The following is a 115,343-nucleotide window of genomic DNA, read 5'->3' on the forward strand; positions in this document are numbered from 1 at the left end:
CGTGCGAAGCCCATTTCGTGGGTCACGCACATCATGGTCATGCCTTCGTGGGCCAGCTGCACCATCACGTCGAGCACTTCGTTGACCATTTCCGGATCCAGCGCCGAGGTCGGTTCGTCGAACAGCATCACGATCGGGTCCATCGCCAGCGCACGGGCAATCGCCACGCGCTGTTGCTGACCACCGGACAGTTGCCCCGGATGCTTGTGGGCGTGAGCCGACAGGCCGACACGTTCGAGCAGTTGCAGACCTTTCTTGGTGGCTTCCTCCTTGCTGCGGCCCAGCACCTTGATCTGCGCAATGGTCAGGTTTTCGGTGATGGTCAGGTGCGGGAACAGTTCGAAATGCTGGAACACCATGCCGACGCGCGAGCGCAGTTTCGGCAGGTTGGTCTTCGGATCGGCAATCGACGTGCCGTCGACCACGATGTCGCCTTTCTGGAACGGCTCCAGTGCGTTGACGCACTTGATCAGGGTCGACTTGCCCGAACCGGACGGACCGCAGACCACGATCACTTCACCCTTTTTGACCTCGGTGCTGCAATCGGTCAGCACCTGGAAGTCCCCATACCACTTGTTGATGTTCTTGATAGAGATCATACGGCGAACCTTTTTTGCAGACGCTTGACCAGCACCGAGGCGGCAAAGCTGATGGTGAAGTACACGAGACCTGCGAAGATCAGGAACTCATTCGAGCGGCCAATGATGTCGCCACTGGCGCGCGAGGCGTTGAGGAAGTCCACCAGGCCCACGGTGTAGACCAGCGAGGTGTCCTGGAACAGGATGATGCTCTGCTGCAGCAGCAGCGGGGTCATCTTGCGGAACGCCTGAGGCAGGATGATCAGGCGCATCATCTGGCCGTAGGTCATGCCCAGTGCCTGCGCCGCGCCCATCTGGCCTTTCGGGATCGACTGCACGCCGGCCCGGACGATTTCGCAGAAGTACGCCGCTTCGAACATCATGAACGCCACGATGCACGAGGTGAACGCGCCGATCGGGGTGTCTTCGCCGGTGATCCAGCGCAGCACGAACGGCACTGCCAGATAGAACCAGGTGATCACCAGCAGCAGCGGGATCGAACGGAAATAGTTGACGTACGCACCGGCGATGCTCGACAGCAGTTTGCTGTGGGACAGGCGCATCAGCGCGAGGATGGTGCCGAGGATGATCCCGCCGACCACGCCCAGCGCCATCAGCTTGAGGGTCATCAGCATGCCGTTCCACAGGCCGGGAATGGCCGGAACGATGCCACTGAAATCGAATTCCATTATTTACCCCCCACGGAGATCAGGCCGGGCACGGCGACTTTCTTCTCGACCATGCGCATCAGCAGCATCAGGCTCATGTTGAGGGTGAAATAGATCAGGGTCGCCAGGGTGAAGGCTTCAAACAGGTTGGCCGAGAATTCGGCGGTCTGTTTGGTTTGCGCCAGCAGCTCCATCAGACCGATCAGGGACGCCACGGAGGAGTTCTTGAACACGTTCAAAAATTCCGAGGTAAGCGGCGGAATGATGATCCGGTAGGCCTGGGGCAGCAGCACGTTCCAGTAGATCTGCGGCAGCTTGAAACCCATGGCGCGGGCGGCGGATTCCTGGCCGCGTGGCAGCGCCTGGATGCCGGTGCGAACCTGTTCGCAGACACGGGCGGCGGTGAACAGGCCCAGGCACACGACAACGCTCAGGTAGGCCGAAGTGGTCGGGTTCAGGTCCTGCTTGTACCACTCCTGCAGATCCGGCGGCAGCAGATCGGGCACCAGGAAGTACCAGATGAACAGCTGAACCAGCAGCGGCACGTTACGGAACAGTTCGACGTAGCAGGTCGCGATGCCCGACACGATGCGGTTCGGCACGGTGCGCATGATGCCCAGCAGCGAGCCGAGCAGCAGGGCGATGATCCAGGCCACGATGGCGATGGCGATGGTCCAGCCCAGACCGGAAATGAACCAGTCGAGATAGGTCTCGCTGCCCACGCCGGTGGACTTGAAGAACACGCCCCAGTCCCAGTTGTAATTCATTAGGGTCTCCCCTCGATTCGATCGATGTACAAGTGCCCGCCTGGGGAAGCTCCGTTCCCGCCCTGATTGTGAAAATCAGGCACACGCGATCGGCTCGACAGCCACCGGTTCGAGTGTTTCCAATAAGTGCCAGCAGGGAGTGACCATCCCCTGAAAAGGCAGGCGCCTCCTCAGGGGATAAGGTTAGTCAGAAATCAGGATTTCTTGTCGTCAGCCGCTTTGTCGGTCGGATTGGCGATCAGGGCCTTGAGCTCGTCGCTCATCGGGAAGTTCAGGTTCAGGCCTTTTGGCGGAATCGGCTGCATGAACCATTTTTCGTAGATCTTGTTGATCTCGCCCGACGCGTAGGTCGCCTTGATGGCGTCGTCGACAGCCTTTTTGAACGGCGCATCGCCCTTGCGCATCATGCAGCCATAGATTTCGTACGACTGTGGAGTACCGGTCACGGCCCAGTCGGAGGCTTTCTTGGCTTTGGCGGCTTCGCCGGCCAGCAGGGCATCGTCCATCATGAACGCAACGGCACGACCCGATTCCAGCATCTGGAAGGACTCACCGTGGTCCTTGGCGGAAATCACGTTCATGCCCATCTGCTTGTCAGCGTTCATCGCCTTGAGGATACGCTCGGAAGTGGTGCCGGCGGTGGTCACGACGTTCTTGCCTTTCAGATCGTCGAAATCCTTGTACTTGGAGTCAGCCTTGGACAGCAGACGGGTACCGATTTCGAAGATGCCGACGGAGAAGTCGACCTGTTGCTGACGCTCGACGTTGTTGGTGGTGGAGCCGCACTCGACGTCCACGGTGCCGTTCTGCACCAGCGGGATACGGGTTTGCGAAGTGACGAGGTTGTATTTGACCTGCAGGTTTGGCAGGTCCAGGTCTTTCTTGATCGCTTCGACGATGGCCAGCTGGATATCGTGGGAGTAGCCGACCGGCTTGCCGGAAGCGTCAGCGATGTAGGAGAAAGGAATGGAAGCGTCACGGTGGCCCAGGGTGATGACGCCGGACTCTTTGATCTTCTTAAGGGTGCCGGTGAGTTCGGCAGCGAAAACTGGTGTGCTGATCAGAGCGGCAGCAATGGCTGCGCCCAGGATATGGGGAACGATGCGCATCAAATTTTCCTCGACATTGTTTTTTTTATGGAGCCGGTTGAGCGGGCCCTTTTGAGCTTCGAATGCCTGACGGCTCCTGTTGTGTTGGCGCAACAGGCATTCGTCGAAGGAGTGTAGAGCATGAGTCGTGCCAGACCAGTCGCTACACGTTAATGCATTGATTTATAACGTTATTAAAGTTTTGTGATGGTGTTTTTCCGTGGATCTGATCCGGTTAACCGAATTGACCGTCAGGTCGCGTTCGGAAAACCGAACGTCTGCGACACGCCTTGTTTCAGCCTGAATGCAAAAAGCCCCTGAATCTTTCGATTCAGGGGCTTTTTGTTCAGCGACGAACGAATCAGGCCGCTTCGATCTTGCTGCGGTTCTGCTCGACCTTGTTCAGGTACGCCGCCAGTCGCTCTTGCTCGGCCGGTGTGGTGAACAGGCCCAGTTTGCTGCGACGCCACAGGATGTCGTGCGCGGTGGTGGCCCATTCTTCGGTGCACAGGTAATCGACTTCACGGGTATAGAGGCCGCCGCCGATGTGTTCGCCCAGGTCGGCGAGGGTGTCCACGCCTTCGAGCATGCGCCAGGTGCGGCTGCCGTAGGTAGTGGCCCAGCGACGGGCAATTTCGGTCGGTACCCAGTCGAACTTGTCGCGGATCTGCGCGCTCAAGGCCTGTGGCGTGGTCATGTCTTCGCCGCCGGGCAGGGTGGCGGTGGCCGTCCAGCTCGGGCGCATCTGGGTGAAGAACGGCATCAACTGCGCCATCGCCGACTCGGCGAGCTTGCGGTAGGTGGTCAGCTTGCCGCCGAACACCGACAGCAGCGGCGCTTCTTCGGTACTGCCGGACAACGCCAGGGTGTAGTCGCGGGTCACGGCCGACGGGTTATCGGATTCGTCATTGCACAGCGGACGCACGCCTGAATAGGTGTGCAGGATGTCGTCACGGCTGATCTGCTTCTTGAAGTGGGCGTTGACGACTTTCAGCAGGTAATCGGTTTCGCCATCGGTGATCGCCACGTTGGCCGGATCGCCGGTGTACTCGCGGTCGGTGGTGCCAATCAGAGTCAGGTTGTTCAGGTACGGAATGGTGAAAACGATGCGCTGATCTTCGTTTTGCAGGATGTGCGCGTGATCGCCTTCGTACAGTTTCGGCACGATGATGTGGCTGCCCTGGATCAGGCGGATGCCGTACGGCGATTCCATCTTCAGGTCATCACGGATGAACTTGGCGACCCACGGACCGGCGGCGTTCACCAGCGCTTTGGCGGTGATCGAAAACAGGCTGCCGTCGGCGCGTTCCAGGTTCAGGTGCCACAGGCCCTTGGCGCGGCGGGCACTGACGCAACGGGTCTGGGTGTGAATGTGCGCGCCTTTTTCACGGGCAGCCATGGCGTTGAGAACCACGAGGCGGGCGTCGTCGACCCAGCAGTCGGAGTATTCGAAGCCTTTGCTGATTTCGCTTTTCAGTGCGCTGTCGGCGCCGAACTTCAGGCTTTTCGAGCCCGCCAGTTTTTCGCGCTTGCCGAGGTGGTCATAGAGGAACAGGCCTGCGCGAATCATCCACGCCGGACGCAGGTGCGGGCGGTGCGGCAGCACGAAACGCATTGGCTTGACGATGTGCGGGGCCTTGGCCAGCAGCACTTCGCGCTCGGCCAGAGCTTCGCGCACCAGGCGGAATTCATAATGTTCGAGGTAGCGCAGGCCACCGTGGATCAGCTTGCTGCTGGCCGACGAGGTGTGGCTGGCCAGATCGTCCTTTTCGCAAAGGAACACCGAAAGACCGCGACCGGCAGCATCCGCTGCGATCCCCACGCCATTGATCCCGCCGCCGATGACGGCGATGTCGTAGATCTCGGAGATAGGGGGCGTACGCAAGGTAGATGTGGACATCGGCTGGCCTCGGGCTCTTTTGATTTTCTGTCTTGGAAATCGAACATGAATGTTCATTTGCGAAAATGGTAGCCCATAAAGACGCGCGCAGCCAGTCGACTTCGATTGAAAAAACTCATCGAAGGGCCGAGAAAGGAAAATATTCGAACATGAAATGCGCGTTAGAGTACTGATCGTTCCCACGTCGAGGCGTCGAACCGTCTGCGTGGGAATGCATACATTGACGCTCTGCGTCGGCTTCTGAATGGGACGCAGAGCGTCCCGGGCGGCATTCCCACGCAGAGCGTGGGAACGAGAATTCGCCGGGAGGGAGTTATGCGGGAGAGGGTTAAACGACTTCCAGACGAATCTTGTGCTGGCTCAGCAGTTGCGCCAGCGCCGGCACCGGCTGCTGATCGGTGACCAGGCAATCGATCAGGCTGATCGGGCCGAGGCGAATCATCGCGTTACGCCCGAACTTGCTGGAGTCCGCCGCCAGGATCACCTGCCGGGCATTGGCGATGATCGCCTGGGACACCCGCACTTCCTGGTAATCGAAGTCGAGCAGGCTGCCGTCTTCGTCGATGCCGCTGATACCCACCAGCGCAAAGTCGACCTTGAACTGGTTGATGAAGTCCACGCTCGCCTGACCCACCACGCCGCCGTCGCGACGTACGTTGCCGCCGGTCAGCAGCACATCGAAATCATCTTTGGCGCTGAGCATCGAAGCGACGTGCAGGTTGTTGGTGATGATCTTCAGGTGGCTGTGATTGAGCAGGGCGCGGGCAATCGATTCGGTCGTCGTACCGATATTGATGAACAGCGAGGCGTGATCGGGAATCTGTGCGGCGATGGCTTCGCCGATGCGTTGCTTTTCATCGCGCATCTGATCGGCGCGCATCGCGTAGGCGGTATTTTCGACGCTGGAATCATAGGCGGCGCCGCCGTGGTAGCGACGCAGCAGATTGGCTTCCGCCAGTTGATTGATATCGCGGCGGATGGTTTGCGGGGTAACAACGAACAGCGTGGCCATTTCCTCGATGCTCACATAGCCGCGTTCGCGGACCAGCTCGAGGATTTGCTGCTGACGGGGAGGCAGATTCATGGGGCTTCCTTTGGGCTGCCGTGCAAAATTTGCCCATGATGACGCAGGAATCCGCTCCCTACCAGTTTCCAAACAACGTGAAAGCTACTGCGCTCGGCAATCCTGCGTTAAAAACAGGCTCGGACTGCTCATTTACAAACCCGTAAACTCCGCGTCCTCGCCTGTTTTTGCCTTGTCTTGCCTTCGCTCGCTACGCTTTCACGCTGTTTGGACCAGCCTTAGTCAGTCCTCAGACTGGCTTATTCAGCGTCTTCACGTTCCCAATCACGGGTACGGCTGACGGCTTTTTTCCAGCCTTTATAGAGCTTCTCTTTGGCCGCTTCGTCCAGGCTCGGTTCGAACTCGCGTTCGATCACCGCTTTGCCGCGCAGTTCTTCCAGGCTGCCCCAGAAACCGCAAGCCAGGCCAGCCAGATAAGCTGCGCCGAGCGCCGTGGTCTCGCGCATTTTCGGACGTTCGACTTGAGTGCCGAGGATGTCGGCCTGGAATTGCATAAGGAAGTTGTTCGCCACCGCACCGCCATCCACACGCAGGGCCTTGAGGCGTTCGCCGGAGTCCTGTTGCATGGCGTCGAGGACGTCGCGGGTCTGGTAGGCAATCGATTCCAGCGCAGCGCGGATGATGTGATCCACACGCACGCCACGGGTCAGGCCGAACAGGGCGCCACGGGCATACGGGTCCCAGTAGGGCGCGCCGAGGCCGGTGAAGGCTGGCACCAGATACACGCCGTTGCTGTCCTTCACTTTATTGGCGAAGTATTCGGTGTCGTGGGCGTCGTTGACGATTTTCAGTTCATCGCGCAGCCACTGTACGGTCGAACCGCCGTTGAACACTGCGCCTTCCAGGGCGTAAGCCACTTCGCCGCGCGGGCCGCAGGCAATGGTGGTGAGCATGCCGTGCTGGGATTTCACCGCTTTGTCGCCGGTGTTCATCAGCAGGAAGCAACCGGTGCCGTAGGTGTTTTTTGCCTGGCCCGGCTCGACGCACATCTGACCGAACAGCGCTGCCTGTTGGTCGCCGGCGATACCGCCGATAGCAATGCCGCTTTTGGTGCGGCCGTAGATTTCCGAGGATGCTTTGACTTCCGGCAGCATCTCGCGCGGGATGTCGAGGATCTCCAGCATCTTCGCGTCCCACTCCAGCGTGTGGATGTTGAAGAGCATGGTGCGCGAGGCGTTGGTGTAGTCGGTGACGTGGACCTTGCCGCCAGTAAATTTCCAGATCAGCCAGCTGTCGACGGTGCCGAACAGCAATTCGCCGTTGCGCGCGCGCTCACGGCTGCCTTCGACGTTGTCGAGGATCCACTTCAGTTTGGTGCCGGAGAAGTACGGATCGGTGACCAGGCCTGTGGTGTCGCGGATGTAGTCTTCATGACCGTCGCGCTTGAGCTGCTGGCAGATCTCGGTGCTGCGGCGGCATTGCCAGACGATCGCGTTGTACACCGGCCGGCCGGTGGTCTTGTCCCAGACCACGGTGGTTTCACGCTGGTTGGTGATGCCGATGGCGGCGACCTGATCGTGATGCAGGCCGGCCTGGGCCAGCGCTTCGACCATCACTGCGCTCTGGGTGGCGAAGATTTCCATCGGATCGTGTTCGACCCAACCGGCTTGCGGGTAATGCTGGGCGAATTCCCGTTGTGCGGTGCAGACCACGTTCGCGTCGCGGTCGAAAATGATCGCGCGGGAGCTGGTCGTACCCTGATCGAGGGCAATGATGTAGTTCTTGTTCTGAATGTCGGTCATGTCGATTGCCTTGGACGAAATAAAGGAGAGTGGGCCGTGGCGCGGGCTCTATAAGGGCAGGAGCCCGCGCCGACTGTTTCAAGAAGTTCTTGGTTTGCCGTCAATGGCCGGTTCTGCATCCTTTGTAGCAGGTGTGACGCCGGTCAGGTGACGGGCAATCAGCCCGCGATACCCGGCAGCGCCGAGGCAGGCACCGACAATCGGTGCAAAAATCGGAATCAGGAAGTACGGGATTTCACGTGCGCCAGTGAAGGAAATTTCACCCCAGCCGGCGAAGAAAGTCATCAGTTTCGGACCGAAGTCCCGGGCCGGGTTCATCGCGAAACCGGTCAGCGGGCCCATTGAGCTGCCGATCACGGCAATCAGCAGACCGATCAGCAGCGGCGCCAGCGGGCCTTTCGGCAGGCCGTTGTTATCGTCGGTCAGGGACATGATCACGCCCATCAGGATCGCGGTGATGATCACCTCGACCAGGAACGCCTGGGCAGTCGATAGCGCAGGGTTCGGGAAGGTGGAGAACACCGACGCCAATTCCAGGCTGGCTTCAGTGCCACGAACCATATGGTGAGTTTGTTCGAAATCGAAGAACAGGTTGCTGTACAGCGTGTAAACCAGCAGCGCGCCGCAGAAGGCACCGGCGATCTGGGCCAGAATGTAGAACGGCAGTTTGCGCTTTTCGAAGTCGGCAAAAATGCTCAGAGCAATACTGACGGCGGGGTTCAGGTGCGCACCGGAAACGCCGGCGGTGAGGTAGATCGCCATGCTGACGCCGACGCCCCAGATGATGCTGATTTCCCAAAGACCGAAGCTGGCGCCCGCGACCTTGAGCGCGGCGACACAACCCGTACCGAAAAAGATCAGGAGTGCAGTGCCCAGAAACTCGGCCAGGCACTGGCTCGAGAGCGATGGTTGCTGTAACGCAGTTGTCATTGAAAACCTCGGTTTTTGTTGTTGTCTGGCGCGTTGCCGACAGGGCAAGGCGCGATTTTCGCCGAGGCAGGATCCCCATCCTGTTCCCGGTTTACTGCTGGGTGCCGCGATGACGATAATTCTTACATTATTCAGATTCGAAAAAATATAGACAAGAAACAAACCTGTCAAAGGTCGAAAGTGAACCGCCAGTCACAAATAAACTATCAGTCACGTGAATGATCCTGCGGGTCACCCGGCCTGCGCGGTTGTTACTGGCCTGCAAACCCCGGGAAACGTGGCGCGTGGTAGAGCCTTTTGCCCAACGATGGCCTAAAATCCGCCGCAGGATTTTTTGCCACTGCCGAGCCCGGAGCTGCCATGACCCCTGCGTTGGACTTGTTGAAAAAAGTTCGTGCCGAACATCGCGTGCACAGTTACGAACATGACCCGAAGGCCGCGTCGTACGGCCTGGAGGCCGCGGAGAAACTGGGGCTCGATCCGGCGCAGGTGTTCAAGACGCTGCTGGCAGCCAGTGAGAAGGGAGAGTTGCTGGTGGCGGTGGTGCCGGTCGTCGGAAGTCTCGACCTCAAGGGGCTTGCCCACGCCGCCGGCGTGAAAAAAGTCGAAATGGCCGACCCGGCCGCCGCGCAACGCTCCACCGGTTACCTGCTGGGCGGCATCAGCCCGCTGGGGCAGAAAAAACGCCTGCGTACCTTCATCGATAATTCGGCCCAGCCTTTTGCGAGCATTTATGTCAGCGCCGGTCGGCGCGGGCTGGAAGTGGAGCTGGCGCCGGCGGTTTTGGCAGAGCACACCCAGGCGAAATTTGCCGACATCGGTCGCCCTTGATGTCTGTATGAAGAAAATTGGCCGGCACTGTCACTGGCGCGGATCCGGCCGGCGCTGCATGCTCGTTCGACTGACACAGGGAGAAGGTTATGCAGCTCGAGTTTCATCAGGTCGACGCGTTCAGTGATCGGCCGTTCAGTGGCAATCCGGCAATGGTCTATCGGCTCGACGCGTGGCTCGCGGACGACCTGATGCAGAAGATCGCCGCCGAGCACAATCTGGCGGAAACCGCGTTTCTGGTGCGCGAGGGGCAGGCATGGCACATCCGCTGGTTCACGCCGACCACCGAGGTGCCGCTGTGTGGTCATGCGACCCTGGCCAGCGCCTACGTGCTGTTCGAGATCTATAAGGAAAACGCCGAGCGTCTGGACTTCACCTGCAAGTCCGGGTCGTTAAGCGTCAGCCGCGAAGGCGGCCGGTTGTGGCTGGATTTCCCGGCCATCGAAGCGGTTGAGAAAGGTGTCACCGTGGAGATCGAGCGGGCGCTGAATGTTCAGGCGGTGGACGTTCTGAGTTCCAACGAGCTGTTTGTGGTGCTGGAGTCCGAGCAGGCGGTGCTCGATTGCCAGCCGGACATGGTCGCCCTCGCCAAGCTGCCGTGGTTGGGTGCGATCGTCACCGCCCGGGGCAATCAGCATGATTTTGTCTCGCGCTATTTCGCTCCGGCCATCGGTATCAATGAGGACCCGGTGACCGGTTCGACCCACTGCAGCCTGATTCCGTACTGGTCGAAACGTCTGGGCAAATCCAGCCTCACTGCATGCCAGCGCTCGGCGCGGGGCGGCGAGCTGTTTTGTCGGTTGGAAGGCGAGCGGGTGAAGATCGGCGGCAATGCGACGCTGGTGGCCAGCGGCACATTGATGCTGGGCTGAGAGCAAAAAATAAGGGAGCCATCAGGCTCCCTCGTTGTTTGTGTGCAGATCAGTGCGCAGTACTGTAACGGCGAACGCCGTTTTCCAGCGCCGGAATCTGCGCAGCGGTGCTGCCGGAAGCCTGGAACAGCACCAGATGTTCCGCCGCCACACGAATCCCGACATCCGCTCCCACCTGATGATCGGCGTGGCTCGGGAAGATCGATTCCAGCTGTGCGCCGGTCGGCAGTTGCAGGCGATACAGGGTCGAAGCGCCGAGGAAGGTCTTGCCGACGATCCGCGCTTTCAGCGAACTGTCCGGCGCGTAAACGATGTCGTCCGGACGCAGCAGCACATCCACCGCGCCACCGATCGGCCAGGTGTAGGCGCGATTGCCGCGCAGTTCACCGAGTTCGGTCTGCACCGACTCCGGGCTGCCGAGCTGGCCGCGAATGAAGTAACCCTGACCGATAAAACTGGCCACGTACGGTGTCGCCGGCTCGTGATAGAGGTTGTACGGCGTGTCCCACTGCTCCAGCCGGCCTTCCTTGAATACACCGACGTGATCGCTGACGGCGAAGGCTTCTTCCTGATCGTGAGTCACCAGAATTGCACTGGTGCCACGGGTCTTGAGGATGTCGCGCACTTCGTGGCTGAGCTTGCGGCGCAACTCGCCATCGAGGTTGGAGAACGGCTCGTCGAGCAACAACAGTTGCGGCTCCGGCGCCAGGGCGCGGGCGAGGGCGACACGTTGTTGCTGGCCGCCCGACAGCTCATGGGGGAAGCGTTTGCCGAGGTTCTTCAGGTTGACCAGTTCCAGCAGCTCCTCGGTCACGCGCTCCTTGTTCGGGTGTTTGCGGATACCGAAGGCGATGTTGTCCGCGACACTCAGGTGCGGGAACAGCGCGTAGTCCTGGAACACCATGCCGATCCGGCGTTTTTCCGGGGCGAGGGTAAAACCGGCGCTGGAGATGACCTCACCGCCGAGAGAAATTTCCCCTTCGTGCACCGGTTCGAAACCGGCAATCGCACGCAGGGTGGTGGTCTTGCCGCAGCCGGAGGAGCCAAGCAGGCAGCCGATGTCACCGGCGTTGAGGTGCAGATTGAGGTTCTGCACCACACGTTGATCTTGATAGCCGCAAGCGAGGTTGCGCAGGTTCAGCAGTAATTCATGACTCATGCGTGGTGATATGCCGGTTCGACAAGGAACTCGAGCAGGGCCTTCTGTGCGTGGAGACGGTTTTCTGCCTGATCCCAGGCGACGGAGCGCGGGTCATCGAGCAGGTCGAGGCTGATTTCCTCACCGCGGTGAGCGGGCAGGCAGTGCATGAATAGCACGTCATCGGCTGCCAGGTCGAGCAGGGCACGGTTGACCTGAAACGGCGCAAACAGCTTCAGGCGCTTGGCGGTCTCCTCTTCCTGGCCCATGGAGGTCCAGACATCGGTGCTGACCAGGTGCGCGCCGCGCACGGCGTCTTTCGGGTCGCGGACGATGGTCACGCGGTCACCGGCCTTGGCCACGAATTCAGGATTCGGCTCATAGCCTTCAGGGCAGGCCACGCGCAACTGGAAGTCGAACTGGATCGCCGCTTCTATATAGCTGTTGCACATGTTGTTGCCGTCGCCGATCCAGGCCACAGTCTTGCCCTGGATCGAGCCGCGGTGTTCGAGGAACGTCTGCATGTCGGCCAGCAACTGACACGGATGCAGGTCATCGGACAGGCCGTTGATCACCGGCACGCGGGAGTTGGCGGCGAATTCGGTCAGGGTGCTGTGGGCAAAGGTACGGATCATCACCGCGTCGAGCATGCTCGACATGACGATGGCGCAGTCGCCGATCGGCTCGCCACGGCCCAGTTGGGTGTCGCGCGGCGACAGGAAGATCGCCTGGCCGCCGAGCTGGATCATGCCGGCTTCGAAGGAGATGCGTGTGCGGGTCGAGGACTTCTCGAAGATCATCCCCAGGACGCGGTTTTTCAGAGGCTCGAACAGTACGCCGCGGTTACGCAGGTCCTTGAGCTCAACGCCTCGACGGATCACGCTGACCAGCTCTTCGGGCGTGCAATCCATCAGGGAGAGAAAGTGCCTTGCGCTCATCATTGACTACCTTTTTGCTACAAACCGCAGATGCTCAAAGCCTTGTTTATCGGAACAACGGGCGAGACCTGCGGCGTAAGCCGCACGGGGGCGACGAAATAGGGGAAGGCGCGATATTGACACTAAATGTCGCGTTTTTCCAATAGGCTACGGTTTTTGCAGAAATGCGCCGGGATGTCAGCAGTGCGAACACTGTGATTTCCGGTCAGTTTTCGAGAGGGCAGCGAGGTATTTGTACACTGGCCCCACCGGGCTTGGCAATCCGGCGCGGCGGGGATGGCAGCGCTCTGGTCGGTTTGCGACCGGTGAGGCACCGGTTCGCTTGGTCGGATGCGCAGGTTGAAACATTTGCTAAAGCAAAGTGCTGGGTTATAAATAAATCACGAGCGACGCAGGAAGCCTCCGCATGGAATCGAAAGAAAAACTGTTAATGGAACTGCTGGGCCACACGGCACGCTCATTGACCCACCTCACCGCCTCGATGACCTCGATGTCCTTCGAACTGATGCGCAGCGAAGACGACGTGGTCAAGGCCGCCAGTCGACAGATGATCGACCGTATGGCGACCATCAGCGCCGGGCTCGACGAGCATTGGCGACTGATCGGCGAACTCACCGGCGTCCACATCGCCCACGAGCAGATAGAGACCATCCAGGAAATCCAGCTGGCCGCACCGCCACAGCTTCCGGCGAACTGACGCGGGTCTATCGGCCGGCCTGATGGCCGCCGATTCACAAGACGAACGTCGCTGGCGCTGCATCGGGCTGCGGGCCATAGTTTTGTTCCCGCAGGCGTGATTGCCTGCCCAGAACAAGACAGAGACTGGCCATGACCAAGACTCTCCATCACCGTGCCTGCCACCTGTGTGAAGCCATCTGCGGCTTGACCATCGAAACCACCGAAACTGACGGTCAGGTGCAAATCACCTCGATCAAGGGCGATGCTCAGGACACGTTCAGTCGTGGGCACATCTGCCCCAAGGCCGTGGCGCTGCAAGACATCCAGAACGATCCGGATCGCCTGCGCCAGCCGATGCGCCGGGTCGGCAGCGAATGGTTGCCCATCGAGTGGGACGAAGCGTTCGAGCTGGTCGCCGAAAAACTCTCGGCGATTCAGGAGCGTCATGGGCAGAACGCGGTCGCCGTGTATCAGGGCAATCCCAGCGTGCATAACTACGGGCTGATGACCCACAGCAATTACTTCCTCGGTCTGTTGAAAACCCGCAACCGCTATTCGGCGACGTCGGTCGATCAGCTGCCCCATCACCTGACCAGCTACCTGATGTACGGCCACGGCCTGCTGCTGCCGATTCCGGACATTGATCACACCGATTTCATGCTGATCCTGGGCGGCAATCCGCTGGCATCCAATGGCAGCATCATGACCGTGCCGGATGTCGAGAAGCGTCTGAAGGCGATTCAGGCCCGGGGCGGCAAAGTGGTGGTGATCGATCCTCGGCGCAGCGAGACGGCGGCGATGGCTGATCAGCATCTGTTCGTGCGTCCGGGTGGCGACGCGGCGTTGCTGTTTGGTGTGCTCAATACTCTTTTCGCCGAGGGCCTGACTTCGGACAGTCATCTGCCGGTGGACGGTATGGACGAAGTCCGCGCGGCGGTAGCGGGTTTCACCGCCGAAGCCATGAGCCCGTTGTGCGCCGTTCCCGCCGAACAGATCCGCCAACTGGCCCGGGACTTCGCCGCCGCGCCAAGCGCTGTTTGTTATGGCCGGATGGGTGTTTCCACTCAGGCCTTTGGCACGCTGTGCCATTGGGTTGTGCAGTTGATCAATCTGGTCACCGGCAACCTGGACCGCGTCGGCGGTGCCTTGTGCACCGAGCCTGCGGTGGATCTGGTGGCGTCGACTTCGGGCGGGCACTTCAATAAATGGCAGAGCCGCGTGTCCGGGCGTCCTGAATACGGCGGCGAGTTGCCGGTCTCGGCGCTGGCCGAAGAGATGCTCACCGAAGGCGAGGGGCAGATTCGCGCGTTGATCACCGTGGCCGGTAACCCGGTGTTGTCCACGCCCAATGGCCGGCAGCTGGAGCAGGCCCTGGACGGGCTGGAGTTCATGGTCAGCGTCGACCTGTATATCAACGAAACCACCCGTTACGCCGACCTGATCCTGCCGTCGACTTCGGCGCTGGAAAACGATCACTACGACACCACCTTCAACCTGTTCGCCGTGCGCAACGTCAGCCGTTTCAACCGGGCAATCCTCGCCAAACCCGAGGGGGCACTGCACGACTGGGAGATCTTCGTCGGCCTGGCCAAGGCCTTTGCCGCGAAGACCGGCAAGGAGCTGAAACCGACGATGCCGCCGGCGAAGATGATCGATATGGGATTGCGCATGGGCGCCTATGGCGATGCGTCGGAGTACAAATTGTCGCTGGCGACGCTGTTTGATCATCCGCACGGCGTTGATCTGGGAGCACTGAAGCCCAACCTGACACCGCGATTGAAGACCGCCAATCAACGAGTTCAGGCGGCGCCGCCGGAAATCCTCGCCGACCTGGCGCGCTTCGCCGCGTTGCAGGCGCCGGCCGCCGATGAGCTGTTGATGATCGGCCGCCGTCATGTGCGCAGCAACAATTCGTGGATGCACAATTACCATCGATTGGTGAAGGGCAAGCCGCGTCATCAGTTGCTGATGAACCCGGCCGATCTCGCCAGTCGCGGGCTAAGTGACGGGCAGCTCGTGCGGGTCAGTTCACGGGTCGGGCAGATCGAGGTCGAGGTGCTGGGCAGTGCCGACATGATGAAAGGCGTGGTCAGCCTGCCGCACGGATGGGGCCACGCCCGTCCGGGTGTGCAGATGGCGATTGCCAGCGGCCAACCCGGCTCCAGCGCCAATGACCTGACCGATGAATGCCAGCTCGACGAGCTGTCAGGCAATGCGGCGCTCAATGGTGTGCCGGTGACGGTGGCGGCGGCTTGAGCAAGTCTGTCGGGGAGACCGAGCAGGGCGCTCGGGATTCCGTTACAATGCGCCACCGTGCCGACCCATGAGTCGGAAAGTTCAGCCGAGGTGCTCCATGGATATCATCGAAACGATTAAAGAGCAGATTGCCAACAACACCATTCTGCTTTACATGAAAGGCTCGCCGAATGCCCCGCAGTGTGGCTTCTCCGCGAAAGCTGCGCAGGCTGTGATGGGCTGTGGCGAGAAGTTCGCCTACGTCGACATCCTGCAGAACCCGGAAATCCGCGCCAACCTGCCGAAGTACGCCAACTGGCCGACTTTCCCGCAGCTGTGGGTAGCCGGTGAACTGGTCGGCGGCAGCGACATCATGGCTGAAATGTTCGCCAACGGTGAGCTGCAGACTCTGGTCAAGGAAGCATCCGCCAAGGCTGCTGCGGCCAAGTCCGAAGCCTGATTGGCTTCTGCCCGGATTTCGGCGAGTCTGAAGTCCGGGCAATAAAAAGCCCCGCCTCTCGAAAGAGGGCGGGGCTTTTTAGTGTCTCGAGTTTAGCGCTGGCTGATTACTCGTCTTCGCCCATCTGCGATTGCAGATAGTTCTCAAGACCTACTTTATCGATCAGGCCCAGTTGGGTTTCCAGCCAGTCGATGTGTTCCTCTTCGGATTCGAGGATGTCTTCGAGCAGTTCGCGGCTGCCGAAGTCACCGACGGATTCGCAGTGGGCGATGGCGGCCTTGAGGTCGGCATGGCCGGTCTTCTCGATACGCAGGTCGCACTCCAGCATTTCCTTGGTGTGCTCGCCGATGTGCAGCTTGCCCAGATCCTGCACGTTCGGCAGGCCTTCAAGGAACAGGATGCGCTTGATCAGCTTGTCCGCGTGCTTCATCTCGTCGATGGATTCGTGGTACTCGTGTTTGCCGAGCTTGTTCAGGCCCCAATCTTCATACATGCGTGCATGCAGGAAGTACTGATTGATCGCGACCAGCTCATTGGCAAGGATCTTGTTGAGATGCTGGATGACTGTTACGTCGCCTTTCATGATGGGAGTCCTGCCCTAAGTAACGGTATATAAGGCAGAGTTTGAGCTTGGTATTTATAAGTGTCAAACCTAAGTTATTGAATAATAAATGAAAATTAATCGGAATAAGAATGTTTGTGTTCCGCGTCTGGGCGCTAAGCAATTGATTTTCAGGCATAAAAAAACCGGACATAAGTCCGGTTCTTCAAATTCGGGATAATTACGCGGCTGTAAATTCTGCCGGGTAGGGGATCGCAGCCTGGGCGGTTTGCAGCTTGGTCAGGGTTTCGCGAACCACTTCCTTCGCCAGGCACGCGCATTTGCCGCATTGGCTGGCGACGCCGGTGGCCTGACGGACTTCTTTATAGCTGCAGCAACCTTCATAGATCGCTTCGCGGATTTGTCCGTCGGTGACGCCAGTGCAGAGGCAAACATACATAAGTGAGAACCGTCGCTGGTTGTGACTCAATTGCGATGGATCTTAATGTTAACGAGAATGATTGTCAAAGTGCTTTCCGAAGGGTTTTCATCGCCAACGGCTGTGACTGACGAACGGTGGTACATGGCTGAATGCCAGCCGGGATTTCGCGAAAAACCTTTAAGGACAGTCGAAAAACGCAGTGTATGATGGTCGGCCCTTGCGAAGGGGGTTCGTGTCACAGGGCTGTCGCCTGAGGGTGGCAGGCTGGCCCGAACCCTGAACTTCAAGTTTCTACACCAGGAGATATCAATGAGCGTACTCGTAGGCAAACAAGCCCCTGACTTCACCGTCCCGGCCGTACTCGGCAATGGCGAGATCGTTGACAGCTTCACCCTGTCCTCGGCCATCAAAGGCAAATACGGCCTGGTGTTCTTCTACCCGCTGGACTTCACCTTCGTCTGCCCGTCCGAGCTGATTGCTCTGGACAACCGCATGGCCGACTTCAAGGCTCGCAACGTTGAAGTGATTGCCGTGTCGATCGACTCGCACTTCACCCACAACGCCTGGCGCAACACCCCGGTCAACAATGGCGGCATCGGTCAGGTGAAATACACCATGGCTGCCGACATGAAGCACGACATCGCCAAGGCCTACGACGTTGAGTCCGAAGGCGGCGTGGCTTTCCGTGGCGCGTTCCTGATCGACGACAAAGGCGTTGTCCGCTCGCAGATCGTCAATGACCTGCCGCTGGGCCGTAACATGGAAGAGCTGATCCGTCTGGTTGACGCGCTGCAATTCCACGAAGAGCACGGCGAAGTCTGCCCTGCCAACTGGAAAAAAGGCGACAAAGGCATGAACGCTTCGCCAGAAGGCGTTGCGGCTTACCTGACCGAGAACGCTGCTGCCCTGTAAGGCGCAACGTCGAGGTACAAAAAAACCGGCTCTTGAGCCGGTTTTTTCATGTGCGGGATTCAACCCGGCGACCCTCAGTCGTCGAAGTCTTCCCAGCCGCCCATCTGTTTCCAGCGGTTGACGATGCCGCAGAACAGCTCGGCCGTCTTCTCGGTGTCGTAACGCGCGGAGTGCGCTTCACGGCCGTCGAAGTCGATGTCGGCGGCCTGACAGGCCTTGGCCAATACGGTTTGACCGTAGGCCAGGCCGGCGAGGGTTGCGGTGTCGAAGCTGGAGAACGGGTGGAACGGATTGCGCTTCATGTCCAGCCGCGCGACGGCCGCGTTGAGGAAGCCCAGATCGAAGCTGCTGTTGTGGCCGACCAGAATCGCCCGTTTGCAGCCGTTGGCCTTCAAGGCCTTGCGCACGCCACGGAAGATGTCGGTCAGCGCCGTTTCTTCGCTGACGGCCATGCGCAACGGGTGATCGAGCTTGATCCCGGTGAACTCCAGTGCCGCCGCTTCAACGTTGGCGCCTTCGAACGGCTCGACGCGGAAGAAGTAGGTGTGATCCGGGTAGACGAAACCCTTTTCATCCATGGCGATGGTGGTCGCGGCAATCTCCAGCAGAGCGTCGGTGGCCGAGTTGAAGCCACCGGTTTCTACGTCGACGACAACCGGCAGGTAGCCGCGAAAGCGTGCTGCCATTGGGTGGCGCGAACCGCCGCCACCTTGACCGTCCAGTTCGTCGTCGAAATGGTCTTCACTCACGCGTGTTCCTCCAGCAGGCGCCAGCGCAGTTTTTCACCGGCGCGCAGCGGGATAACGGTCAGCTCGCCGAAAGGCAGGCTGGTCGGGGCGGTCCATTCGTCACGAACCAGGGTGATGCGATCGGTGTTCGCCGGCAGGCCATAGAAACGCGGGCCGTTGAGGCTGGCGAAGGCTTCGAGCTTGTCCAGCGCATTGCGCTGTTCGAAGGCTTCGGCATACAGCTCGATGGCGGCGTACGCGGTGTAGCAGCCGGCGCAGCCGCAGGCGGCTTCCTTGGCGTGCTGGGCGTGCGGTGCCGAGTCGGTACCGAGGAAGAACTTCGCGCTGCCGCTGGTGGCGGCGTCGAGCAGGGCTTCCTGGTGCGTATTGCGCTTGAGGATCGGCAGGCAATAGAAGTGCGGCCGAATCCCGCCCACCAGCATGTGGTTGCGGTTGTACAGCAGGTGATGCGCGGTGATGGTCGCGCCGACGTTGGCCGAAGCCTCGTTGACGAACTGCACGGCGTCGCCGGTGGTGATGTGTTCGAACACCACTTTCAGCGTCGGGAAACGCTCGACCACGCGACGCATGTGCTCATCGATGAAGATTTTCTCGCGGTCGAACACGTCGACGTCGCCACGGGTGACTTCGCCGTGGATCAACAGCGGCATGCCGACTTCGGCCATGGCTTCCAGCGCCGGGAAAATCTTGTCGATGCTGGTGACCCCGGAATCGGAGTTGGTGGTGGCGCCGGCCGGATAAAGCTTGGCGGCGTGCACGAAACCGCTGGCCTTGGCCTCACGGATTTCTTCGGGCTGGGTGCGGTCGGTGAGGTACAGCACCATCAGCGGCTCGAAACGACTGCCGGCCGGGCGGGCAGCGAGAATCCGCTGGCGATAGCCGTCGGCTTCAGCGGCGTTGCGCACCGGAGGTACCAGGTTGGGCATGATGATGGCGCGACCAAAGGTGCGCGCGACATCCGCAACGGTATTGGTCAACACGGCACCATCGCGAAGATGAATGTGCCAGTCGTCGGGACGCAGCAGGGTCAGGCGGTCGGACATGAGGGGATTCCAGGCGGGTCAAACTGAGGCGAATGCTACCGGAAAAGACTCTTGCAGGCACTCGCTATCAAGTTTTGCGACGAGCGTCCGATATCCCATAGGTATGCCGTAAAGATGTATGTCTCGGTCTTTTTCGTTGTAGAAGCCAATGGAGCCTCCCGTGCGCCAGCGATATTTAGCCTTGCTCAGTGTGTTTGCCAGCCTTCCCGCGATGGCACTGACTTACCAGACCCGTCTGGAGAACATTGAGTGGACGGTCGAGGGCGACAAGTTCGAGTGCCGTCTGACGCAGCCGATCACCGACTTCGGCTCGGGGCAATTCGTGCGCAAGGCCGGCGAGCAGGCGACCTTTCGCCTGAACGCCTACAACGCCATGCTTGGCGGCGGTTCGGCGACCTTGCTGGCGGCGGCTGCGCCGTGGCAGCCGGGTCGTGGCGATATCAATCTGGGCACGGTTCGACTGGGCAGCGGCAACGTGCTGTTCAACAGTTCTCAATCCCAGGCCGGGCAACTGATCAGCGGTTTGATGGACGGTCGCAGCCCCGTGGTGCGCCGGGCCTCGGGCGATGGTCGGGTGTCTGAAGTGCGCCTGCTGCCGGTCAAGTTCAGCAAGGCTTTTAATGACTACCAGACCTGCGTGGCGAAACTGCTCCCGCAGAATTTCGATCAGGTCAAACAATCGCAAATTGGTTTCCCCGGCGAAGGCATCGAACTGGACGCCGCCGCCAAGGCCAAGCTGCAAGTGATGCTCGAGTACATGAAGGCCGATCCGACGGTCAATCACATCGAACTCGATGGCCACTCCGATAACAGCGGCAATCGCCTGACCAATCGTGAATTGTCGCGCCGCCGTGCGCTGGCCGTGGTTGATTTCTTCAAGGCCAATGGCATTCAGGAATCGCAGATCACCGTGCGTTTCCATGGTGAGCGCTACCCGTTGGTGCCGAACACCAATGCCGCCAACCGGGCCAAGAACCGCCGGGTCAACGTGCACCTGGCGCGAGTGGCACCGACCACTGCTCCGGCGCCCCAGGCCAGCACGCCTGCCAACACGGCGGCGACTTCCTGACCTTCCGGTCATCGTCGCCCTCTCGACAGATTCTGTCGCTTTGTCGTCTTAAGCTGTCGCGCCTCTGTAAATTATCGCGTTTGAGCGGTAGACTCCTCGGCTTTCCGTAGAACCCCGTGGAGTGATGGCATGGCGGACGTAAACAAGGTCGTTCTGGCGTATTCCGGCGGCCTGGACACTTCGGTGATCCTCAAGTGGCTGCAGGATACTTATAACTGTGAAGTCGTGACCTTCACCGCTGACCTGGGTCAGGGCGAAGAGGTCGAGCCGGCTCGCGCCAAGGCGCAGGCCATGGGCGTCAAAGAAATCTACATCGACGACCTGCGCGAAGAATTCGTGCGTGACTTCGTGTTCCCGATGTTCCGCGCCAACACCGTTTACGAAGGCGAGTACCTGCTGGGTACTTCCATCGCGCGTCCGCTGATCGCCAAGCGTCTGATCGAAATCGCCAACGAAACCGGCGCCGACGCCATTTCCCACGGCGCCACCGGCAAAGGCAACGACCAGGTGCGTTTCGAACTGGGTGCCTATGCACTCAAGCCAGGCGTGAAAGTAATTGCTCCATGGCGCGAGTGGGACCTGCTGTCCCGCGAGAAGCTGATGGACTACGCCGAGAAGCACGCGATCCCGATCGAGCGTCACGGCAAGAAGAAATCCCCGTACTCGATGGACGCCAACCTGCTGCACATCTCCTATGAAGGCGGCGTGCTGGAAGACACCTGGACCGAGCACGAAGAAGACATGTGGCGCTGGACCGTCTCCCCGGAGAAGGCTCCTGACACTCCGCAATACCTGGAACTGACCTACCGCAACGGCGACATCGTCGCGCTGGACGGCGTCGAAATGACCCCGGCCACCGTACTGGCGACCCTGAACAAGATCGGTGGCGAGCACGGCATCGGCCGTCTCGACATCGTCGAGAACCGTTACGTCGGCATGAAGTCCCGTGGCTGCTACGAAACCCCGGGCGGCACCATCATGCTGCGCGCTCACCGCGCCATCGAATCGATCACCCTGGACCGCGAAGTCGCTCACCTCAAAGACGAGCTGATGCCGAAATACGCCAGCCTGATCTACACCGGCTACTGGTGGAGCCCTGAGCGTCTGATGTTGCAACAGATGATCGACGCTTCCCAGGTCAACGTGAACGGCGTTGTGCGCCTCAAGCTGTACAAGGGCAACGTGATCGTGACCGGCCGCAAGTCCGACGATTCGCTGTTCGACGCCAACATTGCGACCTTCGAAGAAGATGGCGGCGCCTACAACCAGGCCGATGCGGCGGGCTTCATCAAGCTCAACGCATTGCGCATGCGCATCGCAGCCAACAAGGGCCGCAAGCTGTTCTGAGTCATTCGGTCCGGATGTGAAACAAAGGCCTTGTCGTAAGACAAGGCCTTTGTGTTTCTGGGTACTCCCTTCTTCAAACTGATCCGGATAAATATTATCGCTGCTTTTGCTGTGCCCGCTTCCTGCGGCGCGTTCAAACCTTTTCCACCTGGATCATGCTCATTGAATCCACGTCGTAAGAAATGCAGTAGGTAGTTCCGGCGCCTTTCTTTCCCTGTTTAAACGATTTGAAGACGTCTTCTGTTAATGGAGTGTCCGGTATCGAGTGGATCAGGAACAGGAATATTCTGAGTGAATGCTTGGAGGGGGGCGGGATTTTTTCCAATAGCGCGGCTATGTCAAGTTCGACATTTCCTCCCCTGATATCCAAGATATATAGCGTAGTGAACGACTTGTGTATTTTTACTGTGTGTAATTCTATACCGGGCTGTGTGGTTGTTCCCTGCAAGTGGGATGAAGTTTCCTCGAATGCCTTTAAAAAATTGTTGTCGTTTTCAAAGTCTGATGGTGCATAAAGGGAGCGATAGTTGAAGTTAAGAGTTATGAAGAACAGGAACGCCAGGAAGAAAGGAAAGCTGATCAGAAGCCAGATGTAGATCTTCCGCTCTTCGTTATCGAGAAAGGGCAGGGAGACCGCTGCCGAGGTCTCGGTTATCAATGCAAATATGGCAATGACGCTTATAGGGTTGGTGATCTTTCTTTTGGTTTTTAACATGTGTTCTACTCATGAAGTTGCTGTTCTCGTCGTGGGGGTTTCTAGTGGTTTGTATAGCTGGGTGTTAGATTGATGATGCTGCGCTAGTTAGCTGGTGTTTATCTGAAATATGGTTAAATTAATACAGGTATGTTGTTTCAGGTTTTTATTTTTTTGGTGGGTTGTTTTTGATAGCTTGTCAAAGTGTTGTCACGTTGCGAACGGTGGGTGCGGGCTTTAGGTTCTCACCAGGCTGTAATTTTTTCCGGTGGTCCTTTTCTGTAGGAATAATCTTTATTGGCTGTAGGAGGTGTCTTTTGATGCCGGTGTGAATGAACTTCTCCATGCCATGAGTGAAATGACTGCGTTATTGTGCCGGTTCTAAAAATTCGAACAGCGAAACTGGACTTGCCCATGAATAAAGTGCTGATCGTGGATGATCACCCCGTCATTCGTCTTGCGGTGCGTATGCTGATGGAACGTCATGGCTACGAAGTCATTGCAGAAACCGACAATGGAGTGGATGCATTACAACTTGCCCGTGATCAGATGCCGGATATCGTAATACTGGATATCGGCATACCGAAACTGGATGGACTGGAAGTCATTGCGCGCCTTACGACAAGCGCGATGCCGTTGAAAGTACTTGTGCTGACATCCCAGTCGCCTGGGCACTTTTCCATGCGCTGCATGCAGTCGGGGGCGGCGGGTTATGTTTGCAAACAACAGGACCTGACAGAGTTGTTGAGCGCCATCAAGGCGGTTCTGTCCGGATACAGTTACTTTCCGAACCAGGCGTTGCATACCGTGCGGACCAGCCTGGGAAATGCCAGCGAGGCCGATATGGTCGATCGTCTGTCGGGGCGGGAAATGATGGTTTTGCAGCAACTGGCGCGCGGCAAGACCAACAAGGAAATTGCCGACGGGATGTTCCTCAGTAACAAGACCGTGAGTACCTACAAGACCCGATTGCTTTTAAAGCTCAATGCGCGCTCGCTGGTGGATCTGATCGAACTGGCGCAGCGCAACGGCCTGGTCTGAGGTTTCAGTGGCTGACGGATCATGGGCGGATCAGAATCAGCGAGTAGCAAAAAGAGAAAAGCCTCCGTTTCGGGAGGCTTTCAAATGTCAGAGATCAAAATCGTAATCGGCCAATTGCTTCTGCAACCGGCGCTCCTCAAGCAGGTTGTCGATGGTTCGGCGCTTGCTGAGATTGGTCTTGGCAACTTCAACCACCGGTTCGGCGTCTTCGGCTTCGGCAGCGATGAAATCGTCGTCTACATCCAGTTGTTCTTTGCTGTCAGTCATAAGGTCAACTCCAGGCTAAGACTGCCTTTGGCGCCCCTTATATCGATATTCCAGCAGATGGTAAAAAAGATTTTTTCAATCGATAAATCAATAACTCCAATAGCCGCTCAATCGTCGGAAGTCTTGTGCTTGTACTCGCACAAATCTTCGATCCGACAGCTGCCACAGCGGGGCTTGCGTGCCAGACACACATAGCGTCCGTGAAGAATGAGCCAGTGGTGCGAGTCGAGCAGGTATTCCTTTGGCACGAACTTCATCAGCTTCTTTTCCACCTCGACCACATTTTTTCCCGGTGCAATGCCGGTGCGGTTGCTGACCCGGAAAATGTGGGTGTCAACGGCCATGGTCAACTGTCGGAACGCAGTGTTGAGCACGACATTGGCGGTTTTGCGGCCAACGCCCGGCAAGGCTTCCAGTTCTTCGCGAGTCTGCGGGACTTCGCCATTGTGCAGCTCGACCAGCAGGCGGCAGGTCTCGATCACGTTTTTGGCCTTGCTGTTATAGAGGCCGATGGTCTTGATGTATTCGGACAGACCTTCAACGCCTAACGCGTGAATGGCCGCCGGCGTATTCGCCACCGGGAACAGTTTGGCCGTCGCCTTGTTCACCCCGACGTCAGTCGATTGCGCGGACAGAATCACTGCGATCAACAGTTCGAAAGGCGAAGAATAGGCCAGCTCGGTCTTGGGTTCGGGGTTGTCCTCGTGAAACCGGCGGAAGATCTCCAGACGTTTTGCGGCATTCATGGGTGATGCGTTTCCTCGGGTAGGTCGGCAGGGCGAGCCCAGGCCTGACGGGCAGCCAGTAACAGTCCAAGCAATATGAAGGCGCCGGGAGCCAGCGTTGTGAAATGCAGACCGTCACCGAACAGAATCAAACCTTGCCAGTGTTCCGACAAATGATGGCCGATGCTGCCCTGACCGATCAGCTCACGCAACATCGCAAGCGCAATCATCAGAGCGACGAACAGCCCGCACTGTTTCAGACGTTCACGTACAGGCTGGCGAAAAAATCCATTGTGCTCCAGCACAACGCACTGCAAGCCAATCAACCCGGCATAAAGACTGATCAATTGATGCCACTGCAGCGCACCGCGTTGCAGAACAATATCGGCGCAGCCCGCCAGGGTCGCGGCCAGCACCAGGCTGACCGGCAACAGGCTCTCGCTGCTCAGGCGCGAGCGCAGCGGTGCCATGCACAAACCGTAAACGCCCACGATAACGGTGAACATCAACAGAGTCGCCAGCGCAGCCGCCACGGAGTCGGTGGTGCCGATCAACAGCACCAGCATCATTGAGTTCGACAGAGTCGCTGACGTATTCACGGCGCGCTCCCGAGCAGAGTCGTCCGGTGTTCATCGAAGTAACGCAGGGCATCGTGGATGGCATTGATCGCCGCGCGAGACGTAATGGTTGCGCCCGCGATCTGGTCGAATTGCCCCTGATCCTTCTTCAAGGCCCATCCGGCGTCCGTCGGTTGGTTGCTCGACTTTCCGCCAAAGGTCTGAAGCCAGCTATTTGGCCAGTCACCGATATGCCCACCCAGCGAAGGTGTTTCGTTTTGCTCAAGAGTTTTCACGCCGAGCAATCGGCCTTTGGCGTCGATGGCAATCAGCAACTCGATATTGCCGGCATAACCTTGGGTCTGGCTGCGCAACAGCACCGCTACAGGTTGGCCGCTTTTGCTCGCCCGATAACCGCCCAGCAACAGACTGTGGCTCAGGTTGATGTCGGTCAGCGTCAGAGGTTGTTCAAGCGGCAGATTGTCGTAAGTGTCGACCGGCAGCACGTCCAGCAACTTGCGACTCTCAAGCAGCCGCTGTTCGGCGGCGATCTGCGGCGCGTTGCTGCGCTGCACCAGCCATGTCAAGCCGATACCAAGCGCGCCAATCAACGCCAGTGTGATCAGGCTGCTCGTTCGGTTCATGGCGTCACCTGCGTCTGACGGGCCATCGCGAAGCGCTCCAGCGCCGGCACGCACAGGTTCATCAACAGCACCGCAAACGCCACGCCGTCGGGGTAACCACCCCAGGTGCGAATCACGTACGTCAGCAGCCCCACGCCGATGCCGAACAGCAGGCGGGCGAGCGGACTCTTCGCCCCCGACACCGGTTCAGTGATGATGAAGAACGCCCCGAGCATGGTCGCGCCGCTCAGCAGGTGAAACAGTGGCGAGCCGTGGGAGTCCGATCCCGAACCGTTCCAGCACAACAGGCTGATCACGAACAGGCTGGCGAGCATGCCGACCGGCGCGTGCCAGCCAAACACTCGACGCTGCAACAAAAACAGTCCACCGGCGAGGAACGCCAGATTGATCCATTCAACGCCGTGCCCGCCAAAGCGACCGAATGCCGGATTACCGGCAAACAATTCATCCATGGTCAGGCTTTTATTGATGCGCACACTGTCCAGCGCGGTGGCCTGAACCCAGGCATCCGGCTGGGCGCCAAGATTGAACACCTGGCCAAAAGCCGCCGTCAGCTCCATGCCGTGGGCCGGCCAGTGGGTCATCGGTTGAGGGAACATCACCATGGCCAAGGCGAAGCCGAGCATGGCCGGATTGAACGGGTTTCGGCTCACACCACCGTACAGATGTTTGCCCAGCAGCAGGCCGGAGGCGATGGCCGTGACCGTCAGCCACCACGGGCAATAGGGCGGCAGCGCGATCGCCAGCAGCGTGGCGCTGACCACCGCGCTGCCATCGGTCAAGGTGAATTGCAGCGGTTGCTGGCGCAGATGAGCCACAGCGGCTTCGACACCCAAAGCCGTGACGACGGACAGGACCAGGTTGATCAACACGCCCCAACCGTAAAACCAAAACAGCGCCAGCAACCCCGGCAATGTCGCCAGCAAAACCAGCTTCATTGCCTGTTGCAGGCGTTCGTCTCTGGTTTCAAGGGATGACATGGGCTTGTACCTGCCGCTCTGCTTCTTGCAGGCGGGCGCGGGCCTTTTCGAGGATGTCGGCGGGCGTGCCGTCGCGCCGTTGCAGTTTGTCAAGGTCGGCGCGAGCGTAAGCCAGTTCGGTTTTCAGCTGACGAAGCTGGGCGTCGATCGGACGTTTCTCGACACGCACCAGCTCGGGCGCCGGTTGATCGCTGGTGGCTTCGGCATTGTGCAGCGCCCGTTCGGCGTCATGCAGCGCTTGCTCCAGCGCGGCGATCTCGGCTGGCGTGGCCTCTGCGGTTTGTGCCTTTTTCAGCTCGGCGCGGCGCATCGCCAGCTGGATTTTTGCCCGTTTCAGATCGGCGTCCTTTGCCGGGGCGGCCACGACGGGTGCAGGTGCCGCGTTGCTTTCCAGCTTCGCCAGTGCCTGTTCGGCCGCTTCGAATTGCTGTTGCAGGACGATCAATTGCGATTGCTGATCGAAGGTCGGCGGATGACCGAATGCCTTGAGCGACTTGTTCAATTGCGCCCGGCTCATGGCCACGTCGATCTTGGCTTTTTTCAGCGCAGCATCGGCGGTCGCGGCTTTTTGTGCGCGGACCCGTTCCAGCGCCGCCTGCACCGGATCGAGCGTGGTGGCGGCGACTTCGACCTGGGCCGCGCGCTGCGCCCGGGCTTCGCGTTCGGCCTGCTTCTGCTGTTCTTCGCGTTGCAGGCGAGCGTTGCGCCGTTCGAAGCGCTGGCGGGCGTGATCACGTTTGGCTGCACGAGCCTGTTGTTCTTCAAGGCTGGTGGCCAGGCCACCCACTACCGGCAGCGTGCCCAGCGGCAGTGGATGCATCTCGATGCAGTCGACCGGGCATGGCGCCACGCATAGATCGCAGCCGGTGCATTCGTCGATGATGACCGTGTGCATCAGTTTTGCCGCGCCGACGATGGCGTCGATCGGGCAGGCCTGGATGCACTTGGTGCAGCCGATGCATTCGGCCTCGCGGATATAGGCCACTTGCGGCGGCGCCGAACCGCGACTGATGTCCAGCTCCAGCACCGGGATTTTCAACAGTTCGGCCAGCGCCGCGATGGTTTCGTCGCCACCCGGCGGGCACTTGTTGATCGGCTCGCCGTTGGCGATGCCCTCAGCGTAGGGTTTGCATCCGGGATGGCCGCACTTGCCGCATTGGGTCTGCGGCAGCAAGGCATCGATGCGTTGAATCAGACTCATGTTTTGATCAGTCCACTGAATCCGAGAAAAGCCACGGCCATCAGTCCGGCGCCGATCAACAGGATCGGCAGGCCACGAAAGGGCAGGGGAATATCGTTGTCGGCCGTGCGCTCGCGCAAATCGTTGAACAGGCTCAACACCAGCCAGAAACCCAGACCGGCGCCAAGGCTCAGCGCTGTCGCATGCAACAGACCCGTGTCCGCTTGCGCGTTGATCAGCGTCAGTCCCAGCACTCCGGCATTGCCCAGCAGCAGCGGCCACAAACCATCGAATGGCAGCGCGGGGAGCCAATAAGCCAACAGCTTCAGCAACGGCGTGATCAGCAAGATGCTCAACGGCATAAACACAAACAGGCGCAGGAATTCCAGTTGCAACGGCACCAGCAGCCAATGCCAGAGCACGTAACCCGCCACACCGACAAGCAGCATCAGACACAACGTCGCCAGCCCCAGCGCGTGCACCTGACGGCGTTCGCCCGCCATCAGCGGATCGACGCCCAGCGGCCAGTGCAACACGAAGTTGTTGATCAGCGCAGCACTGAAGAGCGTAAGCACGAGTTCGGTCATGGGTCTGCCGGTGGAAGCGGGCGTGTGTCATTTAAGGTTAGGCATTATCCGGCAGCCGTGAAGGGCGGGCCAGATATGAAAAATCCCACAGGCGCACGGAGCACGCCTGTGGGATTTGTCAGGGCAGAATCTTACTTGATGCGCTGACCCGGTTTGGCGCCGCTGTCCGGGCTCAGCAGGTAAATTTCTTCACCGCCAGGGCCGGCCGCCATCACCATGCCTTCGGAGATGCCGAACTTCATTTTCCGTGGCTTGAGGTTGGCGATCATCATGGTCAGGCGGCCGTCGAGCTTCGACGGATCCGGGTAAGCACTCTTGATCCCCGAGAACACGTTGCGTTGCTCGTCACCGATATCCAATGTCAGGCGCAGCAGCTTGTCTGCCCCTTCAACGTGTTCGGCCTTGACGATCAGCGCGACGCGCAGGTCGACGGCGGCGAAGGTGTCGAAGTCGATTTCCGGCGACAGCGGATCCTTGGCCAGTTCGCCATTGCCGGCAGGCGCGGCGGCGCCGGTGTCGGTCTGGCTGGCGGTCAGGTCTTCTTTCGAGGCGTCGGTCATGGCTTGCACTTTTACCGGGTCGATGCGGGTCATCAACGGCTTGAATTCGTTCAACTGGTGGTTGGCCAGCAGGGTGGTATGGTCGTTCCAGGTCAGCGGGGCGACGTTGAGGAACGCCTCGGCATCGGCGGCCAGCACTGGCAGCACCGGTTTGAGGAAGATCACCAGCTGGCGGAACAGGTTGATCGCCGTGGCGCAGACCGCCTGGACTTCATCCTGCTTGCCTTCCTGCTTGTTCAGCGACCATGGTGCCTTGTCGGCGATCCAGGCGTTGGCGCGGTCGGCCAAAGCCATGGTTTCGCGCATGGCACGGGCGAAGTCGCGGGCCTCATAGGCGTCGGCGATGCTCGGCGCGGCAGCCAGGAAGGCTTCGGTCAGTTCCGGTGCGGCGTTGGTGTCCACCAGCAGACCGGCGTTGCCCTTCTGGATGAAACCGGCGCAACGGCTGGCGATGTTGACGACTTTACCGACCAGGTCGGAGTTGACCTTCTGCACGAAGTCTTCGAGGTTCAGGTCGAGGTCGTCCACGCCACGGCCCAGTTTAGCCGCGTAGTAATAGCGCAGGTATTCCGGCGACAGGTGATCCAGGTAGGTACGGGCCTTGATGAAGGTGCCGCGGGACTTGGACATCTTCTGACCGTTGACGGTCAGGTAGCCGTGCACGTTGATCCCGGTCGGCTTGCGCAAACCCGCACCTTCGAGCATCGCCGGCCAGAACAGGGCGTGGAAGTTGACGATGTCCTTGCCGATGAAGTGGTACAGCTCGGCGGTGGAGTCCTTGCCCCAGAACGCGTCGAAGTCCAGCTCCGGCGTGCGGTTGCACAGGTTCTTGAAGCTGGCCATGTAGCCGATCGGCGCGTCCAGCCACACGTAGAAGTACTTGCCCGGCTCGCCCGGGATCTCGAAACCGAAGTACGGCGCATCGCGGGAGATGTCCCACTGTTGCAGGCCAGCGTCCAGCCATTCGGCGATCTTGTTGGCCACGGCGTCCTGCAGGGTGCCGCTGCGGGTCCAGGCCTGGAGCATTTCCTGGAAGTCCGGCAGCTTGAAGAAGAAGTGCTGGGAATCCTTGAGCACCGGGGTGGCGCCGGAGATGGCCGACTTCGGATCCTTCAGGTCGGTCGGCGCGTAGGTTGCACCGCATTTTTCGCAGTTGTCGCCGTACTGGTCTTCGGTGCCGCATTTCGGGCAGGTGCCCTTGATGAAGCGGTCGGCCAGGAACATTTTCTTTTCCGGGTCGAAATACTGGGTGATCGAACGTTGGGCGATGTGCCCGGCGTCACGCAGTTTCAGGTAGATCTGGCTCGACAGCTCACGGTTTTCTTCGGCGTGAGTGGAGTGGAAATTGTCGAAGTCCACCAGGAACTCGGCAAAGTCGGCGCTGTGTTCAGCCTGGACGTTGGCGATCAGTTGTTCCGGGGTGATGCCTTCCTTTTCCGCGCGCAGCATGATCGCCGAACCGTGGGCGTCGTCGGCGCAGACATAAATGCACTGATTGCCGCGATGCTTCTGGAAGCGCACCCACATATCGGTCTGGATGTATTCCAGCATGTGGCCAAGGTGGATCGAACCGTTGGCGTAGGGCAGGGCGCTGGTGACGAGAATCTTGCGTGGTTCGGACATGTGGGGCTTCGCTACTTGATGAAACGGAGGTCGGCCACTATAAAGCGCCGGGAAAGATATTTCACCTCTGCAAATCGTTGCCGGGCATGCCGTCCGGAGGACAGAAGGGGTAGGATACCCGCCATCTTTTCCCAGTCTTGTTATCGGAGTTGCCCATGAGTGCCGTCACTCGCGCAGCGGTGGAAGCCGTCCTCAGCCAATACACCGACCCTTACCTGAACCAGGATCCGGTCAGCGCCGGTTGCGTGCGCAACATCGAAATCACCGGCGATCGCGTCAGCGTACAGCTGGAAATCGGTTATGCCGCCGGTCTGTTCAAGAGCGGCTGGGCGCAATTGCTGCAACTGGCCATCGAAAACCTCGACGGCGTGGTGACTGCCAAGGTCGAGGTCAACAGCGTGATCGCCGCGCACAAGGCCCAGGCGCAGATTCCGGGGCTGGCCAATGTCAAGAACGTGGTCGCCGTGGCATCGGGCAAGGGCGGGGTGGGCAAATCCACCACCGCCGCCAACCTGGCACTGGCGCTGGCCCGTGAGGGCGCGAAGGTCGGGATTCTCGACGCCGATATCTACGGCCCGAGCCAGGGCATCATGTTCGGCATTCCCGAGGGCACCCGCCCGCAGGTCAAGGATCAGAAATGGTTCGTGCCGCTGCAGGCCCACGGCGTGGAAGTGATGTCGATGGCGTTCCTGACCGACGACAACACGCCGATGGTCTGGCGCGGGCCGATGGTGTCGGGCGCGCTGCTGCAACTGGTCACGCAAACCGCCTGGGGCGACCTGGATTATCTGGTGATCGACATGCCGCCAGGCACCGGCGACATCCAGTTGACCCTGGCGCAGAAAGTGCCGGTGGCTGGCGCCGTGATCGTCACCACACCGCAGGATCTGGCGCTGCTCGACGCACGCAAGGGCGTAGAGATGTTCCGCAAGGTCAACATTCCGGTGCTGGGCGTGGTGGAAAACATGGCCGTGCATATCTGCTCGAACTGCGGTCATGCCGAGCATCTGTTCGGTGAGGGCGGTGGAGAGAAGCTGGCGACCCAGTTCGGCGTCGAGCTGCTGGCTTCGTTGCCGCTGTCGATGCTGATCCGCGAACAGGCCGATGGCGGCAAGCCGACGGTGATTTCCGAGCCGGACAGCCAGATCGCCATGGTCTATCAGGAACTGGCCCGCCACGTCGGCGCGCGGATCGTGTTGCAGGAAGCAGCGTCGCCGGCAATGCCGAACATCACCATCAGCGACGATTGATGCCTGCGGTTTAAACAAAAACGCCCCGGTGCCTGTGCACCGGGGCGTTTTCATTGCGTGGCAGGGGTCAGATACGCAACCCGCCGTCCATCTCCAGAATCCGGCCGGTGTAGTAGTCGTTCTCGAAGATGTACGCCGCCGAATGGGCGATCTCTTCCGGTTTGCCCATGCGCTTGAGCGGAATGCCCGAGGTCATTTTTTCCAGCGCTTCTGGCTTCATGCCCAGGGTCATCTCGGTTTCGATGAAGCCCGGTGCGATGCCCGCCACGCGAATGCCGTAGCGCGCCAGTTCCTTGGCCCAGGTCACGGTCGCCGCAGCGACGCCGGCCTTGGCGGCGGAGTAGTTGGTCTGGCCGACGTTGCCCGCGCGGGAGATCGACGAGATGTTGATGATCGCGCCGCTGTTCTTCAGCTCGACCATTTTCGCCGCCACTTCACGGGTGCAGAGGAACACGCCGGTCAGGTTGACGTCGATCACCGCCTGCCACTGGGCCAGGCTCATCTTGGTCATCTCGCCGTCCTTGACCTTGAGCAGCAGGCCGTCGCGCAGGATCCCGGCGTTGTTGATCAGGCCGTGGATCGCGCCGAAGTCTTCGGCGACCTGGGCAACCATGTGCGTCACCTGCTCTTCGTTGGCGACGTTGCACAGGTAGCTGCGCGCCTCGACACCCTTGGCCTTGCAGGCCGCGACCGCGTCGTCGAGTTTTTCCTGGTTCAGGTCGACCAGCGCCAGCTTCGCGCCCTTGCCCGCGAAATACTCGGCCATCGAGCGGCCCAAGCCTTGGCAACCGCCAGTGATAATGATTACTTTGTCGTTGAGTTGCATTCGCATGCCCCCGAGAGCAGGTCAGAGTGGTCCTTACAGGTAGCCTCTCGATCTGCACCGGCCAGCAGCCTGTTGCACATGAGAACTGCCCGATGGCGAGTGGGACAAAACCCATGCGCCTGTCCGTTTTGTCGACGGATTCTATTTAAGGAGTCATAAATTGAGCGTTGAAGCGGCTAAGAATGCCCGAGAATTGCTTCTCAAGGAATACCGTGGCGTGCTGTCGACCCACTCCAGATCGATGCCCGGTTTTCCGTTCGGCTCTGTGGTTCCCTACTGCCTGGACGACCAGGGCCGGCCGCTGATCCTGATCAGCCGCATCGCCCAGCACACTCACAATCTGCAGAAAGATCCGAAATGTTCGCTGCTGGTGGGCGAGCGCGAGGCTGACGATGTGCAAGCCGTTGGTCGCCTGACCTATCTGGCCGAGGCGGAAAAACTCGAAGACGCTGCCGCCATCGAAGCCGCCGCCGAGCGTTACTACCGCTACTTTCCCGATTCGCAGAATTACCACAAGGCCCACGATTTCGATTTCTGGGTGCTCAAACCGGTGCGTCATCGCTACATCGGCGGTTTTGGCGCGATCCATTGGGTCGACCAACTGACCCTGGCCAACCCGTTCGCCGGCAAGGCCGAAATCAGCATGGTCGAGCACATGAACAGCGACCACGCCAAGGCCATCGCGCATTACGTGGACCTCGCCGGTCTGCCGAAAACCGTACCGGCGCAACTGGCCGGGATCGACACCGAAGGCATGCACCTGCGGATCGGTCAGGCGCTGTACTGGCTGCCGTTTCAAGCGCCCTGTCATACGCCGATACAAGTGCGCGAGGCCTTGGTTTCTCTGGCTCACGCCGAGGTCTGGCCAAAAAATGCGCTGGCCGACGCTTGAATTCACGAAAGGGCGACGTCATCTAAGGCTTACTGCAAGGCATTTCTTGCGTTGAGGAAACTTTGATGCGCCCTTTTTTGTTGCTCTTTCTGCTGTTCCCGGTGTTGGAGCTGTTCGTATTCGTCAAAGTGGCAGGGGCTATCGGGTTTTTCCCGGCCCTGCTGCTGATCATTCTCGGCTCGATGTTCGGCGTGTTCGTGCTGCGCATCGCCGGGTTGGCCACCGCACTGCGTGCCCGTGAAAGCCTGAGCCGCGGCGAACTGCCTGCGCAGACCATGCTCGAAGGCCTGATGCTGGCCCTGGCCGGTGGTCTGTTGATCCTGCCTGGCTTCATCAGCGACGTAATCGGTCTGGTACTGCTGTTGCCGTTCAGTCGTCGGCTGGTCGCCAACAAGATGCGCCAGCGCGCTGAAGAGCAGGCGATGCGCCAGCGAGCGTTCGCCGATGACCTGCAACCTCGCGGCGGTCCTGCACCGCGCCAGCCTCTTGGCCGCGAAGGCGATGTGATCGAAGGCGAGTTCGAACACCGCGACAGCAAGTAAATTCCGCATCGACACGGCACCTTCGGGTGCCGTGTTCGTTTATGGCACGAATTCATGCAGCCGCATGAAAATTTTTTGTCTCCAGCCCTTGTAATAAGCTTATGCGCCCTTATGTATCGGTCACCGCAAGGTTCCGGCATATGAGTCGGACAGACTTTCGCGGCTCGCTCGACGAGCCGCAACCGGCGCAGGCCGGATTCGTTAAACCCGCCGGGACTACACCGGCCGATGAAAACCACAATTAGGAGAGATCGACAATGAAGCTTCGTCCTCTGCATGACCGCGTCGTCATCCGTCGCAGCGAAGAAGAAAAGAAAACCGCTGGCGGTATCGTCCTGCCAGGTTCGGCTGCTGAAAAGGCCAACCACGGTGTGATCGTCGCTGCAGGTCCAGGCAAGACTCTGGAAAACGGTGAAGTGCGTGCGCTGGCCGTTAAAGTCGGCGACAAGGTTGTGTTCGGTCCTTACTCCGGCAGCAACACTGTGAAAGTCGACGGCGAAGACCTGCTGGTAATGGCTGAGAACGAGATTCTCGCTGTACTGGAAGGCTGATACCCCGCTCATTTTCCCGCTACTACAAAGTATTTAAGGAATATCGATCATGGCTGCTAAAGAAGTTAAGTTCGGCGATGCCGCTCGCTCCAAGATGCTCAAAGGCGTCAACGTTCTGGCTGACGCGGTAAAAGCGACCCTGGGCCCGAAAGGCCGTAACGTGATCCTCGAGAAGAGCTTCGGCGCTCCGACCATCACCAAGGACGGCGTTTCCGTCGCCAAGGAAATCGAACTCGAAGATCGCTTCGAAAACATGGGCGCGCAGCTGGTCAAAGACGTTGCCTCCCGTGCCAACGATGACGCCGGTGACGGTACTACCACCGCTACCGTTCTGGCTCAGTCGATCGTCAACGAAGGCCTGAAAGCCGTCGCTGCCGGCATGAACCCGATGGACCTGAAGCGCGGTATCGACAAAGCGACCATCGCGATCGTCAAAGAACTGAAAGCCCTGTCCAAGCCATGCGCTGACACCAAGGCCATCGCTCAGGTCGGCACCATCTCCGCCAACTCCGACAACTCCATCGGCGACATCATTGCCGAAGCCATGGAGAAAGTCGGTAAAGAAGGCGTGATCACCGTTGAGGAAGGCTCGGGCCTGGAAAACGAACTGTCGGTTGTAGAAGGCATGCAGTTCGACCGTGGCTACCTGTCCCCGTACTTCGTCAACAAGCCGGACACCATGGTCGCCGAGCTCGACGGCCCGCTGATCCTGCTGGTCGACAAGAAGATCTCGAACATCCGCGAAATGCTGCCAGTGCTGGAAGCCGTTGCCAAAGCCGGCCGTCCGCTGCTGATCGTGGCCGAAGACGTTGAAGGCGAAGCCCTGGCGACTCTGGTTGTGAACAACATGCGTGGCATCGTTAAAGTCGCAGCCGTCAAGGCTCCAGGCTTCGGCGACCGTCGCAAGGCCATGCTGCAGGACATCGCCGTTCTGACCGGCGGTACCGTGATCTCCGAAGAGATCGGCCTGAGCCTGGAAAGCACCACCCTGGAACACCTGGGCAACGCCAAGCGCGTCACCCTGTCCAAGGAAAACACCATCATCGTTGACGGTGCTGGCGTTCAAGGCGACATCGAAGCCCGCATCGCTCAGATCCGTGCCCAGGTTGCCGAGACTTCCTCGGACTACGACCGTGAAAAACTGCAAGAGCGTCTGGCCAAGCTGTCCGGCGGCGTTGCAGTGATCAAGGTTGGTGCTGGTTCCGAAGTCGAAATGAAAGAGAAGAAAGCCCGCGTTGAAGACGCCCTGCACGCAACCCGTGCAGCCGTTGAAGAAGGCGTGGTACCTGGCGGTGGCGTTGCGCTGATCCGCGCTCTGGAAGCCCTGACCGAACTGACCGGCGACAACGCTGACCAGAACGTCGGTATCGCTGTGCTGCGTCGCGCTGTTGAAGCGCCGCTGCGTCAGATCGCTGCCAACTCCGGTGACGAGCCAAGCGTAGTCGTCAACGAAGTCAAGAACGGCAAAGGTAACTTCGGTTACAACGCTGCTTCCGGCGAATACGGCGACATGATCGAAATGGGCATCCTGGACCCAACCAAGGTCACCCGTTCGGCTCTGCAAGCTGCAGCCTCCATCGGCGGTCTGATCCTGACCACCGAAGCAGCTGTTGCTGACGCACCGAAGAAAGAAGGTGCAGCTGGCGGCGGTATGCCAGACATGGGCGGCATGGGTGGCATGGGCGGCATGATGTAAGCCAGCCTTACCCCTGTAACGAAAAACCCCGTCTGCGTGAGCAGACGGGGTTTTTTATTGCCCGCGTTCCAGGATTCAGGCGTTGACCGGCCGGGCCTGTGTTGCTGTTTCAGCCTTTACTGCCGGTCGATACAGAATCCAGTAATACGACCCCAGACAGATCAGCCAGCAGAAGATCGCCGTCCACACGTTGTGGGAAAAGAAGTGCGCGCCCTGCATCATCCGGCTGATCGAAAACACCGAACCCAGTGCGAAGGCAAAGATGAATGCCTGGCGTGCCAACCGTGGGCGACGATCACGCAGCACGAAGAACAGCGCAAACAACGTAAAACCGGTGGCCGCATGACCGCCGGGCCAGCAACGACCGGGCTTGTCGGTCGGCGGGCGATGCTCCAGCAGTTTGCTGTAGGTTTCGTGGCCGCCGAATTGTTCGAGACTCCAAGGGCATTGCACCGCTGTCACCGCTTTCACCGGCGTGACGAAAGAGGTGGCCAGACCCAGCGACAACACCAGGCAGCCCAGCTCACGCTTGAACGGTTTGAGCCGCTCGATGAAAAACGCGCCGATGAACCCGAGGATGGCAAACACCGAAAAGGCGATCACCACTTGTTTAGCGCGGTCGTGGAGGATGTCTTCGAGAAAATAACTGTGCCGGCCGATGAAGTCGCCCGCGACCGGATCGTAAAACAGCCGGGCCAGATCCATGTCCAGATCGGTCAGCTCCAGCAACACCAGAATGACCGCCGCAACGGCGGGAATACCCAGGCAAAGCCATAAATTCAAAGGCCTTGAAGCAGGGCGGGCAGAGATTGAAACCATGGCAATTCCTTCATCGGTAAGGTCTTCAAAGAAGCACAACCGCGTGAGTCTGCGCCCGGTTCTGTCGGCGATTTGTCGGCCGCTCGTGAAAAACTCGTCAAGTCCGGCGATCCGTGCAATTAAGTCAAATCAACCTGCCCAGCGCCTAGCCGTGAGCCACACTTGGCCGTAAGCTGCGCGGGCCAAGACGGCCGCTACCGTGTACGGAGGAGGTGCCCATGCGAATTCTATTGGTCGAAGACAACCGCGATATCCTGGCCAATCTGGCCGATTACCTGGGGCTCAAAGGCTACACCGTCGACTGCGCCCAGGACGGTCTGTCGGGCCTGCATCTGGCCGCCACCGAGCATTACGACCTGATCGTGCTCGACATCATGCTGCCGGGCATCGACGGCTACACCCTGTGCAAGCGCCTGCGCGAAGACGCCCGTCGTGATACGCCGGTGATCATGCTCACCGCCCGCGACCAGCTAGATGACCGCTTGCAGGGCTTCAAGTCCGGGGCCGACGATTATCTGGTCAAGCCGTTTGCGCTGTCGGAACTGGCGGCCCGGGTCGAAGCCGTGATGCGCCGCACCCAGGGCGGCGGCCGTCGTGCCCTGCAGGTCGGTGATCTGAGCTACGACCTCGATACCCTCGAAGTGACCCGCGAAGGCAAGTTGCTCAAGCTCAACCCGGTCGGCCTCAAATTGCTGGCGGTGCTGATGCAGAAGAGCCCGCATGTCCTGCGTCGGGAAATTCTCGAAGAAGCGCTGTGGGGCGATGACTGCCCGGACAGCGACAGCCTGCGCAGCCATGTCCACCAATTGCGTCAGGTGATCGACAAACCGTTCGCCAAGCCATTGCTGCACACAGTGCATGGCGTGGGCTATCGCTTGGCCGAGGGCCGCGATGGAGTTTAAGCAAAGCCTTGCCCAGCGGATCATCATCGCCTTTGCGCTGATGAGCGCGCTGGTAGCCGGGGCGTTCGCCATGGGCATCGTCGCGACCGTGCACCTGGTCGAGGAAAAACTGATTTCCGCCGGGCTGGGGGGCGACCTGCAACGCCTGCTGTTGATGGACAACGTCTCGGACTGGAGCCATCGACCAGAACCGGATCAGTTGTTTTATTTCAGTGGCGGGCCGGGCGATTTCGAGCTGCCCAAGGACCTGCGACACCTGGATTCAGGTTTCCATGAAGTCTTTCGCGAGCAGCTGTCGTATCACGCAATGGTCGAGATCGTTGATGGTCGGCGTTATGTGCTGCTGCAGGATCAAAGCGATTTTGAAGAGCGTGAGCGAGTGCTGTTCGCCGTGGTGCTGGTGGGCTTCGTGCTCAGTCTGGCACTGGCGGTGTTCCTCGGCTGGGTGCTCGCCCGCAAGGTGATGGCCCCGGTGGTGCGGCTGGCCCGCCAGGTACGTCATCGCGATCAGTTGCTCGGACTGGCGCCTCCGCTGGCGCCGGACTACGCGGCGGACGAGGTGGGCGAGCTTGCGGTGGCGTTCGATGCGACCCTTGGACGCTTGCGACAGGCGCTGACGCGGGAGCGACTGTTCACCAGCGACGTCAGCCACGAATTGCGTACACCACTGATGGTGTTGGCCAGCTCCTGTGAACTGCTGCTGGAAAACCCGGGTATCGATCAGCGCGGCAAGGCTCAGGTTCAGCGCATTGCGCGGGCCAGTGAGGAAATGCGTGAACTGGTGCAGACCTTCCTGATGCTGGCACGGGCCCAGCGTGAAGATGCAGGCGCAGCCCCTCAGCAAAACCTGTCGCAGGTGGCCGACAGCTTGCTGTGCCTGTGGCGCGAACCCATCGAATCCAAGGGTTTGCAGCTGATTTTCGAGCCGGGAAATCCGCCCGACACCCGTTATAACGCGACGTTGCTCAATGCCGTGATGGGCAACTTGTTGCGTAACGCCTTGCACTACACCGAACACGGATTCATTCGCTTGACCCTCAATGCCAACGGATTCGTGGTCGAGGATTCGGGCGTGGGCATTCCCGAGGAAAAGCGCGAAGCCATGTTCCAGCCTTTCGTGCGCGGCAACGAAAAGCGCGGCGAGGGCCTTGGTTTGGGCCTCTCACTGGTTCAACGCATTTGCGAGAACCAGGGCTGGAGTGTCACTTTGAGCACGATGGAACCCAATGGCTGCCGTTTCGAGGTGGATCTGGGCAAGCGCTAAGAGCGTTGCATCTGACGCGAGAGTGCCTCCAATCTGTCTAAATCCTGTATAACCTTGAAATAGTTTGCCGATTTACATGACGTTTTTTTCACAAAGGGATGACCTGACGCTGACACGCCGCTGCTTAAGGTGGCGTCATCAGTAATTCAGGAGTTCTGGTGATGGCCGGCCCGATCAAGCTCGATTTTTCCGAAAAGTACGACGACAAGCATGCGCAGAAGTACCTGCGTAAACATCAGGACGGTTTGGGGCGTCGTTTGTCCAATTGGCGAGATCAGCAGTTGGCCCGCAAGGCATTGACCCTTGTTGGCGAGCCGGGCCTGGTACTGGACCTGCCCTGCGGTGCTGGACGTTTCTGGCCGCTGCTAGCGGAAAAGCCCAACCGGGTGATCATCGGGGCGGACAACTCCGAGTCGATGATCAAGACCGCCATGCAGGCACAACCGGCGGATGTGGTGAAACGGGTACAACCCTTGCACACGTCTGCGTTCGACATTGCCTTGCCTGATAACGCCGTCGACAGCATTTTTTGCATGCGACTGCTGCATCACATTGGCGAAGCCGAGCACCGCCGGGCGATTCTGCGCGAGTTCGAGCGTGTCACCCGGGACAGCGTGATCATTTCGCTGTGGGTGGACGGCAATTTCAAGGCCTGGAAACGCAAGCGTGCCGAGCGCAAGCGTGGGCAGGAGGGTTACCAGAACCGGTTTGTGTTACCGGCAGCAACAGTTGAAAAGGAATTCGAAGAAGCAGGATTTCGGATCCAGGAACAACTGGACTTTATTCCGCTCTATGCCATGTGGCGAGTTTACGTATTACGCAAGAGGTAAGAGGATGGCAGTGCAATTTGCAGCAGAAGGGGAAGTCGCTCCCGAGGATCGCTTCGACTACTACTGGAACCAGCGTGGCGAGTGGGTCGAGGAACCCAATGTCCGCCGTGGTGGCGAAAGTGGTGTGCAACGGGTCGTGGGGCGCGATGGCCAGCTGCTGTATGCCAAACGCCAGACCGGACATATTTATCGCAGTTGGCTGCACCCGTTCGGGCGGCCGACCGTGTTGCGCGAGCTGGATGCATTGACCGGGGTTTCCCGTCTCGGGGTCCGGGTGCCCGAAATCGTGTTCTGCGGTGCCCAGCCCGATCCGAAATTCAAATGGCGTGCGCTGTTGGTGACCAAGTCCCTCGATGGCTTTCAGGAGCTTGAACATTGGGAAGCCGGTGGCGGTCGCGAGCAATATGGCGAAGCAGTCTATGAGCGCGTGCTCAAGGACCTCGCCGAAAATCTGGCACGCATGCACAAGGGCCGTTGGCAGCACAGCTGCATCTACATCAAACACGTGTTTGTGCGGGTGACGGGCGAAGGTGAATCGGCGAAGGTCGAAGTCGCCCTGATCGATCTGGAAAAATGCCGTCAGCGTCTGACCGCTCATCGCGCGGCCGCCCATGACATGAAGCAACTGCGCCGCCACTCGTCGTTCAGCGCTACCGACTGGAAAAAACTCGTCTACTTTTATGAGACGGCGTTTGGCAGCGCTATCAAAGGTTTATAGCGATGAAACTAGAAATTGCACGAGGTTTGTTTCTGGTAGGAGCCTTGGCAGTTGCATCATTGGCGGTGGCGGCCTGGGAACAGCCACGCATGCAGGTCATTGGCGCATCGGCCAGTGATCCGCATTGCCCGATGCCACGGGTGGCGAAAGCTGCCGTGGCCACACAACCCGATCATGATCTATTGCTGTTCATGTTCGGACTTTCTCAAGGGATGAGGCCGCAGAGTTGAATCGATTGAAATCTCTTTCACAAGAGCCAAAGGCCTCGTTGATGCGAGGCCTTTTTTATTGCGTCATTCCTTGGGGTCGGGTTTCGCCAGCACGGTGTAAACACACGGCAGGACAAACAGCGTAAACAGCGTCCCGATCGACATCCCCGTGGCAATCACCGTCCCGATGTCGAAGCGGCTGACGGCACCGGCGCCGGTGGCCACGATCAGCGGCACCATGCCGAACACCATAGCCGCCGTGGTCATCAACACCGGGCGCAGACGAATCGCTGCCGCTTCTTCCACCGCCTCGCGAGGTGTCAGGCCTTTCTCCTTGCGTAACTGGTTGGCGAACTCGACGATCAGGATCCCGTGCTTGCTGATCAGCCCGATCAGCGTCACCAGCCCGACCTGGGTGTAGATGTTCATGCTCGACCAGCCGAGAAACAGCGGAATCAGCGCCCCGCAGATCGACAGCGGCACGGTCACCAGAATCACCAATGGATCGCGGAAGCTTTCGAACTGCGCCGCCAGCACCAGGAAAATGATCGCCAGGGCCAAGGCAAAAGTTACCCACAGCGCACTGCCTTCCTGGACGAACTGCCGCGATGCGCCGCCGTAATCGAAAGCAAAACCGGCCGGGGCTTCTTCCCGGGCGATCTGCAACACGCTGTCGATGGCTTCGCCCATGCTCACCAGCGGGAACCCGGACAGCTTGGCCGCGTTGAGTTGCTGGAACTGGTTGAGCTGTCGCGGTCGCGCACGGTCGGTCACGGTGATCAGGGTCGACAGCGGCAGCAGTTCGCCCTGGGTGTTTTTCACGTAGTAGTTGTTCAGCCAGTCCGGGTTGTCGCGGTAGGCCCGTTCGACCTGGGCGATGACCTTGTAACTGCGGCCTTCGATGGTGAACCGGTTGATTTCCGCCTCGCCCAGCAAAGTCGCCAGCGTACCGCCCAGATCCTGCATCGACACACCCATCTGCGCAGCCTTCGCGCGGTCGATGTCGACCACGACTTCGGGTTTGTCGAAAGCCAGATCAAGGTCGACGAAGGCGAACTTGCCCGACTCCATGGCGCGCTTCTTGATCCGGTCGGCCACTTGCAGCAACAGTTCGTAGTCGTTGGCGGTGTTGATCACAAACTCGAACGGCAGGCCCTCACCGGTGCCGGGCAGGGATGGCAGGTTGAAACCGAAGATCTGCAGGCCCGGAATGCCCTCGAGTTTGCCCTGTACCTCGGGGAGGATTTCCATTTGCGTGCGGCTGCGCTCGTTCCAGGGCTTGAGCAGGAAGCCGCCGATGCCGCTCTGCACGCCGTTATAGCCGTTGATCTGGAACGATGAGTAGTACTCCGGGAACTCCTTGAAGATCTTGATGAATTCGTCGGTGTAGGTGTTCAGGTAGTCGAGGTTGGTCGGCTGCGGGGCGTTGGCCATCATGAAGATGATGCCCTGATCCTCGTCCGGCGCCAGTTCCGACTTGGTGAACTTGAGCAGCACCGGAATCAGGCACAGCACGATCACCGCAAACACCAGCACCACCGGCCGGGTATTGAGCGTGCCGTGCAGCATGCTTTGATAGCGACGCTTGAGGCTGTCGAAAATCCGGTCGAGGCGGTGGGCCAGGCCCGTGGGGTTTTCGTCGTGGCGCAGCAGCACGGCGCACATCATCGGCGACAGGGTCAGCGCGACGACGCCGGAAATCACCACCGCCCCGGCCAGGGTCAAGGCAAACTCCTTGAACAGCGCCCCGGTCAGCCCGGTCAGGAAGCCGATCGGTGCGTAGACCGCCGCCAGGGTGATGGTCATCGACACCACCGGCATGGCGATTTCCCGGGCGCCTTCGAGCGCGGCCTCCAGTGGTGTCTTGCCTTCCTCGATGTGCCGGTGGATGTTTTCCACCACCACAATCGCGTCGTCCACCACCAGCCCGATGGCCAGCACCATCGCCAGCAGGGTCAGCAGGTTGATCGAATAGCCCATCATCTGCATGAAGAACATCACGCCGATCATCGACAGCGGAATGGTCACCACCGGAATCACTACCGAACGCAGGGCACCGAGGAACAGGAACACCACCACGATCACGATCAGCACCGCCTCGAACAGGGTTTTCACCACTTCGTCGATGGAGGCCTGGATGAACAGCGTGGCGTCGTAGGCAATCTCGCTCTTGAGGTTGGGCGGCAGCTGGGCTTCCAGCTCCGGCATGATCTTGCGTACTTCCTTGATCACTTCCAGCGGGTTGGCCCCGGGCGTGGCCTTGATCCCGATGTACACCGAGGGCGTTCCGCCGAATGAACTGATCGAGTTGTAGTTTTCCGCGCCCATCTCGACCCGTGCCACATCGCTGAGCAGCACCCGGCTGTCGCCGCTGACCTTGAGCGGGATCTTGCCGAAGGCTTCGGCGGACTTCAGTTCGGTGTTGGCGTTGATGCTGGTGACCACGTACTCGCCTTTCACTTCGCCGGCGGCGGAGAGGAAGTTGTACTGGCGCACCGCGTTGGTCACGTCGCTGGCACTGAGGCCGAAACCGGCGAGTTTCACCGGGTCGATCCACAGGCGCATGGCGAACACCTGGTTGCCGAGAATCTCCGCCTCGGCCATGCCCGGCAGGGTCGCCAGTTTCGGCTGGATCACCCGCGACAGGTAGTCGGTGATCTGCGGGTTGCTAAGCTCCTTGCTGAAGAAGCTGATGTACATCAGCGCCGAGGCGTCGGCGGCTTCCTTGCTCAGCACCGGATCTTCGGCGTCCTGAGGCAGCTTGTTCTTCACCTCGTTGGCCTTGGCCAGCAGTTCGGTGAACAAACGGTCGCTGTTGGAGCCGATGCGCGCGTAGATCGAAATCACCGAGAAGTTCTGGCGACTGACCGAGGTCATGTAGTCGATGCCCTCGGCGCTGGCCAGGCTCTGTTGCATCGGCTGGGTGATGTAGCCCTGAATGGTTTCGGCGTTGGCCCCGGGGTACGCGGTGGTCACCGTGATCAGGGCGTTTTCCATTTGCGGATACTGGCGCAGCGGCAGCTTGCTCCAGGCCTGGAAGCCCAGCAGCACAATCAGCAGGCTGACCACGGTGGCGAGCACCGGGCGGCGGATGAACGGATCGGTAAAGGCCATGGGGTTTCCTTGATCAGTCGGCGCGGGGCGGACTGTTCTGCTCGCCGAGGGTCTTGTCGTCGCTGATGGCAATGTGGGCGCCGTTGTCCAGTTTGATCTGGCCGGCCGTCACCACCTGTTCGCCGCTCTGCACGCCCTTGTTGATCATCACCTGGCCATCGCGGCGTTCGCCGGTCTCGACGAACCGACGCTCGGCGATCAGCACCGATTGGCCCTTGTCGTCTTTCTCGACGGTGCCGTCTTCGGCTTTCTTCTGGGTGACCACGTACGTCGAGTTGCCGTAGAGGGTGTAGGTGATCGCGCTTTCCGGGACCACGATGTGTTTCTGCGGATCCGGCAGCAGCACCTCGATGCTGGTGAACATGCCCGGCAGCAACTTGCCATCGGGGTTGGCCAGGGTGGCGCGCACGAGGATGTTACGGGTGGTGCTTTCGACGATCGGGTTGATGGCGCTGATGGCGCCGGTGAAATGCTGGCCGGGATACGCCGCGACCGTGATCTGTACCGGTTGACCGATAGCCAGTTTCGGCACCGATTGTTCGGGCACGTAGAAGTCGGCGTAGAGACTGCTCAAATCCTGCAGGGTGGCGATCTTGGTGCCGCTGGCGAGGTAGTCGCCGATGTCGACGAGGCGGATGCCGATGGTGCCGCTGAAGGGCGCGACGATGCGTTTTTTCGCCAGCGCCGCATTGAGCTGATTGACCGTGGCCTTGTTCTTTTGCAACTGGGCCGAGAGCCGGTCGAATTCGCCTTTGGAGATGGCGCTGCTGCCGACGAGCTGGCTGCCGCGACCGTAATCCAGCTGCGCGAGGCCGAGATCGGCCTTGGCGGTTTCGAGGAAGGCGGCTTCGACGGCGCTGTCCAGTTGCAGCAAGGGCTGGCCGGCCTTGACCTTCTGCCCCGATTCGAACTTCAGCTCGGTGACGGTGCCGGCGTTCTCCAGACTCAGGTCGACGCCTTGCAGCGCCTTCAGCGTGCCGACGGTGGGCAGACGCATCTGCCACGGGCGCTCGACGGCGGTGGCCACGGCGACGCTGATCGGCGGCTTCGGTTTGGAAAAGCCCTGGATCATCGTATAGATCGAGAAGGCCTTGTAACCGGCGAGAAGCAGAACGATCAGCAGTACAACACCCAACATGATCAGCATGCGGCGACGCAGCATATTTCCAGTTCCTTGGAGAAAATCAGGCGAGACAGGCGGGCACATTACCCCGAGTCCGGCAGGGATTCCAACTGCCAGTTTTTACCGGGTGTAAGGGAAGAAGGTGGAGAAAAGCGGGGCCGCCGACCGAACGGTCGGCGGCGAATTTCAGGCCATCAGATGAAGATGGTTGTCCCAGAGCCCTGCGGGCAAATCCAGCGGTTTGGCCAGCAGATCGTCCTGACGGCAATCGTAGTAGCGGCAACGTCCCTGACCGGAGGTCACGACAAACCCGTCCTTCACCGCACCGACGCCGGCGCAGTCGGGCAACGGGGCGTCGAGGCGCACTTCGCCGCTGTCCAGATCCCAGATGAAGAAGCGGTTGCCGCGCGGTGCGGTCAATGCCACCAGACGCAGGTCGCTGTGCACGGCGACGCTGGCGGTGTAATGACCCATCGACTGCAACTGATGGTCCGGCACCGGGAACGCCACGAATGGCTGACCGGGACGTTTGATCGCCAGCAGCTCCGAACGCTCGTGGGAAGGCCCCATGAATTGCTGGCCGGCAACGATGGTACCGTCGCTGGCAATCCCCAGGTGGCGCACGCTGTTCATCTGCTGGGCGAGGGTTTCCTTGCTCAGCAGAGTACCGTCGCGTTGCATCAGCACCAGGCTCGGCTCCATGGCGTCGAGGTTCATGTCGACCCGGCTTTCGGCCTCGGTGCGGATCCCGCCGTTGGCCACCACCAGGGTTTCACCGTCGGGCATCCACGACACCTGATGCGGGCCGAGACCGTGGGTGGAAAGCTCGCCGCTGTGCACCAGCCGTTCGCCTTCGAATTTGTACACTCCGAGCAGGCCACGGCCCGGATCGGTGGTGTCGTTTTCGGTGGCGTACAGGTAATCGCCGCTGTGATGGATCACTGCGTGGCCATAGAAATGCCGGTTCGGCTGCGACGTCACGGTTTGCAGCAATGCACCGCTGCGCAGGTCGATCAGGTAGCTCTCGGTGCCCGGCCGGCGAGCGACGAACAGCGCGATCGGCAGCGTCGGGTGATTGATGATGTCGTGGCAGCGCTGGCCGACTTCCGTGGCGAACACCTGGGTGCCGTCCAGCCGATAGCCGACGGCGTAATGCTTGCCGTCGGTGTCGTCCCGCGCCGACAGCAGCAGCGGGCTTTGGTCCTTGCGTTTGAACAGCGTCCAGCCGCCCAGCGTCACTGCTCCCAGCAGCAAACTACCTAAAGTCAGAGCCTGGCGTCGCAGCATGGCACGTGCCCTCATCAGTCACCGTCGTTGGCGTTGAAGCCCAGTTGGATGCCCAGCGCCTTGGCCAGCTCGCCTTCGTGCAGGCGGTGGACGACGTTGAGGCTGTCGTAGATGTCGTTGAGCTGCTGGCGACCGGCGTCATCGTTAAGCATTTCGGTCAGCGAGCGCTGGGTACTGCCGAACAGTTTGAGCGACGCCGCGTAGGCTGCATCGATCTTGTCCGCCAGCGGCTTTTGCTCAGCCGGCAGCAGGCCGCGCAGGCCTTTGTTGTCGACGCCTTCCCAGACGGTTTTGGCCGCTGCGAGGCTGGCTTCCAGCGCCTCCATGGACGACTGGCTGCGCCATGCGTCAGCCTGGAACGGCTGAGGCACGCCCTTGCTCTGGCGACCCATCGGCGTGCCAAGTTTTTTCTTCAGGGTGTCGAGAGCGGTGACCTGTACCCGCAGCAGATCGGCGATCGCTTCGTGGGAGTCGGCGTAGCGCTGGTTGGGGAACTTGCTCATCTGCGCGAGCATGCCGTCGGTGTTGTTCCAGCTGCTGAGGATCTCTTCGGCCAGTTGTTTCTGACGCTCGCCGATGGCCACCAGCAGTGGGCAGTATTTGGCTTTCTGCGCGTCGTTGGCGACGTCAGGTTTGGCGTCGAACAGGATGTACTCGTAAGCGGACAGGCCTTGAACCACGACGCTGGACTTGGCCAGTGCGGCGGCGTCGATCTGCGGCTGCGCGGTAACCAATTGCTCGACCTGACGGCCGACCAGGTTTTTCTTGTCCGGCCAGAACTGCACCTGCCAGGAACGGTTGCCCTCGGCCAGCGGGCCGATCAGCAGCGGTTGCAGCTCGGCCCAGGCTTTCTGCGCGTGCAGGAAGTCGGCGCGGGCGGTGTCCAGCGACTCTTTGCCCTGGCAGTAGGCGAGGGCACTGACGGCCAGTTGCTTGTCGGCTTCGACCCAGCGGGTGTAGGTCGGCAGGATCACCGATTTGGCGATGGCCGCCGAGGTGACGGCTTGCGGATCCTGCGGCGAGCACGCGCCGAGGGCCAGTGCGGCAAGGCTGGTGAACAACAGCTTGGGACGGAACATGTCGGGCTCCCGATTCGTTCAAGTGTTTAAAGTGAGTTCAAGAACGCCAGCAGCGCGGCACGCTGCTCGGCGTTGAAAGACAAAACCTGTTGCTGCGCCGCTTTCGCTTCGCCGCCGTGCCAGAGCACGGCTTCGAGCAGGTTGCGGGCGCGGCCGTCATGCAGAAACTGGGTGTGGCCGCTGACCGTTTGCGTCAGGCCGATGCCCCACAGCGGCGGGGTGCGCCAGTCGCGGCCGGAGGCCTGGAATTCGGTACGGTTGTCCGCCAGGCCTTCGCCCATGTCATGGAGCAGCAGATCGCTGTACGGACGAATCACTTGATGGGCCAGTTCAGGTTCGGCTGCGTTGGCGGCGGTGGTGTATTTCGGCGTGTGACAGGACTGGCAACCCGCCTGGAAAAACAGATTCTTGCCGGCCAGCACTTGCGCATCGTTGACGCCACGGCGGGCGGGAACGGCGAGGTTGCGGCTGTAGAACAGCACCAGGCGCAGGATGTTGTCGCTGACTTCAGGTTCGCCGTCCGGGCCGTTGCCGTTCGGCGCCTGTTTGCAGGCGGTTTGCGCGTCAGTGCAGTCATCAAACGGTCTCAGGCTGGTCGTGAGGCCCATATCACCAGAAAACGCGTGAACATTTTGTTGATTGAGGTTCGGTTGGCCGGCTTTCCAGCCAAATCGGCCCATGACGGTCTTTTGCTGCTCATCGTCCCAGACCCGGTTTGGCCGGCCGTTGATGCCGTTGTTCTCTTTGGCCTGTGCGGCGGCGTTGGCGAGGATCGCTTCTTCCGGGATCGCTTCGAGCAGGCCGAGACCGATCATCTGCGGCGCAACGCGGGCCGAGAAACGTGTGTCCGGGTGCATCGGGCCGTAGCCGAGCTGGGTGATCTGCAGGACCGGTTTACGCAGCTCGACCTCGGTGCCGTCCTTGAAGCGGACCGGCACTGGCGTGTAATCGACCCGCACCTTGCCTTCCGGCGCGACACCGGGGACGGCCATGTCCTGGAACTGGCCACCGTAGACCGGCTCGGGCACCACGCCCACTTGCTCGATGACCTTGGCATAGGCCGGTGCATCGGGAATCGACAGGCGCACCAGCATCGACACCGCATTGGCCGCATCCGGCGTCGGCGGATGGCCGCGGCCGTCCTTGATGTGGCAGTTCTGGCAGGCGTTGGTGTTGAACAGCGGGCCGAGGCCATCGCGGGCGGTGGTAGTCGACGGTGCGATAACCCACGGGCTGCGAAAGAAGCTGTTGCCGACGCTGAAGTCCACCCGGCGCGATGGCGGCAGATTGGCCGACGGCAGGGAAAACGCGTTCTGATCGCTCTTGCGCACGGTCGCCGCACCGCCGGAACGGGCCTCACCCGGCTCGGCCTTGGTGAAACGCGGGGCGTCATCGCAGGCACTCAGGCCCAGGGCCAGAAACAGTGCGGACAAGCGAAGAGGCAGCGAGGGCATCAGACTTCCTGCAAGAGGGGCGAATTTAAAGGCGCAAAGTCTAACAGGGCGAGGGGGATTGAATAAGAGGAATTATCGTTTGCTTGATGCAGGGCAGGAGGTTCACAAAACTTTGATCGTTCCCACGCTCTGCGTGGGAATGCCTCAACGGACGCTCTGCGTTCGGCTTTTGATTTGGGACGCAGAGCGTCCCGGGCTGCGTTCCCACGCAGAGCGTGGGAACGATCAGCGAAAAAAGGCGACCCGAAGGTCGCCTTTTTTAACGCGGACGCTGTGATCAGAACTCGTGATCGGCGTTGTCCGGGTTCAGGTCGCTGATGCCGAGCTTGCCGGCAGCGGCTTCGATCGAACCGGTCTGCTTGACCAGCGAAGCGATGGCGTCGCGGACGATCTGGTTGCCGGCGGTGTTGCCGGCCGCGATCAACTGGTCGTAGTGCTCACCCTTGTTGGCGTGATCGACCATGACCTGAATCCTGGCTTCGGTGGCGGCCAGATCGGCTTTCAGCGCGGTGTCGGCAGCCGGGTCGACCTTGGCCACCAGCGACGACAGGCTGGCACCGGTCAGTTTGGTGCCGTCGACGCGGGTGTACTCGCCCAGGTAAACGTTGCGAATGCCCTTGGCATCGTAGAAGTGCGAGTTGTGGGTGTTGTCGCTGAAGCAATCCTGTTCGTCTTCCGGGGAGTTCGCTTCCAGGGACACCTTCATGCGCTCGCCAGCCAGTTCGCCCAAGGACAGGCTGCCCATGCCGAACAGCATTTTGCGCAGGCCGCTTTCAGCCGGTTCGGCTTCCAGGGTGGCGCGGTAGTTATCGGCCACGTTCGGCTTCCAGTTGGCGACCATTTCTTCCAGGTCGCTGACCAGCAGCTGGGTCACGGCTTTCAGGTAGGCACGACGACGGTCGTTGTGACCGCCGGTGGCGTCTTTGCCTTCCAGGTAGTCCGACGGTGGACGGTTGCCGGCGCCAGGGCCGGTGCCGTTCAGGTCCTGGCCCCAGAGCAGGAATTCGATGGCGTGGTAGCCGGTGGCAACGTTGGCTTCAGAACCGCCCAGCTCGTTCAGGCTGGCGAGTTTTTCCGGGGTAATGTCCTTGACGTCGACCTTGTCTTCGCCGACCTGTACTTCGGTGTTGGCGATGATGTTGGCGGTGGCGCCCGGGTTGCCCAGTGCATGCTCGTAGGATTTGTCGACGTAGTCGATCAGGCCTTCGTCCAGAGGCCAGGCGTTCACCTGACCTTCCCAGTCGTCGATGATGGTGTTGCCGAAGCGGAACACTTCGCTCTGCAGGTAAGGAACGCGGGCGGCGACCCAGGCAGCCTTGGCGGCTTTCAGGGTGTCGGCGTTCGGCTTGGCGAGGAATGCGTCGATGGCGGTTTGCAGGGTTTTCGCGGTGGATTCGGCATCGCTGTAAACGGCGAAGACCATGTCGGCATAGTGCGAGACAACGGCTTTGCCGGCGGCCTCGTCGACTTTACCGGCAGCAGCAGGCGCAGCCGGTGCAGCGGTGCTGGCAGCCGGAGTCGGCGCAGGAGCGGCGGCCTTTTCTTTGTCTTTACCTTCGCCGCAACCGGCGAGGGAAATAGCGATGGCCAGCAGACTGGCGGTAGCCAGAGGCATACGAATCATGGCGAACATCCTGCTTCGGTGATTGAGTGGACAGGCGCGGGGGTGCGCAAAACTGCGACATAATGCAAATCTTTCGCATTATGTGTAAAGGGTTGTAGCTGGAAATATTTCTTATTTGCGCGGGGTCTGCGCTGGATCAACAGCGAGGTTGATGCCCGGCAGAACCCGGGTTGCGTCGGGCCTGGCAGGCACGTTTCAAAGGATGGCCGCGTTGCTGCGCTGGGCCTGCTTGAGATAAATGCCCAACTCGCGCGCCGGCAGCGGTTTGCTGTAGTGGTAGCCCTGACCTTCGTGGCAGCCTTCGGAAATGATGTAGGTTTCCTGTTCGGCGGTTTCCACGCCCTCGGCGATCACCTGCATGCCCAGGCTCTTGCCCAGTTGGATGATGGCGCGAACGATGGTCGCATCATCGTCGTCATCCAGCAGGTCCTGAACGAAGCTCTTGTCAATCTTGATCTTGTCCAGCGGCAGACTCTTGAGATAACTCAGCGAAGAATAGCCGGTGCCGAAGTCGTCGATAGCGATCAGTGCGCCGGAGCGGCGCAGGCTCAGCAGGTGCTGCGCGGCGGTGCTGATGTCTTCCATCAGGCCGGTTTCGGTGACTTCCAGCTCCAGGCTGCGTGGCGGCAGGCGGTACATCTGCAGCAGGTTGTTGACCACCCGTGGCAGCTCGGCGTGGTGCAGTTGCACGGTGGACAGGTTGACTGCCATGCGCAGGTCGACGAAGCCCTGATCGTGCCAGTCGCGCAGTTGCTTGCAGGCCTGATCCAGCACCCATTCGCCGATGGCGATGATGGTGCCGTTCTGCTCGGCCAGCGGGATGAACAGGTCCGGCGGCACCAGACCGTGTTCCGGATGTTGCCAGCGGATCAATGCCTCGACCCCGACCACGCGATGATCGCGGTAGCTGATCTGCGGCTGATAGACGAGGTAGAACTGGTCGCGTAACAGCGCGTCGCGCAGGTCTTTTTCCAGCTCGCGACGGCGGCGCATCTCGCTGTCGACGCTGGCGATATAGAACTGATAGCGATTGCGCGAGCGGGTCTTGGCCAGGGTCATGGTCTGCTCGGCTTTCTGCAGCAGCTTCTCGGTGCTGTCGCCGTCTTCCGGGAACAGGGTGATGCCGATGGTCGCGCGCAGGCGGATTTCCTGATGATCGAGGGCGAACGGCGCTTCCAGGTCATCGAGGATGCTTTGCGCCAGCTCCGCCGCTTCGTAAGGCTGTTCGATATCGGCCTGCACCAGCGCGAACTGGTCGCCACCGAGACGGGCGAGGGCGCCGAGGCGACCGCTGTGGGCGCGAAGCCGGTCGGCGAGGGCCAGCAGCAACTGGTCACCGGTCTGGTAGCTGAATTGTTCGTTGATGCCTTTGAAATCGTCCAGACCTACGCAAAGGACGGCGACCCGCCGTTGCAGCTTGCCGGCATCCACCAGAATCTTGTCCAGCTGCTGCTGCAATTGCTGGCGATTCGGCAGGCCGGTGAGGAAATCGTACTGGGCCATGCGCAGCAGGCTGTTTTCCGCTTCATGGCGCAGGTGGGTATTGCGTTCGATGGATTCGAGTAGCTGGTTGGCGGTGTTGATCCAGATCCCCAGTTCGTTTTTTTCGTGACCCTTGAGCTGCGGAATCTTGTGTTCGCTGGGGCGGTCCGGGTTGATCTCGGTGAGGTGTTCGATGATCCGCGACAGCGGTTTGGTCAGCAGCCAGTGATAGACCAGATACAGCACCAGGCCCATGGCCAGGGCGCGCAACACACCGGAAATGAAGATGATCACCGAACTGACAATGAAACCCTGACCGTAGGTGGCCGTGTCGAGGGTGATGCTCAGGTCGCCGTAATATTCGCTGTACGGCCCGCGCCCCACCAGTTGGGTGGTGAACGTGCGTTCCTGGCCGAGGATCAGGTCGGTCAGCCAGCGGCTGTTGGATTGCTGCAGCTCACGCGACTTTTGCGCGAGCATCGCTTCGTTGGGGTGGCCGATGGAGGCCTGACGCACGGCGTCGTCCTGGAACAGGCCTTCGATCACCTGCATGCCCATCTCCCGGTCCAGGCTGTAGACCGCCTGGGTGGAGGGATCGCGGAACATGTCGAGGATGCGTTCGGCGTCGCCGGCGACGGCCTGACGCGTTTTATAGGCATCGAACACGATCTGCGCGCAGCTCAAGACCACGCCGACGATCAATGCCGACAGGAGCACGACCCGGAGCAACTTCACCGACAAGCTGTTCTTGAGTTCCAGCTTCAAAGGGTTATTCCTTGTTCCGTGCGGGTAGCGTCAAGTTGCCATGAGTATTGGCAATCCCGTGTTGGCAGTCAAAGGGACAATCGAGCCGCGGAAAATTTGTCCGTGGCCTTGGCCGATATGCTGCTGTTTGGAGTATTTGCCCTGGTTGTACTGTGTCGGTAGTTTCGGTCTCCAACTTGAGGGACGTCGGACAATTTTTCCTCTTTTGATGTTAGTTCGCCGTGGCTTGGGAGCAAGGCGAGAAGGGCTGCTTCATGTGTGGGAAAAAGCCTTGTTTGTGATGCAACGCACTCACGATTATTCCCGCAGGTATAAAAAAACCCGGCAAAGCCGGGTTTTTGTCTGGCGTGCAGCTTAAGCGGTGAAGGTCTTGCCTTCGAACTGCTCGGCCACGAACTTCCAGTTGACCAGGTTCCAGAACGCCTCGACGTATTTTGGACGCAGGTTACGGTAGTCGATGTAGTAAGCGTGTTCCCAGACGTCGCAGGTCAGCAGCGGGGTGTCGCCGCTGGTCAGCGGGTTGCCGGCGCCGATGGTGCTGGCCAGGGCCAGGGAACCGTCAGCCTTTTTCACCAGCCAGCCCCAGCCGGAACCGAAGGTGCCGATTGAGGTTTTGCTGAACTCTTCCTTGAACTTGTCGAACGAACCGAAAGCCGCGTTGATGGCTTCAGCCAGTGCGCCGGTTGGTTGACCGCCGGCGTTTGGCGCCAGGCAGTTCCAGTAGAAGGTGTGGTTCCAGACCTGAGCGGCGTTGTTGAAGATGCCGCCCGAGGAAGTCTTGACGATTTCTTCCAGGGTCTTGCCTTCGAACTCGGTGCCTGGCACCAGGTTGTTCAGGTTCACGACGTAGGTGTTGTGGTGCTTGTCGTGGTGGAATTCCAGGGTTTCCTTGGAAATGTGCGGCTGCAGGGCATCGTGTGCGTAAGGCAGCGGCGGCAATTCGAAAGCCATGATGATTCTCCTAATCAGGTCTGTTGCGGTGAGCGCAAGGCCGATCACGGGCGGCCAGAAATGCACCGGCGAGTTTTTACTCTTTGCGGCGCAGGGTTCGGATCATAGCACCGGGGGTGCGGCTTAACCACGCAACAACTGTGTGGGATAGAGGTTCCAGAGCTGTTTGGAATAAATCATGAAGCCAATATCAATTGCCCCGCCACCGTGAACATCATCATCGCCACCAACAGATCGAGAATCCGCCACGTACTCGGCCGTGCCAGCCACGGGGCGAGCCATGCCGCACCGAACGCCAGGGTGAAGAACCACAGCAGCGAAGCACTTGCTGCGCCCACGACATAGGCGCCGGGCACCGACTGTTGTGCGCCGAGAGAACCGATCAGCAGAACGGTGTCGAGATAGACGTGCGGGTTGAGCAAGGTCACCGCCAGTGCGCTGAGCATCACCGCCCGCAGCGAACGTACGGTCTGGTTTTCACCCTGTTGCAGGCTCTGTTTCGAAAACACCCTGCGCAACGCCTGGCTGCCGTACCAGATCAGAAACACCGCGCCGCCCCAGCGGGCGACCGCCAGCAACGTCGGGTTCTGCGCCAGCACCGTGGCCAGACCGAACACACCGGCCGCCACCAGCAACGCATCACAGGCGACGCACAGCGCGGCGACCGGCAGGTGATGTTCACGCCGCAGGCTCTGCGCCAGGACAAAGGCATTCTGTGTACCGATCGCCATGATCAGCCCGAACGCCACCAGCAAACCGTTGGTATAGCTTTGCCACATGACGATTACTCCGCGTTGGCTGCGAGATCGCGCAGCACTTGCATGGCACGTTCGGCGTCGGCCTGACCGACGAACAAATGGTCGTGGTAGTAGCCGGCAATCACGTTGCAGTTGATCCCGGCCTTGCCCAGTGCGGTGGCGAAGGCGGCGGTCAGGCCGACGGCTTCCAGTGCCGAATGCACGTTCAGCGTGATCCACGCCGCGACATAGTCGAAGCTGAACCCGGCGCGCTCGGCGTGGGAGCGTTCGAGAATCACCGTCAGGCCTTCCTGTTCACGGAAACTGCCTACGACTTCCAGGCCGCTCGGCAACTCGCCGTCGGACAAGGTGCAGAACACGAATTCGCCGGCATTGAGCTGCGGGCTCATGCTCCGCAGCAGGGTGGTCAACGAGGTTTCGCCAGCCATGGGGGTGATCCTTGATAAAGAGTGCTTGCTGGCTATTCTCCCGGTTGACGCTGTATAAGAAAAACCAATAGTGCTGATCGCTCATTAGGAAAACTGATGTTTGACTACAAATTGCTTTCCGCTCTGGCCGCCGTGGTCGAGCAGGCCGGATTCGAACGGGCGGCGCAGGTGCTGGGCCTTTCGCAATCGGCGATTTCCCAGCGGATCAAACTGCTGGAAGCGCGGGTCGGCCAGCCGGTTTTGGTGCGTGGCACACCGCCGTCGCCGACCGAGATCGGTCGGCGCCTGCTCAACCATGTGCAGCAGGTACGTCTGCTTGAGCGAGATTTGCAGACGCTGGTGCCGGCGCTGGACGAAGAAGGCCTGCCGGAGCGTCTGCGCATCGCGCTGAATGCCGACAGCCTCGCCACCTGGTGGGCCGAGGCGGTGGGCGACTTCTGCGCCGAACAACATCTATTGCTCGATCTGATCGTCGAAGACCAGACCGTCGGCCTCAAACGCATGCGCGCCGGTGAAGTGGCCGGTTGCCTGTGCGCCAGTGAGCGTCCGGTTGCAGGCGCGCGCAGTGTGTTGCTCGGAGCGATGCGCTATCGGGCGCTGGCCAGCCCGGCGTTCATCAAGCGGCATTTTCCCGACGGCGTGCGGGCCGAACAATTGCCGCGCACCCCCGCATTGGTCTTCGGCCCGGACGATTTTCTCCAGCATCGATACCTCGCGTCCCTCGGCGTCGATGGCGGTTTCGAACATCACCTTTGCCCGTCGTCCGAAGGTTTTATTCGCCTGACCGAAGCCGGGCTCGGCTGGGGGCTGGTGCCGGAATTGCAAGTGCGCGAGCAACTGGAGCGCGGCGTGCTGCGCGAACTGTTGCCAGATAAACCGATCGACGTGCCCTTGTACTGGCATCATTGGCGCAATGGCGGTCAGTTGCTCGGGCTGTTGACCGAGCAATTGGTGCGCTCGTCGGCGCAATGGCTGGTGGCCTGAAAGCAGTTGTGAGCGTCAAGCTGCAAGCGGCAAGTAAAGCGCTTGCGTACTGTTTTTACCTTGCAGCTCGAAGCTCGAAGCTTGCAGCTGGTTTTGTTGGAGCTCTACATGAAAATTCTGGTCACCGGCGCAAGCGGCTTCATCGGCGGACGCTTTGCGCGTTTCGCCCTGGAGCAGGGCCTGGACGTGCGGGTCAACGGTCGCCGGGCCGAGGGTGTCGAGCATCTGGTGCGTCGCGGTGCCGAGTTCGTTCAAGGCGATCTGAGCGATCCGGATCTGGTGCGGGAATTGTGCAATGACGTCGAAGCCGTGGTGCATTGCGCCGGCGCGGTCGGCCTTTGGGGCCGCTATCAGGACTTCCATCAGGGCAACGTGCAAGTCACCGAAAACGTGGTCGAAGCCTGCCTGAAGCAGAGGGTTCGGCGGCTGGTGCATCTGTCGTCGCCCTCGATCTACTTTGACGGTCGCGACCATCTCGGCCTGACCGAAGAGCAAGTGCCCAAGCGCTTCAAGCATCACTACGCCGCGACCAAATACCTGGCCGAGCAAAAGGTCTTCGGCGCCCAGGAATTCGGCCTCGAAACCCTCGCCCTGCGACCGCGTTTCGTCACCGGCGCCGGTGACATGAGCATCTTCCCGCGCTTGCTGAACATGCAGCGCAAGGGCCGTCTGGCAATCATCGGCAATGGTCTGAACAAGGTCGACTTCACCAGCGTGCACAACCTCAACGAAGCGTTGCTCAGCAGCCTGCTGGCCGACGCTTCCGCGCTGGGCAAGGCCTACAACATCAGCAACGGCGCCCCGGTGCCGCTGTGGGATGTGGTCAATTACGTGATGCGCAAGATGGAAGTCCCGCAGGTCACCAAGTACCGTTCCTACGGTCTGGCCTACAGCGTGGCGGCGCTCAACGAAGGCGTGTGCAAGCTCTGGCCCGGGCGTCCCGAGCCGACCCTGTCGCGCCTGGGCATGCAGGTGATGAACAAAAATTTCACCCTCGACATCAGTCGCGCCCGGCATTATCTGGACTACGATCCGAAAGTCAGTCTGTGGACGGCCCTCGATGAGTTCTGTGGCTGGTGGAAGGCTCAGGACATTCGTTGATACGAATCTGCCGGCCGGCACTGAACCGCGCTACGGCTTGAGGGTCAACCCCAGCGGCCGCGGGGTTTATACTTCGCGCCAATCTGCCATCACCGCGTTTCACAAAGGTTGCCTCAATGTCCATGCGTAACGATGCCCACGACGATTTCGACGATGTACCGAGCCTGCGCGCCGATACCCTCGATGACGACGATTTTCCGGTCACCGCCCGCACCACCGTGCATTCGCGCACGCCGCCGGTGGTCAAGGTCAAGGCCGCCAGCACCGGGCCGTTATGGGCACTGGTTGGCGCGCTGTTCTTCGCATTCATTGGTCTGGCCTGGTGGAGCTTCCAGCAGATTTCGCTGATGGAGCAGCAACTGGTGGCGACCCAGGAAAGTTTCGCGCGCATCAGTGAGGAAGCGGCGGGGCGTCTGCAGGACATTTCCGGCAAGGTCGTGGCCAGCCAGACCAACGTCACCACCGACAGCGAAGCCCTGAAGCTGCAGATCAAACAGCTGCAAAGCGCGCTTCAGGATCAGAGCAAACAGCAGCAGGGCGTGGCCGGGCAGGCGACGGACCTGGACAAGCGCCTGGCGCAGATGACCGCCCAGACCACCGAACAGCAGAACGCCAACACCCAGTTGCAGGCACAGGTCAAAGCCCTGAGCGCCGAACTGGCCACGCTGAAAAGCACCCCGGCCGACACCAGCAAGGTCGACGCCCAGCTCAAGAACTTCGATGCCCAGGTGAAGGGGTTCGATGCGCAGTTCAGGAGCCTCGGTGCCGACATCACGGCCTTGAAAAAACAAGGCAATCCGAGCGCCGCCATCGACCGTCTGGAGCAGGAAATCGTCATCCTCAAGAGCGAGCAGGACAACCGTCCGGCTGCTGCGCAGGGTGGCACCAACACTGCCGAGTTCGACGCGTTCCGCGCGCAGATGACCCGCAACATCAACACCCTGCAAGCGCAGATCCAGAACCTGCAACAGCAACTCAACGCGCGTCCGTAAGCCTCTTGTGTGGCGAGGGCGCGCGCCCTCGCCACAGCAACATTCAGAAGCTTTCTGAATATCCATACATGCCTTCAGGCCGTCTACGCTCTTGAAACACCAACAAGAACGAGGGATGCGTCATGGGGTTTGTGCACAAGCTGGCCTGGCTCGGCGCGGTGCTGCTGTTGAGTTTCGGTCAGGCCAATGCGGCCACCACGGAAAAAGACGACAGCAAGGCCGCCATCGCCTTGCTGGAAAAGGCTCTGGCCTATTACCACGACAACGGCGACAAGGCGTTTGCGGCGTTCAGCCGTCAGGGCGAATTCGTCGACAAGGATCGCTATGTGTTCGTGGTCGATACCAGGGGCGTGATGCTCGCCAGCGGTGGGCCGTCATCGGCGTTGATCGGGCGCGACGTCAGCGAAGTGCTCGGGCCGGACTTGCAGAAGTCCTTCAAGGACGCCTTGAAAGTGCCGGAAGGCAACGGCATCCAGCAGGCCGAATACCGCTGGCAGAACTGGTCCGACGGCAAGGTCGAGCGCAAGCACGTTTACTATCAACGCGTCGGTCAGCGGATTCTGGCGGTGGGTTATTACCTGCCGCGCGCGTCGGCGGAACAGGCAAAAGCGTTGCTCGACAAGGCTGCTACCGATTTGACCAAGGATGAGAAGGGCACGCTGTCCGCGATCAACTCGCTCAAGGGCGGTTACCTGCAGGACGACCTGTATGTGTTCGTGGTCAATCTCGACAACCACCGCTACGTCGCCCACGGCACCAATCTGCGGTTGATCAACACCGATTTCGCCAAGGTCGACGATCCCGAAGGCAAACCGGTGGGCGAACCGATTCTGGCGCTGATCGGCAAACAGGATGAGGGCGAGTACGAGTACCGCTGGAAAAACCCGGTGACCGGCAAGGTCGAGAACAAACATGCCTACCTGAAGAAGGTCGGGAACATGCTGGTGGCGGTCGGTTATTACAGTGCTTGATTGCTGAAAGCTCCCACGCGGCGCGTGGGAGCGATCGGCATCAATCAGCGGGCGCCGTGCTCACGGCCCCGCAGCAACCGGTTCGGCATCGCAATCGCCGCCGCCAGCCCGAGCAGCGAGACCGCCGCGCTGACCATCAGCAAATGCCGGAACGTCACCAGCAATTCGGCACGCAAGGCGTTCTGCGCATCGCCGGGCGCCGCGTTCAGGCCATCGAGCAGCACGTTGCCGGAATGCCCTTCGCTCATCAGCGAGCTGCCGGCCAGGTGGGCGAAACTGGAGTCCTGCAACAACGCCAGCAACAGCGCCGACATCAACGCCACGCCTACCGCACCGCCCAGGGAGCGGAACAGGTTGGTGGTGCTGGTGGCGACGCCAATGTCCTTTTGCTCCACCGAATTCTGCGTACCGACCAGCGAGGTCGGGAACTGCATGCCGCCGGCGATCCCGCTGAGCAACATGAACAGGCTGCTGAGCAGCGTCGCATCCGGCGGGCTGAAGGCCATGCCGAGGATCGAGATCGGCATCAGCAGCGCGCCGGTCAGAATCTGCGGTTTGTAGCGCCCGGTAATCGAGGTGCGACGTCCGGCGAAATACGCGCCGATCGGCAAACCCATCGCCAGCGGCAGCAAGTGCAATGCCGCGCTGTCGGCCCCCGCGCCGGTCACGCTCTGAAAGCGCAGCGGCATCAGCACAATCAACGAAATCGCCTGGAAGCTGCAAAAGAAAATCGTGCACCAGCACAGCAGAGCGCTGCGGTTGGTGAACAGGTGCATCGGCAGCAACGGCTCCCGGGCGCGCCGCTCATGCCAGACGAACACCGCCAAAACCGCCACCGCGCAAGCGAACAGCCCGAGCACTTCGCTGCTGCGCCACGCGTAACCCTGGCCGACCTGAGTGATCGCCAACAACAGCGCCGTCAGACCGATGATCATCAACAGTGTGCCGAGATAATCGATGACCGGTTTGCGCTGGGGAATCGGCAGGCCGATCAGGTTGCGTCGCGCCACCCAGTACGCGCCGAGGCCCAGCGGCAGGTTGATCAGGAACACCCAGCGCCACGACAGGTACTCGGTCATGTAGCCGCCGAGCACCGGGCCGGCAACGCTGGCCACCGCGTACATGCTGGAGAAATAGCCCTGATAACGCCCGCGTTCGCGGGGCGGCACGATGTCGCCGATGATCGCCTGACTCACCGAAATCATCCCGCCAGCGCCGATGCCCTGGAAAATCCGCGCCAGCACCAGTTGCTCCATGCTCTGGGCCATGCCGCAGAACAGCGAGGCGAGGGTGAACAGGCCCATGCCGAACAGCATCAGTTTGCGCCGCCCGTACAGATCGCCGAGCTTGCCGTAGATCGGCACCGCCACGGTCATCGCCACCATGTAGCCGGAAATCACCCAGGCCAGCAGGCTGACGTCCTTGAACTGTGCGGAAATGGCCGGCATGGAAACGGCGACGATGGTCTGGTCGAGCGCGCCGAGAAAGATCGCCATCATCAGCGCGACCAGTACGCTGCGAATGGCCGGTTTGGGCGTTTCGGGATGGTTGAGATTGGTCACGGGCAAAACCTGCGGGCAGTGAGGGTCCCGCAGATCGCCAGGCGAGCGGGGATGCTCGCCAGTGTAAGTCGGTAGGAAGCTATTCGATAGCCTCATAAGGAAGCCCGACGTAATTTTCTGCAATGGTTTTTTGACCGGCCTCCGAGCTGACAAAGTAGTCCAGTTCCGAAGCACAGATCCGCTGGCTGAAATCATCGTGCTCGTCGAAGCGGTGCAGCATCGAAGTCATCCACCAGGAAAACCGCTCGGCTTTCCACACCCGGCGCAGGCAGATCTGCGAGTATTTCTCCAGCAAGTCAGTGCGACCTTCGCGGTAAACCTTCAGCAAAATCCTGAACAGCGTGCTGACATCGCTGGCCGCCAGATTCAGCCCCTTGGCGCCGGTCGGCGGAACGATGTGCGCCGCGTCCCCAACGAGAAACATCCTCCCGTATTGCATCGGCTCGACCACAAAGCTGCGCAGCGGCGCGATGCTCTTTTCAATCGACGGGCCGGTCACCAGCTTCTGCGCCAGATCCTCCGGCAGACGCTTGCGCAGTTCATCCCAGAAACGCTGATCCGACCAGTCGTCGACGTTTTCCTCGGCCGGCACTTGCAGGTAATAACGGGTGCGGGTCGCCGAGCGCATGCTGCACAGGGCGAAGCCGCGCTCGTGGCGGGCGTAGACCAGTTCATCGTGAATCGGTGGCGTGTCGGCGAGAATCCCCAGCCAGCCAAACGGATAAACCCGTTCGAAGACTTTCAGGCAATCCTCGGGAATCGACTGCCGGGCCACGCCGTGGAAACCGTCGCAACCGGCGATGTAATCGCAATCGACGCGCCAGGTTTCGCCGTCCTTTTCGAAGGTGACATAAGCTTCGTCGCTTTTCATGTCACAGGGAACGACATGGCTGGCTTCGTAAATTGTCTGCCCACCGGTCTCCCGACGAGCGGCCATCAGGTCGCGAGTGACCTCGGTCTGGCCATAGACCATCACGGTTTTTCCACCGGTCAGGGCTTGCAGGTCGATGTGGATCCGGCGCCCGTCGAGGGCCAGTTCGAAACCACCGTGCACCAGCCCTTCGGCGTCCATCCGCTGACCCACGCCAGCCTCGCGCAACAGCTCTACCATGCCTTGTTCAAGCACGCCGGCGCGGATTCGGCCGAGCACGTAGTCAGGTGTCTGGCGCTCCAGAATCAGGGTGTCGATGCCGGCGTTGTGCAGCAGTTGGCCGAGCAATAATCCGGACGGACCGGCGCCGATGATGGCGACTTGGGTTTTCAGCGTTTTCATTGTTTTTATGACTCGCAAGCTTCACGCGACAACGGCCGGTGAATGAGTTTCAGGATTCGAGTGCTTGCATTTTTCCCTTGCGGGTCTGTCAATTGAAGGTGAAAACTGAGCCGATACCTGTACATTCTGCCAATCGGTGCGATTATCGCCCGCAAACCTCGAGGCCTGGATTGAAGTGATGAACAAGCCTGACCTGCCTTCGATTCCGGTGTTCAAGCTCTACGGTGAAAGCCTGGACTGGCCGACCCCTGACTTGCTGCACTGTGAAACCATTTCCAAACGCAGCCGCGAACACCAATGGGAAATCAAACCCCACCGCCACGCCGATTTGTGCCAGTTGCTCTTCGTATTCAAAGGTCAGGCAGAGCTTGAAATCGAAGGCCAACGCACGCAACTGAACGAAGCCGCGATCCAGATCCTGCCGCCGTTATCGGTGCATGGATTCCGTTTTTCCGAGGACGTCGAAGGATTCGTCGTCACCCTCGCCACACCGTTGATCAACCATTTGCAGGCGCAACTGGGCAGTTCGGTGCAGGCCCTGGCCCAGGCCGAAAGCTATCCGGCGGGCAAGGACGCGGAGTACCTCAACAGTCTGTTTGCCGCGTTGCAGGCCGAGTACAACGGCCATCAACCGGCGCGGGAAATGCTCATGCATTCGCTGGTCAGCGTGATCATGGTCTGGGTCAGCCGCCAGGCGATCCACCGTCACAACGCCACGCAACGCCCGCAGCGTCAGCGCGAATACCTCAACGGGTTCATTCAGCTGGTGGAAGAAACCTACCGCCAGCACGTCAAGGTCGAAGACCTGGCCCATCGGCTGGGGATTTCCGTCTCGCACCTCAACGGCACCTGCCGCGAACTGGCTGGGCAACCTGCGTTGCAGATCATGCATGAACGTCAGCTACTGGAAGCCAAGCGCCTGCTGACTTATACCAGCATGACCATTTACGAGATGTCCGAGGTGTTGGGGTTTTCCGATCCGACCAACTTCACGCGCCTGTTCCGGCGCCGGGTGGGGATCTCGCCAAAGGCGTTCCGCGACCGCTTGAAGGCCGAGCAGAACGACGACGCCTGAACCTGGTATCAGCGCAGGGCGTTGAGGGTGGCGTTGTGAGGGATGCAGCGCTCGAAGTTGCAGCTCGCGTACTCACGGGGCAGTTGTCGCAACTGCTCCACGCGCCATGCCGCGGTGCCGTACAGCGCCAGCGTGGCCGCACAGGTGATGAAAATCGCGAAGTATCTTCTTGTTCTGGTGTTCATGGCGTTGACCTCTGAACGAATACCCTTGGGTACTACTTTCAGCATAGGCCACGGCAGAGCAGCTGCAAGCTTTGAGCTTTGAGCTTCAAGAATGAAGCAGACTCTCCGCTTGCAGCTTGCAGCTTGCAGCTTGCAGCTTGCAGCTTTATAGCTGATCCCATTGCGGGTTTTCGGGAAAACGCTGCACCAGAAAGTCCAGCATGCAGCGCAACGCTGCCGGCATGTGCTTGCGTGAGGCATAGACGGCGTAGATGTTCATCTGCCGGGGCTCGGCGTGGGGCAGCAGGCGAACCAGTTCGCCGCTGTGCACATGCACCCCGGCCTGATAGGTCGGCAGCATCGCCACGCCAGCGCCGGCCAGGGTCGCGCGCAGCAGGGTGCTGGCCTCGTTGGCGCTGATGTTGCCCTGCACCGGCACCGAAACCGGTTCGCCATCTTCCTCGAAATGCCACAGGCTCTTGCCGAAATAGGAATGGGTCAGGCAGTTGTGCCGGCTCAGATCTTCAACCCGCTGCGGCTGCGGATGTTCCCGCAGATAGGCGGGTGCGGCGCAGACCACCGAACGGCAGACCGTCAGGCGCCGGGCGATCAGGTTGGGGTCGAGGTCGTTGCTGGTGCGGATCGCCAGGTCGATGCGTTCGTCCACCAGGTTCACCGTGCGATCGAGCATTTGCAGGTCGATGCTCACCCCCGGATACGCTTTGACGAACGCCGCCATGGCATCGGCCAGTTGCGCCTGACCGAACGAGGTGCTGACGCTGATCCGCAGCAAACCCCGTGGCGCATCGGCGGGTTCGCTGACGGCGGCCTGCATGTCACCGGACAGCTCCAGCATCTGCCGGCAGCGCGGCAGGATTTCGTTGCCGGCGGCGGTCAGGCTCAACTTGCGGGTGGTGCGGTGCATCAGGCGCGCGCCGACCCAGTTTTCCAGTTCCGCCAGATAGCGCGACACCACCGGCCGCGACAGGTCCAGGTGATCGGCCGCTGCCGACTGACTGCCCAGATCCACTACCGTGACGAATACCCGCATTGCTTGGAGACGATCCATGATTTGCCCGCTTTCAGAAACAAACTATGTTCAAGCATCGCATTTTTTGTAACGAGTCTGGCAACTAAGCTCTGTCCCCATCGCCAAGCACGGCATTCGAACAGCGGAGCAACCCATGATCGGCTTCACCACCCTCAAGCGCGTTTTACTGGCCACCGCCACCCTCGGCTTTGCTGCCCACGCAGCGGCCGCGAATCTGACCCTCGATGTCTACAACCCGGGCACCCACGCGATCTTCCCGGTGACTTCGGTACTGGTCAGCGGCGAGAAGGACGCGATTCTGGTGGACGCGCAGTTCGGCAAATCCCAGGCCGAGCAAGTGGTGGAAAAGATCCGCGCCAGCGGCAAGCAACTGACCACCATCTACATCAGCCACGGTGACCCGGATTACTACTTCGGTCTCGACACCCTGACCAAGGCATTCCCGGATGCCAAAGTGCTGGCCTCGCAACCGACCGTTGATCACATCAAAAAGACCGTCGACGGCAAACTCGCCTTCTGGGGTCCGAAAATGGGCGCCGACGTGCCGGCCAAAACCATCGTGCCTGGCGTACTCAAGGGCGACAGCCTGATGCTCGAAGGGCAGAAATTGCAGGTGGTCGGCCTGGACGGCAAACAACCGGATCGCAGCTTCGTGTGGATCCCTTCGTTGAAAGCGGTGGTCGGCGGTGTGGTCGTCGCCGAGAACATCCACGTGTGGATGGCCGACACCCAGACCGCGCAATCCCATGCCGACTGGCTGCAAACCCTGCACTCGATCGAAACCCTGAAACCGAAAACCGTGGTGCCGGGTCACTACCTGGGTGACAGCGCCCGTTCGCTGGCAGCGGTGAAATTCACCGCCGACTACATCAAGGCGTTCGACGCAGAAACTGCCAAGGCCAAAGACTCTGCCGCGCTGATCTCCGCGATGAAAAAACGCTACCCGTCACTGGGCGAAGAAAGCTCGCTGGAGCTGAGCGCCAAAGTCGCCAAGGGCGAAATGCAGTGGTAACCCGATTCTGAAAAACGCAGCACTCTCAAGCCAACTGGAGAATGTCATGAGCAAGATCGCAATCATTGGTGCCACCGGCCGTGCCGGCAGCCAATTGCTGGAAGAAGCCCTGCGTCGCGGCCACAGCGTCACCGCCATCGCTCGGGATACCTCGAAGATCGGTGCCCGCGCCGGTGTGGTCAGCAAGAATGTCGACGTGCTGAATGCAGCCGCGTTGCAGGACGCCGTCGCCGGTCACGATGTGGTCATCAGCGCCGCGCATTTCGCCACGGTGCCGGCCAGCGCGCTGATCGGTCCGGTGAAACAGGCTGGGGTGAAACGTCTGCTGGTGGTCGGCGGTGCCGGCTCGCTGTTGCTGCCGGACGGCACCCGCGTGATCGACAGCGCCGGTTTCCCGGCCGAGTACAAGGCTGAGGCCAGCGCCGGTGCGGCGTTCCTTGAGGCCTTGCGTCAGGAAAAGGAACTGGACTGGACGTTCCTGTCGCCGTCGGCGCTGTTCTTCGAAGGCGAGCGCACCGGTAAATTCCGCGTGGGCAAGGATGACTTGCTGGTGAGTGCTGACGGTCAGAGCTCGATCACCTTTGCCGATTACGCGATTGCTCTGATCGACGAAGTGGAAACGCCGAAGCACTCGCGTCAGCGGTTTACGGTCGGTTACTGACCGTATGATCGTTCCCACGTCGAGGCGTCGAACCGTCCGCGTGGGAATGCCTCACTGGACGCTCCGCGTCCGCTTCGGCATGGGACGCGGAGCGTCCCGGGCTGCATTCCCACGCGGAGCGTGGGAACGATCAAAGAAGGGGTGCGTGGAAACGATCATCAAGTGAGGGCGGGCTCAGCGGGTATGAGCCTGTTCCACCAACCACCCCATCAATTCCTGCAACTTCGCCGAAGGCTCCGACGCCGGCGCGACGATGTAATAGCCCAATCCCGTCTTCACCTTCAGATCGAACGGCATCACCAGTCGCCCGGCGTTCAAGTCGTCGCCGATCAGTGACCAGTCGCCGATCGCCACCCCTGTCCCGTGGGACGCCATCGACATCGCCTGATCGAGCGTTTCGAAATGCTGACCGCTGGCGATATTGCTCAAGTGCAGTTCGGCGGCTTCAAGCCAGAGTGTCCAGTCGTCATCGGTGTGAGTCGGGTGCAGCAGCAGATGCTGTTGCAGATCTGCCGGTGTGTGCAGGGCCGGCCCGCCGTTGAGCAGCGTCGGTGAGCAGACTGGCGTCAGTTGTTCATCGAACAGATGCAGGGTCGCGGGTGAGTCGTGTGGCGCGGTGCCGTAGATCACCGCCGCATCGAACTGCTCGCGATGAAAATCCACCCCGTGCTGCAACGAGGCCGTGAGCTTCACCGGTACGTCCGGGCGCTCGCGCTGCCATTGCAGCAGACGCGGCAACAGCCAGCGCATCACGCAGCTCGGCGCCTTGAGTTGCAGGGTTTCGCGCTTGGCGCCGATCTGCTCCACCGAGTCGCCGATCAGGCTGAACACCTGCTGCACCCGTGGCAGCCATTCGCGACCTTCGGCCGTCAGCTCCAGGCCCCGGGCCAGGCGAATGAACAGCTCATAACCCAGATGTTCCTCCAGCCCGGCGATCTGCCGGCTCACCGCACCCTGGGTGATGTGCAACTGCTCGGCGGCCCGGGTGAAGTTGCAGCACTGCGCGGTGATCAGAAACGTATGCAGGGCGGGCAGGGGAGGCAGTCGTTTCATGTGGATCCAAGGTATGACGTGAGGACATGGCTAGTATGAGCTTTTATCGATTGTTGCGGCTACGGGTCGCCCGTTTCAATGAGGCCAATCACCGGTTCCTTAAAGCCCGGTGCCTCAATGAACAAGAAGGGCAAAGACATGGCGACGTGTGGCGAAGTACTGGTCAAGTTACTCGAAGATTATGGGGTCGAGCAGGTGTTCGGCATTCCCGGTGTGCATACCGTGGAGCTGTATCGCGGGCTGGCCCGTTCGAGCATCAACCACGTCACCCCGCGCCATGAACAGGGCGCCGGCTTCATGGCGGACGGCTACGCCCGCACCAGCGGCAAACCGGGTGTGTGTTTCATCATCACCGGCCCGGGCATGACCAACATCACCACCGCGATGGGCCAGGCTTACGCCGATTCGATCCCGATGCTGGTGATCTCCAGCGTGCAGTCGCGCAGTCAACTGGGCGGCGGACGCGGCAAGCTGCACGAACTGCCGAACCAGAGCGCACTGGTCGGCGGCGTGGCGGCGTTCTCCCACACGCTGATGTCGGCGTCCGAATTGCCGGGCGTACTGGCCCGTGCTTTCGCGCTGTTCCAGGCCGGGCGTCCGCGTCCGGTGCACATCGAAATTCCGCTGGATGTGCTGGTCGAAGAAGCCGACGAACTGCTGACCAGCGTGCCGGTCAACATCGACCGCGCCGGTGCTGCGCCGGCCGCCGTGAGCCGCATGACTGAACTGCTGGCCGGCGCCCAGCGTCCGCTGATCCTCGCCGGTGGCGGCGCCATCGACGCGACTGCCGAACTCACTGAACTGGCCGAGCTGCTCGATGCACCGGTGGCCCTTACCATCAACGCCAAAGGTATGTTGCCGTCCAGCCATCCGCTGTTGATCGGTTCGACCCAGAGCCTGGTGGCGACCCGCGCCCTGGTGGCCGATGCCGACGTGGTCCTGGCGATCGGCACTGAACTGGCCGAAACCGACTACGACGTCACCTTCGCCGGCGGCTTCGAAATCCCCGGCAAGCTGCTGCGCGTCGACATCGATCCGGATCAGACCGTACGCAATTACCCGCCTCACGTGGCGCTGGTCGCCGACTCACGCAACGCCGCACAGGCGCTGCTCAGTTCGCTGTCGCACAAACCGCTGGCCGAGCGCCGCAACGACTGGGGCCAGGTGCGCGCCGCGCGTCTGCGTGAAGACTTGGCCGCGACCTGGGACGCGCCGACTTTGGCCCAGACCCGTTTCCTCGAAACCGTGCTGCACGAATTGCCGAACGCGGTGTTCGTCGGCGACTCCACGCAACCGGTGTACACCGGCAACCTGACCTTCAACCCGGAGCGCCCGCGCCGTTGGTTCAACTCGTCCACCGGTTACGGCACTCTCGGTTACGCCTTGCCGGCGGCGATTGGCGCATGGCTCGGCGGCTCTCTGGAACATGGCGCGCGTCCGCCGGTGGTGTGCCTGATCGGCGATGGCGGTCTGCAATTCACCCTGCCGGAACTGGCCAGCGCCGTGGAAGCGCGCACCCCGGTGATCATCCTGCTGTGGAATAACCAGGGTTACGAAGAGATCAAGAAATACATGGTCAACCGCGCCATCGAGCCGGTGGGCGTCGACATTTACACCCCGGACTTCATCGGGGTAGCCAAAGCCCTGGGTTGCGCGGCGCAATCGATCAGCTCCGCCGAACACCTGCGCGGTGCACTGCGCGCCGCCACCGATCGTCAGGGCCCGACCCTGATCGAAATCGACCAGACCCAATGGATGAAGGCGGTGGCCCAATGATGAATTTCCCGACCACACTCGACGGCCTGTACATCAACGGCCAATGGTCCGCCGGGCGCGAACACCTGCGCGTGATCAACCCGGCCACCGAAGCACTGCTGACCACGGTCAACGGCGGTGACGAAAGCGCTGTCAATCAAGCGGTAACGGCGGCGACCGAAGCCTTCAAGGGCTGGTCGAAAACCACCGGTGCCGAGCGCGGCGCGATCCTGCGCAACATCGCCAATGGCGTGCGCAACGGTCGCGAACATCTGATGAAGTTGCAGTCGAGCAACAACGGCAAACCGCAGTTCGAAGCGGGCATCGATGTCGATGACGTGATCGCCACCTTCGAATACTACGCCGAACTCGCCGAAGGCCTCGATGCGAAACAGGACAGCAACGTGCCGCTGCCCAGCGACGACTTCAGCGCACGTCTGCGCCGCGAGCCGTGCGGTGTGGTCGGGCTGATCGTGCCGTGGAATTTCCCGATGGTCACCACCGCGTGGAAACTCGCCCCGGCCCTGGCCGCCGGTTGCTGCGTGGTGCTCAAACCGTCTGAAGTCACGCCGCTGCCGGAGCTGGAGCTGGCGACCATCATCGCCGAATCCGGTTTGCCCAAAGGCGTGTTCAACCTGGTGTGCGGCACCGGTCTGGCAGTCGGCGCGCCGCTGTCGGCGGACCCGCGCATCGCCAAGGTTTCCTTCACCGGCAGCAACGCCGTGGGTGTGCAAGTGATGCAGCGCGCCGCTGAAACCGTGAAGGGTGTGAGCCTGGAACTGGGCGGCAAGTCCTCGCTGCTGATTCTGGAAGATGCCGACCTGGATCTGGCGGTGGAGCTGGCTTGCGGTGGCGGCTTCTTCAATGCCGGGCAGATGTGCTCGGCCACCAGCCGGGTGCTGGTCGCCGATGAACTGGCCGATGAGTTCCTGATTCGTCTGAAGGCCCGCGCGGAAAAAATCCGTGTCGCCGATCCGTTCGATCCTGACGTCGAGATGGGCGCACTGGTCAATCAGGCGCAGTACCAGCGTGTGCTCGGTCATATTGACCGTGGCCTCAGCGCCGGGGCCAAGCTGATCTGTGGCGGCAATCGTCCCGCCGATCTGCCGCGCGGCTATTTCTTGCAGCCGACGATCTTCACCGAAGTGCCCCTCGACAGTGCGCTGTGGTGCGAAGAGATTTTCGGCCCGGTGATCTGCGTGCGCAGTTTCGCTTCGGAAGCAGAAGCGATTGCCCTGGCCAACGACAGCCAGTTCGGTCTGGTCGCCAGCGTGGTTACCCGTAATGCCGAGACCGCGGATCGGGTCGCCAACGCCTTGCAGGCGGGGCTGGTGTGGCTCAACGCGCCGCAGGTGATCTTCCCGCAGACGGCGTGGGGTGGCTACAAACAGAGCAGCATCGGCCGCGAGTTGGGGCCGTGGGGCCTGGCGGCATTTCAGGAAATCAAGCACGTGATCCGCGCGCTCTGAATGCCCGAAAAAGGTCAGCGCATGCTTCGCAACGAGGCATGCGCCGGCGTCATGGCTCCAATGAGTTTTTATCGATAGTCAGGTGTTTTGCACGACCTCAGGATGAACCCGCAGACCACGCTCAAGCCCTTTGAAACCGGGCGCTTGAGCAATATCGGTCAAGCAGATGCAAGGGTTGCGATCAATCTCATACTTACAAGAATAATGGGAGTCCCAAATGGGCGAGCACGATCTGAACAGGCGTCAATTCATCAAAACCGTCGGCGTGGCTTCGGTGGCTGCGGCGGCCATGAGCATGCCCTTCATCCGGGCCAGTGCCAGCGACACCCGCTTTGCCGGCAAGACCCTGCGCCTGTTGACCTGGTCCGATGACACGGGCCTGGCTGCACTGCGCAACATCGCTGCAACGTTCGAAGCCAAGACCGGCGCCAAAGTGATTGCCGACCGCACCGGCAGCACCTCGGAAATGGTCGCCAAACTCAAGGCCGGCGGTGACCGTCCGCAGTACGACATCATCACTCTGGCTGGCGTTGGCGCCGAAGGTCTGGCCGCTGCCGGACTGCTGGAAAAACCCGATCTCAACCGCATTCCCAACCTGGTCGACGTCCCGGAAAAATACCGCACCGGCGCCAACGGTCACGGCATCGGCTACCTGCTGTGGTGCAACAGTCTGGTCTATAGCACGCGCACCCAGAGCACCGCGCCGGACAGCTACGCGGCACTGTGGGACGCCGATCTGGCGCCGAACATTTTCCTGCCGCCGCCGAACTGGACCGAAGCGATGGACCTGATCATCATCGCCGCGAAACTGGCCGGTGGTGACGAGCACAACATCGAACCGGGCTTCAAGAAACTCGCCGAGCTGAAAGACCGCGTAGTGACCCTGGGCGAAAACCCCAACCAGATCGCCGAGCTGTTTCGCACCGGTTCCCTGGACATGGGTGGCCTCTACGCCCCGGCTTTTTTCCCCAAACAGATCCGCGACCCGAACTACGGCCTGGGCGCCACGTTCGGCATGAAGGAAGGTTTCTACACCGACCTGATGCTCTCGGTAATGCCGAAGAACCGTCCGGGCGAAACCGACCTGGCCTACGCCTTCATCGATCACTCCCTCGACCCGCTGGTGCAGGGCAAGATGGCCGAAGACATCTTCAACGGCCCGGTCAACGCCAAGGCGATCATCTCCGCCGAAGCGCGCAAGAGCCCTTTCATCCTCACGCCGGAGCAGATCGCGGAGAAGGCGATCATGCACGACAACGCCTTCCTGGCGACCGTGCATGACCAGTGGATTCGTCGCTACACGGAAATTTTTTCTTCCTGACGCCGACCTTCCGGGGCCCCGCATGATCGGGGTGCCCGGGAGATTCGTTTTCCATTGACGAGATCATTGCTATGGAACATCAATCCCTGACCCAACCGGTCGGCACGGGTGACGTGCGCCCGGCGCGCGGTGTTTCGCCGACGGCGCGGGCGTGGTTTTTCCTCACGCCGTCGATGCTGTTTCTCGGCGTGCTGATTGCCGCCAGCCTGCTGGTGCTGCGCATGAGCGTCGGCACCAAGGGTGCGGAGTGGTCCGGTTTCAGCCTGGCCAGTTACGCGCAGTTGCTCGAACCCTACTACCTCAAATCGTTGCTGCTGACCTTGCGTCTGGCGCTGATCAGCGCGGTGATCGCCGTGGTGCTGGCGATCCCGGTGGCGTACACCATGTCGCGCCTGACCTCGCCATTCGTGCGGCGGATTTTTCTGGCGGCGGTGCTGTTGCCGTTGCTGGTCAACCTGCTGCTGCAAAGCTATGGCTGGCTGGTGATCCTCGGCCCCGGCGGCATGCTCAACCAGACCCTGATGGGCCTGGGTCTGATCAAGCGCCCGATCATGTTGCTGTACAACCAGAACGGCGTGTTGATGGGCCTGGTGCAGACCGCGTTTCCGCTCGCCGTGCTGCCGATTGCCAGCGCCATGCGCGGTGTCGCCCGCAGTTACGAAGAAGCTGCCGCGACCCTCGGTGCCAGTCGTTTTCAGGTGTTCCGTCAGGTGGTGCTGCCGATGAGCCTGCCGGGAATCATCACCGGCGCGACCCTGGTGTTCGCCTACAACGCCAGCAGCTTCGTGGTGCCGTTGCTGCTCGGCGGTCGGCGCGTGCCGATGCTCGCGGTGATGGTGCATGACCAGATCGCACCACTGATGAACTGGCCCGCCGCATCCGCCGCCGGGGTGGTGCTGATCGTCACCACGCTCGCCATCATGACCTTGTCCGAATACATCACCGGCCGCCGTCGCCGTCTGCTGGAGGCTTCGCAATGAGTGCGCTGATCAAGAAGCGTCAGTCGCTGTTGCCGGGCGACACCGGCAAGTTCGCCGGCATTCTGTCCGGGATCATTTTGTTCCTGGCCGTGTTGCCGATTCTGACCATGATCGTGATGTCGTTCAGCGGCGCGTCGAACCTCGATTTCCCGCCGAGCAGCTACAGCCTGCAGTGGTACAAGGCGGCGTGGCACACCTTCGTCTCGCCGGACGCCAGCGATGTGTTGAGCCTCGGCCAGGCCATGGGCACCAGCTTGCTGGTGTCGTGCCTGACGATGATTTTCGCCACGCTGATCGCGGTGCCGGCGGCCTATGCGCTGACCCGCTGCGAGTTCCGTGGCAAGGGCGTGGCGCTGCAATTGATGTCGCTGCCGCTGGTGTTCCCGATGGTGGTGCTGGGGCTGGCCTTGCTGCTGGTGTTCGACAGCCTGCCGTTCCACATGACCACCTCGCGGCTGGTGATCGCCCACGTGATTCTGGCGCTGCCGTTTGTGGTGAAGAACTGCACGGCGGCCATGCTCTCCATCGGCAGCGAAGTCGAAGAGGCGGCGCAGATGCTCGGCGCTTCGCCGCTGCGGGCCATCGTCGATGTGGTGGTGCCGTTGATGAAGTCGGGGATTCTGGCGGGGATGCTGCTGGCGTTCATCGTCTCGTTCAACGAATTCACCGTGACCTATTTCCTCTACACCATCGACGTCATGACCGTGCCGATCTGGATGTACAGCCGTACCGTGTCATCGCTCGACCCTACCGTGTTCTCGTTTGCCGTGCTGATCGTGCTGATCGACTTCGTCCTGATCTGGGCGCTGGAGAAGCTGGTCGGTGAGGGCGGCGTTTCCTTTTGATTGTGAGGTGCAATATGACTGGACTGATTCTGGAAAACGTCGAGAAACACTACGGCTCGGCCTGCGCGGTAAAAGACGTCAACCTGCATTTGCCCGAAGGCAAACTGGTGTGCTTCCTCGGCCCGTCGGGCTGCGGCAAGACCACGTTGCTGCGGATGATCGCCGGGCTGGAAACCCTCACCGGCGGCGAGATCCGCCTGGACGGCGAGGACATCGGCCACACCCCGGCGCACCTGCGCAACTTCGGCATGGTGTTCCAGTCGCTGGCGCTGTTTCCGCACATGACCGTGGGCGAAAACATCGCCTATCCGCTGAAACTGCGCGGTGTGAGCAAGGCCGATCAACAGGCGCGGGTGGTGGAGTTGCTGGAACTGATCCAGCTGCAGCCGATGATCGATCGCCCGGTGGCCAAGCTCTCCGGTGGTCAGCGTCAGCGAGTGGCGATTGCCCGGGCGATTGCCTCGCACCCGAAAATCCTGTTGCTCGACGAACCGCTGTCGGCGCTGGATGCCAAGTTGCGTGAGTCGATGCAGGTGGAAATCCGTCAGCTGCAACAACGCCTGAACATCACCACAATCATGGTTACCCACGATCAACGCGAGGCCATGACCATGGCCGATATCGTGGTGGTGTTGGGTGAACATCGGGTGCAGCAGGTGGGTACGCCGATTGAAATCTATCGGCACCCGGCCAACGAATTCGTCGCGGACTTTATCGGCTCCGGCAATATCTTCCCGGCCACCGCGCTGGGCGATGGCAAGGTCGTGCTGCCGGGGGGCGATGCCCTGCAAGTGCCGATCTGCAGCAGCATCGTGATCGGGCAGAAAGTGAAAATGCTGATCCGCCCCGAAGACCTGCAACTGTCGGCGCCGCAGGCCACGGCGGGCAATCGCCTGCTGGGCAAGGTGACGTTTGTGCGGGATATCGGCGCGACCATCGAGACTACGGTGGAGTGTTCAGGGGTGACGTTCACGGCGCTGAGCACGCCGTGTCAGGGCTTCGGTCTGGGGATCGGGCATCCTGTTTCGGTGACGTTGCCGAGTGAGGCGTGTCGGGTGCTCGGCGCTTGATACGGACTTGCCCCCTCACCCCAGCCCTCTCCCTGTATGTACCTGAGACATGGTGAACACATGTTCGGAGACATGGTGGACGGTTTTAGATCCTCTTACCTGCCGTAACAATCTGCAAGTTCAAGTCGATTCGGGCGATACGATGTCTACTCCAGTAGACATCGTGGATGCCATCCTCCGCTGTTTCCCTGATCGCTATCGACAGCCCGTAAAACGCTTTTCCGATTGAGTATTCACGGTTCCTCCAGTAGATCTCGCCCTTCACCTGGACCTTTCTGACCACATCTCCGTCGGCATATTCCGGCGCCGTTTGCTGCTCCTGATACTCCCGAGGGCTGCTGCTGTAGCGAGTCGCCGGTACCTGCATATCCAGCGCTTGATGAGGACGTTTCTGGTTGTAGACATCACGCCAGATATCAAACGCCTGTTGTGCGCTGTTGAGGTCCGTGAAGTGCCGACCTTGCAGGACTTCACTCTTCAGGCTGCGGTGGAAACGCTCCAGCTTGCCCTGGGTCTGCGGATGATAAGGCCGGGAGTGACCTACCTTGATGCCCTGACTCATCAGCCAGACTTCCAGCGCGGTATAAACCCCAGTCTGGTCACCCCAGGGCGAACCGTTGTCCATCGTCATGCGCAAAGGCAGGCCGTAACGCCGAAAGACCCGGATTAGATGCTCCTGGACGGTGTCGCGCTGCTCGTTGGCGCACGCGGCGATGCACATCGAAAACCGCGAGTGATCGTCCAGTATCGTCAACGGATGGCAACGCCCCTGACTCAGGCCGAAATGGCCCTTGAAGTCCATCTGCCAAAGATCGTTGGGCGCTTCATGCTCGAACCGGATAAACGGTTTGATCTCGGCAGCCTTTGGATCAACGCGCGAATGACGCTGTAAAACTGCATGCACGGTGCTGACGGAAGGCATCACTAAACCCTTGTCTTCCAGCACGCGTTTGAGCTTGCGAGCGCCCCAAGCCGCGTACTCCTGACTCACGGTCAGAATCTGCTTCTCCACCTCGTCAGCACAACGTTTGGGTGACGTCTTGGGTCGTCGCGACTGATTGCTCAGCCCCTCAGCCCCTGATTTTTCAAACCTGCTGAGCCATTTGTAGGCAGTGCTAGGGCTGATGTTGAATCGACGGCAAAGCTGCCGAACATTGGCCCCTTCTTGCCGAGCCAAAAGCACGAATTCTGTACGAAGCTGCACGGTAGACACCTCTTGCCAAGACACAGGCCATCTCCTTCGTGATGAGCAATGTGTCTATTTAAAAGTGTCCACCATGTCTCCGAACACCTGTCCACCATGTCTCCGGTACATACACTCCCCGAGGGAGAGGGAGCCGACCGAGGTGTCTGGCGCTGTCCGTCGACCTGAGAGATCGAGTCGATTATGGATTCGGTAAAGTAATTTCAGGTCGGTGTATTTCGTGAATATCCCCCAATCGGTTCCCTCTCCCTCCGGGCGGTCCGACGTTTCGGGAGGGCTAGGGTGAGGGGGAGCTTTTGAGTTCACACCGAAAGCCGCAACCGCGCCAGATCCCTCAACGGCGGCGCCCCAAATAACCGGCTGTACTCACGACTAAACTGCGACGGACTTTCATACCCCACCCGATACCCCGCCGCCGACGCTTCCAGCCCCTCAGCCAACATCAAACGCCGCGCCTCTTGCAGGCGCAGCTGCTTCTGATACTGCAACGGGCTCATCGCCGTCATCGCCTTGAAGCGGTGATGCAAGGTCGAGACGCTGAGGTTCACTTCCTTCGCCAGGTCATCAATGCGCAGCGGCTGTTCGAAGTTGCCGTTGAGCCATTTGATCGCCTGGCTGATGCGGTGGCTCTGGCTGTTGGCGATGGCGATTTCGTATAGCCGATGGCCCTGCGGACTGCGCAACAGGCGATAGAGAATCTCCCGGCGGATCAGCGGCGCGAGCATGGCGATGTCTTTCGGTGCGTCGAGCAGGCGGGCCAGACGCAGCACCGCATCGAGCATGGCGCTGTCGATCTTTTCCACATACAAACCGCGCCCGGTCGGCCGGGTCGGCACGCCCATCGGGCCGGCATCGGCGATCAGCGCAGTGATCTCCGCCGGATCGATGTCCAGGCGCACGGCGAGGATCGGTTCCTCCGGCGAGACATTCACCACCCGACCGCTCAACGGCATCGAGACCGACACCACCAGATAATTGAGCGGGTCGTAATTGAAGAACTCATCCGCCAGCCGTACCTCTTTGCGCCCCTGGGCCATGATGCACAGCGCCGGTTGCGCAAGCACCGGGGCGAAGTCATGGGACTGGGTGTGGCGCGACATGAACAGCGAACCGACGGCAGTGGCATAACTGCCATCTTCGGACGTGTTGCGGCGGATGATCGCCGCCAGTTCCGCGCGCTGCTTTTCCATGTCGGCATCGGGTGGCGCTTGAAAACGATCGAATGACGTCACGTGCGGCATCCTCGGCAAAGTCGGTGGGAATGGAGCAGAGCATAAGTTTGTGCAAGCCAGGGCGGTAGACACATCCTGCGAAATGCTTGCCTGATCCTGCATTGGGTTGTTGGCCCATCCAGCCATAGCAGGACGCAGGTGGTCAGAGTTGCCCGAAACCGGTGTGACAGGACGGTGACAGGAATTTACGACCTGTTACAGGTCTGCAAGACAGTCTCGCAGGATTGTGCAACTCGACGGCAGGAATCGACTAACGGCGAACGGGGGGCGGCCCTTAACCTTGAATCCTGTCGCAGCCCGTCCCCGGCTGCCACGCGACTCCCTGGGAGGGTTGAACATGTCCAAGCAGATTCCCGTCAGTCATATGGCCTTCGTTCGAGCGCGTGCCGGACGTTCGGCGGAACTCGGCATGCGCCTGAGCGCCCTGATCGAACCGTCCCGCGCCGCCCCCGGTTGCCTGAGCTTTGCCTTGCAGCATTCGCAGTGCGATCCGGATTTGTGGCTGGTCTCCGGTTTCTGGAGCAACCAGCAGTCGATGACCGCGTACTTCAGCAGCCCGTCGATGGAAGTCTTTGCCGAGCTGGTGCAGGACCTGGTGGTCAACAGCCTGGATTTCCACACGTTCAAGGAAGTCTCGGCCGCACAGGCCGTAGGGCAATGCACCGCGCCGATACACAAACTCGCCGGTTGAATGTTTAATGTCCGGCTTATCCGACTGAGCCAGGACCTGCGATATGGCACGTAAAGAGTTCGAACACTTCGAAGCGGTTTCCGCTGTAGTCCCCGTCGAGTTGGGCGGCAACAAGGGTTATCACGCGGCAATCGCCGTCAAGGCCCTGGTCGACGGCGGTGCGCCGCGCTTTCACAAGCTGCTGAATGATCAGGTTTTCCCCGGCGCCATCGCGGCCGATGAAGCCGCGATCAACGAACTGGACAAGCTCAAGGGCGTCACCGACGACGCCGAGCTGATCTGGTAAGCGCTTACTTCGTCGCCCCCGGGCGCCACATCTTGAACAACGCCTCCGGCCCCAGCTGGAAGTAGTCCGCCGGCCCGCCGCCCCGCAGTATCGGTTCGGCGGCGGCGGTGTCGTAGATCCCGTCCTTCAACAGCCACTTGGCAATGTGCACGGCGACCACTTCGCCGAGCACCAGCCAGCTCGGCACGGTCTCGCCGTCGGCGCGCTGCAACTGAATGATCTGGGTGACCTTGCACTCGAAGGACACCGGGCTTTCGGCCACGCGCGGCACGGCAATCACCTTCGACGCCACCGGTGTCAGCCCCGCCAGTTCGAACTCATTGACCTGCGGCCCGACCATCGCGCAGCTCTGGTTCATCTGCTCGGCCAGCGGGCGGGTGGCGAGATTCCAGACGAATTCGCCGGTCTGCTCGATGTTGTTCAGGCTGTCTTTGCGACCGACGCTGGAGAACCCGATGATCGGCGGAATGTAGTTGAACGCGTTGAAAAAACTGTAGGGCGCCAGGTTCAACCGGCCCTCGGCATCCTGCGACGAAATCCAGCCGATGGGACGCGGGCCGACGATGGCGTTGAACGGATCGTGCGGCAGGCCGTGGCCGTTGGCCGGTTCGTAGAAATGGATGTCATCGGGCATGGCGGGTGTTCCTGGAAACGGCTGTCAGAGAGCGGCCATAGTGCAAGGACGGGCGGCTGATTTCCAGCCCTCCAGACATGACTAAGCCCGGCCGAAGCCGGGCTGTGGTGTGTGCATCCTGCCGATCAGCTGATGGCAGCGGCGGTACCGGTTTTATCGAAACCGTCTGCAGCGATGGCGTTGGCAGTGCCGGTCTTGTCGAAACCATCAGCAGCAACGGCTTTGCCGACGTTGGTCTTGTCGAAGCCGTCAGCAGCATAGGCGCCGGTGTGGCTGGTTTCGATGGCAGCGCTGGCGCCGGAAATGAAGTCGGCGGATTTGGTTTTGTCCGAGCCATCGGCGGCGAAGGTGTTGGCGGCCAGTACGGACAGGGTCAGGGCGAGGATCAGTTTGGTTTTCATGGTCGTTCTCCAGATTCGAAATTCGTTGGCGATGTGTTTCGCATGGGGTTCATGCTACGCCAACTAAATTGATTAAAAAGCGCAAAATAATGCTAAAAACAATCGATTAAATTGATATTAAGGGCGGCGCATTCAATTCGCTTCCGTCGTCGGAGCGAGCGTCGCGCAGTTAATCGATCAGGTAGGGGAAGGATGCGGCAGGGGCATTAACCGGTGATTAATCGCCGTTTTTGGCTTGTGTGACAGATTTTTCATACATTCCCGACCGGTTTTTCACCCGCGCAACGCCAGTCTGCCCACGGCCATAAAGCCAAAAACCGGCCGTCACACACTGGAGCGTTGCCTGCGATGAACAAACTGCCTCAAATCACCCTGGCCTTCTGGGTCATGAAAATCTGCGCGACGACCCTGGGGGAAACCGCGGGGGATTTGCTGTCGATGACCCTCAATGTCGGTTACGCCATCAGCTCGCTGATCCTGATCAGCGTGTTTGTCCTGACCCTGATCACGCAATTGATGTCCAAGACCTACAAGCCGCTGCTGTACTGGATCGTGATTCTGTCGACCAGCACCGCCGGCACCACCATGTCGGACTTCATGGACCGCACGCTGGAACTGGGTTACGCCACCGGTTCCATGATCCTGATCGCGATCCTGCTGGCGATCTTCGCGGCATGGCGCCTGAGCGGCGACTCGCTCAACGTCACCAAGGTGCAGAGTTTTCGCGGCGAGATGTTCTACTGGATGGCGATTTTGTTCTCCAACACCCTGGGCACCGCGCTCGGCGATTACCTGGCGGACGACTCGGGCCTGGGCTTTGCCGGTGGCGCGCTGTTGATCGGCTCGGCGATTGGCGTAGTCGTGCTGCTCAAGTACTTCACGAAGATTTCGACGGTGGCGCTGTTCTGGGTGGCGTTCGTGCTGACCCGGCCCTTCGGCGCGACCTTGGGCGACTTGATGACCAAGTCCCATGAGAAGGGTGGGCTGGACTTTGGCACCATCGGTTCGTCGGCGGTGCTGGCGGGGATTCTGCTGGTGATGATCGTCGGGGCGTCGTATGCGCAGAAGCGTTATGGCAAGCCGCAGGTTGCCGAGTCGGCATGAGACCGAGTTGACGTCAATCGCGAGCAGGCTCGCTCCCACATTGGATCGGCGTAAATCTGATCCTGTGGGAGCGAGCCTGCTCGCGATGGGGCCAGAACAGCCACCAGTGCAGTGGCTGAATAAACCCGGTCAGTCAGTGACGATCCGCGAATGTTTCTGCGTGTCTTTCATGGTGATGTACACCAGCAGGGACACCGCGATGCAAGCGGTCACGTACCAGTAGTAACCGGTTTCCATGCCGATGCTCTTGAACCACAGCGCGATGTATTCGGCGGTGCCGCCGAAGATCGACACGGTCAGTGCGTACGGCAGGCCGACGCCCAGGGCGCGGATTTCGGTCGGGAACAGCTCGGCTTTCACCACGGCATTGATCGAGGTGTAGCCGCTGACGATGATCAGCGCCGCCATGATCAGGAAGAACGCGCCCCACCAGGTCTGGATGGTGTGCAGGGTCATCAGGATCGGCACGGTGAAGATCGTCCCGAGCACGCCGAAGGCGATCAGGATCGGCCGACGACCGATTTTATCGGACAGGCCGCCGATGATCGGTTGCAGGCACATGAACAGGAACAGCGTGGCGGCGGAAATGGTGGTGGAGTCGGAGATGCTCATGCCGACGGTGTTCACCAGGTATTTCTGCATGTAGGTGGTGTAGGTGTAGAACGCCAGCGTACCGCCCATGGTCAGGCCGACCACGGTCAGCAGTTCCTTCGGATGGCGCAGCAAGGTGCGCATGGCGCTTTCCCTGGACTTTTCCTTCTTGGTGAACGACTCGGTTTCTTCCATGCCACGACGCAGGTACAGCGCGACGATTGCACACAGCGCGCCGATGGCGAACGGAATACGCCAGCCCCACGCGTACAGCTCTTCGGTGGTCAGGAACTGTTGCAGCACGATCAGCACGCCCAGCGCGATGAGCTGGCCGGAAATCAAAGTCACGTACTGGAAGCTGGAGAAGAAGCCGCGACGATCCCTGGTCGCCATCTCCGACAGGTAGGTCGCCGAGGTGCCGTATTCGCCACCGACCGACAGGCCTTGCAGCAGTCGGGCGAACACCAGCAGGATCGGCGCGCCGACACCGATGGTTTCATAGCCCGGGCTCAGGGCGATGATCAGCGAGCCGAAGCACATCAGGTAAACCGAGGCCATCAGGGCTTTTTTGCGTCCGACCTTGTCGGCGTACAGGCCCATCAGCCAGCCACCGATCGGGCGCATCAGGAAGCCCACGGCGAAGATCGCGGCGGTGTTGAGCAGTTGGGCGGTGGTGTCGCCTTTGGGGAAGAAGGCTTTGGCGAAGTACAGCGAGAAGGCGGCATAGACGTACCAGTCGTACCACTCGACCATGTTGCCGACGGAACCGCTGAAGATCGACTTGATGCGACTGGCGGTGGTTCGTTCTTTGGCCGGCACGGCAGCCGACCCAAGGGGCAGGGCGTTGGAGTTATCCATTGAAGGATCCTTCGTTTAATTGTTTTTGTGGAGCGCGTTGGAACGCAGCCTGCGAGGGCTATAGCAGGAGCTGTGCCAACGGGGGGAGGGCCGGTTTAGAAGGGCTGGAGAGATGGGTTGAGCGGGATTTTGCCGATGATCCGGAATGAATGAGCGGATTTCCGCTCATTCAGCGTGATCGTTCCCACGCTCTGCGTGGGAATGCAGCCGGGGACGCTCTGCGTCCCAAAGCGGACGCAGAGCGTCCATTGAGGCATTCCCACGCGGAGCGTGGGAACGATCAATCATCAAACGATCAGTCGGGTACGAACATCTCCCGGGTCAGACCATGCCGCTGCATCTTTTCATTAAACGTGCGACGCGGCAGTTGCAGTTCCTCAAGCACGGCTTTCACATCGCCCTTGTGCCGTGTCAAAGCGGCCCGCAAACACTGCGCCTCAAACGCCTCCTGCTGCGCCGCCAGCGACTGGCCCGGATCAATCCCCTGCACCGGTTCATCCAGCCCCAACACCTGACGTTCGGCCACGTTCGCCAACTCGCGAACATTGCCCGGCCAGTCATGACTCAGCAGGTGACTCAACTGCGCACCACTGAGCGGCGGGAACGTCCGGCCCAAACGTTGGGCGGCGCTCTGGGCGAAGGACTCGAACAACAACGGAATGTCTTCGCGACGATCACGCAGCGGCGGCAGGCGCAATTCGGCGACGTTCAGGCGATACGCCAGGTCTTCGCGAAAACGCCCGGCCCGCGCTTCATCCAGCAAGTCGGGTTTGGTCGCCGCGACGATCCGCAAGTCCACCCGAATGCTCTGGTTCGACCCCAGCCGCTCCAGCTTCTGCTCCTGCAACACCCGCAGCAGTTTCACCTGCTGGGCCAGCGGCATGCTTTCGATTTCATCGAGAAACAGCGTGCCGCCATCGGCGTATTCCAGTTTGCCGATGCGCTTGCCGGATGCCCCGGTGAACGCGCCGCTCTCGTGCCCGAACAACTCGGCTTCGAACAGTTGCTCGGGGATCGCCGCGCAGTTCAACGCCACAAACGGCTTGTCGGCGCGCGGGCCGAAGTCGTGCAGGCAACGGGCGACCAGTTCCTTGCCGCTGCCGGTTTCGCCACGGATCAGCACGTTGACCGGCAGCGTCGCCAGGTCCAGCACCTGCCGGCGCAAGGTCTGCAAGCCACGGGACACACCGAGCAGCGTCGCATCCAGTCTGGCGCGGTTGTCGGCCTGCTCGTGCAGGGCGCGGTTTTCCAGCACCAGCCGACGCTTGTCCAGCGCCCGGCGCAGGCTGCCGAGCAGGGTCTCGGGGCTGAAAGGTTTTTCCAGAAAGTCGTAGGCGCCGTCGCGCATCGCTTCGACCGCCATCGGCACATCGCCGTGGCCGGTCAGCAGAATCACCGGCAGATCGGCATCCCGGCGCTGCACTTCGGCCAGCAGCTCAAGACCGCTGAGGCCCGGCATGCGCACATCGCTTAGGATCACCCCGGCAAAGTGCCTGGGCAGCGCCGCCAGACATTCCTCGGCACGGCTGAACAGCTGCACCTCGAACCCGGACAGGCTCAGCCATTGCTCGACCGCACTGCGAATGCTGCTTTCGTCATCGACCACCATTACCGCGTTGAGCATCAGATGTGCGCCTCCAGATCGATCGGCAAGGTCAGGCTGAACACCGCGCCGTTGTCGCCGTTTTCGGCGCACAGGCGCCCGCCGGATTCATGGACGATGGCGAACGATACTGCCAGCCCCAGACCCAGCCCGTCACCCACAGGTTTAGTGGTGAAGAACGGATCGAACACCTGACCCAGATGTTCTTCGGCGATGCCGCCGCCGTTGTCGATGACGTTCAGGCGCCACAGTTGCTCGTCGGCTTCCAGACGGATTTCCAGACGTTTGCACGGCTTGCCTTGCATGGCATCAAGGGCGTTGCGCAGCAAATTGATCAGCACTTGTTCGAGGCGGATCGCATCGCCGCGCACCCACGCCGGGCGGGTCAGGTGCAGCACCAGACTGACCTGTTCATCGCGCAGACGCGCATCGAGCAATTGCAGGGCCTGATCGACCACTGTCGCCAGGTCCAGCCGTTCGCGCAAGCCGCTGGGGCTCTTGCGGGCGAAGGTTTTCAGGTGGCCGGTGAGGGCGGCCATGCGCGTGAGCATTTCATCCACCGGTTTGAGCGCCTTGTAGGCGTCATCGACCCGACCGTGATCGAGCAGCAGTCTCAGAGTTGCAAGCTGCATGCGCTGGGCGGTCAACGGCTGATTGATTTCGTGGGCCAGCGCGGCGGACATCTGCCCCAGTGCCGCCAGTTTCGCTGATTGCACCAGACCGTCCTGCGCCGTGCGCAAATCCCGGGTGCGTTCCTCGACCAGTTGCTCAAGCTCTTCACGGCTGCGCTGGCGCATCTTCGCCAGACGCCAGCGCTGGTTGAGGAACAGCAACAGGAACACCAGCGCCAGCCACACTCCGGCGGCGGCGAGCCCGGCATTGCGCTGGTCTTCAAAGGACAGTTGCGGGCGGCGCAGCAGATGCAGGGTCCAGCCTTCGGCGGTCAGCGGCAGCGATTCCCACAGGTAATCCGCCGTGCCCTGCGGGCCTTCGACGCGGCGCAGATCACTGTTGTTATCGAAGCTGCGCAGCGCCAGATGTGTCAGCGGCACCAGCGACTGTTTGTCGTATTGGCGGGTAGTCTTGATCTCGCGGTAATCGGCCGGGCTCAGCGGGTGCAGCAGGCGATAGCGCCAGCCGGGCTGGTTGGCGATGAAGATGATCCCGCGCGCATCGCTGACCAGCAGGGTGTCGCTGCCCTGGCTCCATTCGCGTTCGAGTTCGGGGAATTCGAGCTTGACCACCATCGCCCCGAGGAACTCGCCGTTGTCGCCGAGCACCGCGCTGGACAGGAAATAACCGGGAATGCCGCTGGTCACGCCGACCGCGTAGAAACGCCCGGTGCCCTGGGTGCGGGTCTGACTGAAATAGGGGCGAAAGCCGTAGTTGTGACCGACGTAACTGCTGGGCAGACGCCAGTTGCTGGCGGCCACCGCGAGGCCGGTGCGGTCGAGCAGTTCAAGGGTCGAGGATTGGGCGGCGCCGTTGATCTTTTCCAGCTTCAGGTTGAGCGCTGCCTGCTGTTCGGCGCTCACGGGACCGGCCAGCGCCGCACGCAGCTGCGGGTCCAGTGCAAGCACGGCGGGCAGGGCGCGATAGCGGTCGATCAGGGTGTGCAGCGAGTTGGCGTACAGCGCCAACTGTTGATTGGCCCGCGCCGCGTCTTCTTCCAGCGCCTGGCGCTCGGCGTGGCGAATCGCAAGCGTCGCGGCGATGGCGGCGCCGGCGATGATCAGCAGGGTGTACAGCATCAAACGCAATGGGCGGGAAGTCGTGAGCATAGGGGTATCAGGCGCTGGACGGGCGAGCACGATAGCACGCACATGTACTGCTTGAGGTGCCGGGCGTGGCGACACGCGATCATGCAGCCCTGATCAGGTTCTGAGTCCGTCTCAGTTGCGCGATAGTGTGTCCCGTGGCGTCCGCCAGACTGGCCATCGAGTCTCCGGGAGCGCTGCCGAACACCTTATTCAGCGGTCGGTAAGTATGGATCGACTCGCGATTGGCGTTTGCGAAATGGTTCTGAAGCTCGCCGAGCGAGGCATTCAACACATTGACCATTCCGTCGATGTTAGCGTCCGCGTTGGCTTTTTTCTCCGGACTCAGTGGCTCTCCCGCCCCGGCGACTTCATGGAGTATCTCGAAAGTGCCCGCGATCGTGCTTAGAGCGGCACTGATCTCACTGGCAAAAGGTGTTTTGGTAATTTTCATGACAACGCTGGCAACGACAGGCCCCACTTCCTTGCCGCCCCGGAGCCAGCCTTTTCTGTTCATGGCAATCATGCCCTGGACGATGGCTCGGAACTTGTTCAGGACGTAAGAACCGTAGTTCATGGTCTTGTACTCGCCTTTTTTCACGATCCGGGCCGAGCTCAGCTTGCTCGACTTGAATTTGACCGAGGCGCTCAGGCCCATCCTTTCCGAGACAAAGTCCAATCCCATGCTTACCGATTTTTTGACGACGAATCCCAGGAAAATGCCCAGCGCTACGCCGACCGGTCCGGCGACACTGCCCAGTACCGCGCCGACAGCACCCAGGCCGATACCCGCCCCATAGCTGAGTGTCTGATTACCGAGATGCGTGGCTGTACGAATGGCGGCAGACTTGCCATGCGCTTGCGCAGACTGGTGGTTGAGAATCTGTTGTTCGGCTTCCTGAGCCCTGCGTGTCGTGAGCTCGAGGATCTTTTTATGTCGGTCGACCGCCCGTGACAACGTCATATTGGCTTGATATTGGGCCTGTTTCGCCGCACTCGCAGCCTTTCTGGTATCGCGTTGTTCAGACGTTTCGATAGCCGGGAAGCTGAGCCAGGTCTGTCCGTCGGCATCGACACGGGCTATGGGGTTGTTACCTACGAACGCATACATATTCAATCCATCCACCGCATAGGCCGGATCGGCGCTGATCCAGCGTCCCAGCCACGGTGCGTAGTAGCGGGCGCCGTAGTAGTACAGGCTGGTGGCATCCATTTCCTTGCCTGAATAACGTACGGTTTTGTAACCGACCTCGATGGCGGAACGCTTGGTATAGAACGCTGTTACTCCGAACGGCCGATAGCCTTCCTCGCTGATCAACTGCGCCTGAGCATCCAGCTCCTTGACCGCCGACCCCAAGTGATCGGCCAAGGTGAATCGCAGCTGATCAGCGCCGATGTTCGCCGGATCTTTCTCCCAGTGCAGGCAGCGTGCGCCGCCGGGGCCGATGTCGAGGGTGATGACGTGCAGTTCTTCGCCATTGTCTTTGGTGCGGATTTCCAGTTCCGGCAGATAGCGCACTTCGTGGAAGTGGCTGACTTTCGTAGTGTGGGTCTCGTGGCGTTTGTAGATCCGTTTGCCCAGGCTGTAACCGTAACACTCTTCGTCGTTGGCGCTGCTGCCGTTGCGGTCGACCAGGGTGACTTTTTCCAGTTCACCGTGAAGGTTCCACTGCATGGGCTGGCCGGGTTGCAGGGTCAGCAGATTGCCGGCCGGGTCGAACAGCTTGGCGAATTCAGGTGGTGGATCACCGGGTTTCCAGCGCACGCCATGGTTGCTGGCGGGATCGATGCTCGTCTCGAAGGTATGGTTGGCACCGTCGCGCACATGGGTGGTCTTGACGAGATTGTCGCCAGGACCGTAATCGTAGGTTTCGATGAAATTGCGCCGGTCGTTGGGATCAGTCGGTTGTGGCCGGCCGGGGTTGTCCTTCGGTGGAGCATCGCTGTAACCGGTGGCGCGGATCAGTCGGTACAGCGAGTCGTAGCTGAATTCACGATGGCCATCGACCAACTGGTTGCGAAAAAACGTCGGGATGTAGGCGTGATCGAGAATGCGGGTGATGTTGCCCACCGCGTCGTATTCGTACTCGTAATCCTGAAGTTTTTCCCCAGACGACTTTTTCGCGTAATGGCGATGCAGGCGGCCATCGGCGGCGCGGTAGTTCCAGCGGCTGATGACGCCATTGCCGGCGTGTTGCTCGGTGATCTGTCCGTCGGCGTTGTATTGAGCACTGTTCAACACGGTGTGCCAGTTGAGCTGGCCGTTGGTCTGGAGCCGGGTGTGTATGAGCTGCCCGGCAACGTCATAAGTCGGTTGCTGCTTGTGGCCAGCGGCGTCGATCGTCTCCAGTACCGTGTTCAGCGGGCTGAAAGTGCGTCGGCTGACAAAGGCTTTGTCATCGTGAAAGGTGCGGGTTTCTCGCAGTGCCGGGCCGGTCAGTGCGTAGCTGTGAAACTTCAGCGAGCCCGACGCGTCTTCCAGCTCGATCATCTGTCCGCGCAGGTTGTGACCGGCATCCTCGGTGGCATCGGCGTAAGTCATCTTTTCTACGCCGGCCATCGCGTTTACATCGCGCCTCACCGCCCGCAATTGATCATCGTATGTTGTACGCCAGTGATTGCCTCGCGCATCCCAGCGCTGCTGTTCCTCTCCGGCAAGCCCTGGCAAGATCACACCAAGACCGGCATCGACGCTGTCGATCTTGAGAGGCTGATCACTCAAGCCGAATACATTCACGAGGTTGGGCACGGACAGCCGCGGGTCCTGCTGTTCGACCAGTCGCCCGGCGATGTCGTGGCGCAGGCGGGTGACGAGCGCTTCCACGGGGACGTCGGCGACCGTGCGCAGATAGGCGACCTGGCGCACGGGCAGGCCTCGTCCGTCATTCACGGTGAGCGAAGGGGTGTTTCGGTGGATTGAGCTATCTGCCGCCATTGTTCCACCAGTGGACTACTTTGTTGCTTGGAGCGCGATGGGATAAATTTATGCTCGCATACTGGCGGTACCGTTTGACGGTAGTGCGGGTTTCGTGAAGGCTGTTCAGTGCCTTTTCCCGATATTTTTTTATATCGGATCGACTGACCGCTCTGCTATCGGTTGCCCCCACTTTGCTGAGACCGATATCAATCAAGTAATCCAGATCGTTCGCATAAAATTGCCCGACGCCCATTTCGTTAAATATGGCCTCGGCGATGTCTGCCGCTTGAACAATCGATTTTTCGAGGTTGTCGAGTAACGAGTCATAGGCATCCAACTCTATCGCGGTCAATTGCTGTTCGGCCTTGGTTGCGTCCTTGGCTACGCGCATGAGTTCGAAAATTTCTGATACCCCAGGCAATATCGCACCGCCTCCGGAGTCTCGAACGATGCTGAACAAAGTCCTGATATTCTCCGACCGTTCTTCCCACGTTCCCGGATTGACTGTGAATCTATCAAGTGGTCCGGGAGACGTTCCGCTGCTTTGATCCCGGATAGAGCCAGGTTCCAGATTCGCATGCCTTGGCAAAATCGGTGCGTTCATCTTGAGTGGGGCCATTATTTTTTCGTAAGCCCCGACGGCGCTGTCAGCCGTGAAGTTTCCCAATGACAGCCCTTGCAGTTCGCCAGGAATTGTACTTTCTTTGAACGCATGACCGGTTACTGCCCAGGCAGAGAAGAAACCAACGGTAGCCCGGCCAGCGAGAGAAATGAAGTTTTTGAGTACCTTCAATCGAAACTTTGCCGGCGAAGTCAGATCGCCAAACTGTTGGTTTACCTCGTCCAGGTTCTGTTGCGCAGTGGATAAATAAGCTACTTGGTCATTGATCATCTGACGTTGCTCTGAGGGTTTTCTTTGGGTGCCACCGTTATCGAAATAAGTGATCGGATTGCTCCCGACAAACGCATACCGGTTCAGCCCATCGTTATCTCCCGCAGGATCGCTGCTGATCCAGCGACACAGCCACGGCGCGTAATACCGTGCTCCATAGTCGTACAGACCGGCGTTATTCATTTCCCTGCCCGAGTAGCGGATGAACTTGTAATCCACCTCAATCTGCGAACGTGCCGCCAGCGTAGCCGTAGCACCGTAGGGGGTGTAGGTCTCCTTGCTGATCATCTGCGCTGAATCATCCAGCTCCATCACAGACGAGCTCAATGAGTCTGTCAGGGAGTAGCGCAGCTGATTGTTAGTGATGCCCACCGGCTGTTTGTCCACCCAGTGCAGACACGTAACGTGTCCGACGCCGGTCGCAACGGTGATGAGATGCAGGAGTTCGCCGTTTTCCTTGCTGCGGACCTGCAGGTTCTGCAAGTAGCGAACGTCCACGAAGTGGCTGACTGTGCCGCTGTAGGTTTCCAGCCGTTTGTGCACGCACACGCCCTGGCTGTATCGATATTGCTCGGTGTCTGGCGGTCCGCTGGCGTGTTCGACCAGGGTTACCGATTGCACCTGATTGCGGCTGTTCCACTGGATTGGCTGGCCCCGCTGCAGGGCTTTCAGGTTGCCGGCGGAATCGAACTCGACGTCGAAGTCCGGAATCCGATCGCCTTCTTTCCATCGCACCGCGCGATTGCTGCCAGGGTCGACGAACATCTGGCGATGGTAGGTTTTGCCGTCGCGGACATGGGTCACGCAGGTCAGGTTTCCGCCTTTGTCCACGTCATAGGTCTGGACATAATTGCGCCGGTCATTGGGATCTGTTGGCTGCGGCAGGCCCGGATTGTCCCTGGGCGGCGCATCGTCATGGCCGGTGGCACGGATCAGACGTGACAGGGAGTCATAATCGAACTCGCTAACGCCGTCGACCCGCTGGTTGCGGAAGTAGGTCGGTGTGTAGGTGTGGTCACGAATGACGGTGATGTTGCCAATCCGGTCGTGACGGTACTCGTCATCCTTGAGAGTCTGCCCCGAAGCTTTTTGCGCGTAGTGCCGACATAGCCGTCCGTTGGCATCGTTGTAAATCCAGTGGCTGGTGACGCCGTTTGCGCTTTGTTGCTCGATGACCTTGCCTTCGGCGTTGTATTGCATGTCATTCAATATGGGCTGCCAGGCTTGCCCGCTGATTTGCAGTTGCACTTTGGTGAGCTGTCCGGCCGCATCGTATGTCGATTGTTGCCGGTGACCACCTGCATCGATGCTCTCGAGCAATGCACCGAGCGGGCTGAACAGCAGCCCGCTGGTGAACGTCCGGGCATCCTCGAAGGTGCGGGTTTCGCTCAATAGCTGGCCGGTCAGTGCGTAGCTTCTGAATTCGACCGTGCCGGCCGGATCTTTCTGCTCGATCAAGTTTCCGCGCAGGTTGTATCGGGGATCGGCAGTCGCGGCGGCATAGCTGTTTTTTTCGATATCCGCTGCGCCATTCTCTTCAAGACTGACCAGACGCAGCTGTGGATCATGACTCATGCGTCGATGATTGCCACGGGCGTCCCAGGTCTGCCGGGGTTCCCCGGCCAGTCCCGGCAGCGTGATGTTCACACCGGCATCGACGTTGATCGTGTTCAACGCCTGCCCGTTCAGTGCAAACACGGTCCGGGTATTGGGCGTGGGCAGGCGCGGGTCGCGTTGCGCCACCGCGCGGCCGGCCACGTCATGCTGTTGGCGGGTGACAAGCGCCTGAACGGGGCCGTCCGCGACCTTGCGCAGGTATTCGACCTGTCTGATGACCTCGCCGCGCGGGCCGATGACAGCCACCGACGGTGTGTTCCGGTGCACGCTGGCGTTCATGGCTTGACCTTCTTCGCCGGTTTGGCAGGCTTCGCAGGCTTGGCCGGTGGCGGTTCTTCCGTGTCGTTGAAGTCATAGCTGAGCGTGAACCACGGGTGCAGGATGTCGAACGCCAGATGGCCCAGCGCATTGATCGTCTGGATCGGCCGGCCCAAGGCGTCGTAGAACATCCGGTCGTGGTAACCGTGCTCGCGCATTGAGCTGTCATTGATGTAGCTATGGGTATCGAGGAAATAGGCGCGATAGACGCGGATGGTTTCGCCTTTGTGGTTGTATTCCACCCGCCCGCTGACTCGCCAGCGCGGATCGGCCGGTGCCGTGCGCGGCTGGCCACGGTCCAGCGCAAGGCTCTTTCCGGGCGTGGCCACAAACGCATCGCCCGGCGGGACGAGTTGTTTGCTTTGCAGCGGGCGGCCGAAGCCGTCGATGTAAGCGATGACCATCTGAATCAATTGCAGCAGATCGGTGTGGTAACGGTCGGCAACCAGGCTGAGGCTGTGTACCGGCTGCCGTGGGCCCGTGCGGATGATTCCGAGCAGGGTCTGTTCGCTGGCCGTGCGTTGTTTTCGCTGGTTCAGCCAGCGCAGGGCCGAGGCGCGGATATGTCCATCGGGCAGAATCAGCCCCTTGGCGATCCATTCCTTTCTTTTGCGCGGCAGCGTTCCGGGCGGCAGCACTGGCATCCAGCTGAACAGGTCGGTGCGCACCACGCTAGCAGCGCACTTCAGCACTTCCTCAGGGTTGGCAAGCGCATATTCGACACTCAGATTCTTCTGTTCGGGGTACTCGGCCAGTGGCTTGAAGCCGGCCGGTTTGCCGTCTTCGGTGCCATGAAAACTGTGCACCATGGGCTGGCCACCCGGCTCATAAAGCACTTCCTGGATGTTGCCGTTGGCGTCCGTGATGCTCAGGGGCAGGAGCGTGTGAGGGTCATGAACGATTGTCGTCGTGCAGCCATCCGGGAGGGTAATGGCAATGGTGAAGAGGTGATAGTCGTCCCAGGTGATGTGCGTCTTGCCATGGCTGGCGGTTTGTTGCACAGCGGTGATGTGGTAGAAACCCGTGGCATCGGTGTAAGTGAAGAATCCGCTTTCGGCCGACCACAGGTTTTTCAGTTTGTCCTCTTCCGAATCTTCTGGGAAAAACAGATTCATCGGCTCATAGCCGATCTTGCGCAGCTCATCCCGAATGACAATCGGGGTATCGGCGTAGGCCTCCAGCGCCTTCTTGTCGAACACGGCCTGTTTCGTCGGTCCTGCCAACGGTGGGTAAAGCATCTCGCCGGCGGCCTTCAGATAGGAATGTTGCGACAGCGAGGTCAGTTCGCGTTCGGCTTTCCACTTGGCGCTGTCTTTATGCCGATCGAAATTTTCGAAACTGATGTCCGCTGCGCGCAAACCGTCCGGCAGATCGCCTTTGGGCAGCTTCATCGCATTACCGCGCTGGCGGCTGGGCAAGCCGAGCAGCCAGTGGCCGTCAGTGATCAGGTTGATGTATTCGGCAAGTGTCTCTGTCAGATAAAAAAATTCCTGTTGCTCATCATGGCTGTCCATCCAGGCGAGCTGTTGATCCTCCTGCTCGAAGGGCGGAGGGTCATTTTTCGTGCGGCGGCGTGCACAGGCCACTGTGAAACCGTGAGTCAGTCGACCGTACTTGTCCCATGCCATGTTGACCACGTGCTGGCAGGTCGGGTCGTTCATGACGCGTTCGTATTGATGGCTGCGGGTTTCCTGCTCGAGCACCTGCAGGCAGGCCGGTTTGCCCACGATTTGCCGAACCCGGTAGCGACACTCGGTCAGGGAAAACAATCGGACGGGCGGGGAGTCATCAGCCTGGGACACTTCGCTGCGCAGCAGTTGTCCGCTGAGGGCACGAGCGATTTCATTTTCTTCGACGGGGTAGGGCTTGCGAATTACGTCAGTGCCTTTTACCGCGTTTAAACGCGAATACACGGTGGCACCCAAGGGGGTGGCCTCTGTATCCAGCTCACAGATGTTCCTGAGTATCGGGTTGATGCATTGGCCGGTATGAAACCAGTGCGTCACGCGCGTCGGCGCCGTATGGCCACTTTCGGCCTTGCCCGGTTCGAGTTCGCTGTCGATCTGACAGACCCGGCCGAAGCCGCGAAACTCGCGTTCGATACCGTCGTAGTAACCCTCGAAGTATTCAAAAAACTGGCTCAGTAGATTGCCGGTGATTTCATCCAGTTGTTGCAGGCACTGGAGCACCATCTGCGGAAACGGCAGCCGACACACCGGTTTTCTGCATGCCTCCAGCTCCGACTGTTTTTCATCCAGCCAGAATTGCGCACTGCTGCGGTGTTTGAGCGTGGCGCTGTAGCCCATGTTGTTGTTGCAGCCGGTAAGCAGGTACGGCCGTTCGCTGGTGAAGTGATACACAAAGTGCTGCGGTTTCATGTGCGGCACGGTCAACAGCAGGCTGGCGCAGCCAATGCCTTGCAGGTCGGCGAAAGTCACCTGGCAGTGGTTGTCGTAGCGCACGCCTCGGGGCCATGGAACGCACACTGGCGTCGAAGCCAGACCATTGCCGCCATGGTTGAACCAGATTTCGAAGTGGTCCGAGCACAGGTAAATGAAGGCCGGGGCACCGGAACCGTCCAGATCGGCGATGCGAACCCGGTCGGCATTGAATTCGCCGTAGTCGAACTTCAAACCGCTCAGCTTGAACCCCTCTGCAAACCGACCATGACCCAGGCTGATCCAGCAACGGATTTCATCATGGCGGATCCGGCACAGTTCCATGCCGCTGGCGCCCATCCCGCTGAACGACACCAATTCGTTACGGGCGTCGCTGAACAGCGGCAATCTGTCCGGGGTATGGGGCATATTCTGGCCGTGTGCAAAGCCTTTTTCCCGCAGGTTGGCATAAACCCGGACGCTGTTCGGGCCTATCAGTGCGAGGTCGTCCAGACCGGCGCCGCTCAAGTCGCCCATCTGTGCCAGTTGATGGAAAAACTCCACGGGGAACTGGCTGAACGGTTTGAACAACGACCAGGTGCCGTCCGGACCAAGCGTGTAATACCCACTGCCGCCGGGATGGGCGACGACCCAGTCCAGATGGCCATCACCCGTGAGGTCGGTGAGGATCTGCACCAGCGGTTTGTTGCTGTCGGCGTTCGGAATCAGCGGCAGCAGGGTCCAGGGGCCGTAGACGATTTCGTCCGTGCCGGGAGTGCCACGCAGGGGTTCGCGGTAGTACCAGGCGTTGTCGTATTGGCAGAGAAAACCGGGCAGGCCTTCGCCGTAAAGATCGACGCAATGGTAAGGCTGACCGTCATTGAGGCCTGGCATGTGGTCGAGTGCCAGAAAGGCCTGGGGGAACGTGTTGAGTTCGAATGGCTTGTAGCAGTACTCGATTGGAGGGGAGTGTTTGACGCGGCCCTCAGCGTCGTAACTCATGTAATGTGCCGCTGTCAGGTGGTTGTATAGATGCGATGTCGGTTTATGTTCCAGCAATAGACGATTGACCAGCACCCGCTTGGAGCCAATGTTGTTGAACAACAGAGTTTGCTTGCACAGGCGCCGGGTGCCGACTGGAAAACCGTAGCGATGCATGCGAAACGGATCACTGCGCAGCGACCATTTTTTTCCGTCTGGTTCGTCAAACGGTGGTACGTCATCCAGTCCGACGGGACGTTCGCCATAGTCAATGATCAGGTGGAAAAACCAATCCAGAATCTCTGGTTTTTCATGTTTGAGGCACAACAGTTCGTCACTGGCGGTCTTGTTGCCATAACAGACCTGACACAGGTAACGCTGGGCCGAATAGTCGAATCGCGGATCAGGGTCTGTATCGTCAGTCTTGTACTTGTAAAAGATGTGCTCACCCAGGGCATTCATGATTTCCACCAGTAACCACACGGCAATGTGGGTCGGGGCGTCAGGATCGTGAATGCACGAATCCAGAGTGTTGCCGTAGCAGTGCTGTGAGCCGTCGGCGTGCAGGACTATCCAGAAGGCGTGGCCGTCGTCACCGGTCCAGAGCTCGTAGCGGGCGAAGGTACTTTCCAGACGAGGGATATAGCGCACCACCGAAAACTTTCTGGCCTGCCGGCCTTTGCCGCGTGTACGGCGGGTCGACTTGATCTTGCCGCGCGTCGTCCGTTCGGGCTGCAGGTCGGTGCCGTCAGCATGCATGACGTCGCCGTCCGTATATTCAGGTACGCCCTTGCTGGTCTTGTGCGAGATGACTGCATACGGCAGATCCCAGCCAAGTCCGTACGTGCTGTTGCCCCCATTGCCGTCATAAACCAGTTGCAACTCGGGAACCAGCGTGCGGCCGGGGGCAGACAGTGATGGCAGCGGCAAGGTGTGAGAGCGCTGCCCGGTCTCACCCATCTCACTCCAACTGCGCCCATTCGTTGCAATGGACGCTGTCTTGGCGATGGACGGAGGAGTGACGAGCGCATCTGCATCAAGGGCCATGGCACCGCAACCTGTAAACGTCGAGGTTCCACGCTAACAGAGGGCATAGGGCGTGACACCTGTCAGATCTGACAGGTGCCGACTGACGGCAGGCGAAAAAAAACCGGGCGGTCATCGCTGACCGCCCGGTTTTTTACAAGCAGATGAAGCGCTTACTGCACTTCCACCGCCAGGCTTTCGCTGATCTTCTGTTGCCAGATCGCAGGACCGGTGATGTGTACCGATTCACCTTTGCTGTCCACCGCTACGGTGACCGGCATGTCCTTGACCTCGAACTCGTAGATCGCTTCCATGCCCAGCTCGGCGAACGCCAGAACCTTGGACTTCTTGATCGCCTGCGCCACCAGGTAAGCGGCACCGCCGACGGCCATCAGGTACACAGCCTTGTTGTCCTTGATCGCGTCGATCGCGGTAGGGCCGCGCTCGGACTTGCCGATCATGCCCAACAGGCCGGTCTGCTCGAGGATCTGACGGGTGAACTTGTCCATCCGCGTGGCGGTGGTCGGGCCCGCCGGGCCAACCACTTCGTCACCGACCGGATCAACCGGGCCGACGTAGTAGATGAAGCGACCTTTCAGATCAACCGGCAGGGTTTCGCCCTTGTTCAGCATCTCGACCATGCGCTTGTGCGCGGCGTCGCGACCGGTGAGCATCTTGCCGTTGAGCAGGACGGTTTCGCCCGGCTTCCAGCTCTGCACGTCTTCCGGAGTCAGAGTGTCGAGGTTGACGCGACGGGCCGACGGGCCGGCTTCCCAGACGATTTCCGGGTAGGCGTCCAGCGGTGGCGCTTCCAGCGATGCAGGGCCGGAACCGTCGAGCACGAAGTGCGCGTGACGGGTGGCGGCGCAGTTCGGGATCATGCACACCGGCAGCGAGGCGGCGTGGGTCGGGTAGTCCATGATCTTCACGTCGAGCACGGTGGTCAGGCCACCGAGGCCCTGGGCGCCGATGCCCAGCTGGTTGACCTTCTCGAACAGCTCCAGACGCATTTCTTCGATGCGGTTCTGCGGGCCACGGGCTTTGAGCTCGTGAATGTCGATGGATTCCATCAACACTTCTTTCGCCATCACAGCGGCTTTCTCGGCGGTGCCGCCGATGCCGATGCCCAGCATGCCCGGTGGGCACCAGCCGGCGCCCATGGTCGGAACGGTCTTGAGTACCCAGTCGACGATCGAGTCGGACGGGTTGAGCATGGCCATTTTCGACTTGTTCTCGGAACCGCCGCCCTTGGCCGCCACGTCCACTTCCACGGTGTTACCCGGAACGATGGAGTAGTGGATGACCGCCGGGGTGTTGTCCTTGGTGTTCTTACGCGCACCGGCCGGGTCGGCCAGGATCGAAGCACGCAGGACGTTTTCCGGCAGGTTGTAGGCGCGGCGCACGCCTTCGTTGATCATGTCGTCCAGGCTCATGGTCGCGCCATCCCAACGCACGTCCATGCCCACCCGCACGAACACGGTCACGATGCCGGTGTCCTGGCAGATCGGCCGGTGGCCGGTGGCGCACATGCGCGAGTTGATCAGGATCTGCGCCATCGAGTCACGGGCCGCTGGCGATTCTTCGCGCAGGTAGGCTTCGTGCATCGCCTGGATGAAGTCCACGGGGTGGTAATAGGAAATGAACTGCAGGGCGTCGGCAACGCTCTGAATCAGGTCGTCTTGCTTGATCACGGTCATGAGTCGCGCTCCTCTAAAAGACGGGAACATTCTTTAAGGGCAGCTGAAAGTCGCGAGCTTCGAGCGGCAAGCTGAAGCAGTGTGTACTGCTTTGAACTTGCCGCTCGAAGCTCGGAGCTCGAAGCTGCCCTTCAGGGTCGGCACGCCGGGGCTGCTGGCGCGACGCTAAAAAGGCGCGGCAGTATACCGCGCCTCGGTGGCGGGCACATCTGCCGGGAGTTATTCGTTGGTCGCATGGCTGCAGGTTTTTGACGCCAAATACCCGGCCCGAAAATCAATGGTCATTTATCGACTACGCCACTAAAGTGGCAGCCGGTCTGTGGAGTAGGACACTCGGTCAGCCTCTTATCGCACGGTGAGTCAACGATTGACCCATAACGCCATTCAACGTCTTTTGCTCAAACGCTTCGCCCTCGCTGCAGCCACCTATGGATTGGCTTTGCTGCTGCTGTGGCTGGCGTATTTCACCGGTCACTACAACGACTCGCTGGCCGGTGTCGCCGTCGGCAGTGCGCTGGTGGTGATCAGCCAGGCGATCCTGTTCGCCCTGTTCTTTTCCGGCTGCAACCTGCGCTTTTCCGACCCTAGCCTGACCGAAGCCCAAGTGCTGCTGGGCCTTGGCTGGCAGACGTGGCTGATTGCTCATCTGGAGGAGGCCCGGGGCGAGTTTCTCGTTTTCTATGTGCTGGTCCTGCTGTTCGGCCTGTTCCATCTGTCACAGCGGGCGTTCGTACGCTGCGCCATGCTGGTGTTCTTCAGCTTCTGCGCCATCACGCTGTGGGACGGTTACCACTTCCGTCTGCACGATCCGGCGCTTTCCGCGTTGCAGGCCTGCATCCTGCTGATCGTGCTGGCCTGGCTGGTGATCTATGCGCGCTTCGTCCAGACCTCCCGGCAACGCATGCGCCAGCGGCGGTTCGCCTTGCAGGCGCATCAGGACACCCTGCGCGGGATGATGCGCCAGCTCGAAGACCTGGTGGCCACCGACGAACTGACCGGGCTGTTCAATCGCCGGCATTTCCTGCGCCTGGCCACCCGCGAGCTGAATGCGATGGAGGCCGACGTGGTGCACGGACTGGCGCTGATCGACCTCGACCACTTCAAACGCATCAACGACATTCACGGCCACGCCGCTGGCGATCAGGTGTTGCAGGCTTTCGCCGGAGTCGCCGGGGCCTGTCTGCGCGACGGCGACGTGCTGGCGCGTTATGGTGGTGAAGAGTTCGTGGTGCTGCTGCCCGATTGCAACGCCGAGCGCCTGACCGCCTGTTGCGAACGCCTGCGCATCGCCTTCACCGACGTTGAACTGGTGGGCCTGAATGTGAAAAACCTGAGTCTGTCTGCCGGCATGACCCTGCTGGAACTGGGCGATGATCTGGACGAGGCCTTGCAGCGTGCCGATCAGGCGCTGTACCGGGCCAAGCGCGACGGCCGCAATCGCTGCGCGGCGGCGTGGGAGAACGTCGATGCCTGAACTGCGGGTCGGTGAACGACAGTGGTCGGTGGCGGCGGGCAGCAACCTGCTCGATGCCCTCAATCAGAACGGTGTGGCGGTGCCTTACAGCTGCCGCGCCGGCAGTTGCCACGCGTGTCTGGTGCAATGCGTGCAGGGCTTGCCTGCTGACAGTCGCCCCGATGCCTTGAGCGCCGAGCAACGTGATCAGGGCTGGCGGCTGGCCTGTCAGTGCCAGGTAATCGAAGACTTGCAGGTGCACACCTTCGATCCCGTCACCGACGGTCGCCCGGCCACGGTCGAGGCGCTGGACTGGCTCGGCGACAGTGTGTTGCGTCTGCGCCTGACACCCCAGCGGCCGTTGCGCTACAGCGCCGGTCAGCATCTGGTGCTGTGGGCGGGCCACATTGCGCGGCCGTATTCGCTGGCGAGCCTGCCGGAAGAAGACCGTTTTCTTGAGTTTCACCTCGATTGTCGCCAGCCCGGCGAATTCAGCGATGCCGCGCGACGCTTGCAGATCGGCGACCCGATCCGCCTCGGCGAACTGCGCGGCGGCGCGCTGCATTACGACCCGGACTGGCACGACCGGCCGCTGTGGCTGCTCGCCGCCGGCACCGGGCTCGGTCCGTTGTTCGGCGTGTTGCGCGAAGCCTTGCGCCATGATCACCGGGGCGCCATCCGCGTCATTCACCTGGCCCATGATGCCGACGGGCATTACCTGGCCAAACCCCTTGAAGCACTGGCCGCGCAGCGGGAAAACCTCAGTGTGGAATTGTGGACGGCGGCCGAGTTGCCGGGCGCTTTGGCGCAACTGCGCCTTGTTTCCCGGCAAACCCTGGCCTTAGTCTGCGGCTCGACGGCCAGCGTCGACGCGTTTGCCAAGCGTCTGTTCCTGGCCGGACTGCCGCGCAATCAACTGCTGGCCGATGTCTTCCTGAGCCGTGGTTGAGCGCTGATTCTTCAGACGCGAGACACGCCATGACCGACGCCATCCTGCTGCACCGCGAACGCGGTTTGCTGACCCTGCGCCTCAACCGCCCGGACAAGAAAAACGCCCTGACCCGCGCCATGTACAGCCAGTTGGCCGACGCGCTGAAAGAGGCTGACAGCGACCCCGAAATCAACGCCGTGCTGATCACCGGCAGCGCCGAGTGTTTCACCGCCGGCAATGACATCGCCGACTTCATCCAGCAACCGCCGAGCGACCTCGACAGCCCGGTGTTTCACTTCATGCTCAATTTGCTGGAGTGCCGCAAACCGGTAGTCGCCGCCGTGGCCGGGGCGGCGGTGGGGATTGGCACGACATTGTTGCTGCATTGCGATCTGGTGTACGTGGCGCGGGATGCGCGGCTGCGCATGCCGTTCGTCAATCTCGGGTTGTGCCCGGAGTTTGGCTCCAGCCTGATCCTGCCGCGCTTGCTCGGGCAGGCCAAAGCCTCGGAGTTGTTGCTGCTCGGTGAGGGCTTTACCGGTGAGCAGGCGGCGCAATGGGGGATCGCGACTGAGGCGCTGGACAGTGGCGAAGCCGCATTGACCAAGGCGCGGGAGATGGCGCTGCGGTTTGACGAGTTGCCGGCCGAGGCGGTGCGCATCAGCAAGCAGCTGATGCGCGCGCCGGATCGCGAATTGATTCGCAAGGTGATCGAGGAGGAGGGCGCACTGTTCACCCAGCGGCTGCGCTCGCCGGAGGCGTTGGCGGCGTTGACCGGGTTCATCAAACGCCATTGAGATATCCGCCGACCGCTCCGCGCATCGATCGCCCCCGCACTCCCGCGCATCGAACGCGGCCACACTGCGCGCACGGACCGCCGCCGCACTCCGCGCACCGATCGTTCCCACGCTCCGCGTGGGAATGCAGTCCGGGACGCTCCGCGTCCCATGCCGAAGCGGACGCGGAGCGTCCATTGAGGCATTCCCACGCAGAGCGTGGGAACGATCAACAACGATCAGTCTGAAATGAAAAAGCCCCGCCATTCACATGGCGGGGCTTTTCGTTTTCAGCAACCGGTCACTCAGACCTGCGGGTCGCCCACGTGCAGGATTTTCATGCCGTTGGTGCCGCCGGTGGTGTGGTAGCTGTCGCCCTTGGTCAGGATGACCCAGTCGCCTTTCTCCACTACGCCGCGCTTGACCAGTTCGTCGATGGCCTTCTGGCTGACTTCGTGCGGTTCCAGCGAAGCCGGGTCGAACGGTACGGTGTACACGCCACGGAACATCGCCGCGCGAGCCTGGGCTTCACGGTGCGGGGTGAAGCAGTAGATCGGCACCGAGGAGCGGATACGCGACATGATCAGCGGGGTGTAGCCGCTTTCGGTCAGCGCGATGATCGCCTTGACGCCCGGGAAGTGGTTGGCGGTGTACATGGTCGCCAGCGCAATGCTCTCGTCGCAGCGCTCGAATTCCTTGCCGATGCGGTGGCTGGAAGTTTTGCTGGTCGGGTGCTTTTCAGCGCCGACGCAGATGCGCGCCATCGCCTGCACGGCTTCCAGCGGATAAGCGCCGGCAGCGGATTCGGCAGACAGCATCACGGCGTCGGTGTAGTCGAGCACGGCGTTGGCCACGTCGGATACTTCGGCGCGGGTCGGCATCGGGTTCTGGATCATCGACTCCATCATCTGGGTCGCCACGATCACCGCCTTGTTGTGGCGGCGTGCGTGCAGAATGATTTTCTTCTGGATGCCCACCAGTTCAGCGTCGCCGATTTCCACACCCAGGTCACCACGGGCAACCATCACAGCGTCGGAAGCCTTGATCAGACCGTCGAGGGTTTCGTCGTCGGCCACGGCTTCGGCGCGTTCGATCTTCGCCACCAGCCAGGCGGTGCCGCCGGCTTCGTCGCGCAGTTGACGGGCGTAGTTCATGTCGGCAGCGTCACGCGGGAAGGACACGGCGAGGTAGTCGACTTCCATTTCAGCGGCGAGCTTGATGTCGGCCTTGTCTTTTTCAGTCAGGGCCGGTGCGGTCAGGCCGCCACCGCGACGGTTGATGCCTTTGTGGTCGGACAGCGGACCGCCGATGGTCACCACGCAGTTCAACTCGGTGGCGGTGGCGGTTTCAACGCGCATGACCACGCGACCGTCGTCGAGCAGCAGCTCGTCGCCCACGCCGCAGTCCTTGACCAGGTCCGGGTAGTCGATGCCGACCACCTGCTGGTTGCCTTCGGTCAGCGGATGGCTGGTGGAGAAGGTGAACTTGTCCCCGATCTTCAGCTCGATGCGCTTGTTGGCGAATTTGGCGATACGGATTTTCGGGCCTTGCAGGTCACCCAGCAGGGCGACGAAGCGGCCGTGCTTGGCAGCGAGGTCACGCACCAGCTTCGCGCGAGCCTTGTGCTCGTCGGGGGTGCCGTGGGAGAAGTTCAGACGGGCGACGTCCAGGCCAGCCAGAATCAGCTGTTCGAGAACTTCCGGCGAGTTACTGGCCGGGCCAAGGGTAGCGACGATTTTGGTACGACGGACGGACATGCAAAGACTCCTCAGGTTCAAGCGCCAGCGAAGGCTACTATGCTCGAAGGGTGTAGTCATTGTTCGTTTGCACTACTTATTGGTTTCTTTATTGAAACGAACCTTTTTGAACATTCGGCCGGCGTAGGCCTACCGCTCGTCGAGACTGTTATTTCTAACAGGTGGCGTGCATTTTTCGGATCGATATAAGAAGACCGAACTCGTCAATGGTTGACGAGCCCATGAGGTGATGGACATGAGCGCAGCCAACAGTTCACCGGTAACACCGGTGGTAGATGTTCCGCAAGATGGCAGCAAAACGGGGCTCTTCGTTAGATTCGAAGGCACGGGGACTCCTGGAAACTCTGTGCGTGTTTACAGCACGAAGGATTCCTTGAATCCATTATTTTCACAGGTAGTCAGCCCGTTGGGTTCGTGGCTGAACCATCAGGACTTTTCCTCATTGAGTTTTTATGCGGTCGAAGTGTCAGCTGACGGAAAGGATATTTCGCCTCCCTCACCCATAGTGAACATCTCGCTGACGTAAATCTCGTTGAGCACCCAACATGGCGCCGAGCCTCAGCCCTCGGCGACCATTACACTGCAATGGTGATTGAAGATTTTGTGCACGGGGTCGATACAGAGCACAAGACAGGAGAACCCCCATGCGATTCGTGCCCATTGCCGCCCTTGCCCTCAGCGTCCTCGCCGCTTCGGGCTGCACCCGTTGGTCGATGAACCATCATTTGAACAACGCCTACAGTGCCTATGACCGGGGCAATTGCGAGCAGGTGATGCTTGAACTGTCCAAGGTCGAACGCGCCAGCCGCGCCCGCCCTTATGTGTGGCCGGAAGTGTCGATGATGCGCGGCCAGTGCCTTGAGCGGCAGAAAATGTTCGTCGATGCGGCGCAGACCTATCAGTTCATCATCGCCTCGTACCCCGACAGCGAATACGCCTACCGCGCCCGCGCGCGTCTGGAAACCCTGCAGAGCCTGGGTCACTACCCGACTCGCAGTGCCGCCGCCGTGGTCCGTCCAACCCGGTTCTGATGGCGGTCGTCATACAAAGTCTGGCTGGTTGTACAAGGTGAGCTATAGTCCAAGGACACCGGTTTAGAGCCAGAACTCCAGATCGGCGCAACACCTGCGACTGGCATGTGAAGTACGTGGCAAGCGCCACACCGGGAGCGGGGAGAGCGGGCCTGAAGATCAGGTTCGTTCCGAAGCACAATGCGGCCCGGGCATCGGGCCATGCATGGCGATACGTTCATGTTTACCGACCGTCGAATCGAACGGCACCAGCTGCCGTATTTTCTGCGAGTGTTCAACAGCGTCACCGATAAACCCGTCGGGTTTCTGGGCAACGTCTCTGAAGACGGTTTGATGCTTATCAGCCAGTTGCCGATGATGATCGGTGCGGAATTCAATCTGCGCCTGAAAATTCCCCTGGGGGAGGGCCGCCAGCAGGTCATCGACCTGACGGCGTGCTGTCTGTGGTGCCACGAAGACGCGACCCCTCAGCATTACGACGCCGGCTTCAGCCTGTACCGCACGCCGCCCGAGTATGGGCAACTGGTCGAAGCGTTGAAGCAGTACTTCAGCTTTCAGCCATTGCCGGCCTCGGCCTGACTCAAAACCTTCAAATGCATCGTCGGAACGCCGCCCGGAGCAAGCCCGCTCCCACAGTTCCTGCGGCAGTCACAATTTTTTGTGAATGACACGAAACCCTGTGGGAGCGGGCTTGCCCGCGAAGGCGCCAGTACTGACACCGCCTATTTGACGGCTGGCTAGCCGATTGCAATCGCCCGCTCGTTATCCAGCGTCCTCTCCGCCAGCAACAACCCCATCTCACTCAACTGATAGATCGCCATCGCCAGGTGCCGCGGCTTGTCGTCCAGGCTGTCGGCCAGATCCAGCAACAGAATGCTGACCGAGGAAAAGGTCTCGTAGGTCTGGATGGCAATCGCCTCGGGGTTGATCTCGGGATCGACCTTGAACATTTGCATGCCGCGATCCACCGAGTTGCGTGGCTTTTCAGGTTTGGGATTGAGGTAGAAGTCGAGAGCCTTGTGGGCGGCGTCGTGGAGTTTTTTCGAGTCGTTGGAGGTGTAGGGGGAAACCGGGTCGGATTGATCGGTCGGGTCCTTTGGATCGGTGTCCAGCGGTGGATTTGGAGTTGCTTTGAACATGCCTAACTTCCTTTTAAGTTGGGCCGCCACCTCGTCGCGACTAAACGAGGGGGTGGCAGCTGTAAGCAGGTTAGTCGACCGGGGAAGTAAGGCTTTTTCCGGCGCGTCCGAGGACGCCCTGCTCACAGCCACCATCGAGTGCGGGGATAGGGAGTACCCGACTTTATGGCGCGTTTGCAAACCTTACCTTACCCCGGGCGACTAAACCCGGCCGCTGATTGGCAGCGACGGGAGTCAAGTTACGGGGCAACGCCAAGGCGCACAAGCCGGCGGATTCTGAGGGATTTGTAGGCAATGGCACAAGGTGTCGTAGCCCGCTGTTACGACTTGCAGGACGCTGCCGGACCGGGTTGTGGGAAGAGTTACCGTTTGTCGGGACTGTCAGATCTGTCAGGTGTGGGAGTACAAAAAGTTGCCATTAATGAGTGAGCCAATTTTTCGCATGCACCGGCACCTTCCTGAACCGTGTTGGAGAAGATCATGGATACCGACGACGAAAAAGATGTTCCTGACAGCGGGGTGGAACCAAAGAGCAAGGACGACGATGATTTCGAATCCTCGGGACCCGATGAAAACCGACTGTTTGTCGCCAAAACGTTGAGGGCCGAGAAGTCAGGACTCTGGGCAGAGCTTAAAGTCGAATATTTTTGGAATGCCAATGGCACCTCGTTTGATTGCCGAGCAAAACAATATCGTGCCAAGAACGGCGGTACTAGCGGCAGGCTTTGGTTTTCTCTCTACCAGAGCCCTCCAGGATCGACTGAAGGTTACTCAACGAATCAGAATGCTTCACAGAATGGCAGCTGGATGAATTTGAACTTGGGAGCCGATATACCCATTAGCACACGGAAAGCGCGAATAGGTTTTACTTTTACTTATCGGGATACATCGTCCGGGATTGAAATTCCAGTCGATTTGGAAACTGCCGAATATATTACTTGGACACCTCCAACTCCACCCCCGACACCGGTGATTGGCTCCCGGAACTTCGCTAATTCAACATTTGATGTCACTGGAACGCAAGGTCTTGCCGGGGCCCTTATGGTACTTGATCACGGAGGTGGAACGTTGGCAGCGCGCGTTCAGCCAACCGGCGGAGAATGGTTAGTGCCGCTGACTGTTGCGGACAACAGAAACTCTCAGAAGATGGTGGCGTATCAGCAAGTTGAAGGTGTAAATTCGCCTCGTAGTGAGTTGACATACATGTATCGAGCAAAACTGACCTACCCAACGGCTGGAGCCGTGGTGCCAATGAAGGACCTTGTCTATAAAGCCATCGGTGCACCAGGGTCGGCAATGCTCGCATTGAATGCTTCGAATATTTATGAAAGTTGGGCAAATCGAGATCTAATTGATCCGTCCGGATTATGGGCAGGCCCCTCTATCAAAGTCTTGCCCTCTGGCGACGCAGTGGTAAAAGTCCGTTTCTACGACGATCCAGCCAACAATCGCTATGGCTACACCGAGTCAGTTGCATTCAAAGTACTGGGCTATCCGCGAATTACTCTCCCCACAGCGGCTTCGACTCAGAACCCAAACTTTGATCTCAGTGGCGATAATGGTTTGGCTCAAAGTAAGGTCGCTGCCTATTACGATCTGACGAACGATTCTGTCGGTGAAAGTCAGGTGAGAAGTGACGGTACCTGGACCATACCTGTGACAGTCAGATCGGGTCCGGTTTCATTGGTGGTCGAACAATCTTTTGGAGGCAAGAGTTCCGGACGCGGTAATTTGCGCACGTTCAAGATACCCCCTCCAACACCGACCAAACTGACGGTACAGGTCGATGCCCAAAGCAATGTGACCCTCGGAGGTGTCGGATATATCGGGGCGACGTTCCATCTCTACGTTCAGAGCAACATGACGGCTTTCCACTCTTTTCCCGTAACAACTTCGCCCTGGACGGTTCTCTTTCCTGATTGGTTGCCGGGTGATTCGCTGATCGGCGGTCGACAAAGTCTGCCCGACACTACAGGGCAGCCGATCTATTCGGATTGGGCGCCGGAGAACACCCGGGTCGTGGTGCCTGTACCCCCTCCGACCTTGACTTTCAGCGTCAGCCCGGACGGCATTCCCAGGTTCTCCGGTACGGGCAGGAACTGGTCCGATCAACCGCGCTCCCTTGTAGAGGTCCGGTTGGTAGGCGGCAGTTCTGCGAACGTGCCAATCGCCGAGGTTGGCACGGATACGCGATGGTCCGCCACGGCAACCGCACGCTGGGCTCCCGGTACGTATGCGATTACGGCCATTCAGTGTTTCAAGGCGCTGCAATCAGAACCGGTTTATCCTGTTTCCGTGGTCATCCCCGCGCCCCTTGCCGTTATCGAAAAAGTGATCCCGAAGGGTTTGTTTGCAGAGGTCGTTGGCCAATGCTGGCGGGGAGCCGAGTTGACGATCACGTTCAGCGACAATCCTGCCTTACATACGGTTGTGGATACGGACGAAAACGGGCAGTGGGAGTTCCAGCGCTCCACGGCGTTTCGCCCCGGCAGGCACACGGTCTCAGTCAAGCAGACTTTCGGTGGGGAAACCTCCAACCCGGTGTCCATGCCCTTCGAGATAGCGGTGAGCGTACCGGTAATCAATCCGCCACCCGGTGGGCAGACGGATCATTTGCCGGTGTTGCACGGCACCGGCGGGATCGACGGTTTCACGATCATGGTTTTCGATTACGTGACTCGAGAGCCGCTGGGAGAGGCGATCGCAACAGGGGATGTCTGGTCGGTACCGCTCAAGGAACTCGACTATCTGACATACGCCGTTTTCGCCATACAGGTGCAGGGTGACCTGCGATCGCCACCCAGTAATCCGGTCGATTTCACAGTGGTGTTGTTTGCACCAAGGATCACCTTTCCAGAAACAGGCAAATCGGTCCCCCAGACATTTACGGTAGAAGGCTCTGCCAGAGCGGGAAATGGATTCGACCGGACTGAGGTCAATGTGTACGTCGACGGCGTTCCCCATCCTGTTTATCCGCATTTTGACGATGGATATTTCAACAAGGTTTTCACACTGCCTTTGGGGTCATGCGTACTGAACGCCAAGCAGTACTTCAAGGATCAGGAGTCGCCGCTTGGCCAGGATGTAGTTGTCACTGTTGTTCCTGACATGGCACTCATTGAAACACCAGGCACCGATGAGGGTGTCGGACAGATTGTGGTGGTCTGTGGATTCGGATATCCGGGATATATAGTCGTGGTTGCCTTGCCTGATGGTACGGAGTTGGGGCAGACCGAGGTTCAGGAGGACGGGACGTGGTGCTGTCAGGTCGAGCTTCCTGGAACCGGCACCGAGTTTTCAATCGTTACCGAGCAGCGCCAGGGCGAATTCCGCTCGGGTTGGTCTGATCCCAGATCCGTGCAGCGACTTGAGGCCGCACCCACATTCAATGAACCGTCAGAGGGCGAATGGAAGAGCGCAACACCCGAATTTGCGGGCGGTGCTCGGGCGGGCTCGAAGGTTGATGTGGTCGCCTGGTACGACCCCGACAAGAAACATGTCAACGCTCTTGTGACCGACGGTGAACATTGGGCCGGTGTATCCGAGCGAAATCTGCCTGGCGGCCCGCACTGGGCACGTGCCGTGCAGGTCGTGGGTGGAAAACGCTCCATGCCCGCTGACAGCAAACGATTCGAAATATCTGACGAGCCGTCAAGCCTTCATCCGAACCCCGAGTGATCCGACCAATGGTCGCGTCTACTGTCAGTTCTGACAGTAGACGCCGCCCGTGCGATGGCGCCAAATCCGTTGCAGGCACTATGCGAAATGCGCCGTTCCTTCACTGGAAACGGTTCGGACCCAGGAGCATCAACATGAACCGCTCTCCCGCTCAGATCGCTCAGAAGATGTTCACGCAAGCGGTCGGTAAACCCAAACGCTCGTCCACGACGGCACTGACACGTTTTTTCAAGGCGGGGGGATCGGTCGCCGTACTGGCGCAGAAAGGCGTCGACGGGTTGATGCACGACTATGGCCTGACCCGGCAACAGGCCGGCGAGTTCCAGCAGCGCCTCAATGTGCTGTCGACCGCGGTATTGCGGCAATTCATCGAGCACCAATTGACCGCGAAAGACTCCCGGCCCGCTGCGCGCAAGGGGCTCAATAACGGTCCGACTTACGCCTTGTTGTTCAATCCGAACTTCGACGACTTGTGCCCGCCGGGAGCGATCGAAGCCATTCACTCGCCTGCGGCGTATCTGACAACCCTGTTGCATTGGGCGTTGCATCGACTGGGCATGACCGATGGCACGGACTTTCCGCTCGTTGGCCGGCGTACGGACCTCGAAAATCTGTTGATCGATGTCAAGGCCGTCCATGGTGTAGTGTCGTCGGTGGAAGTGATCAGCCACATCATGGAGCGCTTCATCACCGCCACGCTGGGGTCTATTCAAAACCTCGACGAGGCGTTGAGCCAGAAGGCATTTCCCCGTGAGCTGCCCTTTCACTGGCCCTGGGTCAACCTCGATCATGTACTGAAGGGGCATGGCGAATCGGTGGGCAGCGTGGTGCGTCTGTGCGATTTGCAGTATCCGTACTTGCTTCGTTCGACACCGTGGAGCGACAAGTCGGATGACGCCCTCGTTCAAGCTTCACGGTTGAGTCCATCACAGCGGACAATCCTGACCGAGGCGAGTCATTTTCCAGACGGGGCAGACGAGTTCTACCTGAAATACCTCGGTCTCAAGGACATTTCGGTGGGCAATCTAAGGCTCGTCGCCGTTTTCAACGAACGAATGAAACTGGGTACGCCGGCGCTTGAGGCATTGCTTTCGATTGAAGGTTTTGCTCCCGCCCTGTCCGAAAATGCGCCGCGTTCCCCGATGAGCCCTGGCCCATACCCTGTAACAGGCCGGGATCATGGGTCTGTGTTCATACATGAGGCCAAGTCCCCTCACATCAGCATCGTCAATACCGGCGTGGACCTGCTCAACCGTTTCGAGGATATGGAGCCCGACCGAGTTGACCGTGCCAATCGTATAGTGCGACTGACTGACTGGTTGCAGTTGGCCAGTCACGAAACCGATCGACTGATCGTTGCGGCAATGCTCGCCGAGGAGCCCTCGCCGTCCCCCTCTCGCTATTGGATTACTGCCAATACGCTGCGAGCTCTCGGGCTGTTCCAGGAACTTCGGGAGATTTTTGGATGCCCCGCAGAAGACTTCGCCGCCTTTCTCGGGCCGCTTTCCGTTTTCGGGCGCGGTACGGAGCGTGCCCAATACGATCGAATTTTCAACAGTGGTGCCGCCAGTTCTCGTCCTTTGGTACTGGATGACCGATCCTTCCCGGTGATTCCCGAGACCGCTGCCGACCTGCTTACGGTCAAGCAACTGTGCGCAGGCCTGGGCATTGATCTGGAAACCTATTTTTACCTTGCCAACCTGATTGCCGCCGCTCACGGTCTGACGGATCTCCAATGCAGCTTGCCGATCGTCTCCAGTTTTCATCGCATGGTCCGGCTGCCCCGGTTATTGGGGATCACTCCGATCGAGGCGGTCCTGTTGTTGAACCTGATGGGAGGGCAGGCGTGGGTGAACACGCTGGCCGGCGTGCCGCAGATCAACAACCAACAATCAGCCGAGACGCCGGACGTACTGAGTGTGATGCATGCCCTGATGGATTGCGTGCAATGGGCGCAAACCGCAGAGTTGCCGGTGCACTGGGTGGTGCAACAAGCATCGGTCTGGCCACCGAGTCGCCCCGATGAAAGACAACTCGCGCTGTTCGATCAATTGCGTCGGCAGGTCCCGGTGGCTCGGGTGACGGAAGAAGTACTGAAAATGGCCGGTATCGAACCTTTGTCGAACAATCGCCAGTGGTTGCGGGCGCTGGCGGCGTTGGTTGACGAACAGGGACTGATTCGTGATTTTGTTGAATCAGCGGATAAGAGCTACGAAGACCATGCCCGGGAAATGACGGAGCGGGCCGTGGTGTCGGAGACGGGAAGCCTCGATACAGGTCTGGTGGAGCTGATTCTGGCGGTCGTGCTGCGTTGCCGAGCCAGTCAGAACAGCATGGTGCAGGAAGGGTTGGCTGCGTATAGCGGTCTGAAGCCGGATATGGTTCTGCAGGTGCTTGGCTGGTCCGGTGCAAATGTGCATTTTGTATTGGCTCAAGTGCTCGCATTGCCGGAAGCTTTCGAGGACAGCGGCACTATGCTGCGGCGGGAAGACCCGCCGAGCGATCCTGTTCTGCAGGTGTTGGCCGAGTTCTCGAGACGTAGTGCCGTGGTCGCGAGGCTGGAACTCAGCAGTGAATTCCTGAATCACTTCATCGCGACCGGGTATCGCGAATGGTTCGGTCTCAATTCGGTCGACGCATTCGACCTTTCAGCGCTGTATTACCTGACAGTCTACAAACGTGCCCTGGGCATGAGCGATCAGCCGGAAACGAGGCTGGTTGACTATCTGCACCGCATAAACGCGTTACCGGCCAACCTCAGCAATCACGGTCTTGAGCTGGTTCAGGAGCGTGCCGCGAAGAGGCTCGCCGAGCTGTTCAACTGGAGCGTGGATGAAGTGCGCATCTGCGCCGCCCATGTGAACCCGTCGAAAGGCCTGGTCGTGACCCTGCAACAACTCGATGTGCTGACACGCATTCGCTTGTTGGCCAAAAAGACCGGTCAGAGTGCCAGGACACTCCTCGAGCTCGCGACGCTGTCACCGGACAGCAAATATGCCGACTATGAGCACGCCGCAGACCTTTTCAGAGCCAGCCTGACGACCACGACCGAACCGACTTATGCTGACGACGTCATGGCCGTGGAACTGGACGTGATCGTGCGCTGGACGACGGAGCCCGATCCCGTCAGGTTGATCGCCAACAAACCGGACGAATTTGCCGAATTTACCGTAACGGTAAAGAACCGCGAAGACCAGGCGCGATTGAACGTCAATGTTCATTGCGCCACCACGCTGGGCCGGTTTGAAACCTCAATGATCACCACCGACAGTAACGGCACGGCGAAAGTGAAGTTTTTCCCGGGCAGCCGGATGGGCAGCGTCACTCCCGTTTTCTGGCTGGATCTGGGTGAGCAAACGGCCGCAGCGAGGGTCGAGATCGGGCCGGATATGGCCTCACTCCATTTGAAATCCCAAAACTCTTTCCCCGTGCCCGACAGCACGGTGCTGATCGGAACGCCGGTGACCTACCGCGCCATCGCTCTGGACGACTACGACAACCCCATCGCAGGCACATTGGTGGCCTGGATACTCGATCCACCGACGAAGGGTGTGATCAAAACTGTTACTGACCAGCAAGGACGCACCGAGTTGACGTTCACCAGAGGCGAGCCGCTTACCGTGGGGGTTAAAGCGAAGGCTGAAAACTCGACGACCGTTACGTTCCGCGATGTGACGTTTGTCGCAGCCCTTCCCGCGCGCCGACGAGTACCGGCGCCCCGCAAACAACGCAAACAGTGACAGGAGACGGTGATGCTCAATAAAATTTCAGGTGAGCTGTCAGCCCTGCGTCGCAATGCGTTGATTGATTTCTGTCTTCACGCAAAGCATGACAAGGCCAATCATCCCTTTCCGATGAATACCCAATCGGCGGATGATCTCTGGGAATGGCTGCGCTCCGACCCGCTGGACAGCGATGAGATTGAAACCTCATGGGTAGCGGAGGCCGTGAGCTGTTTGCAGGCTTACATTCATGCGGTGTTCCAGAAACTCGAACCGGGGTACGACGGGCGGGAGTTCGAGCCCACCCTTCTGGAAGAGTGGGAGCTGGCCGGCAGTTACGGGTCGTGGTCTGCAATGATGCTGCTGTTGTGCACACCTGAGGATTACATCACGCCCTATGTGCGCATCCGTAAAACCGAGTTGTTCAGAGCTCTTGAAAGTCATGTGAATCAGACCTCGATCACTGACGACTCGGTGCTCAAGGGCGCACAGCGCTATTTACGCAGCTTCGAAGAAACCTGCAATCTGAACGTACTGAGCGGATATCTGGATGGTGCCAATCCGCTGGACACACGTTATTACCTGGTGGGCAGGGAACGCGTTGCACCTTATGGCTGGTTCTGGCGTGAGGCCAATATCAAACTCGCGGTCGACTCGCCATCGGTCAACCCGACTGACTGGCGAGAATGGAAATCTGCCGACATTCCCACCGATGACACCGTGCTGGACTGTCGGATGGTCTTTTGGGAGGGCCGGTCATGCATGGTCTGGCTTCAATGGCGCCCGGGTCTTTTCGATAAAACAGGTGAGATGCAGCGCCCCCATGAGCTGGAACTCAGGGTGGCGTTTATCGCGCTGGACGACAGCTGGTCGCCACCCATTCGCTTGCATCTGCTGCAGACGGACAAGGACGTGTCGAAGGGGTGCCGGTTGGTCGCGGTGATCTTGCGCGACGAGATCGATACCTCGTATCCCAAGGGCAGGCTGGCGGTGCATGTGACCAATGCCCAGCCCAAGGCACTGACGTCGTCAGCGCGGTCTGTCGCGATTTATGAAACCCGTGACTCGCTGTTTCGCAAAGTGAAGGATGAAACGGCGGTCATGGATTACCTGGCCAATCACCTGTTTGTCGATCCCCATACGCTTCAGCAAAAGATGCAGCCGAAGCTGTTTCCTTCCGTTGACAGCCAGATCACCAAACCCGGCACGCTGGCCGAGTACCTTGGGATCAAGGCTTATATCGTGCGTAACAGCCCTACCGGGTACTCGCTCTGGGTTCAGGGCTATTGTGCTCATGTCTCATATGGCGATGGCACTGGGATAGATTTCACGCTGACCGTCAAGGGTTCCACCGGTGATGACCCGGAGCTGCCTACCGACAAGTATCCGTCCTCCGGCGGATGGGCAACGAAATGGCTGGAAATCAAACGGACGGCGTTCAACAGCAGCACGATCACCGTGACGCTGACAGGCGCCGCAGACAATGGTGAGCGAACCCTCGTCCTGAGGGTCCCCGCCAAGCTCGGTGAGCATGGACCTCTGCCGTATATCCATGACACCGATGCGCAGGGCGCCCAGTTTCTGGCCTTCAATCAACCGTCGAGTGTTCTCAAGCTGAAATACGTCCGGCTCAATACGTTGATCGGGCACGAACTGGTGCTGCAATCCAGTGTATCGATCGGGGCGTTGCTGGACTGGGCGACGCAGTTTCCGAAGGAGCCGCCTTTGCCCGAGGGCCAGGTCGAGCCGAACGGTCCGTTCGATGGCGCCAACGGTCTGTTTTTCTGGGAGCTGTTTTTTCACTTTCCGCACCTGATTGCCGCCCGGCTGCGTGACGAGAACCGTTTTGAAGCGGCCCAGCGATGGCTGCATTACATATTCGACCCTCAGTCGCCTGCGAAACCGGCGGACGGTCATGTCCCGCCAAAACCACCATACTGGAATTGCCGGCCTCTGGACGCGGAAAAGCCCGACATCGCCTGTGAAGTCTTCGCACCGGGGGATCCGGATGCTATCGCCTATTCATCGCCCTGGCATTACCAGGTCGTGATTTTCCTCGACTACGTGAACAACCTCATCGCCTGGGGCGACTGGCTCTTTCGCCAGATGACGCGAGACAGCCTGACGGCTGCCAAGCTGCAGTATGTTCGGGCCAGATCGCTGATGGGGGCCAGGCCGGATACCCGTAGCGTCAATCGCTGGTTTGCAAAGGAGCTTGGTGAACTTGTGGGAGAGATGCAGACCCGACCGGCCCTCGCGGATTTTGAAAAGACACTGCAGCTGCGAGCAGAGGATTTACCTGTCAGGGCTGCGCGTACTCAGCATTTGGGTGTCTACGGCACGCGTTCTTTCAAGATGCCGGTCAGCCCGCGCTTGCTGACGTTCTTTGACCTGCCTGATCAGCGTATCGCCAACATTCGTCATGGTCGGACAATTGACGGCAAGCTTGCATCCATCCCTCTTTTTACCGCCATGGATCCAAGGGAGTTGTTGAGCCGCCTGGCAGCCGGTAACGCGGGACCGGTGCGACCGATGGGTGGGCAGTTACGAGTGGCAGTCTATCGCTGGAACGTACTGTTCGATGCAGCGTTGCAGATGGTGCAGCACTTGCAGGAGCTGGGGAACGAAGTGCAGCGCCTGCTTGAACAGCAGGATCGTGTCCAGCAGGAGACGATGCAGCAACGCCACTTGACTGAGTTGGGCGAATTCGCTCGTCGGGCACAGGAAGAATCCATCGCACGTGAGGTCGAGAGTCTTACGGCGCTGCAGCACAGTAGAGCCATGGCCGAGGAGCGTGAACTGCATTACGCCGATCTGTACGACAAGCACATTTCTCCCGATGAGTTCAAAGTCATGGAGCATGTTGAAGCTGCTTCGGGCTTGGCTTCTCTGGCCACCGGCTTTCAGATGGGGGCGGCGGTTATCCATGCGTTCCCCAACATTTTCGGAGTGGGCGCCAATGGCGGTCATCAGCCAGGTCACCTGGTAAGCGCCGTGGGGTTTGGTTTCCAGATCGCTGCAGACGTGCAGCGCGCCAATGCCGACAAGACGGCTACCTCCGAAAGCTATCGTCGCCGCCGAGAGGAATGGCAGTTGCTGCGCAATCAGGCGATTACTGAAAAAAATGCGATCAGTGCCCAGATTGCGGGCCAGGAACGGGCGATCAATGCAGCAAGGATCAATCTGGAACACACCCTGGCCGTGAATAGTCAGGCGCTCAAACTGTTCGAGTTCCTGCAGACCCGGGCGACCAACCTGGAGCTCTACCAGTGGCTGATGGGGCAACTGCAGACCCTGCACTTTCAGGCGTATGACGCCGCTGTTGCACTGTGCCTGAGCGCTCAGACAGCCTTGCGAGCGGAAACCTGTGAGTTCGATGCCTATCAACTGGACACCTATGTCTGGCGCGACCAGCGGCGCGGCTTGACGGCTGGCGCGACATTGCAGTCCGGACTGTTGCGAATGCGGTCGGAATATTTGCAACGCCATGAGCGACGCCAGGAGATCGTCAAGACCGTTTCGCTGCAACGGTTGTTCGACGATCCGGCGACCCGGCCCAAGGGTTATGACAACTGGACTGATGCGCTGGGGCAATTGGTGGATAAGGGCATACTGGATTTCGAGCTGATTCAGCTGCTGTTCGACCGCGATTACCACGATCATTACTGCCGCCAGATTTTACGCGTTGAAGTCACTCTGCCGGTGCTCACGGGGCCGTTCGAAAATGTGGTGGCGAACCTGATGCAGGTCGGCAGCTATATCGCCACAAAACCGTCGACCGAATCGCTGGAGTATCTGCACTCCGGTGAGGGCGTTGCGCCTGTCGACGTGCTGATCAATCTGAGCAGTGGGCAGCAGGTTTCCCTGTCCTCTGGTTTGGACGACATGGGCATTGT

97 protein-coding genes (2 of these 97 cut by a window edge) are annotated in these 115,343 nt (G+C 60.2%); 44 read left to right on the plus strand and 53 right to left on the minus strand.

Annotated elements, in window-relative coordinates; translation table 11 throughout:
- The 8 genes from CAF80_RS21900 to CAF80_RS21935 all read right to left on the minus strand — a co-directional run.
- Window positions 1-599, minus strand: partial view of an amino acid ABC transporter ATP-binding protein gene (locus tag CAF80_RS21900; protein ID WP_007953170.1) — the 5' portion only. It extends 136 nt beyond the left edge of the window; the window shows 599 of its 735 coding nt (coding positions 1-599); its start codon is at window positions 597-599; the stop codon falls past the left edge of the window.
- Complete coding sequence (locus CAF80_RS21905) at window positions 596-1,267, minus strand: amino acid ABC transporter permease (RefSeq protein ID WP_007953172.1); 672 nt, start codon at window positions 1,265-1,267, stop codon at window positions 596-598. Before CAF80_RS21905 ends, CAF80_RS21900 begins: the two co-directional genes overlap by 4 nt.
- A complete protein-coding gene (locus CAF80_RS21910) occupies window positions 1,267-2,013 on the minus strand; it encodes an amino acid ABC transporter permease (protein ID WP_007953174.1) in 747 nt (248 codons plus the stop codon). Before CAF80_RS21910 ends, CAF80_RS21905 begins: the two co-directional genes overlap by 1 nt.
- A gap of 194 nt (window positions 2,014-2,207) precedes the next feature.
- Complete coding sequence (locus CAF80_RS21915) at window positions 2,208-3,122, minus strand: glutamate/aspartate ABC transporter substrate-binding protein (protein ID WP_039765825.1); 915 nt, start codon at window positions 3,120-3,122, stop codon at window positions 2,208-2,210.
- A 340-nt stretch (window positions 3,123-3,462) separates the two neighbouring features.
- Complete coding sequence (gene glpD, locus CAF80_RS21920; protein WP_074688474.1) at window positions 3,463-5,001, minus strand: glycerol-3-phosphate dehydrogenase; 1,539 nt, start codon at window positions 4,999-5,001, stop codon at window positions 3,463-3,465.
- Window positions 5,002-5,329: 328 nt separating this feature from the next.
- Window positions 5,330-6,085: a DeoR/GlpR family transcriptional regulator gene (locus CAF80_RS21925; RefSeq protein ID WP_007953179.1), complete on the minus strand. Its 756-nt coding sequence runs from the start codon at window positions 6,083-6,085 to the stop codon at window positions 5,330-5,332.
- Between the two features lie 239 nt (window positions 6,086-6,324).
- Window positions 6,325-7,827, minus strand: coding sequence for a glycerol kinase GlpK (gene glpK / locus CAF80_RS21930; RefSeq protein WP_039765827.1), 1,503 nt, complete (start codon window positions 7,825-7,827; stop codon window positions 6,325-6,327).
- 78 nt (window positions 7,828-7,905) lie between these two features.
- Window positions 7,906-8,757, minus strand: a complete 852-nt coding sequence (locus tag CAF80_RS21935) for an MIP/aquaporin family protein (RefSeq protein ID WP_039765828.1) — start codon at window positions 8,755-8,757, stop codon at window positions 7,906-7,908.
- A gap of 360 nt (window positions 8,758-9,117) precedes the next feature.
- Here CAF80_RS21935 and ybaK point away from each other — a divergent pair, with 360 nt between their 5' ends.
- On the plus strand, window positions 9,118-9,588 hold the full coding sequence (gene ybaK, locus CAF80_RS21940; RefSeq protein ID WP_074688473.1) for a Cys-tRNA(Pro) deacylase: 471 nt from the start codon (window positions 9,118-9,120) through the stop codon (window positions 9,586-9,588).
- A gap of 89 nt (window positions 9,589-9,677) precedes the next feature.
- Complete coding sequence (locus CAF80_RS21945) at window positions 9,678-10,460, plus strand: PhzF family phenazine biosynthesis protein (protein WP_074688471.1); 783 nt, start codon at window positions 9,678-9,680, stop codon at window positions 10,458-10,460.
- Between the two features lie 49 nt (window positions 10,461-10,509).
- Here the strand turns inward: CAF80_RS21945 and CAF80_RS21950 are convergent, their stop codons facing one another.
- Both CAF80_RS21950 and argF read right to left on the minus strand, forming a co-directional pair.
- On the minus strand, window positions 10,510-11,619 hold the full coding sequence (locus tag CAF80_RS21950) for an ABC transporter ATP-binding protein (protein ID WP_074688469.1): 1,110 nt from the start codon (window positions 11,617-11,619) through the stop codon (window positions 10,510-10,512).
- Window positions 11,616-12,536 (minus strand): ornithine carbamoyltransferase, encoded by a 921-nt coding sequence (argF, locus tag CAF80_RS21955; protein ID WP_039765834.1) that lies wholly within the window; start codon window positions 12,534-12,536, stop codon window positions 11,616-11,618. Before argF ends, CAF80_RS21950 begins: the two co-directional genes overlap by 4 nt.
- Window positions 12,537-12,942: 406 nt before the next feature.
- Here argF and CAF80_RS21960 point away from each other — a divergent pair, with 406 nt between their 5' ends.
- The 3 genes from CAF80_RS21960 to grxD all read left to right on the plus strand — a co-directional run bounded on the left by CAF80_RS21960 (window position 12,943) and on the right by grxD (window position 15,909).
- The gene (locus CAF80_RS21960) at window positions 12,943-13,233 is read left to right on the plus strand and encodes a hypothetical protein (protein WP_039765836.1); all 291 of its coding nucleotides are present in this window, start codon (window positions 12,943-12,945) and stop codon (window positions 13,231-13,233) included.
- A gap of 131 nt (window positions 13,234-13,364) precedes the next feature.
- Window positions 13,365-15,470 (plus strand): molybdopterin oxidoreductase family protein, encoded by a 2,106-nt coding sequence (locus CAF80_RS21965; protein ID WP_074688467.1) that lies wholly within the window; start codon window positions 13,365-13,367, stop codon window positions 15,468-15,470.
- A gap of 97 nt (window positions 15,471-15,567) precedes the next feature.
- A complete protein-coding gene (grxD, locus tag CAF80_RS21970; RefSeq protein WP_039765841.1) occupies window positions 15,568-15,909 on the plus strand; it encodes a Grx4 family monothiol glutaredoxin in 342 nt (113 codons plus the stop codon).
- Window positions 15,910-16,015: 106 nt separating this feature from the next.
- Here the strand turns inward: grxD and bfr are convergent, their stop codons facing one another.
- Window positions 16,016-16,492 carry a bacterioferritin gene (gene bfr / locus CAF80_RS21975; protein ID WP_011335740.1) on the minus strand — a complete coding sequence of 159 codons (477 nt, stop codon included), beginning with the start codon at window positions 16,490-16,492 and terminating at the stop codon, window positions 16,016-16,018.
- A gap of 199 nt (window positions 16,493-16,691) precedes the next feature.
- Window positions 16,692-16,910 carry a bacterioferritin-associated ferredoxin gene (locus CAF80_RS21980; RefSeq protein WP_007953193.1) on the minus strand — a complete coding sequence of 73 codons (219 nt, stop codon included), beginning with the start codon at window positions 16,908-16,910 and terminating at the stop codon, window positions 16,692-16,694.
- A 291-nt stretch (window positions 16,911-17,201) separates the two neighbouring features.
- Here CAF80_RS21980 and CAF80_RS21985 point away from each other — a divergent pair, with 291 nt between their 5' ends.
- The gene (locus CAF80_RS21985; RefSeq protein WP_007953195.1) at window positions 17,202-17,804 is read left to right on the plus strand and encodes a peroxiredoxin; all 603 of its coding nucleotides are present in this window, start codon (window positions 17,202-17,204) and stop codon (window positions 17,802-17,804) included.
- 74 nt (window positions 17,805-17,878) lie between these two features.
- Here CAF80_RS21985 and rnt read toward each other — a convergent pair whose 3' ends face one another.
- Window positions 17,879-18,553 (minus strand): ribonuclease T, encoded by a 675-nt coding sequence (rnt, locus tag CAF80_RS21990; protein WP_007953196.1) that lies wholly within the window; start codon window positions 18,551-18,553, stop codon window positions 17,879-17,881.
- Window positions 18,550-19,596 carry a dihydroorotase gene (pyrC, locus tag CAF80_RS21995; RefSeq protein WP_039765844.1) on the minus strand — a complete coding sequence of 349 codons (1,047 nt, stop codon included), beginning with the start codon at window positions 19,594-19,596 and terminating at the stop codon, window positions 18,550-18,552. Before pyrC ends, rnt begins: the two co-directional genes overlap by 4 nt.
- Before the next feature lie 160 nt (window positions 19,597-19,756).
- Between pyrC and CAF80_RS22000 the strand changes: the two genes are divergently transcribed.
- Entirely contained in the window at window positions 19,757-20,665 is a 909-nt protein-coding gene (locus CAF80_RS22000) for an OmpA family protein (RefSeq protein ID WP_007953200.1), read from the plus strand.
- A gap of 129 nt (window positions 20,666-20,794) precedes the next feature.
- On the plus strand, window positions 20,795-22,012 hold the full coding sequence (locus CAF80_RS22005; protein ID WP_007953201.1) for an argininosuccinate synthase: 1,218 nt from the start codon (window positions 20,795-20,797) through the stop codon (window positions 22,010-22,012).
- A 133-nt stretch (window positions 22,013-22,145) separates the two neighbouring features.
- On the opposite strand, the gene CAF80_RS22010 is transcribed toward CAF80_RS22005, so the two are convergent.
- Window positions 22,146-22,727, minus strand: a complete 582-nt coding sequence (locus CAF80_RS22010) for a hypothetical protein (protein ID WP_039765847.1) — start codon at window positions 22,725-22,727, stop codon at window positions 22,146-22,148.
- Window positions 22,728-23,120: 393 nt separating this feature from the next.
- Between CAF80_RS22010 and CAF80_RS22015 the strand changes: the two genes are divergently transcribed.
- A complete protein-coding gene (locus CAF80_RS22015) occupies window positions 23,121-23,747 on the plus strand; it encodes a response regulator transcription factor (RefSeq protein ID WP_007953203.1) in 627 nt (208 codons plus the stop codon).
- Window positions 23,748-23,834: 87 nt separating this feature from the next.
- Here the strand turns inward: CAF80_RS22015 and CAF80_RS22020 are convergent, their stop codons facing one another.
- The 8 genes from CAF80_RS22020 to metG all read right to left on the minus strand — a co-directional run bounded on the left by CAF80_RS22020 (window position 23,835) and on the right by metG (window position 30,870).
- Window positions 23,835-24,014, minus strand: coding sequence for a PA3496 family putative envelope integrity protein (locus CAF80_RS22020; protein ID WP_039765850.1), 180 nt, complete (start codon window positions 24,012-24,014; stop codon window positions 23,835-23,837).
- 107 nt (window positions 24,015-24,121) lie between these two features.
- Window positions 24,122-24,760, minus strand: a complete 639-nt coding sequence (nth, locus tag CAF80_RS22025) for an endonuclease III (protein ID WP_039765852.1) — start codon at window positions 24,758-24,760, stop codon at window positions 24,122-24,124.
- Window positions 24,757-25,338 (minus strand): Rnf-Nqr domain containing protein, encoded by a 582-nt coding sequence (locus CAF80_RS22030; RefSeq protein ID WP_085667934.1) that lies wholly within the window; start codon window positions 25,336-25,338, stop codon window positions 24,757-24,759. The genes nth and CAF80_RS22030 overlap by 4 nt, the downstream gene beginning before the upstream one ends.
- Complete coding sequence (locus tag CAF80_RS22035) at window positions 25,335-25,940, minus strand: RnfABCDGE type electron transport complex subunit G (protein WP_085667935.1); 606 nt, start codon at window positions 25,938-25,940, stop codon at window positions 25,335-25,337. Before CAF80_RS22035 ends, CAF80_RS22030 begins: the two co-directional genes overlap by 4 nt.
- Window positions 25,937-26,920, minus strand: coding sequence for an RnfABCDGE type electron transport complex subunit D (locus CAF80_RS22040; RefSeq protein WP_074688461.1), 984 nt, complete (start codon window positions 26,918-26,920; stop codon window positions 25,937-25,939). The genes CAF80_RS22035 and CAF80_RS22040 overlap by 4 nt, the downstream gene beginning before the upstream one ends.
- The gene (rsxB, locus tag CAF80_RS22045) at window positions 26,907-28,121 is read right to left on the minus strand and encodes an electron transport complex subunit RsxB (protein ID WP_074688459.1); all 1,215 of its coding nucleotides are present in this window, start codon (window positions 28,119-28,121) and stop codon (window positions 26,907-26,909) included. The genes CAF80_RS22040 and rsxB overlap by 14 nt, the downstream gene beginning before the upstream one ends.
- Entirely contained in the window at window positions 28,118-28,687 is a 570-nt protein-coding gene (locus CAF80_RS22050) for an electron transport complex protein RnfA (protein WP_074688457.1), read from the minus strand. Before CAF80_RS22050 ends, rsxB begins: the two co-directional genes overlap by 4 nt.
- A gap of 131 nt (window positions 28,688-28,818) precedes the next feature.
- Window positions 28,819-30,870, minus strand: coding sequence for a methionine--tRNA ligase (metG, locus tag CAF80_RS22055; protein WP_039765864.1), 2,052 nt, complete (start codon window positions 30,868-30,870; stop codon window positions 28,819-28,821).
- 155 nt (window positions 30,871-31,025) lie between these two features.
- Between metG and apbC the strand changes: the two genes are divergently transcribed.
- On the plus strand, window positions 31,026-32,120 hold the full coding sequence (gene apbC / locus CAF80_RS22060) for an iron-sulfur cluster carrier protein ApbC (protein WP_064383825.1): 1,095 nt from the start codon (window positions 31,026-31,028) through the stop codon (window positions 32,118-32,120).
- Window positions 32,121-32,187: 67 nt separating this feature from the next.
- Here apbC and CAF80_RS22065 read toward each other — a convergent pair whose 3' ends face one another.
- A complete protein-coding gene (locus CAF80_RS22065; RefSeq protein WP_011335726.1) occupies window positions 32,188-32,946 on the minus strand; it encodes an SDR family oxidoreductase in 759 nt (252 codons plus the stop codon).
- A gap of 160 nt (window positions 32,947-33,106) precedes the next feature.
- On the opposite strand from CAF80_RS22065, the gene CAF80_RS22070 reads away from it, so the two are divergent.
- The 4 genes from CAF80_RS22070 to groL all read left to right on the plus strand — a co-directional run bounded on the left by CAF80_RS22070 (window position 33,107) and on the right by groL (window position 36,627).
- Window positions 33,107-33,838, plus strand: coding sequence for a HugZ family protein (locus CAF80_RS22070; RefSeq protein WP_074688455.1), 732 nt, complete (start codon window positions 33,107-33,109; stop codon window positions 33,836-33,838).
- Between the two features lie 65 nt (window positions 33,839-33,903).
- A complete protein-coding gene (locus CAF80_RS22075; protein ID WP_085667936.1) occupies window positions 33,904-34,380 on the plus strand; it encodes an FxsA family protein in 477 nt (158 codons plus the stop codon).
- Window positions 34,381-34,637: 257 nt separating this feature from the next.
- A complete protein-coding gene (locus CAF80_RS22080) occupies window positions 34,638-34,931 on the plus strand; it encodes a co-chaperone GroES (protein WP_003227685.1) in 294 nt (97 codons plus the stop codon).
- Between the two features lie 49 nt (window positions 34,932-34,980).
- Window positions 34,981-36,627, plus strand: a complete 1,647-nt coding sequence (gene groL / locus CAF80_RS22085; protein WP_039765873.1) for a chaperonin GroEL — start codon at window positions 34,981-34,983, stop codon at window positions 36,625-36,627.
- A gap of 75 nt (window positions 36,628-36,702) precedes the next feature.
- Here the strand turns inward: groL and CAF80_RS22090 are convergent, their stop codons facing one another.
- Window positions 36,703-37,446, minus strand: a complete 744-nt coding sequence (locus CAF80_RS22090; protein ID WP_074688453.1) for a phosphatase PAP2 family protein — start codon at window positions 37,444-37,446, stop codon at window positions 36,703-36,705.
- 218 nt (window positions 37,447-37,664) lie between these two features.
- Here CAF80_RS22090 and colR point away from each other — a divergent pair, with 218 nt between their 5' ends.
- The 5 genes from colR (at window position 37,665) to CAF80_RS22115 (ending at window position 41,390) form a co-directional block, all read left to right on the plus strand.
- Complete coding sequence (gene colR, locus CAF80_RS22095) at window positions 37,665-38,348, plus strand: two-component system response regulator ColR (RefSeq protein ID WP_007953224.1); 684 nt, start codon at window positions 37,665-37,667, stop codon at window positions 38,346-38,348.
- Entirely contained in the window at window positions 38,338-39,612 is a 1,275-nt protein-coding gene (locus CAF80_RS22100) for a HAMP domain-containing sensor histidine kinase (protein ID WP_074688451.1), read from the plus strand. The genes colR and CAF80_RS22100 overlap by 11 nt, the downstream gene beginning before the upstream one ends.
- A gap of 161 nt (window positions 39,613-39,773) precedes the next feature.
- Window positions 39,774-40,442 (plus strand): class I SAM-dependent methyltransferase, encoded by a 669-nt coding sequence (locus tag CAF80_RS22105; protein ID WP_039765880.1) that lies wholly within the window; start codon window positions 39,774-39,776, stop codon window positions 40,440-40,442.
- 4 nt (window positions 40,443-40,446) lie between these two features.
- The gene (locus tag CAF80_RS22110; protein ID WP_039765881.1) at window positions 40,447-41,160 is read left to right on the plus strand and encodes a lipopolysaccharide kinase InaA family protein; all 714 of its coding nucleotides are present in this window, start codon (window positions 40,447-40,449) and stop codon (window positions 41,158-41,160) included.
- 2 nt (window positions 41,161-41,162) lie between these two features.
- Window positions 41,163-41,390, plus strand: a complete 228-nt coding sequence (locus CAF80_RS22115; RefSeq protein WP_011335717.1) for a hypothetical protein — start codon at window positions 41,163-41,165, stop codon at window positions 41,388-41,390.
- Window positions 41,391-41,453: 63 nt separating this feature from the next.
- Here the strand turns inward: CAF80_RS22115 and CAF80_RS22120 are convergent, their stop codons facing one another.
- From CAF80_RS22120 to CAF80_RS22170, 10 genes are all read right to left on the minus strand, one after another.
- The gene (locus CAF80_RS22120; RefSeq protein ID WP_085667937.1) at window positions 41,454-44,483 is read right to left on the minus strand and encodes a multidrug efflux RND transporter permease subunit; all 3,030 of its coding nucleotides are present in this window, start codon (window positions 44,481-44,483) and stop codon (window positions 41,454-41,456) included.
- 13 nt (window positions 44,484-44,496) lie between these two features.
- A complete protein-coding gene (locus tag CAF80_RS22125) occupies window positions 44,497-45,645 on the minus strand; it encodes an efflux RND transporter periplasmic adaptor subunit (RefSeq protein ID WP_074688447.1) in 1,149 nt (382 codons plus the stop codon).
- Window positions 45,646-45,792: 147 nt separating this feature from the next.
- Window positions 45,793-46,893 carry a DUF1513 domain-containing protein gene (locus CAF80_RS22130; RefSeq protein ID WP_039765884.1) on the minus strand — a complete coding sequence of 367 codons (1,101 nt, stop codon included), beginning with the start codon at window positions 46,891-46,893 and terminating at the stop codon, window positions 45,793-45,795.
- Between the two features lie 14 nt (window positions 46,894-46,907).
- Window positions 46,908-47,972, minus strand: a complete 1,065-nt coding sequence (locus tag CAF80_RS22135; protein WP_074688445.1) for an imelysin family protein — start codon at window positions 47,970-47,972, stop codon at window positions 46,908-46,910.
- A gap of 26 nt (window positions 47,973-47,998) precedes the next feature.
- Window positions 47,999-49,426 (minus strand): di-heme oxidoredictase family protein, encoded by a 1,428-nt coding sequence (locus CAF80_RS22140; RefSeq protein WP_074688443.1) that lies wholly within the window; start codon window positions 49,424-49,426, stop codon window positions 47,999-48,001.
- A gap of 277 nt (window positions 49,427-49,703) precedes the next feature.
- Window positions 49,704-51,050 (minus strand): imelysin family protein, encoded by a 1,347-nt coding sequence (locus CAF80_RS22150; RefSeq protein WP_074688440.1) that lies wholly within the window; start codon window positions 51,048-51,050, stop codon window positions 49,704-49,706.
- A 195-nt stretch (window positions 51,051-51,245) separates the two neighbouring features.
- Window positions 51,246-53,297: a bifunctional diguanylate cyclase/phosphodiesterase gene (locus tag CAF80_RS22155; protein WP_039765890.1), complete on the minus strand. Its 2,052-nt coding sequence runs from the start codon at window positions 53,295-53,297 to the stop codon at window positions 51,246-51,248.
- 354 nt (window positions 53,298-53,651) lie between these two features.
- Window positions 53,652-54,248 carry a superoxide dismutase gene (locus tag CAF80_RS22160; protein ID WP_003227660.1) on the minus strand — a complete coding sequence of 199 codons (597 nt, stop codon included), beginning with the start codon at window positions 54,246-54,248 and terminating at the stop codon, window positions 53,652-53,654.
- 176 nt (window positions 54,249-54,424) lie between these two features.
- A complete protein-coding gene (locus CAF80_RS22165) occupies window positions 54,425-55,027 on the minus strand; it encodes a LysE/ArgO family amino acid transporter (RefSeq protein WP_074688438.1) in 603 nt (200 codons plus the stop codon).
- A gap of 5 nt (window positions 55,028-55,032) precedes the next feature.
- Window positions 55,033-55,434 (minus strand): ACT domain-containing protein, encoded by a 402-nt coding sequence (locus tag CAF80_RS22170; protein ID WP_074688436.1) that lies wholly within the window; start codon window positions 55,432-55,434, stop codon window positions 55,033-55,035.
- A 96-nt stretch (window positions 55,435-55,530) separates the two neighbouring features.
- On the opposite strand from CAF80_RS22170, the gene CAF80_RS22175 reads away from it, so the two are divergent.
- The 4 genes from CAF80_RS22175 to CAF80_RS22190 all read left to right on the plus strand — a co-directional run bounded on the left by CAF80_RS22175 (window position 55,531) and on the right by CAF80_RS22190 (window position 59,482).
- Window positions 55,531-56,418, plus strand: a complete 888-nt coding sequence (locus tag CAF80_RS22175) for a LysR family transcriptional regulator ArgP (RefSeq protein WP_074688434.1) — start codon at window positions 55,531-55,533, stop codon at window positions 56,416-56,418.
- Between the two features lie 108 nt (window positions 56,419-56,526).
- Window positions 56,527-57,519 carry an NAD(P)-dependent oxidoreductase gene (locus CAF80_RS22180; RefSeq protein ID WP_039765898.1) on the plus strand — a complete coding sequence of 331 codons (993 nt, stop codon included), beginning with the start codon at window positions 56,527-56,529 and terminating at the stop codon, window positions 57,517-57,519.
- Window positions 57,520-57,635: 116 nt separating this feature from the next.
- On the plus strand, window positions 57,636-58,511 hold the full coding sequence (locus tag CAF80_RS22185; RefSeq protein WP_074688431.1) for an ATPase: 876 nt from the start codon (window positions 57,636-57,638) through the stop codon (window positions 58,509-58,511).
- A 122-nt stretch (window positions 58,512-58,633) separates the two neighbouring features.
- Window positions 58,634-59,482, plus strand: a complete 849-nt coding sequence (locus tag CAF80_RS22190) for a cache domain-containing protein (RefSeq protein ID WP_074688429.1) — start codon at window positions 58,634-58,636, stop codon at window positions 59,480-59,482.
- A gap of 44 nt (window positions 59,483-59,526) precedes the next feature.
- On the opposite strand, the gene CAF80_RS22195 is transcribed toward CAF80_RS22190, so the two are convergent.
- Both CAF80_RS22195 and pobA read right to left on the minus strand, forming a co-directional pair.
- Window positions 59,527-61,044, minus strand: a complete 1,518-nt coding sequence (locus tag CAF80_RS22195; protein ID WP_074688427.1) for an MDR family MFS transporter — start codon at window positions 61,042-61,044, stop codon at window positions 59,527-59,529.
- Window positions 61,045-61,123: 79 nt separating this feature from the next.
- Window positions 61,124-62,308, minus strand: coding sequence for a 4-hydroxybenzoate 3-monooxygenase (pobA, locus tag CAF80_RS22200; protein WP_371855244.1), 1,185 nt, complete (start codon window positions 62,306-62,308; stop codon window positions 61,124-61,126).
- A gap of 187 nt (window positions 62,309-62,495) precedes the next feature.
- Here pobA and CAF80_RS22205 point away from each other — a divergent pair, with 187 nt between their 5' ends.
- Window positions 62,496-63,392 carry a helix-turn-helix domain-containing protein gene (locus tag CAF80_RS22205; RefSeq protein ID WP_039765907.1) on the plus strand — a complete coding sequence of 299 codons (897 nt, stop codon included), beginning with the start codon at window positions 62,496-62,498 and terminating at the stop codon, window positions 63,390-63,392.
- Window positions 63,393-63,400: 8 nt separating this feature from the next.
- On the opposite strand, the gene CAF80_RS28920 is transcribed toward CAF80_RS22205, so the two are convergent.
- Window positions 63,401-63,577, minus strand: coding sequence for a hypothetical protein (locus CAF80_RS28920; protein WP_166225760.1), 177 nt, complete (start codon window positions 63,575-63,577; stop codon window positions 63,401-63,403).
- A 145-nt stretch (window positions 63,578-63,722) separates the two neighbouring features.
- Window positions 63,723-64,625: a LysR family transcriptional regulator gene (locus CAF80_RS22210; protein ID WP_217634493.1), complete on the minus strand. Its 903-nt coding sequence runs from the start codon at window positions 64,623-64,625 to the stop codon at window positions 63,723-63,725.
- A 115-nt stretch (window positions 64,626-64,740) separates the two neighbouring features.
- On the opposite strand from CAF80_RS22210, the gene CAF80_RS22215 reads away from it, so the two are divergent.
- On the plus strand, window positions 64,741-65,619 hold the full coding sequence (locus tag CAF80_RS22215; protein WP_039765911.1) for an MBL fold metallo-hydrolase: 879 nt from the start codon (window positions 64,741-64,743) through the stop codon (window positions 65,617-65,619).
- Window positions 65,620-65,665: 46 nt separating this feature from the next.
- Complete coding sequence (locus CAF80_RS22220; protein ID WP_074688419.1) at window positions 65,666-66,280, plus strand: NAD(P)-dependent oxidoreductase; 615 nt, start codon at window positions 65,666-65,668, stop codon at window positions 66,278-66,280.
- Window positions 66,281-66,454: 174 nt separating this feature from the next.
- On the opposite strand, the gene CAF80_RS22225 is transcribed toward CAF80_RS22220, so the two are convergent.
- Window positions 66,455-67,333, minus strand: a complete 879-nt coding sequence (locus CAF80_RS22225; protein WP_074688417.1) for a LysR substrate-binding domain-containing protein — start codon at window positions 67,331-67,333, stop codon at window positions 66,455-66,457.
- A 138-nt stretch (window positions 67,334-67,471) separates the two neighbouring features.
- On the opposite strand from CAF80_RS22225, the gene CAF80_RS22230 reads away from it, so the two are divergent.
- The 6 genes from CAF80_RS22230 (at window position 67,472) to CAF80_RS22255 (ending at window position 74,773) form a co-directional block, all read left to right on the plus strand.
- Entirely contained in the window at window positions 67,472-69,109 is a 1,638-nt protein-coding gene (locus CAF80_RS22230; RefSeq protein WP_085668028.1) for a 5-guanidino-2-oxopentanoate decarboxylase, read from the plus strand.
- Entirely contained in the window at window positions 69,109-70,557 is a 1,449-nt protein-coding gene (locus tag CAF80_RS22235) for an aldehyde dehydrogenase family protein (RefSeq protein ID WP_074688530.1), read from the plus strand. Before CAF80_RS22230 ends, CAF80_RS22235 begins: the two co-directional genes overlap by 1 nt.
- Window positions 70,558-70,774: 217 nt before the next feature.
- On the plus strand, window positions 70,775-71,878 hold the full coding sequence (locus tag CAF80_RS22240; protein WP_074688414.1) for an extracellular solute-binding protein: 1,104 nt from the start codon (window positions 70,775-70,777) through the stop codon (window positions 71,876-71,878).
- A 71-nt stretch (window positions 71,879-71,949) separates the two neighbouring features.
- Entirely contained in the window at window positions 71,950-72,858 is a 909-nt protein-coding gene (locus tag CAF80_RS22245) for an ABC transporter permease (protein WP_039765919.1), read from the plus strand.
- Window positions 72,855-73,703 (plus strand): ABC transporter permease, encoded by an 849-nt coding sequence (locus CAF80_RS22250; RefSeq protein WP_007960165.1) that lies wholly within the window; start codon window positions 72,855-72,857, stop codon window positions 73,701-73,703. Before CAF80_RS22245 ends, CAF80_RS22250 begins: the two co-directional genes overlap by 4 nt.
- Window positions 73,704-73,717: 14 nt before the next feature.
- Complete coding sequence (locus CAF80_RS22255) at window positions 73,718-74,773, plus strand: ABC transporter ATP-binding protein (RefSeq protein WP_074688412.1); 1,056 nt, start codon at window positions 73,718-73,720, stop codon at window positions 74,771-74,773.
- Window positions 74,774-74,858: 85 nt separating this feature from the next.
- On the opposite strand, the gene CAF80_RS22260 is transcribed toward CAF80_RS22255, so the two are convergent.
- The gene (locus CAF80_RS22260; RefSeq protein ID WP_074688410.1) at window positions 74,859-76,001 is read right to left on the minus strand and encodes an IS481 family transposase; all 1,143 of its coding nucleotides are present in this window, start codon (window positions 75,999-76,001) and stop codon (window positions 74,859-74,861) included.
- 278 nt (window positions 76,002-76,279) lie between these two features.
- Window positions 76,280-77,209 carry an AraC family transcriptional regulator gene (locus tag CAF80_RS22265; RefSeq protein WP_039765922.1) on the minus strand — a complete coding sequence of 310 codons (930 nt, stop codon included), beginning with the start codon at window positions 77,207-77,209 and terminating at the stop codon, window positions 76,280-76,282.
- Window positions 77,210-77,546: 337 nt separating this feature from the next.
- Here CAF80_RS22265 and CAF80_RS22270 point away from each other — a divergent pair, with 337 nt between their 5' ends.
- Both CAF80_RS22270 and CAF80_RS22275 read left to right on the plus strand, forming a co-directional pair.
- On the plus strand, window positions 77,547-77,900 hold the full coding sequence (locus CAF80_RS22270) for a putative quinol monooxygenase (RefSeq protein WP_039765923.1): 354 nt from the start codon (window positions 77,547-77,549) through the stop codon (window positions 77,898-77,900).
- A 43-nt stretch (window positions 77,901-77,943) separates the two neighbouring features.
- Window positions 77,944-78,186: a hypothetical protein gene (locus tag CAF80_RS22275; protein ID WP_007960172.1), complete on the plus strand. Its 243-nt coding sequence runs from the start codon at window positions 77,944-77,946 to the stop codon at window positions 78,184-78,186.
- A gap of 4 nt (window positions 78,187-78,190) precedes the next feature.
- Here the strand turns inward: CAF80_RS22275 and CAF80_RS22280 are convergent, their stop codons facing one another.
- Both CAF80_RS22280 and CAF80_RS22285 read right to left on the minus strand, forming a co-directional pair.
- Complete coding sequence (locus CAF80_RS22280; RefSeq protein WP_085606680.1) at window positions 78,191-78,820, minus strand: flavin reductase family protein; 630 nt, start codon at window positions 78,818-78,820, stop codon at window positions 78,191-78,193.
- 125 nt (window positions 78,821-78,945) lie between these two features.
- Window positions 78,946-79,221 (minus strand): hypothetical protein, encoded by a 276-nt coding sequence (locus CAF80_RS22285; RefSeq protein ID WP_039765925.1) that lies wholly within the window; start codon window positions 79,219-79,221, stop codon window positions 78,946-78,948.
- A 348-nt stretch (window positions 79,222-79,569) separates the two neighbouring features.
- On the opposite strand from CAF80_RS22285, the gene CAF80_RS22290 reads away from it, so the two are divergent.
- Entirely contained in the window at window positions 79,570-80,325 is a 756-nt protein-coding gene (locus tag CAF80_RS22290) for a hypothetical protein (RefSeq protein WP_085667938.1), read from the plus strand.
- A 129-nt stretch (window positions 80,326-80,454) separates the two neighbouring features.
- Here the strand turns inward: CAF80_RS22290 and CAF80_RS22295 are convergent, their stop codons facing one another.
- The 7 genes from CAF80_RS22295 to CAF80_RS22325 form a co-directional block, all read right to left on the minus strand.
- Window positions 80,455-81,774, minus strand: coding sequence for an MFS transporter (locus tag CAF80_RS22295; RefSeq protein WP_074688404.1), 1,320 nt, complete (start codon window positions 81,772-81,774; stop codon window positions 80,455-80,457).
- Between the two features lie 295 nt (window positions 81,775-82,069).
- Window positions 82,070-83,398: a sigma-54 dependent transcriptional regulator gene (locus tag CAF80_RS22300; protein ID WP_085667939.1), complete on the minus strand. Its 1,329-nt coding sequence runs from the start codon at window positions 83,396-83,398 to the stop codon at window positions 82,070-82,072.
- Window positions 83,398-85,158 (minus strand): ATP-binding protein, encoded by a 1,761-nt coding sequence (locus CAF80_RS22305; RefSeq protein WP_085667940.1) that lies wholly within the window; start codon window positions 85,156-85,158, stop codon window positions 83,398-83,400. The genes CAF80_RS22300 and CAF80_RS22305 overlap by 1 nt, the downstream gene beginning before the upstream one ends.
- Window positions 85,159-85,237: 79 nt before the next feature.
- The gene (locus CAF80_RS22310; protein WP_256578197.1) at window positions 85,238-88,000 is read right to left on the minus strand and encodes an RHS repeat domain-containing protein; all 2,763 of its coding nucleotides are present in this window, start codon (window positions 87,998-88,000) and stop codon (window positions 85,238-85,240) included.
- Window positions 88,001-88,055: 55 nt separating this feature from the next.
- Window positions 88,056-90,839 (minus strand): RHS repeat-associated core domain-containing protein, encoded by a 2,784-nt coding sequence (locus CAF80_RS22315; protein ID WP_085667942.1) that lies wholly within the window; start codon window positions 90,837-90,839, stop codon window positions 88,056-88,058.
- Window positions 90,836-95,197, minus strand: a complete 4,362-nt coding sequence (locus CAF80_RS22320; protein WP_305955812.1) for a SpvB/TcaC N-terminal domain-containing protein — start codon at window positions 95,195-95,197, stop codon at window positions 90,836-90,838. Before CAF80_RS22320 ends, CAF80_RS22315 begins: the two co-directional genes overlap by 4 nt.
- 239 nt (window positions 95,198-95,436) lie before the next feature.
- A complete protein-coding gene (locus CAF80_RS22325) occupies window positions 95,437-96,960 on the minus strand; it encodes a fumarate hydratase (RefSeq protein ID WP_007960181.1) in 1,524 nt (507 codons plus the stop codon).
- A 367-nt stretch (window positions 96,961-97,327) separates the two neighbouring features.
- Between CAF80_RS22325 and CAF80_RS22330 the strand changes: the two genes are divergently transcribed.
- The 3 genes from CAF80_RS22330 to CAF80_RS22340 are packed head-to-tail and all read left to right on the plus strand — an operon-like array spanning window position 97,328 to window position 100,141.
- Window positions 97,328-98,434, plus strand: a complete 1,107-nt coding sequence (locus CAF80_RS22330; protein WP_074688393.1) for a diguanylate cyclase — start codon at window positions 97,328-97,330, stop codon at window positions 98,432-98,434.
- Window positions 98,427-99,362: an iron-sulfur-binding ferredoxin reductase gene (locus CAF80_RS22335; protein WP_085667944.1), complete on the plus strand. Its 936-nt coding sequence runs from the start codon at window positions 98,427-98,429 to the stop codon at window positions 99,360-99,362. Before CAF80_RS22330 ends, CAF80_RS22335 begins: the two co-directional genes overlap by 8 nt.
- Window positions 99,363-99,391: 29 nt before the next feature.
- Window positions 99,392-100,141 (plus strand): enoyl-CoA hydratase-related protein, encoded by a 750-nt coding sequence (locus tag CAF80_RS22340; RefSeq protein ID WP_085667945.1) that lies wholly within the window; start codon window positions 99,392-99,394, stop codon window positions 100,139-100,141.
- Between the two features lie 284 nt (window positions 100,142-100,425).
- Here CAF80_RS22340 and pyk read toward each other — a convergent pair whose 3' ends face one another.
- A complete protein-coding gene (gene pyk, locus CAF80_RS22345; protein ID WP_085667946.1) occupies window positions 100,426-101,877 on the minus strand; it encodes a pyruvate kinase in 1,452 nt (483 codons plus the stop codon).
- 235 nt (window positions 101,878-102,112) lie between these two features.
- Between pyk and CAF80_RS28705 the strand changes: the two genes are divergently transcribed.
- From CAF80_RS28705 to CAF80_RS22355, 3 genes are all read left to right on the plus strand, one after another.
- Entirely contained in the window at window positions 102,113-102,403 is a 291-nt protein-coding gene (locus CAF80_RS28705; protein ID WP_134334336.1) for a hypothetical protein, read from the plus strand.
- Window positions 102,404-102,521: 118 nt separating this feature from the next.
- The gene (locus tag CAF80_RS22350) at window positions 102,522-102,908 is read left to right on the plus strand and encodes a tol-pal system YbgF family protein (RefSeq protein WP_039765946.1); all 387 of its coding nucleotides are present in this window, start codon (window positions 102,522-102,524) and stop codon (window positions 102,906-102,908) included.
- 219 nt (window positions 102,909-103,127) lie between these two features.
- A complete protein-coding gene (locus tag CAF80_RS22355) occupies window positions 103,128-103,487 on the plus strand; it encodes a PilZ domain-containing protein (RefSeq protein WP_039766204.1) in 360 nt (119 codons plus the stop codon).
- Window positions 103,488-103,645: 158 nt separating this feature from the next.
- Here the strand turns inward: CAF80_RS22355 and CAF80_RS22360 are convergent, their stop codons facing one another.
- The gene (locus CAF80_RS22360; RefSeq protein ID WP_074688389.1) at window positions 103,646-104,047 is read right to left on the minus strand and encodes a DUF6124 family protein; all 402 of its coding nucleotides are present in this window, start codon (window positions 104,045-104,047) and stop codon (window positions 103,646-103,648) included.
- 480 nt (window positions 104,048-104,527) lie between these two features.
- Here CAF80_RS22360 and CAF80_RS22365 point away from each other — a divergent pair, with 480 nt between their 5' ends.
- The 3 genes from CAF80_RS22365 to CAF80_RS22375 form a co-directional block, all read left to right on the plus strand.
- A complete protein-coding gene (locus CAF80_RS22365) occupies window positions 104,528-107,725 on the plus strand; it encodes a hypothetical protein (protein ID WP_134334334.1) in 3,198 nt (1,065 codons plus the stop codon).
- Between the two features lie 134 nt (window positions 107,726-107,859).
- Window positions 107,860-111,465, plus strand: coding sequence for a Tc toxin subunit A (locus CAF80_RS22370; RefSeq protein WP_158248870.1), 3,606 nt, complete (start codon window positions 107,860-107,862; stop codon window positions 111,463-111,465).
- A 12-nt stretch (window positions 111,466-111,477) separates the two neighbouring features.
- On the plus strand, window positions 111,478-115,343 hold the 5' portion of the coding sequence (locus CAF80_RS22375; protein ID WP_074688385.1) for a neuraminidase-like domain-containing protein. 238 nt of this gene lie beyond the right edge of the window; only the first 3,866 of its 4,104 coding nucleotides appear in the window; its start codon is at window positions 111,478-111,480; its stop codon lies off the right edge, out of view.

It is taken from the genome of Pseudomonas sp. B34(2017), assembly GCF_002112915.1.
In the GTDB taxonomy this organism is placed as follows: domain Bacteria; phylum Pseudomonadota; class Gammaproteobacteria; order Pseudomonadales; family Pseudomonadaceae; genus Aquipseudomonas; species Aquipseudomonas pharyngis.

Bases quoted from the DNA above. Each gene is read 5' to 3' on its own strand.
- CAF80_RS22255 (WP_074688412.1), top strand. From the start codon at position 73,718: ATGACTGGACTGATTCTGGAAAACGTCGAGAAACACTACGGCTCGGCC.
- CAF80_RS22235 (WP_074688530.1), top strand. From the start codon at position 69,109: ATGAATTTCCCGACCACACTCGACGGCCTGTACATCAACGGCCAATGG.
- glpD (WP_074688474.1), bottom strand. From the start codon at position 5,001: ATGTCCACATCTACCTTGCGTACGCCCCCTATCTCCGAGATCTACGAC.
- CAF80_RS22350 (WP_039765946.1), top strand. From the start codon at position 102,522: ATGCGATTCGTGCCCATTGCCGCCCTTGCCCTCAGCGTCCTCGCCGCT.
- CAF80_RS22170 (WP_074688436.1), bottom strand. From the start codon at position 55,434: ATGGCTGGCGAAACCTCGTTGACCACCCTGCTGCGGAGCATGAGCCCG.
- CAF80_RS22185 (WP_074688431.1), top strand. From the start codon at position 57,636: ATGTCCATGCGTAACGATGCCCACGACGATTTCGACGATGTACCGAGC.
- CAF80_RS22140 (WP_074688443.1), bottom strand. From the start codon at position 49,426: ATGCCCTCGCTGCCTCTTCGCTTGTCCGCACTGTTTCTGGCCCTGGGC.
- groL (WP_039765873.1), top strand. From the start codon at position 34,981: ATGGCTGCTAAAGAAGTTAAGTTCGGCGATGCCGCTCGCTCCAAGATG.
- CAF80_RS22335 (WP_085667944.1), top strand. From the start codon at position 98,427: ATGCCTGAACTGCGGGTCGGTGAACGACAGTGGTCGGTGGCGGCGGGC.
- CAF80_RS22290 (WP_085667938.1), top strand. From the start codon at position 79,570: ATGAACAAACTGCCTCAAATCACCCTGGCCTTCTGGGTCATGAAAATC.
- CAF80_RS22065 (WP_011335726.1), bottom strand. From the start codon at position 32,946: ATGCAACTCAACGACAAAGTAATCATTATCACTGGCGGTTGCCAAGGC.
- CAF80_RS22240 (WP_074688414.1), top strand. From the start codon at position 70,775: ATGGGCGAGCACGATCTGAACAGGCGTCAATTCATCAAAACCGTCGGC.
- CAF80_RS22320 (WP_305955812.1), bottom strand. From the start codon at position 95,197: ATGGGTGAGACCGGGCAGCGCTCTCACACCTTGCCGCTGCCATCACTG.
- CAF80_RS21925 (WP_007953179.1), bottom strand. From the start codon at position 6,085: ATGAATCTGCCTCCCCGTCAGCAGCAAATCCTCGAGCTGGTCCGCGAA.
- CAF80_RS22360 (WP_074688389.1), bottom strand. From the start codon at position 104,047: ATGTTCAAAGCAACTCCAAATCCACCGCTGGACACCGATCCAAAGGAC.
- CAF80_RS22120 (WP_085667937.1), bottom strand. From the start codon at position 44,483: ATGGCCTTTACCGATCCGTTCATCCGCCGCCCGGTGCTCGCCACCGTG.
- CAF80_RS22130 (WP_039765884.1), bottom strand. From the start codon at position 46,893: ATGCTGCGACGCCAGGCTCTGACTTTAGGTAGTTTGCTGCTGGGAGCA.
- metG (WP_039765864.1), bottom strand. From the start codon at position 30,870: ATGTCCGAACCACGCAAGATTCTCGTCACCAGCGCCCTGCCCTACGCC.
- CAF80_RS22305 (WP_085667940.1), bottom strand. From the start codon at position 85,158: ATGCTCACGACTTCCCGCCCATTGCGTTTGATGCTGTACACCCTGCTG.
- CAF80_RS22280 (WP_085606680.1), bottom strand. From the start codon at position 78,820: ATGCCCGATGACATCCATTTCTACGAACCGGCCAACGGCCACGGCCTG.
- CAF80_RS28920 (WP_166225760.1), bottom strand. From the start codon at position 63,577: ATGAACACCAGAACAAGAAGATACTTCGCGATTTTCATCACCTGTGCG.
- CAF80_RS22080 (WP_003227685.1), top strand. From the start codon at position 34,638: ATGAAGCTTCGTCCTCTGCATGACCGCGTCGTCATCCGTCGCAGCGAA.
- CAF80_RS22010 (WP_039765847.1), bottom strand. From the start codon at position 22,727: ATGTTAAAAACCAAAAGAAAGATCACCAACCCTATAAGCGTCATTGCC.
- grxD (WP_039765841.1), top strand. From the start codon at position 15,568: ATGGATATCATCGAAACGATTAAAGAGCAGATTGCCAACAACACCATT.
- CAF80_RS22100 (WP_074688451.1), top strand. From the start codon at position 38,338: ATGGAGTTTAAGCAAAGCCTTGCCCAGCGGATCATCATCGCCTTTGCG.
- CAF80_RS22225 (WP_074688417.1), bottom strand. From the start codon at position 67,333: ATGAAACGACTGCCTCCCCTGCCCGCCCTGCATACGTTTCTGATCACC.
- CAF80_RS22090 (WP_074688453.1), bottom strand. From the start codon at position 37,446: ATGGTTTCAATCTCTGCCCGCCCTGCTTCAAGGCCTTTGAATTTATGG.
- CAF80_RS22150 (WP_074688440.1), bottom strand. From the start codon at position 51,050: ATGATTCGTATGCCTCTGGCTACCGCCAGTCTGCTGGCCATCGCTATT.
- CAF80_RS21905 (WP_007953172.1), bottom strand. From the start codon at position 1,267: ATGGAATTCGATTTCAGTGGCATCGTTCCGGCCATTCCCGGCCTGTGG.
- CAF80_RS22370 (WP_158248870.1), top strand. From the start codon at position 107,860: ATGAACCGCTCTCCCGCTCAGATCGCTCAGAAGATGTTCACGCAAGCG.
- CAF80_RS22245 (WP_039765919.1), top strand. From the start codon at position 71,950: ATGGAACATCAATCCCTGACCCAACCGGTCGGCACGGGTGACGTGCGC.
- CAF80_RS22160 (WP_003227660.1), bottom strand. From the start codon at position 54,248: ATGGCTTTCGAATTGCCGCCGCTGCCTTACGCACACGATGCCCTGCAG.
- CAF80_RS22190 (WP_074688429.1), top strand. From the start codon at position 58,634: ATGGGGTTTGTGCACAAGCTGGCCTGGCTCGGCGCGGTGCTGCTGTTG.
- CAF80_RS21945 (WP_074688471.1), top strand. From the start codon at position 9,678: ATGCAGCTCGAGTTTCATCAGGTCGACGCGTTCAGTGATCGGCCGTTC.
- argF (WP_039765834.1), bottom strand. From the start codon at position 12,536: ATGAGCGCAAGGCACTTTCTCTCCCTGATGGATTGCACGCCCGAAGAG.
- CAF80_RS22365 (WP_134334334.1), top strand. From the start codon at position 104,528: ATGGATACCGACGACGAAAAAGATGTTCCTGACAGCGGGGTGGAACCA.
- CAF80_RS22015 (WP_007953203.1), top strand. From the start codon at position 23,121: ATGAATAAAGTGCTGATCGTGGATGATCACCCCGTCATTCGTCTTGCG.
- CAF80_RS22205 (WP_039765907.1), top strand. From the start codon at position 62,496: ATGAACAAGCCTGACCTGCCTTCGATTCCGGTGTTCAAGCTCTACGGT.
- CAF80_RS22250 (WP_007960165.1), top strand. From the start codon at position 72,855: ATGAGTGCGCTGATCAAGAAGCGTCAGTCGCTGTTGCCGGGCGACACC.
- CAF80_RS22210 (WP_217634493.1), bottom strand. From the start codon at position 64,625: ATGGATCGTCTCCAAGCAATGCGGGTATTCGTCACGGTAGTGGATCTG.
- CAF80_RS22355 (WP_039766204.1), top strand. From the start codon at position 103,128: ATGTTTACCGACCGTCGAATCGAACGGCACCAGCTGCCGTATTTTCTG.
- CAF80_RS21980 (WP_007953193.1), bottom strand. From the start codon at position 16,910: ATGTATGTTTGCCTCTGCACTGGCGTCACCGACGGACAAATCCGCGAA.
- CAF80_RS22040 (WP_074688461.1), bottom strand. From the start codon at position 26,920: ATGTCATCCCTTGAAACCAGAGACGAACGCCTGCAACAGGCAATGAAG.
- CAF80_RS22275 (WP_007960172.1), top strand. From the start codon at position 77,944: ATGGCACGTAAAGAGTTCGAACACTTCGAAGCGGTTTCCGCTGTAGTC.
- CAF80_RS22230 (WP_085668028.1), top strand. From the start codon at position 67,472: ATGGCGACGTGTGGCGAAGTACTGGTCAAGTTACTCGAAGATTATGGG.
- CAF80_RS22325 (WP_007960181.1), bottom strand. From the start codon at position 96,960: ATGACCGTGATCAAGCAAGACGACCTGATTCAGAGCGTTGCCGACGCC.
- CAF80_RS22180 (WP_039765898.1), top strand. From the start codon at position 56,527: ATGAAAATTCTGGTCACCGGCGCAAGCGGCTTCATCGGCGGACGCTTT.
- CAF80_RS22215 (WP_039765911.1), top strand. From the start codon at position 64,741: ATGATCGGCTTCACCACCCTCAAGCGCGTTTTACTGGCCACCGCCACC.
- CAF80_RS22125 (WP_074688447.1), bottom strand. From the start codon at position 45,645: ATGCTGCGTCGCCGCATGCTGATCATGTTGGGTGTTGTACTGCTGATC.
- CAF80_RS21985 (WP_007953195.1), top strand. From the start codon at position 17,202: ATGAGCGTACTCGTAGGCAAACAAGCCCCTGACTTCACCGTCCCGGCC.
- CAF80_RS22270 (WP_039765923.1), top strand. From the start codon at position 77,547: ATGTCCAAGCAGATTCCCGTCAGTCATATGGCCTTCGTTCGAGCGCGT.
- colR (WP_007953224.1), top strand. From the start codon at position 37,665: ATGCGAATTCTATTGGTCGAAGACAACCGCGATATCCTGGCCAATCTG.
- bfr (WP_011335740.1), bottom strand. From the start codon at position 16,492: ATGAAAGGCGACGTAACAGTCATCCAGCATCTCAACAAGATCCTTGCC.
- CAF80_RS21960 (WP_039765836.1), top strand. From the start codon at position 12,943: ATGGAATCGAAAGAAAAACTGTTAATGGAACTGCTGGGCCACACGGCA.
- CAF80_RS22110 (WP_039765881.1), top strand. From the start codon at position 40,447: ATGGCAGTGCAATTTGCAGCAGAAGGGGAAGTCGCTCCCGAGGATCGC.
- CAF80_RS22050 (WP_074688457.1), bottom strand. From the start codon at position 28,687: ATGACCGAACTCGTGCTTACGCTCTTCAGTGCTGCGCTGATCAACAAC.
- CAF80_RS21910 (WP_007953174.1), bottom strand. From the start codon at position 2,013: ATGAATTACAACTGGGACTGGGGCGTGTTCTTCAAGTCCACCGGCGTG.
- CAF80_RS22135 (WP_074688445.1), bottom strand. From the start codon at position 47,972: ATGTTCCGTCCCAAGCTGTTGTTCACCAGCCTTGCCGCACTGGCCCTC.
- CAF80_RS21965 (WP_074688467.1), top strand. From the start codon at position 13,365: ATGACCAAGACTCTCCATCACCGTGCCTGCCACCTGTGTGAAGCCATC.
- CAF80_RS22300 (WP_085667939.1), bottom strand. From the start codon at position 83,398: ATGCTCAACGCGGTAATGGTGGTCGATGACGAAAGCAGCATTCGCAGT.
- CAF80_RS28705 (WP_134334336.1), top strand. From the start codon at position 102,113: ATGAGCGCAGCCAACAGTTCACCGGTAACACCGGTGGTAGATGTTCCG.
- CAF80_RS22105 (WP_039765880.1), top strand. From the start codon at position 39,774: ATGGCCGGCCCGATCAAGCTCGATTTTTCCGAAAAGTACGACGACAAG.
- CAF80_RS22285 (WP_039765925.1), bottom strand. From the start codon at position 79,221: ATGAAAACCAAACTGATCCTCGCCCTGACCCTGTCCGTACTGGCCGCC.
- CAF80_RS22165 (WP_074688438.1), bottom strand. From the start codon at position 55,027: ATGTGGCAAAGCTATACCAACGGTTTGCTGGTGGCGTTCGGGCTGATC.
- CAF80_RS22115 (WP_011335717.1), top strand. From the start codon at position 41,163: ATGAAACTAGAAATTGCACGAGGTTTGTTTCTGGTAGGAGCCTTGGCA.
- glpK (WP_039765827.1), bottom strand. From the start codon at position 7,827: ATGACCGACATTCAGAACAAGAACTACATCATTGCCCTCGATCAGGGT.
- CAF80_RS22175 (WP_074688434.1), top strand. From the start codon at position 55,531: ATGTTTGACTACAAATTGCTTTCCGCTCTGGCCGCCGTGGTCGAGCAG.
- CAF80_RS22075 (WP_085667936.1), top strand. From the start codon at position 33,904: ATGCGCCCTTTTTTGTTGCTCTTTCTGCTGTTCCCGGTGTTGGAGCTG.
- CAF80_RS22005 (WP_007953201.1), top strand. From the start codon at position 20,795: ATGGCGGACGTAAACAAGGTCGTTCTGGCGTATTCCGGCGGCCTGGAC.
- CAF80_RS22295 (WP_074688404.1), bottom strand. From the start codon at position 81,774: ATGGATAACTCCAACGCCCTGCCCCTTGGGTCGGCTGCCGTGCCGGCC.
- pyk (WP_085667946.1), bottom strand. From the start codon at position 101,877: ATGTCCGTCCGTCGTACCAAAATCGTCGCTACCCTTGGCCCGGCCAGT.
- CAF80_RS22340 (WP_085667945.1), top strand. From the start codon at position 99,392: ATGACCGACGCCATCCTGCTGCACCGCGAACGCGGTTTGCTGACCCTG.
- pyrC (WP_039765844.1), bottom strand. From the start codon at position 19,596: ATGTCCGACCGCCTGACCCTGCTGCGTCCCGACGACTGGCACATTCAT.
- CAF80_RS21915 (WP_039765825.1), bottom strand. From the start codon at position 3,122: ATGCGCATCGTTCCCCATATCCTGGGCGCAGCCATTGCTGCCGCTCTG.
- CAF80_RS21935 (WP_039765828.1), bottom strand. From the start codon at position 8,757: ATGACAACTGCGTTACAGCAACCATCGCTCTCGAGCCAGTGCCTGGCC.
- CAF80_RS22220 (WP_074688419.1), top strand. From the start codon at position 65,666: ATGAGCAAGATCGCAATCATTGGTGCCACCGGCCGTGCCGGCAGCCAA.
- rsxB (WP_074688459.1), bottom strand. From the start codon at position 28,121: ATGAGTCTGATTCAACGCATCGATGCCTTGCTGCCGCAGACCCAATGC.
- ybaK (WP_074688473.1), top strand. From the start codon at position 9,118: ATGACCCCTGCGTTGGACTTGTTGAAAAAAGTTCGTGCCGAACATCGC.
- apbC (WP_064383825.1), top strand. From the start codon at position 31,026: ATGAGTGCCGTCACTCGCGCAGCGGTGGAAGCCGTCCTCAGCCAATAC.
- CAF80_RS22020 (WP_039765850.1), bottom strand. From the start codon at position 24,014: ATGACTGACAGCAAAGAACAACTGGATGTAGACGACGATTTCATCGCT.
- CAF80_RS22035 (WP_085667935.1), bottom strand. From the start codon at position 25,940: ATGAACCGAACGAGCAGCCTGATCACACTGGCGTTGATTGGCGCGCTT.
- CAF80_RS22315 (WP_085667942.1), bottom strand. From the start codon at position 90,839: ATGAACGCCAGCGTGCACCGGAACACACCGTCGGTGGCTGTCATCGGC.
- CAF80_RS21950 (WP_074688469.1), bottom strand. From the start codon at position 11,619: ATGAGTCATGAATTACTGCTGAACCTGCGCAACCTCGCTTGCGGCTAT.
- nth (WP_039765852.1), bottom strand. From the start codon at position 24,760: ATGAATGCCGCAAAACGTCTGGAGATCTTCCGCCGGTTTCACGAGGAC.